This is a genomic window from Pseudoalteromonas phenolica (assembly GCF_001444405.1).
Taxonomy (GTDB): domain Bacteria; phylum Pseudomonadota; class Gammaproteobacteria; order Enterobacterales; family Alteromonadaceae; genus Pseudoalteromonas; species Pseudoalteromonas phenolica.
In genome coordinates, this window is the sequence record NZ_CP013188.1 from 634,386 (window position 1) to 748,769 (window position 114,384).

The 114,384-nt window shown below is 39.7% G+C and carries 119 protein-coding genes and 1 riboswitch (2 of these 120 running past the window's edge); of the genes, 62 read left to right on the forward strand and 57 right to left on the reverse strand.

Features of this window, described 5'->3' with window-relative positions; genetic code table 11:
• Positions 1–888: the 3' portion of a prolyl oligopeptidase family serine peptidase gene (locus tag PP2015_RS19890; protein ID WP_058032234.1), read on the forward strand. Its footprint begins 1,293 nt before the window's first position; the window shows 888 of its 2,181 coding nt (coding positions 1,294–2,181); the start codon falls outside the window, past its left edge; it ends in the stop codon at positions 886–888.
• Between the two features lie 192 nt (positions 889–1,080).
• Here PP2015_RS19890 and PP2015_RS19895 read toward each other — a convergent pair whose 3' ends face one another.
• The 7 genes from PP2015_RS19895 to PP2015_RS19925 all read right to left on the reverse strand — a co-directional run bounded on the left by PP2015_RS19895 (position 1,081) and on the right by PP2015_RS19925 (position 11,398).
• Positions 1,081–2,772, reverse strand: coding sequence for a HEAT repeat domain-containing protein (locus tag PP2015_RS19895; RefSeq protein ID WP_058032235.1), 1,692 nt, complete (start codon positions 2,770–2,772; stop codon positions 1,081–1,083).
• Positions 2,769–4,616, reverse strand: a complete 1,848-nt coding sequence (locus tag PP2015_RS19900; protein WP_058032236.1) for a hypothetical protein — start codon at positions 4,614–4,616, stop codon at positions 2,769–2,771. Before PP2015_RS19900 ends, PP2015_RS19895 begins: the two co-directional genes overlap by 4 nt.
• A 172-nt stretch (positions 4,617–4,788) precedes the next feature.
• Positions 4,789–5,085: a hypothetical protein gene (locus PP2015_RS19905; protein ID WP_058032237.1), complete on the reverse strand. Its 297-nt coding sequence runs from the start codon at positions 5,083–5,085 to the stop codon at positions 4,789–4,791.
• Between the two features lie 14 nt (positions 5,086–5,099).
• A complete protein-coding gene (locus PP2015_RS19910; protein ID WP_058032238.1) occupies positions 5,100–5,822 on the reverse strand; it encodes a phytanoyl-CoA dioxygenase family protein in 723 nt (240 codons plus the stop codon).
• The gene (locus PP2015_RS19915) at positions 5,809–9,666 is read right to left on the reverse strand and encodes a TOMM system kinase/cyclase fusion protein (RefSeq protein ID WP_058032239.1); all 3,858 of its coding nucleotides are present in this window, start codon (positions 9,664–9,666) and stop codon (positions 5,809–5,811) included. The genes PP2015_RS19910 and PP2015_RS19915 overlap by 14 nt, the downstream gene beginning before the upstream one ends.
• 274 nt (positions 9,667–9,940) lie before the next feature.
• Positions 9,941–10,684, reverse strand: coding sequence for a zinc-dependent metalloprotease family protein (locus tag PP2015_RS19920; protein WP_058032240.1), 744 nt, complete (start codon positions 10,682–10,684; stop codon positions 9,941–9,943).
• Positions 10,685–10,693: 9 nt separating this feature from the next.
• Positions 10,694–11,398 carry a hypothetical protein gene (locus tag PP2015_RS19925; RefSeq protein ID WP_058032241.1) on the reverse strand — a complete coding sequence of 235 codons (705 nt, stop codon included), beginning with the start codon at positions 11,396–11,398 and terminating at the stop codon, positions 10,694–10,696.
• 724 nt (positions 11,399–12,122) lie between these two features.
• Here PP2015_RS19925 and PP2015_RS19930 point away from each other — a divergent pair.
• The 3 genes from PP2015_RS19930 (at position 12,123) to PP2015_RS19940 (ending at position 14,866) form a co-directional block, all read left to right on the forward strand.
• A complete protein-coding gene (locus tag PP2015_RS19930) occupies positions 12,123–13,352 on the forward strand; it encodes a sensor domain-containing diguanylate cyclase (protein ID WP_058032242.1) in 1,230 nt (409 codons plus the stop codon).
• A gap of 29 nt (positions 13,353–13,381) precedes the next feature.
• On the forward strand, positions 13,382–13,894 hold the full coding sequence (locus tag PP2015_RS19935) for a GrpB family protein (protein ID WP_257720528.1): 513 nt from the start codon (positions 13,382–13,384) through the stop codon (positions 13,892–13,894).
• A 237-nt stretch (positions 13,895–14,131) separates the two neighbouring features.
• Positions 14,132–14,866, forward strand: coding sequence for a type 2 periplasmic-binding domain-containing protein (locus PP2015_RS19940; RefSeq protein ID WP_157599126.1), 735 nt, complete (start codon positions 14,132–14,134; stop codon positions 14,864–14,866).
• A gap of 168 nt (positions 14,867–15,034) precedes the next feature.
• Here the strand turns inward: PP2015_RS19940 and PP2015_RS19945 are convergent, their stop codons facing one another.
• Positions 15,035–15,571: an aldolase/citrate lyase/malate synthase family protein gene (locus PP2015_RS19945; RefSeq protein WP_058032245.1), complete on the reverse strand. Its 537-nt coding sequence runs from the start codon at positions 15,569–15,571 to the stop codon at positions 15,035–15,037.
• Positions 15,572–15,676: 105 nt separating this feature from the next.
• Between PP2015_RS19945 and PP2015_RS19950 the strand changes: the two genes are divergently transcribed.
• Entirely contained in the window at positions 15,677–17,245 is a 1,569-nt protein-coding gene (locus tag PP2015_RS19950; protein WP_083496697.1) for a DUF3612 domain-containing protein, read from the forward strand.
• Positions 17,246–17,316: 71 nt separating this feature from the next.
• The gene (locus PP2015_RS19955) at positions 17,317–18,009 is read left to right on the forward strand and encodes an SDR family oxidoreductase (RefSeq protein ID WP_058032246.1); all 693 of its coding nucleotides are present in this window, start codon (positions 17,317–17,319) and stop codon (positions 18,007–18,009) included.
• A gap of 53 nt (positions 18,010–18,062) precedes the next feature.
• Here PP2015_RS19955 and PP2015_RS19960 read toward each other — a convergent pair whose 3' ends face one another.
• From PP2015_RS19960 to PP2015_RS19970, 3 genes are all read right to left on the reverse strand, one after another.
• On the reverse strand, positions 18,063–18,620 hold the full coding sequence (locus PP2015_RS19960) for a GNAT family N-acetyltransferase (protein WP_058032247.1): 558 nt from the start codon (positions 18,618–18,620) through the stop codon (positions 18,063–18,065).
• Positions 18,621–18,929: 309 nt separating this feature from the next.
• Entirely contained in the window at positions 18,930–20,807 is a 1,878-nt protein-coding gene (locus tag PP2015_RS19965; RefSeq protein WP_058032248.1) for a hypothetical protein, read from the reverse strand.
• Positions 20,808–21,163: 356 nt separating this feature from the next.
• Positions 21,164–22,549 (reverse strand): FG-GAP repeat domain-containing protein, encoded by a 1,386-nt coding sequence (locus PP2015_RS19970; RefSeq protein WP_058032249.1) that lies wholly within the window; start codon positions 22,547–22,549, stop codon positions 21,164–21,166.
• A 187-nt stretch (positions 22,550–22,736) separates the two neighbouring features.
• Here PP2015_RS19970 and PP2015_RS19975 point away from each other — a divergent pair, with 187 nt between their 5' ends.
• Together PP2015_RS19975 and PP2015_RS19980 are read left to right on the forward strand one after the other, a co-directional pair.
• Positions 22,737–23,936 (forward strand): RsmB/NOP family class I SAM-dependent RNA methyltransferase, encoded by a 1,200-nt coding sequence (locus PP2015_RS19975; RefSeq protein ID WP_128724448.1) that lies wholly within the window; start codon positions 22,737–22,739, stop codon positions 23,934–23,936.
• A gap of 73 nt (positions 23,937–24,009) precedes the next feature.
• On the forward strand, positions 24,010–24,429 hold the full coding sequence (locus PP2015_RS19980; RefSeq protein WP_058032250.1) for a nucleotide triphosphate diphosphatase NUDT15: 420 nt from the start codon (positions 24,010–24,012) through the stop codon (positions 24,427–24,429).
• Positions 24,430–24,618: 189 nt separating this feature from the next.
• Here PP2015_RS19980 and PP2015_RS19985 read toward each other — a convergent pair whose 3' ends face one another.
• Together PP2015_RS19985 and udk are read right to left on the reverse strand one after the other, a co-directional pair.
• Complete coding sequence (locus PP2015_RS19985) at positions 24,619–25,845, reverse strand: NupC/NupG family nucleoside CNT transporter (protein ID WP_058032251.1); 1,227 nt, start codon at positions 25,843–25,845, stop codon at positions 24,619–24,621.
• A gap of 15 nt (positions 25,846–25,860) precedes the next feature.
• Positions 25,861–26,490, reverse strand: a complete 630-nt coding sequence (gene udk, locus PP2015_RS19990; RefSeq protein ID WP_058032252.1) for a uridine kinase — start codon at positions 26,488–26,490, stop codon at positions 25,861–25,863.
• A gap of 295 nt (positions 26,491–26,785) precedes the next feature.
• On the opposite strand from udk, the gene PP2015_RS19995 reads away from it, so the two are divergent.
• The 7 genes from PP2015_RS19995 (at position 26,786) to PP2015_RS20025 (ending at position 31,625) form a co-directional block, all read left to right on the forward strand.
• Entirely contained in the window at positions 26,786–28,000 is a 1,215-nt protein-coding gene (locus tag PP2015_RS19995; protein WP_058032253.1) for a phosphopentomutase, read from the forward strand.
• 13 nt (positions 28,001–28,013) lie between these two features.
• Positions 28,014–28,715, forward strand: coding sequence for a purine-nucleoside phosphorylase (gene deoD, locus PP2015_RS20000; protein ID WP_058032254.1), 702 nt, complete (start codon positions 28,014–28,016; stop codon positions 28,713–28,715).
• 238 nt (positions 28,716–28,953) lie between these two features.
• The gene (locus PP2015_RS20005) at positions 28,954–29,694 is read left to right on the forward strand and encodes a ferredoxin--NADP reductase (protein ID WP_058032255.1); all 741 of its coding nucleotides are present in this window, start codon (positions 28,954–28,956) and stop codon (positions 29,692–29,694) included.
• 65 nt (positions 29,695–29,759) lie between these two features.
• Entirely contained in the window at positions 29,760–30,218 is a 459-nt protein-coding gene (locus tag PP2015_RS20010) for a nuclear transport factor 2 family protein (RefSeq protein ID WP_058032575.1), read from the forward strand.
• Between the two features lie 5 nt (positions 30,219–30,223).
• Positions 30,224–30,538, forward strand: a complete 315-nt coding sequence (locus PP2015_RS20015) for a hypothetical protein (RefSeq protein WP_058032256.1) — start codon at positions 30,224–30,226, stop codon at positions 30,536–30,538.
• Positions 30,539–30,587: 49 nt separating this feature from the next.
• Entirely contained in the window at positions 30,588–31,313 is a 726-nt protein-coding gene (locus tag PP2015_RS20020) for a substrate-binding periplasmic protein (protein WP_058032257.1), read from the forward strand.
• 54 nt (positions 31,314–31,367) lie between these two features.
• The gene (locus PP2015_RS20025; protein WP_058032258.1) at positions 31,368–31,625 is read left to right on the forward strand and encodes a DUF2999 family protein; all 258 of its coding nucleotides are present in this window, start codon (positions 31,368–31,370) and stop codon (positions 31,623–31,625) included.
• Positions 31,626–31,654: 29 nt separating this feature from the next.
• On the opposite strand, the gene PP2015_RS20030 is transcribed toward PP2015_RS20025, so the two are convergent.
• The 3 genes from PP2015_RS20030 to PP2015_RS20040 all read right to left on the reverse strand — a co-directional run bounded on the left by PP2015_RS20030 (position 31,655) and on the right by PP2015_RS20040 (position 34,623).
• Positions 31,655–32,260 carry a hypothetical protein gene (locus PP2015_RS20030; RefSeq protein WP_058032259.1) on the reverse strand — a complete coding sequence of 202 codons (606 nt, stop codon included), beginning with the start codon at positions 32,258–32,260 and terminating at the stop codon, positions 31,655–31,657.
• Positions 32,261–32,308: 48 nt separating this feature from the next.
• Complete coding sequence (locus PP2015_RS20035) at positions 32,309–33,850, reverse strand: methyl-accepting chemotaxis protein (RefSeq protein ID WP_058032260.1); 1,542 nt, start codon at positions 33,848–33,850, stop codon at positions 32,309–32,311.
• Positions 33,851–34,029: 179 nt separating this feature from the next.
• Positions 34,030–34,623 carry a GNAT family N-acetyltransferase gene (locus PP2015_RS20040; RefSeq protein ID WP_058032261.1) on the reverse strand — a complete coding sequence of 198 codons (594 nt, stop codon included), beginning with the start codon at positions 34,621–34,623 and terminating at the stop codon, positions 34,030–34,032.
• Between the two features lie 174 nt (positions 34,624–34,797).
• Between PP2015_RS20040 and PP2015_RS20045 the strand changes: the two genes are divergently transcribed.
• Both PP2015_RS20045 and pdxR read left to right on the forward strand, forming a co-directional pair.
• Positions 34,798–35,673, forward strand: a complete 876-nt coding sequence (locus tag PP2015_RS20045; RefSeq protein ID WP_058032262.1) for a type 2 periplasmic-binding domain-containing protein — start codon at positions 34,798–34,800, stop codon at positions 35,671–35,673.
• 87 nt (positions 35,674–35,760) lie between these two features.
• Positions 35,761–37,221, forward strand: a complete 1,461-nt coding sequence (gene pdxR, locus PP2015_RS20050) for a MocR-like pyridoxine biosynthesis transcription factor PdxR (protein ID WP_058032263.1) — start codon at positions 35,761–35,763, stop codon at positions 37,219–37,221.
• Position 37,222: 1 nt separating this feature from the next.
• On the opposite strand, the gene PP2015_RS20055 is transcribed toward pdxR, so the two are convergent.
• Both PP2015_RS20055 and PP2015_RS20060 read right to left on the reverse strand, forming a co-directional pair.
• Complete coding sequence (locus PP2015_RS20055; RefSeq protein WP_058032264.1) at positions 37,223–37,690, reverse strand: SRPBCC family protein; 468 nt, start codon at positions 37,688–37,690, stop codon at positions 37,223–37,225.
• 89 nt (positions 37,691–37,779) lie between these two features.
• Positions 37,780–38,265: a SixA phosphatase family protein gene (locus PP2015_RS20060; protein ID WP_058032265.1), complete on the reverse strand. Its 486-nt coding sequence runs from the start codon at positions 38,263–38,265 to the stop codon at positions 37,780–37,782.
• Positions 38,266–38,623: 358 nt separating this feature from the next.
• On the opposite strand from PP2015_RS20060, the gene PP2015_RS20065 reads away from it, so the two are divergent.
• The 6 genes from PP2015_RS20065 (at position 38,624) to PP2015_RS20090 (ending at position 45,997) form a co-directional block, all read left to right on the forward strand.
• Positions 38,624–39,880 carry an efflux RND transporter periplasmic adaptor subunit gene (locus tag PP2015_RS20065; protein ID WP_058032266.1) on the forward strand — a complete coding sequence of 419 codons (1,257 nt, stop codon included), beginning with the start codon at positions 38,624–38,626 and terminating at the stop codon, positions 39,878–39,880.
• 89 nt (positions 39,881–39,969) lie between these two features.
• The gene (locus PP2015_RS20070) at positions 39,970–40,674 is read left to right on the forward strand and encodes an ABC transporter ATP-binding protein (protein WP_058032267.1); all 705 of its coding nucleotides are present in this window, start codon (positions 39,970–39,972) and stop codon (positions 40,672–40,674) included.
• A gap of 1 nt (position 40,675) precedes the next feature.
• On the forward strand, positions 40,676–41,989 hold the full coding sequence (locus PP2015_RS20075; protein ID WP_058032268.1) for an ABC transporter permease: 1,314 nt from the start codon (positions 40,676–40,678) through the stop codon (positions 41,987–41,989).
• 12 nt (positions 41,990–42,001) lie between these two features.
• Positions 42,002–43,210, forward strand: a complete 1,209-nt coding sequence (locus PP2015_RS20080; protein WP_058032269.1) for an ABC transporter permease — start codon at positions 42,002–42,004, stop codon at positions 43,208–43,210.
• 75 nt (positions 43,211–43,285) lie between these two features.
• Positions 43,286–44,617 carry a sigma-54-dependent transcriptional regulator gene (locus PP2015_RS20085; protein WP_058032270.1) on the forward strand — a complete coding sequence of 444 codons (1,332 nt, stop codon included), beginning with the start codon at positions 43,286–43,288 and terminating at the stop codon, positions 44,615–44,617.
• Positions 44,618–44,656: 39 nt separating this feature from the next.
• Entirely contained in the window at positions 44,657–45,997 is a 1,341-nt protein-coding gene (locus PP2015_RS20090; protein WP_058032271.1) for a sensor histidine kinase, read from the forward strand.
• Between the two features lie 14 nt (positions 45,998–46,011).
• Here the strand turns inward: PP2015_RS20090 and PP2015_RS20095 are convergent, their stop codons facing one another.
• Both PP2015_RS20095 and PP2015_RS20100 read right to left on the reverse strand, forming a co-directional pair.
• The gene (locus PP2015_RS20095) at positions 46,012–46,404 is read right to left on the reverse strand and encodes a hypothetical protein (protein ID WP_058032272.1); all 393 of its coding nucleotides are present in this window, start codon (positions 46,402–46,404) and stop codon (positions 46,012–46,014) included.
• On the reverse strand, positions 46,401–46,706 hold the full coding sequence (locus tag PP2015_RS20100; protein ID WP_058032273.1) for a hypothetical protein: 306 nt from the start codon (positions 46,704–46,706) through the stop codon (positions 46,401–46,403). Before PP2015_RS20100 ends, PP2015_RS20095 begins: the two co-directional genes overlap by 4 nt.
• Before the next feature lie 76 nt (positions 46,707–46,782).
• On the opposite strand from PP2015_RS20100, the gene PP2015_RS20105 reads away from it, so the two are divergent.
• The 19 genes from PP2015_RS20105 to PP2015_RS20185 all read left to right on the forward strand — a co-directional run bounded on the left by PP2015_RS20105 (position 46,783) and on the right by PP2015_RS20185 (position 57,184).
• Positions 46,783–47,313 (forward strand): tellurite resistance TerB family protein, encoded by a 531-nt coding sequence (locus tag PP2015_RS20105; protein WP_083496698.1) that lies wholly within the window; start codon positions 46,783–46,785, stop codon positions 47,311–47,313.
• Between the two features lie 346 nt (positions 47,314–47,659).
• Entirely contained in the window at positions 47,660–47,896 is a 237-nt protein-coding gene (locus tag PP2015_RS20110) for a hypothetical protein (protein WP_058032274.1), read from the forward strand.
• A 95-nt stretch (positions 47,897–47,991) separates the two neighbouring features.
• Positions 47,992–48,294, forward strand: coding sequence for a hypothetical protein (locus tag PP2015_RS20115; RefSeq protein ID WP_169792735.1), 303 nt, complete (start codon positions 47,992–47,994; stop codon positions 48,292–48,294).
• A 123-nt stretch (positions 48,295–48,417) separates the two neighbouring features.
• Positions 48,418–49,035, forward strand: coding sequence for a LysE family translocator (locus PP2015_RS20120; protein ID WP_058032276.1), 618 nt, complete (start codon positions 48,418–48,420; stop codon positions 49,033–49,035).
• A 491-nt stretch (positions 49,036–49,526) separates the two neighbouring features.
• Positions 49,527–49,970, forward strand: coding sequence for a hypothetical protein (locus tag PP2015_RS20125; protein ID WP_058032277.1), 444 nt, complete (start codon positions 49,527–49,529; stop codon positions 49,968–49,970).
• Between the two features lie 94 nt (positions 49,971–50,064).
• Positions 50,065–50,514, forward strand: coding sequence for a hypothetical protein (locus tag PP2015_RS20130; protein ID WP_058032278.1), 450 nt, complete (start codon positions 50,065–50,067; stop codon positions 50,512–50,514).
• Positions 50,515–50,548: 34 nt separating this feature from the next.
• Positions 50,549–50,740, forward strand: coding sequence for a DUF4177 domain-containing protein (locus tag PP2015_RS20135; protein WP_058032279.1), 192 nt, complete (start codon positions 50,549–50,551; stop codon positions 50,738–50,740).
• Between the two features lie 406 nt (positions 50,741–51,146).
• Positions 51,147–51,593, forward strand: coding sequence for an energy transducer TonB (locus PP2015_RS20140; protein ID WP_058032280.1), 447 nt, complete (start codon positions 51,147–51,149; stop codon positions 51,591–51,593).
• Positions 51,594–51,719: 126 nt separating this feature from the next.
• Positions 51,720–52,145, forward strand: coding sequence for a VOC family protein (locus PP2015_RS20145; RefSeq protein WP_058032281.1), 426 nt, complete (start codon positions 51,720–51,722; stop codon positions 52,143–52,145).
• Positions 52,146–52,314: 169 nt separating this feature from the next.
• Entirely contained in the window at positions 52,315–52,899 is a 585-nt protein-coding gene (locus PP2015_RS20150; protein WP_058032282.1) for an alpha/beta fold hydrolase, read from the forward strand.
• 199 nt (positions 52,900–53,098) lie between these two features.
• On the forward strand, positions 53,099–53,227 hold the full coding sequence (locus PP2015_RS22150) for a hypothetical protein (protein ID WP_257720523.1): 129 nt from the start codon (positions 53,099–53,101) through the stop codon (positions 53,225–53,227).
• A gap of 104 nt (positions 53,228–53,331) precedes the next feature.
• Positions 53,332–53,751, forward strand: coding sequence for a hypothetical protein (locus PP2015_RS20155; RefSeq protein WP_058032283.1), 420 nt, complete (start codon positions 53,332–53,334; stop codon positions 53,749–53,751).
• A 100-nt stretch (positions 53,752–53,851) separates the two neighbouring features.
• The gene (locus tag PP2015_RS21990; RefSeq protein WP_157599127.1) at positions 53,852–54,001 is read left to right on the forward strand and encodes a hypothetical protein; all 150 of its coding nucleotides are present in this window, start codon (positions 53,852–53,854) and stop codon (positions 53,999–54,001) included.
• Between the two features lie 36 nt (positions 54,002–54,037).
• The gene (locus PP2015_RS20160; RefSeq protein ID WP_058032284.1) at positions 54,038–54,565 is read left to right on the forward strand and encodes a thioredoxin family protein; all 528 of its coding nucleotides are present in this window, start codon (positions 54,038–54,040) and stop codon (positions 54,563–54,565) included.
• A 62-nt stretch (positions 54,566–54,627) separates the two neighbouring features.
• Positions 54,628–55,116 (forward strand): GNAT family N-acetyltransferase, encoded by a 489-nt coding sequence (locus PP2015_RS20165; protein ID WP_058032285.1) that lies wholly within the window; start codon positions 54,628–54,630, stop codon positions 55,114–55,116.
• Between the two features lie 91 nt (positions 55,117–55,207).
• Positions 55,208–55,540: a DUF6419 family natural product biosynthesis protein gene (locus PP2015_RS20170; protein ID WP_058032286.1), complete on the forward strand. Its 333-nt coding sequence runs from the start codon at positions 55,208–55,210 to the stop codon at positions 55,538–55,540.
• Positions 55,537–56,286, forward strand: coding sequence for an MBL fold metallo-hydrolase (locus tag PP2015_RS20175; RefSeq protein WP_058032287.1), 750 nt, complete (start codon positions 55,537–55,539; stop codon positions 56,284–56,286). The genes PP2015_RS20170 and PP2015_RS20175 overlap by 4 nt, the downstream gene beginning before the upstream one ends.
• A 33-nt stretch (positions 56,287–56,319) precedes the next feature.
• Positions 56,320–56,745 carry a hypothetical protein gene (locus tag PP2015_RS20180; protein ID WP_058032288.1) on the forward strand — a complete coding sequence of 142 codons (426 nt, stop codon included), beginning with the start codon at positions 56,320–56,322 and terminating at the stop codon, positions 56,743–56,745.
• Positions 56,746–56,803: 58 nt separating this feature from the next.
• Positions 56,804–57,184 carry a hypothetical protein gene (locus PP2015_RS20185; protein WP_138560235.1) on the forward strand — a complete coding sequence of 127 codons (381 nt, stop codon included), beginning with the start codon at positions 56,804–56,806 and terminating at the stop codon, positions 57,182–57,184.
• Positions 57,185–57,589: 405 nt separating this feature from the next.
• Here PP2015_RS20185 and PP2015_RS20195 read toward each other — a convergent pair whose 3' ends face one another.
• The 3 genes from PP2015_RS20195 to PP2015_RS20205 are packed head-to-tail and all read right to left on the reverse strand — an operon-like array spanning position 57,590 to position 63,824.
• Positions 57,590–58,816 (reverse strand): DUF1552 domain-containing protein, encoded by a 1,227-nt coding sequence (locus PP2015_RS20195; protein ID WP_058032291.1) that lies wholly within the window; start codon positions 58,814–58,816, stop codon positions 57,590–57,592.
• A 28-nt stretch (positions 58,817–58,844) separates the two neighbouring features.
• The gene (locus PP2015_RS20200; RefSeq protein WP_058032292.1) at positions 58,845–62,012 is read right to left on the reverse strand and encodes a DUF1592 domain-containing protein; all 3,168 of its coding nucleotides are present in this window, start codon (positions 62,010–62,012) and stop codon (positions 58,845–58,847) included.
• 12 nt (positions 62,013–62,024) lie between these two features.
• Positions 62,025–63,824: a cellulose binding domain-containing protein gene (locus tag PP2015_RS20205; RefSeq protein WP_058032293.1), complete on the reverse strand. Its 1,800-nt coding sequence runs from the start codon at positions 63,822–63,824 to the stop codon at positions 62,025–62,027.
• Positions 63,825–64,040: 216 nt separating this feature from the next.
• Positions 64,041–64,123: riboswitch (cyclic di-GMP riboswitch) on the reverse strand.
• Between the two features lie 516 nt (positions 64,124–64,639).
• On the opposite strand from PP2015_RS20205, the gene bla reads away from it, so the two are divergent.
• Positions 64,640–65,539 carry a class A beta-lactamase, subclass A2 gene (bla, locus tag PP2015_RS20210; RefSeq protein WP_058032294.1) on the forward strand — a complete coding sequence of 300 codons (900 nt, stop codon included), beginning with the start codon at positions 64,640–64,642 and terminating at the stop codon, positions 65,537–65,539.
• Positions 65,540–65,606: 67 nt separating this feature from the next.
• Here the strand turns inward: bla and PP2015_RS20215 are convergent, their stop codons facing one another.
• The 3 genes from PP2015_RS20215 to PP2015_RS20225 form a co-directional block, all read right to left on the reverse strand.
• Positions 65,607–66,245, reverse strand: coding sequence for a 2OG-Fe(II) oxygenase (locus PP2015_RS20215; protein ID WP_227009261.1), 639 nt, complete (start codon positions 66,243–66,245; stop codon positions 65,607–65,609).
• 100 nt (positions 66,246–66,345) lie between these two features.
• Entirely contained in the window at positions 66,346–66,810 is a 465-nt protein-coding gene (locus PP2015_RS20220; RefSeq protein WP_193330525.1) for a low molecular weight protein-tyrosine-phosphatase, read from the reverse strand.
• Between the two features lie 37 nt (positions 66,811–66,847).
• Positions 66,848–67,417, reverse strand: coding sequence for a TetR/AcrR family transcriptional regulator (locus tag PP2015_RS20225; protein WP_227009262.1), 570 nt, complete (start codon positions 67,415–67,417; stop codon positions 66,848–66,850).
• 68 nt (positions 67,418–67,485) lie between these two features.
• Here PP2015_RS20225 and PP2015_RS20230 point away from each other — a divergent pair, with 68 nt between their 5' ends.
• The 5 genes from PP2015_RS20230 to PP2015_RS20250 all read left to right on the forward strand — a co-directional run bounded on the left by PP2015_RS20230 (position 67,486) and on the right by PP2015_RS20250 (position 72,351).
• On the forward strand, positions 67,486–68,022 hold the full coding sequence (locus PP2015_RS20230) for a dihydrofolate reductase family protein (RefSeq protein WP_058032298.1): 537 nt from the start codon (positions 67,486–67,488) through the stop codon (positions 68,020–68,022).
• A 138-nt stretch (positions 68,023–68,160) separates the two neighbouring features.
• Positions 68,161–69,174, forward strand: a complete 1,014-nt coding sequence (gene arsB / locus PP2015_RS20235; RefSeq protein WP_058032299.1) for an ACR3 family arsenite efflux transporter — start codon at positions 68,161–68,163, stop codon at positions 69,172–69,174.
• Positions 69,175–69,304: 130 nt separating this feature from the next.
• The gene (locus PP2015_RS20240) at positions 69,305–70,870 is read left to right on the forward strand and encodes a DEAD/DEAH box helicase (RefSeq protein WP_058032300.1); all 1,566 of its coding nucleotides are present in this window, start codon (positions 69,305–69,307) and stop codon (positions 70,868–70,870) included.
• Between the two features lie 128 nt (positions 70,871–70,998).
• Entirely contained in the window at positions 70,999–71,868 is an 870-nt protein-coding gene (locus PP2015_RS20245) for an HDOD domain-containing protein (protein WP_058032301.1), read from the forward strand.
• A gap of 78 nt (positions 71,869–71,946) precedes the next feature.
• Positions 71,947–72,351, forward strand: a complete 405-nt coding sequence (locus PP2015_RS20250) for a GFA family protein (RefSeq protein ID WP_058032302.1) — start codon at positions 71,947–71,949, stop codon at positions 72,349–72,351.
• 15 nt (positions 72,352–72,366) lie between these two features.
• Here the strand turns inward: PP2015_RS20250 and PP2015_RS20255 are convergent, their stop codons facing one another.
• From PP2015_RS20255 to PP2015_RS20350, 21 genes are all read right to left on the reverse strand, one after another.
• Positions 72,367–73,077 carry a GNAT family N-acetyltransferase gene (locus tag PP2015_RS20255; protein ID WP_058032303.1) on the reverse strand — a complete coding sequence of 237 codons (711 nt, stop codon included), beginning with the start codon at positions 73,075–73,077 and terminating at the stop codon, positions 72,367–72,369.
• Between the two features lie 4 nt (positions 73,078–73,081).
• Positions 73,082–73,534: a DMT family transporter gene (locus tag PP2015_RS20260; protein WP_058032304.1), complete on the reverse strand. Its 453-nt coding sequence runs from the start codon at positions 73,532–73,534 to the stop codon at positions 73,082–73,084.
• Positions 73,531–74,157 (reverse strand): nitroreductase family protein, encoded by a 627-nt coding sequence (locus PP2015_RS20265; RefSeq protein WP_058032577.1) that lies wholly within the window; start codon positions 74,155–74,157, stop codon positions 73,531–73,533. Before PP2015_RS20265 ends, PP2015_RS20260 begins: the two co-directional genes overlap by 4 nt.
• Positions 74,158–74,248: 91 nt before the next feature.
• Positions 74,249–74,848 (reverse strand): Crp/Fnr family transcriptional regulator, encoded by a 600-nt coding sequence (locus tag PP2015_RS20270; protein ID WP_058032305.1) that lies wholly within the window; start codon positions 74,846–74,848, stop codon positions 74,249–74,251.
• A gap of 127 nt (positions 74,849–74,975) precedes the next feature.
• Positions 74,976–75,101, reverse strand: coding sequence for a hypothetical protein (locus tag PP2015_RS22155; protein WP_257720524.1), 126 nt, complete (start codon positions 75,099–75,101; stop codon positions 74,976–74,978).
• A 325-nt stretch (positions 75,102–75,426) separates the two neighbouring features.
• Entirely contained in the window at positions 75,427–75,807 is a 381-nt protein-coding gene (locus PP2015_RS20275; protein ID WP_058032578.1) for a hypothetical protein, read from the reverse strand.
• An 11-nt stretch (positions 75,808–75,818) separates the two neighbouring features.
• Positions 75,819–76,100 (reverse strand): hypothetical protein, encoded by a 282-nt coding sequence (locus PP2015_RS20280; RefSeq protein ID WP_227009263.1) that lies wholly within the window; start codon positions 76,098–76,100, stop codon positions 75,819–75,821.
• A 363-nt stretch (positions 76,101–76,463) separates the two neighbouring features.
• Positions 76,464–76,646: a hypothetical protein gene (locus tag PP2015_RS20285; RefSeq protein ID WP_058032307.1), complete on the reverse strand. Its 183-nt coding sequence runs from the start codon at positions 76,644–76,646 to the stop codon at positions 76,464–76,466.
• Positions 76,647–76,656: 10 nt separating this feature from the next.
• The gene (ureG, locus tag PP2015_RS20290; RefSeq protein WP_058032308.1) at positions 76,657–77,271 is read right to left on the reverse strand and encodes an urease accessory protein UreG; all 615 of its coding nucleotides are present in this window, start codon (positions 77,269–77,271) and stop codon (positions 76,657–76,659) included.
• 16 nt (positions 77,272–77,287) lie between these two features.
• Complete coding sequence (locus PP2015_RS20295; protein ID WP_058032309.1) at positions 77,288–77,974, reverse strand: urease accessory protein UreF; 687 nt, start codon at positions 77,972–77,974, stop codon at positions 77,288–77,290.
• 13 nt (positions 77,975–77,987) lie between these two features.
• Positions 77,988–78,431: an urease accessory protein UreE gene (locus PP2015_RS20300; protein ID WP_058032310.1), complete on the reverse strand. Its 444-nt coding sequence runs from the start codon at positions 78,429–78,431 to the stop codon at positions 77,988–77,990.
• A gap of 17 nt (positions 78,432–78,448) precedes the next feature.
• A complete protein-coding gene (gene ureC, locus PP2015_RS20305; RefSeq protein WP_058032311.1) occupies positions 78,449–80,152 on the reverse strand; it encodes an urease subunit alpha in 1,704 nt (567 codons plus the stop codon).
• On the reverse strand, positions 80,152–80,457 hold the full coding sequence (locus PP2015_RS20310; protein WP_058032312.1) for an urease subunit beta: 306 nt from the start codon (positions 80,455–80,457) through the stop codon (positions 80,152–80,154). Before PP2015_RS20310 ends, ureC begins: the two co-directional genes overlap by 1 nt.
• Positions 80,458–80,479: 22 nt before the next feature.
• Positions 80,480–80,782, reverse strand: coding sequence for an urease subunit gamma (locus PP2015_RS20315; protein WP_058032313.1), 303 nt, complete (start codon positions 80,780–80,782; stop codon positions 80,480–80,482).
• Between the two features lie 23 nt (positions 80,783–80,805).
• On the reverse strand, positions 80,806–81,717 hold the full coding sequence (locus tag PP2015_RS20320; RefSeq protein WP_083496701.1) for an urease accessory protein UreD: 912 nt from the start codon (positions 81,715–81,717) through the stop codon (positions 80,806–80,808).
• 17 nt (positions 81,718–81,734) lie between these two features.
• Positions 81,735–82,430, reverse strand: coding sequence for an urea ABC transporter ATP-binding subunit UrtE (gene urtE / locus PP2015_RS20325; protein WP_058032314.1), 696 nt, complete (start codon positions 82,428–82,430; stop codon positions 81,735–81,737).
• Positions 82,427–83,278 carry an urea ABC transporter ATP-binding protein UrtD gene (gene urtD, locus PP2015_RS20330; protein WP_058032315.1) on the reverse strand — a complete coding sequence of 284 codons (852 nt, stop codon included), beginning with the start codon at positions 83,276–83,278 and terminating at the stop codon, positions 82,427–82,429. The genes urtE and urtD overlap by 4 nt, the downstream gene beginning before the upstream one ends.
• Positions 83,272–84,411 (reverse strand): urea ABC transporter permease subunit UrtC, encoded by a 1,140-nt coding sequence (gene urtC, locus PP2015_RS20335; protein ID WP_083496702.1) that lies wholly within the window; start codon positions 84,409–84,411, stop codon positions 83,272–83,274. Before urtC ends, urtD begins: the two co-directional genes overlap by 7 nt.
• A gap of 1 nt (position 84,412) precedes the next feature.
• The gene (gene urtB, locus PP2015_RS20340; protein WP_058032316.1) at positions 84,413–86,041 is read right to left on the reverse strand and encodes an urea ABC transporter permease subunit UrtB; all 1,629 of its coding nucleotides are present in this window, start codon (positions 86,039–86,041) and stop codon (positions 84,413–84,415) included.
• A 61-nt stretch (positions 86,042–86,102) separates the two neighbouring features.
• Positions 86,103–87,386, reverse strand: coding sequence for an urea ABC transporter substrate-binding protein (urtA, locus tag PP2015_RS20345; RefSeq protein WP_058032317.1), 1,284 nt, complete (start codon positions 87,384–87,386; stop codon positions 86,103–86,105).
• Between the two features lie 27 nt (positions 87,387–87,413).
• Positions 87,414–88,346 (reverse strand): porin, encoded by a 933-nt coding sequence (locus tag PP2015_RS20350; protein WP_058032318.1) that lies wholly within the window; start codon positions 88,344–88,346, stop codon positions 87,414–87,416.
• Between the two features lie 253 nt (positions 88,347–88,599).
• Here PP2015_RS20350 and PP2015_RS20355 point away from each other — a divergent pair, with 253 nt between their 5' ends.
• Together PP2015_RS20355 and PP2015_RS20360 are read left to right on the forward strand one after the other, a co-directional pair.
• Entirely contained in the window at positions 88,600–91,974 is a 3,375-nt protein-coding gene (locus PP2015_RS20355; protein ID WP_058032319.1) for a hybrid sensor histidine kinase/response regulator, read from the forward strand.
• Positions 91,967–92,860 carry a response regulator transcription factor gene (locus PP2015_RS20360; RefSeq protein WP_083496703.1) on the forward strand — a complete coding sequence of 298 codons (894 nt, stop codon included), beginning with the start codon at positions 91,967–91,969 and terminating at the stop codon, positions 92,858–92,860. Before PP2015_RS20355 ends, PP2015_RS20360 begins: the two co-directional genes overlap by 8 nt.
• Before the next feature lie 79 nt (positions 92,861–92,939).
• Here PP2015_RS20360 and PP2015_RS20365 read toward each other — a convergent pair whose 3' ends face one another.
• The 4 genes from PP2015_RS20365 to PP2015_RS20380 all read right to left on the reverse strand — a co-directional run bounded on the left by PP2015_RS20365 (position 92,940) and on the right by PP2015_RS20380 (position 98,848).
• On the reverse strand, positions 92,940–96,065 hold the full coding sequence (locus tag PP2015_RS20365; RefSeq protein ID WP_058032320.1) for an efflux RND transporter permease subunit: 3,126 nt from the start codon (positions 96,063–96,065) through the stop codon (positions 92,940–92,942).
• 9 nt (positions 96,066–96,074) lie between these two features.
• Complete coding sequence (locus PP2015_RS20370; RefSeq protein ID WP_058032321.1) at positions 96,075–97,037, reverse strand: efflux RND transporter periplasmic adaptor subunit; 963 nt, start codon at positions 97,035–97,037, stop codon at positions 96,075–96,077.
• Entirely contained in the window at positions 97,034–98,377 is a 1,344-nt protein-coding gene (locus PP2015_RS20375) for a TolC family protein (protein ID WP_058032322.1), read from the reverse strand. The genes PP2015_RS20370 and PP2015_RS20375 overlap by 4 nt, the downstream gene beginning before the upstream one ends.
• A 138-nt stretch (positions 98,378–98,515) precedes the next feature.
• Positions 98,516–98,848 (reverse strand): hypothetical protein, encoded by a 333-nt coding sequence (locus PP2015_RS20380; RefSeq protein WP_058032323.1) that lies wholly within the window; start codon positions 98,846–98,848, stop codon positions 98,516–98,518.
• A gap of 106 nt (positions 98,849–98,954) precedes the next feature.
• Here PP2015_RS20380 and PP2015_RS20385 point away from each other — a divergent pair, with 106 nt between their 5' ends.
• The 8 genes from PP2015_RS20385 to PP2015_RS20425 all read left to right on the forward strand — a co-directional run bounded on the left by PP2015_RS20385 (position 98,955) and on the right by PP2015_RS20425 (position 106,684).
• Entirely contained in the window at positions 98,955–99,350 is a 396-nt protein-coding gene (locus PP2015_RS20385) for a MerR family transcriptional regulator (protein ID WP_058032324.1), read from the forward strand.
• A gap of 2 nt (positions 99,351–99,352) precedes the next feature.
• Positions 99,353–101,380 carry a winged helix-turn-helix domain-containing protein gene (locus PP2015_RS20390; RefSeq protein ID WP_058032325.1) on the forward strand — a complete coding sequence of 676 codons (2,028 nt, stop codon included), beginning with the start codon at positions 99,353–99,355 and terminating at the stop codon, positions 101,378–101,380.
• A 22-nt stretch (positions 101,381–101,402) separates the two neighbouring features.
• Positions 101,403–101,819 carry a VOC family protein gene (locus PP2015_RS20395; protein WP_058032326.1) on the forward strand — a complete coding sequence of 139 codons (417 nt, stop codon included), beginning with the start codon at positions 101,403–101,405 and terminating at the stop codon, positions 101,817–101,819.
• A gap of 1 nt (position 101,820) precedes the next feature.
• Positions 101,821–102,180: a GFA family protein gene (locus PP2015_RS20400; protein ID WP_058032327.1), complete on the forward strand. Its 360-nt coding sequence runs from the start codon at positions 101,821–101,823 to the stop codon at positions 102,178–102,180.
• A gap of 35 nt (positions 102,181–102,215) precedes the next feature.
• Positions 102,216–102,602 (forward strand): SMU1112c/YaeR family gloxylase I-like metalloprotein, encoded by a 387-nt coding sequence (gene gloA2, locus PP2015_RS20405; RefSeq protein WP_058032328.1) that lies wholly within the window; start codon positions 102,216–102,218, stop codon positions 102,600–102,602.
• Between the two features lie 347 nt (positions 102,603–102,949).
• The gene (locus PP2015_RS20415) at positions 102,950–103,423 is read left to right on the forward strand and encodes a GNAT family N-acetyltransferase (protein WP_319593343.1); all 474 of its coding nucleotides are present in this window, start codon (positions 102,950–102,952) and stop codon (positions 103,421–103,423) included.
• Positions 103,424–103,662: 239 nt separating this feature from the next.
• A complete protein-coding gene (locus PP2015_RS20420; protein ID WP_058032330.1) occupies positions 103,663–105,687 on the forward strand; it encodes a methyl-accepting chemotaxis protein in 2,025 nt (674 codons plus the stop codon).
• 127 nt (positions 105,688–105,814) lie between these two features.
• Positions 105,815–106,684 (forward strand): PhzF family phenazine biosynthesis protein, encoded by an 870-nt coding sequence (locus tag PP2015_RS20425; RefSeq protein WP_058032331.1) that lies wholly within the window; start codon positions 105,815–105,817, stop codon positions 106,682–106,684.
• A 48-nt stretch (positions 106,685–106,732) separates the two neighbouring features.
• Here the strand turns inward: PP2015_RS20425 and PP2015_RS20430 are convergent, their stop codons facing one another.
• Positions 106,733–107,797 carry an alpha/beta hydrolase gene (locus PP2015_RS20430; RefSeq protein ID WP_058032332.1) on the reverse strand — a complete coding sequence of 355 codons (1,065 nt, stop codon included), beginning with the start codon at positions 107,795–107,797 and terminating at the stop codon, positions 106,733–106,735.
• A gap of 92 nt (positions 107,798–107,889) precedes the next feature.
• On the opposite strand from PP2015_RS20430, the gene PP2015_RS20435 reads away from it, so the two are divergent.
• The 4 genes from PP2015_RS20435 (at position 107,890) to PP2015_RS20445 (ending at position 110,224) form a co-directional block, all read left to right on the forward strand.
• Positions 107,890–108,783 (forward strand): LysR family transcriptional regulator, encoded by an 894-nt coding sequence (locus tag PP2015_RS20435; RefSeq protein WP_058032333.1) that lies wholly within the window; start codon positions 107,890–107,892, stop codon positions 108,781–108,783.
• A 584-nt stretch (positions 108,784–109,367) separates the two neighbouring features.
• Positions 109,368–109,538: an RHS repeat-associated core domain-containing protein gene (locus PP2015_RS21825; RefSeq protein ID WP_083496706.1), complete on the forward strand. Its 171-nt coding sequence runs from the start codon at positions 109,368–109,370 to the stop codon at positions 109,536–109,538.
• A 201-nt stretch (positions 109,539–109,739) separates the two neighbouring features.
• Entirely contained in the window at positions 109,740–110,006 is a 267-nt protein-coding gene (locus tag PP2015_RS20440; protein WP_058032334.1) for a hypothetical protein, read from the forward strand.
• Between the two features lie 2 nt (positions 110,007–110,008).
• Entirely contained in the window at positions 110,009–110,224 is a 216-nt protein-coding gene (locus tag PP2015_RS20445) for a hypothetical protein (protein ID WP_058032335.1), read from the forward strand.
• 694 nt (positions 110,225–110,918) lie between these two features.
• Here the strand turns inward: PP2015_RS20445 and arsH are convergent.
• The 5 genes from arsH to PP2015_RS20470 form a co-directional block, all read right to left on the reverse strand.
• Complete coding sequence (gene arsH, locus PP2015_RS20450; protein ID WP_083496707.1) at positions 110,919–111,686, reverse strand: arsenical resistance protein ArsH; 768 nt, start codon at positions 111,684–111,686, stop codon at positions 110,919–110,921.
• Positions 111,687–111,766: 80 nt separating this feature from the next.
• A complete protein-coding gene (sigZ, locus tag PP2015_RS20455) occupies positions 111,767–112,312 on the reverse strand; it encodes an RNA polymerase sigma factor SigZ (RefSeq protein WP_058032336.1) in 546 nt (181 codons plus the stop codon).
• Positions 112,313–112,372: 60 nt separating this feature from the next.
• On the reverse strand, positions 112,373–112,717 hold the full coding sequence (locus PP2015_RS20460) for a HopJ type III effector protein (RefSeq protein ID WP_058032337.1): 345 nt from the start codon (positions 112,715–112,717) through the stop codon (positions 112,373–112,375).
• 94 nt (positions 112,718–112,811) lie between these two features.
• Positions 112,812–113,951, reverse strand: a complete 1,140-nt coding sequence (locus PP2015_RS20465) for an alpha/beta hydrolase-fold protein (RefSeq protein ID WP_058032338.1) — start codon at positions 113,949–113,951, stop codon at positions 112,812–112,814.
• A gap of 128 nt (positions 113,952–114,079) precedes the next feature.
• Positions 114,080–114,384, reverse strand: the 3' portion of a protein-coding gene (locus PP2015_RS20470) for a LysE family translocator (RefSeq protein WP_058032339.1). The gene runs 289 nt beyond the window's last position; 305 of the gene's 594 nt are visible here — the last part of the coding sequence; the start codon falls outside the window, past its right edge — the gene reads right to left on this strand; it ends in the stop codon at positions 114,080–114,082.

Here is a 114,384-nt window from a genome sequence, read left to right on the forward strand (position 1 = left end):
TCTCGAGAATACTTCAAATACAACTCTGGTAATATAACTTCTCTAGGCTTGAATAGCGCTACACATGAGCTTCCCGCTGGCTTTAAAGTTTTGAGAGAGCATGCCAAGAGTGCGGATGGTACTTTAGTTCCGATAACAATATTTGGCAAATCTTCGGACTTAAAAGACCCATCTCCAACAATTTTATTTGCCTATGGTGGTTACGGTACCCCCATTAAGCCTAATTATCGTCCAAGGATGTTCCCATTCAATGAAGAGGGTGGTATTTGGGTAAATTGTCATGTCAGAGGAGGAGGTGAAAAAGGCCGGACTTGGCATGAGATGGGAAGAGGCAAGAATAAACCAAATGGCCATGCTGATTTCATCGCTTGTGCTGAGCATTTGGTGAAAACAGGTAGAACGGAACCAAAGTTATTAGGCGCATATGGCGTAAGTATGGGAGGGGTTTTAGTTGCTCCCGCAGTTTTAAAGCGACCTGATCTGTTCGGCCATGCAGCGCTATCAGTTGCAATTCTTAACCCGACAAGAATTTTACAGTCTAAGAATGGTGCAAACCAAATTGGTGAATTAGGTGACCCTAGAAATGAAGAGGGTTTTAAAACGATACTCGCAATGGACGCTTATGAAATGCTTGATGATGTGAGTGCTTTGTCAGATATCTACCTTGATGTAGGTCTTAATGACAAAAGGGTTGATTATTGGCATACAGCAAAATTTGCTGCAAAGTATCTATCATCAGAGCATTCAGGAATGCTATTGATTAGAGCTGACGATAAAATAGGTCATGGCGCTGGATCAAGCACTCAGCAAAACATTAGGCGTTATGTTGACCTTTACAGCTTTATGCTTAATAGATCTGGGCACCCTGACTTCCAGTCTCAAAACTAGTTAAAAACTGAGTTTGTGATGTAGTTATAATGATTTTAAATAGGAGGGAAACCTCCTATTTTCTGATTATGTCACGTTTATTGCTGATTGAAAGTGTCGGCCATAAGAGTAGCAGTCGCCATCAAACACTACATCATGAGACTATTTAGTAAAGTTTAAGACTTAGATAAAAAAGGCGCCTTAGCGCCTTTTTTAATCTTTCTTATGCAGTAACTTAACAATGGCCTTAAAGTTACGTTTAGACTTTTCTGAGCGAAGTGCCTGTCTAAGTGTTTGTTTAATACCTTCGTTATTAGGCTGTTTGGCTAATGCATTAATCGCCGCATAACGAACTGCGTCGTCATTGTCGTTTACCGCTAGATTAAGCACCGAGTCACTGGTTTTTGGCTTCATATCATAATTACCAAGTGCTGAAAGTAAGGCTTTGGTGTTTCTACCAGAGTGAGTATTAAAATGCTTTTCAAGGTTTTGATAAGCCGAATCGCTTTGCATCATACCTAGCGCTCTGATAGATGCTTTTTCGACTCGTGGGCTGCTATCAGTTAAGTAGTCTTCAATCAGTTCAACGTGTTGTTCATCGCGACTATTACCAAGCGCCGTGATTAAGTCGGCCGTTTTACCTTCACTTTCACTGAGCGTGATGTGTTCAACAATCGCTTGGCTAAGTTGCTGTGCTGTCGTTGAGCCAATTCGATTATTTAGTAGAATGCCCAGTGTCATGTAGAAGCTTGAACTCACTTCTTGATCAACACTTAAAAAGCCATCATTCAAGAGACTTAAAAGCGTGTCGGTTGCTTGTTGAGAAAGAGGTTGGTGTCCTTGTGTAAGCGCGCGCAGGGCTCTAAATTGAGTTTGCGGCTGCTTTTCAGTGCCTACCAATAAACCACTTAATAACACTTGGCTTGACGGGGTATCGAGTTGTCCAAGTGCATTAAATAAGCGCATTTGGGCATTATCTGAAATCTGATTAGTTAAGATAACGCCTCTTAACTCACCAATAACGGCATCGTATTTTTTCAGTAACAAGGCCAGAGTATGTGCATCAATCTGAGTAATATCTTGCTCAGTAACAAAAGCGAGTAATTCTTTCTTTAACTTGTCTTTTTCGGCTTGAGTTAACTCAACGTGAGTACTTTGCCAAAGTGATAAATCATCAGACATTGAGAAAAGGGCTGTTTCAAAAGGTTGCTTGAGCTTTTTAACGCTGAAGCTTTGCTCAGATGTAAAAGTGAGATCTGCACCCACTAAGTTCAACTTTTCTATGCCATCACGGGAATCTAAAAAACACTCTGAGGGCGTGATTTGTTGATCTGACTTTTCCACCTCAATATGAGAAAAAGCATTTAATGCCTGCTTATTTTTGTGCTCATAATTCACTTTGACAAAGCTTAAGGCATTTTCTTTTTGCTGATAATTAACACGGTACTCACCGAGCGTATCGGTTTCATTGGTAATTTTAGATAAGTTCTTTTGATACTGTAAGTAATAAGCAAGACCTTTAAGTTGATCTTGAGACTGGGTATCTAAAGTATCAGCGAAATAAAATTCGGTGATAAGGCCCTGTTCATTGAGTTTAAATGCAAAAGGCCGTTCGTAATTTGGTAAAGGCATCGATAGCTGCCCTTGCACCGTTTTGACTTTATCAGCCTTAATCGCCCACCAATTTTTTTCATCTTCTTTTTTGACTGAAATAACAGACAACTTACCTTGGATCTCAATATCAGTTTGCTGAGCTGGGCTGTTAAGCTTGGTGTAATTAAAACTGGTGAAAGACTTTATGTTGAAGTCAAATTGAGGTTGGCAAAAAGCGCTTGCCTGGCTTTGAAAGCTTGCTAGCGCCACCAAGGGCGCAGCAAGCAAATTTAATCGACATGATAGGATCATAGTTCGATTTCGTCCTCTTTCGAGTAAAGTGTCCAAGACTTATTGTAAACACTGTTTGTTTGATATAACCAAAGGTCATATTTAGTGGTCTTTTTACCGCACGGGTATGGGATACCCCATTTCTTACACCACTTAACACCAACCGTTTCAGCATATAGGCCAAACTTACCTGAGATCACATCAAGGTCATTTTTCAGCTCAATACCATAATAAATATGTGGCTTGTTATTACCTGTGCTGACCAGTGCAAAACCTGCATTAGACTCTAATGAGAAGGTATTGTCGATTAGCGTTAGAACAGCTTGTACACCAGCAGATACTAGACCTAAGTTAACACCACCACGGCCAAATGCACCGAAGTCAACGTGGAATAAGTCACCTTCGGCGTATAATTCAGCGTTGTAGCCTACAGTTAGTTCAAAACCTAAACTTCCGTTTACGCCAGCTTCAACACTCATAGGAACGGGACCGATAGTAAAGCGTGCTTGCGCAAGTACTTTCTCTTCTTCCCATTTCTTTTCCCACGCTTTTTCATATTTAGCGACGTATTTTTCATCTTCAAAAACAACATTATTGAAAATGATCATTTCTGACGCATAGCCTGTGTTATTACCGCTTACATAAGCGCTACCATCATAAGAAATGCTAAATAGCGTGTTCTTAGCATTGAAGAAGTAGGCTTCAACGATGCCTTCACCAGTTACACGGCCACCAATATCTCCAGTAGGTACAATGAATAATTGGCCATTTAAATCAACACCGACACTGAATTTTGACTTATCGCCGTAAGACTTATCGAACGATTTTTCAAGCTTAATGTTCGCTAAACCAACGGCATATTGTGGACTGCGCTTAGCAAACCCTTCAGATGAATCAGCTTCTTCACCTGTGTAGAAATAAAGCGGGATTTGCGTCTCAATCACGTTGTTATCAGTGATCGTTTCAGCATTTTCAGCAAGATCAGTTAAGATGAAGCGAACTTGCAAGTTTTGTTCTTGCGTTGCATCGTGCTCGTCATGAATACGTTGTAGCAAGTCATCTTCTAGTGCAATGTCAAAGCCTATATGCTCGTCATGTAAACCAGCAGTGAAGTTATGTAAGATCACATCTTCATACCCCTGGTTTTGAGCATTCCAGAAATGGGTTGCTTCCCAGTTGCCGTTAACCATAACTTCGGCTTTGATACTAGTAGAACCAAGTTCAGCGCCTTCATAATCAGCGACAATAAAACCTACTAGATCAGAGTGGTGATGGCTTGTGCCATTGTCAGTTGTTGGTGCATCTAAGATTAACGCTTCTTGACCAAACTCGGCACTCAGTAATTTATAGTCATGCGTTTCTAAGACACGAACATGTACGTCAGCGAAAGGAAATTCACCATCTGCAAATGGTTCGTGATCCACAGAAGGATGGTTATCATCTTCAATGTCTTCAGCATGATCATCGTGCGGGTCAATTTGCGCGATAATGTGGTAATGACCGCCAATCAGGTCGTTAGGAATAGTAATTTCAGTCTCGAAACTGTGGCTACCTTCAGACACTTGAGAAAGTTCTAATGCGCCAACTTTATGAACTTCGTCGATTTCTACTTCATCACCGGTTTCTTCATCGAGCTCTGCGGCATGAATTAAGTAAAAATGCACATCGACGTCTACGCTATTGAAACCTGCAATTTCAACATCATAGTAAGTTTTTACAGTTTGGTTCGGCTCTAATGTATCTAGTGGGCCAGTTGAGATATTTGTAACAGCAATATTGCTTGGTGTGTCATTGCTACCCAGCTCACAACCTGAAAGTACAGTAAGCATGGCGCCAGCAATTAAAGAAGTCGTAAAACGACGCATAATTGATTCCCTAGTATGAAGTTTTCCAATAATTTATTCTACGGAGCAATTATGGATAAAAAATGAATTAACGTAAAGTTAACATTCAAGTGTTTTCAGAAATTGAATATAAAATGAGTAAGCACCAAAGTGTCACTCATTTTATATTCGAGTTAACTCTTAAATATATAGTTTAAGATTTCGACTTCGATTTAGATTTTTTACCTTCACTTGGAGGTGGAAGAATAATAATAGGCTGGTAATTTGTCGTTGTTGTTGTCAATTCACCTTTAACAATCTTTAGTATTTCTTCAAGCCCTTGCATAGGATGGTATAGGCAATCTTTCACTTCCTGCTTCAATTCATACTTTTTTTCAAATTTTTTGAAAAATTTTTCAGGGTCGTCTGAAAACGCTTTACAGCTTTCAGGATTATTCATAATTTCATTTAAAAAATGCAAAGTTGGTGATAGTAATGTTTCTTTTGACATTATAATTTCCTTGTTTAATTAAAGTCTTTTTCGAAACTCACGAAAAAAGACCAGTTTGTCTTACTAGTAAAGTTTTTTTCTAATGAATGTACCGTTTTTGTATTGAAGATGATGGCTTGTCCTAGTTTTACTTCAACGGTTTTAATTCTGTCTTTGAGCTGTTCTGTGATGTTTGGCGGTAATTGTTTAAATTGACCAAACACCTCTTGTGGCAAAGCGCCTAGCTTGTGTGTACCAGGTATGATTCTGAAATTTGCTTTATCGACGGGAGTGATTGGGCACCAACACATAACTAAATCATTAACATCATGATCTAAGGGATAATCTTGATGAAGATTGTTAATCCCTCTCACTGTATCTTCAGGAATGAGAGAAATGTAACCTTTAAAGTCGGCTCTTTTGGCTTTATGACCTAAAAGCCTTTCTGGAATGTCAGCTGCAATCAAGTTGGTAGCGATGGTGTCGATGAGTTTATCAGCTCGACAGTCAAGGTGACTTCTTGATAAATAACGATTGTTTGTATTTGCAATTGGGTAATTTGGTTTATTACAAATGAATTCAAAGATATCACTCAAATCATTTTTTATATCTTTTTCAATCAAGTTCATTTTATCAATGGTTAATAAGTACGCAGCTGATGCTAGTTTTTGATATGTGTTTTCGTCAAATAAGTTATCGACAACTACATAGCCATTTTCATTGAATTCGTGATGTAACGCGTCACTAACAGATTCCATTTTTTAATTCCTTTAATTTGTTTAGCATTATTTTTTCGTTTTGAGTCTCACACCAGGAAGTTAACTCACTAAGTTGATTTAATGCACGATCAATCTGTTTAGATTCAATTAAAGTATCTATGTACATAGCTTTATAGAAAGATAGTGAGTGCACTTGTCCAGTTTTTTCAATTTTTTCACAAATACCCTTCAGCATATCAGTATCTTGGTTTAAACATGCATTGAGTGCATCTGTAGGAATAAAGACTAAATAGAGATGTGAATCAGTCTTAAATTCTTGTCGTGCCCGTTCTATTGTTTTTTTTGCAAGAGTTGTATCGTTGATAATGTAAGAAATAATTGCAGAATAATTTAATCCCATCAGATAACTAGGTAAGTGATTAAACTTTTGGGCGATTTGAAGTGCTTTTTCTACGCTTTTTATTGATTGGGTTGACTGGCCTGTAACAGCTTGGAAAATGCCATTAAAATAATAAGGTAGGCAGTTTGGAAGTAAGCCGTAAGTTTTTAAACCATTTCTAATTTCTTCATGGTTCAGTTCATCTAAAAGAGCAAAACACTCGGATAAAGATTGTTCAGCTTTTTCTAATTGGGCATCAAATACATAATTATTTGCAAGCATTGATTGAGTTAGTAGACGATGTAAGTAGGTCGCTTTGTGAGTGTTGTCTGTCAAAGCTTCTTCTGCCAGCGTAATTGCTTTATATCTTTCGTTCTTGTTGTTGTGGTAACTGATTTGAGACCAAATCAGTTGGTGGTGCAATCTTTGATATTCCTCAGTTGATAAATCTATAGACTCGTTGGATTGCCTAAGTAATACCTCATTTTGTTTTGCTTTTTCAAAAATTCGAACATCACCGTAACCAAATCCCAGCATCAGAGAACTTATATTGTAGCTATTTAATCTAAGTTGCCACTTTATTGATTCAGTCTCATCATTTATCTTTTTGGCGATTTGAAAGTATTCATTTGTTATGTTGAAGGCTTCTTTATACAAAGAGCCTTCGTAAGTATGCTCTGCAGCTTTAAATCCGTATGTGCTACTTAATAAGAATTTTTGTGCATGTTTGTAATGATATGCAATTAGCAAAGCTTCTAATTTTGGTTTTGTTACTAGTATGCTTGCTATCTTATTATGGTTCTTTTCTTTGCTTGCCGTATTTGTACTTTCATATGCAGCATCCCTCACTAAAGCGTGCTTAAAGATATAACTATCATGGTCCACACTGCGTTGATGAACAATTAAGTCTTTTGCTACCAGTTCATTTAAGTCATTTTGAATTTGGTTTTCACTTAATGATGAAGCGGCAACTAGCAGTTCATATTCAAACTCACGACCAATGGTGGCAGCCAGTTGAGCGGTTTCTTTAGCATGAATTAAACTGTCTAACTTTTGCTGAAGTGACTCACGCAGGCTGGTAGGGACTTGGTCTAGTTTGTCAGGACTGGTGAAGTTAATTGCATCGTTGATTACACTTACCAATTTTTTTTGCTTAAGCATATCAATGAGTTCTTCGATAAACAGCGGAATACCATCAGTACGGTTTACAAGCACATCAAGGACGTTTTGTGATACGGCTTGATCATCAAATAGTTTTACGATGAAGTCTTCAGTTGCTTGCTGAGTTAATTTCTTCAAACCAACTTCTAGCAAAGTGAGATCTTGTAATTGGGTAGGCACCTTTTGACGTGAAGTACTTATAAGTACGTCGCCATTATGGAGTTGCTTCGCGAAGTGCTGAATAAATTCAATGGTTGTTATGTCTGCCCAGTGAATATCTTCGACAATGTACAATTTGTTAGCGTTGATAGTGAAGCTCTGACTCATTAATAATGCAGTAAGAGCTTTAAATAAATAAGCTTTTTGCGCATCTGGTGCCAATGTTGAAGCTGTTAACTCATCACTTAATTCAATGTTTAACCAGATCAGTAAGATCGGTAATACTTGCTCGCAATCTAATGTTTTGTCATGCGCTGTTATAATGGCTGTAAAGGTCTCTATTGCATTTGATGTGGTTAAATTGCTCGTGTTATATAAGTAACGAACTAGAGTTAAAATAGGGTACAGTGCATTATTTTGATGCTCGGGCAAACACTGAGCTACAAGGTGTTGGTACTTAGACGCACTGCTTCTGATTTCTTGTAATAAACGAGATTTACCAATACCGGCTTCACCATGAATATGGGTAAAGCGGCTTTCTGTACTCTCATGATTAAAAATCGACAGAGACTGTTCGAGTTCGTTGCTTCTTCCTACGAGCTCATGGCTATTTCTTGTGCCACGCATAAAGCCAAAGGCTTCTACTCGGCGTTCACCTTTTAAGCTGAATATACGTTTTTTACTAAGGTTACTGCTTAGTAATTTTTCACCAAAATATTCAAACTCTGAATAGGGTTCAAGAATGGCCCTTGACTCTTCACTACATAAAATTTGTCTTTCACCAGCTTCTCTTGCTAGCGCCATCGCAGTATTCGCAATATGGCCTTCTGGCATAGCGGTCGCATAGGTTGTGAACACACCCGCATGAATACCTGCATGCACATTAATTTGCACACCATGTGCTTCTTGAGTAAGTGCGTTACGCTTAGCGATGTCACTGATAGCATCTAAAATTGTGCGAGCACAAAGGCGCGTGTCGTTATCAGATGCAATTGGATAACCAAAATAAAACAGCACTGAATCTGCTAAGTTACCAACATGGGTGGCACCATAGCGCGTCGCAATATCTATACAGTGATTCCGCTGAGATCTAAATAAAGTATCGACAATATCTAAATCAAGCTCTTTGTCTGTTAGCACTTTGCTGCTAAGTCGCATGGCTAAAACTGTGATCTGTTTGCGCTCAATATGGGCTGTAAAATTTTGCATTGACGCACCAGCAGGACCATCATCACGCATGATCATTGTGTCATCATCTGCTTGCTGTTGTACTCGCAGATCTGCTAATACGCCAACCAGATTAGACATGTTAACTAGGGCTACTTCTTGATAAAGCGCATCACCAGTAATTACTCTGTCAGTGGCGTTTTTAATTAACACACGTCGTAATAAAGCTGCGATGGGGTGACCCAGTAAACTACTTGGTATTGATACTTGCATATCACTTAATTGCTTGTGGTAAACAGCAGCAATGCTTGACCCGGTTATTGCAGGTAGGCCAGTTAAACACTCTAAGAAAACTAAACCCCAAACGTAAAGGTCAGTTTTCTCTGTTGCAGGTTCACCACGTAATTGTTCTGGGGCACTATAAGATGGTGTGCCTAATGTTTCTTGGGTGAGTGTTAGCGTATTAAAATCGGCTTGGCGGCTATCTTGAGTGAGCGTGCCAATACCAAAATCGAGAATTTTAGCGTGTGTCTTTGCCCCCGTTTTTGTGAGCATGATATTGGCAGGTTTAATATCCCTATGAACTATACCATTTTGATGAGCGTGAACTAGGGCGTCAAGTACCTGAAGCATGACTTCTTTGGCGTCAACGGCGTTTAGTGCACCTTCTTGAATAAGATGCTCTCTGAGAGATTGGCCTTCAATGTACTCAAACACCCCATATAACAAATCATCATTAATCTGACCCTTGTCGAGTAATCGGACAATATTTGGGTGTTGTAGCTGACTACTTAATGCCGTTTCTCTTTTAAACCGCTCTATATACCGCTGTTTTTGTTGCTCTTCACAATGTGGTTCTATCGCTAAAAACTTAATGGCAACATGCTGCCCAGTATTGACTTGTATTGCTTTAAAAACTTTACCAAATCCACCTTCTCCAATTTTATGTAAGAGTTGATATTGGTCAGATGAAAATTGCTCATGTATGAGTTGATCTGAAAATTGCGATAAAGACATGTGAACACTCAATTTATTATTTGTAGTGAAATTATTATTGCTAAAAGCTGATTAATTCTTTTAAAACAGATGCTTGCATGTACACTTTCAGCATATCAAGCGAATATTGCATTGCCAAGTTATCGACAAACTTTTTGGGTACTTTAGGAAAAAGGTTTTATTCTTAGAATAGAAATAAAAGATGATGTTTATATAAGAAAAATTTAACATCTATAAATTAAAAATGAGGTACAGAGCGCACCTCATTAAATATTACACAGCGCTTATTTGCTAATTATTTAAAGTTTGCAATGCTGTATTTTGTATCGTTTACAGTCTTCCAACCATATGCTTGACCTACAACGCCATAAGGCACTCCACCTACAGACCAATTTGGGTTAGCAAAGTAATCGTACTGAGTTGCTGAGCCAAAAACGTGCGGGTAAGCCATAATACTTGCAAAGTTATTTTGTACACCATGACCCATGCCGTCTACGTATACACCACCAGATGTATCACCTTGTTTGCGTGAGTGAGCAAGCCCTTGATTGTGGCCTAGCTCATGAACAAATGTCGTTGCGCCACAATCTATAGCAGTGATACTGAACATACGATCGCTCATTGAGCTGTAAAGGTTGCCGTTAGTGCCTTGACCTACCCAAGCTAATCCACATGAGATTAAGCCATTACCCGCACTTTCACCTGTACCAAGTACTGCGACCATATCTGCGCGCCAAGTGTTGCGCAAATCTGCGACATAAGTGCTGTTTGTAACAGCATTTAACCAGCTAGATTCAGGTGTGATGGCGTAGTTTCCTAGGTTTTGGCTACCAGCTAAACGAAGCTGAATGTCTACGCCGTTTTGTTGATAAACCTGATTCGAAAAGGCGATCAGTTGATTGATTTTAGTATTAATATTTGCTGTTTTAGCAGCTGCTTGATCTGTATATAGAATACCTATATCAATGGTAACCGCCGAAGCGAAACCAGAGAACGCAATTGCTGATGCAGCGACTAGTGTTTTAAGTGATGTCTTCATCTGTTTTCCTTACTTGTTAGTGTTGTTAAATTTAGGAGCAAATATGTCAGTTTTTTCTTGCTCTGTGTGTTGTGCATCTGAGTGATGTTCTGACTCAGAGTGCTCGAACTCAACGTGTTTTCTATACAAGTCCCGTTTTGCAGCAATCCATCCATATTGGTCTTTTGATTCAAACACATAATTTCCACTTGGCGCAGTGAGCTGGCCGTAAACAGCATCTTTGCCAACAGTTAATACGGTGGTATGAAAACGCCCATCAGCACCGGTTACATTCCCAAAGATACTTTTATCTCCGTTACTTGCGACATCAATGAAAGTTACTTCAGCTATGAATGTTTCTGCTGATTGCGGGATCATCAGCTCAAAATTGTCACCCGCTTCTAGCTCTTGAAGTGAAGGCAAATCAAATTCTATGTAAGCTTCGTTATTAAGATCTGAGGGTAAAACACCTGCTTCAGAAAGAACGGATTGCGCTTTTTCTGACAACTTATTAATAGCGTAAAATGAAGGTTCAATATCTGATTTAACTGATGGTTTGTCGGCGACAATGGCTGTTTCTTTTACAAAAGGTGTAGAAATGATATTAACCTCGACTTCATCAGTTTTTTTACCCGAGATTAAAGAAGTTGTTTGATTATCATCTTTCTGATTGCTAAAAAAATAAATTGAGCAGATGACAACTGCGCAGAGTGAGATTAGTAAAGTACGTTTCATATTGTCGCCTCCTGTGTAAAAGAGAACAATTTATACGCACTGATGTATCATTATCAACAATAAATGTAAATTAAATGTATTTATTTTGATGTATTTTTACATTTTATGTAATAAAAACAATATTTTGAATTGTTTACAAATTTTAACATATCGTTTGTTAGGTGATTTTTATTTTCAAATTTTATCTTTCTAAACAACTTTGTTTGTTAACTGTTATCAATTTAGTAACAGTAAAGTGCTTTACCAAATAATTATTGTACGATTCGTTTGATTGATTTTTGCTCTTGAAGCCTGATTTTTTTGGTTCTATTTATGTATTGATCTAGGTCTTATCAGTATTAGGGTTTTCAAGATAGAATTTTGAAAATCAGGATTATGGCTCTTATCAAGAGCGCTTATATGAAGGTTCCTGAAGTTAAATTTTAAAAAACTTAATTAACTTTAGCGGTCAGTTTTTATCTACCGTATTATCTAATTCAAATAAATTTTTTAGTAAAAGTGAACAATTAACACTTAAGTTTACATGGGGAGACAATAATTTAAGCTATAGAATTTTTAGTATCTAAAAGTGAAGTGATTACTCGCAAATCAGTTTTCATTTACTTTAGTTGTGCTAAGTTATTATTGTTCCTCACGGATAAACATTCAAAAAATATTAAAACTGAGAAGGGATATTTTTTTGGAAAATATAAAAAATAAGATCTCAAATGAGCCAGTGTCCTTAATGTCTAAAATATGTGACAACTTAGGCGCTTATATTTTCGCAAAAGACATGCAAGGGAAATATACATATGCAAATGATAAAGTCGAAGTTTTATTTGGCTGTTCAAAAAGTGACATCATAGGCAAAGGTGATAGTGAATTTTTCGATCTTTCAATGTCTCAACAAATGGTTGAAAACGATATAAAAGTTTTATCTGGTCAACAACAAGTTGTTTCAGAAGAATCTAATTTTGTCCGAAACACTTCTGAACAAAGAGTTTATCGTATTATCAAATCACCGCTTTTTGACAACGAGAACCAGATCATAGGCCTTGCGGGTATTGCACATGACGTTACTGAAGAAAAACGGCTTCGAGAACAAGTTGAAGAGCAAAAGCAACTTTTGAGTATTATTCTTGATAATGTTGAAGCCCATGTTTATATGAAAGATGAGGATCGTCGTTTTCTTTATGTAAACTCTAAAGTTGCAGATTTATTCGGTTTAGATTCAAAGGAAATAATTGGTCAAAAAGAGCAAGATATTTTATCTGAAGAAACCGCGGAGCATTTTCATCTTAGTGATTCAAAAGTGATATTGGATCAGCAAGTATTGCGTGTTGAAGAAACCGTGATCGATAACGAGCAAAAATATCATTATTTAAGCGTTAAAGTGCCTGTAACTATGGCTGGTAAACGTTCTCTCATCGGCTTTTCAACTGATGTAACAGAAATTTATAAGCTAAAAGAAGAGTTTAAACGTCTCGCTAATACTGATGATTTAACTGGAATTTATAATCGCCGCTATTTTCTAAAAGAGGCTGAGAAAGCTTATAGCATTTTTAAGCGTCAAAACATGGAGGTTGGCCTTTTGACTTTTGATGTGGATTATTTCAAAAAAATAAATGACAGATATGGTCACCCTGTGGGCGATGAAGTACTCCAAAACCTGACTGCAATTGTTGCGTGCCTATTACGAAAAGAAGATATTTTTGCTCGTATTGGCGGAGAAGAGTTCGCAATCTTATTACCTTGTACAGACATTACTTCTGCCAATCGTGTTGCTGAACGAGTGAGAAGAGAGGTTGAGTCTTCGCTCTTTTGTGGTATTCAAAAAATTCAGCTTACGGTGAGTATTGGTTTAACTGAATTTAGTAGCAAAGATACCAGTTTCGATGATGTTTTTTCTCGAGTCGATAAAGCATTATATAAAGCGAAAGAAAGTGGTCGAAATTGTGTCACATTTTTAAACTAAGGCGCAATCAATTGAAAAGAGTTATTAAAGTGCTTGCATATAACCCGAAATGGCCTGAGATGTTTTTTGAAACTAAACGAAGTTTAGTTTCATTGTTAGGCGAGCAAGCGACTTCTATCGAACATATTGGCAGCACGTCAATTCCTGGATTATGCGCTAAGCCTATTATTGATATACTTGTTGAAGTAAAGTCTTTAAGTCATATTGATAGCCTCATCACTAAGTTTGAAGAATTGGGGTTTGTTTCCAAAGGTGAAAATGGCATTGCTGGTAGGCGCTATTTTCAAAAAGGAGGGGTTCAACGTAGCCATCATTTACATATTTTTGAAGAAAACCACCCACATGCAGAAGACCACCGTTTGTTCAGGGATTATTTAAAAACACATAAACAAGCCGCTTTTAATTATGCAGAACTAAAATTATTAGCTGCTGAAGCTTGTAACAACGATATGAAAAAGTATATGGCAATTAAAGATGGGTTCATTAAAGCTCGTCTTGAAGAGGCGAAACTTTGGAACAAAAAAACTCTTAGTAATATCTAATCAGCTTAAGGTACATGTTTTAAGATAATGCGCTATACAGTTATTAGTCTAGTTCATTAGATTCAACTAACGTTGGTTTTAAAACGTTTCTATAAATAAATGAGAGTAAAATAGTATTGGTAGAAACGTCAAAATCGTCTATATCTTAATAAATGCTCAATAAATTAATGAATTAACGTGCCAATTTTCTTTGCTGCTCTGCTTTTATTGTTTATCAGCCCTTTACCCTCGATGGCTATGGAAGAGAGTAAAAGAATTGATAATTCTGAAAAAGTTTATGTTTACGTTTACCACTTAAAACCTCCTTATATAGAACAACTAGAATTAGAAACCGGTCTCTACTTTGAACTCATTGAGCTTTTTAATAGCTTTCAAGATAAGTATCAGTTCATTCCTCAATTTGTACCTCGTAAAAGGCTAAATAGAGAGATTGCGAATGATACCTTAGATGGCATGATCTTAGGAGTTCACCCTGTGTGGTTCAAAGATAAAGACAAAATTAAATTTCTTTGGACTAAACCACTCCTCAATGATAGAGATGAGTTCATTTCACCAGTAACTAAGCCCTTTAATTATTTGGGTGAAGTGTCTTTGTATAACATGAATATTGGGGGAGTTCGTGGTTATCATTATTTTAGAGTTGCACCAGTTCTAAAAAAAAGAAAAGCGAAGTTGACGCCGACGAGTTCTGAATTACAACTATTAGAAATGTTAATTAAGAAACGCCTTGACGTTGCAGTGATCAGCAGAGCGACATTAAATTATTATTTTAATCTATACCCTCAATGGCGAGATTTAGTTTACTTCTCCAAAGTGCCTCATGAGCAGTATTATCGTGCATTGTTAAGTCCAATTAAACTAGAGAGTCAATTTAACATAATTGAATCTTTGTTTGAGCAAGAGAGCTTTTTGGCTGCGTTGGAAGGGTTGAAGGCTAAATACGGTTTCAGTAGAGAGGTTTTTCATAAGTAACTTAGTCTTTTCTAAGATTCGTTTTTTTAATTATGCGAGATCTTAAAATACACGTGCTATGGCATTAGATAAATTGAGCACCGACCGCTATTTTTTAACGGTGCTCTCAGATTTCTATGCCATTGTATGTGATTTCAAAAACAAATCATTCATTGATATTAATAGATTTTACAACACATACTCGCTGCCATCTTTAGCGGTATAGGCTTTAGATTGACCTTCACGAACTATTGAATATTCAATGCCGGTTAAAAAGCTGATCCAAAGGCGTTTTAGTTGAGTGGATTCATTGTTGCTATCAACAGCACTTAGTTGTGTTTCCATTTGAATATCATCGATGTGTGCCATATCAATTTGGCCTGTATCGCCACGGCGATTGAAGGTCAATTCAATATGTAAGTCATCTTTTTTCTTGAGCAAAATAGCCGTTGGGTCATCACGGTGTCCGCATAGGGCAACAAATTGTTTTGGTTGCTCTAAACCGCAGTGACTGCCGTCTGCGAAAAACGCCATTAAGTGATTGTAGTAAACCAAGTAATGTGTCACTTGAGTGTGTGAACCTTGATCAAGCGGACAATGCTCATCAAGATATTGTTTTGCAAGTGTCATTTTCTGACATGTTTGATCGGTAATTTCACTGCGAGTAAGTGCTGTCATAATCGTAACCTCATTCATAAAATCATTTTTGTTAGTTGTTAAATTCAGTGTATGTGAATATTTTTTATAATTTCACAAAAAGAATTTCACAGTGTAAATTTTACAAAACCTGCTATTTTTACTGTGTGAATGAAATATAAGCAGGGGACGGCAGTGAAAAAAACATCAACATTAATGCGGAAATCTCATTTTTTGGGGACCAAAATACGTAACTTAAGAAAGCGTAACCATCTGACCTTGGAAGATTTATCAAGTCGATGTGTAAGAGTTGATGCCTACTCAGCGCCCTCTGTTTCTTACCTATCTATGATAGAGCGCGGCAAGCGTACACCGAGTCAAGAAATGCTCGAAAATCTCGCCCAAGTTTTTCAAAAGCCTGTTGAGTGGTTTTTAGACAGTGAGCCTGAAAAAGATACCATTACCCCTGACAAAGGTAGAAGCGGCGGGATCACAGGTATGGCACTTGAGCCCAACTTTCTGTTTAGTAATGATATTTTGCAAATCGCTATTCCAGAAATGCTGTCTCAAACAGGGATAAGCGGCCGTCAATTCGCACATTTATTAATACGTGCTCACCAAGAACACCATCAAAATCATTTTCCTGACTTAGAGCGTGCAGCAGAAGAAGTAGGCAATAAAAACTTATATCTAACCTCCAACGATTTAATACGCATCGCTCAAGAAAAAGGCCTAGAAATTAAGTGGTTTAATGAAAAAGCGAAGCATAACGAAGTAAAACAAGTTAACAAGTCACGATTGGTCAGCTCTTTTTTAAGATCACCCAACATTGTGTTCTTGAATGAGAAATTAAAGAACAAAGAAAGCCGATTGAAATATGACTTAGCGGTGCACATTGGCCATGCAGTTTTACATAATCAAGACGGAGTAAAATGTATATTATCGATAGGAGGGGCTGAGCAAAAAGAAACCGAATTACATACTACACCTAATGCGCAAGATATACTGCAAGCATGGCAAGACTTTGAAGCCAGCTTTTTTGCAGGCGCTTTACTGTGTCCTAAAGCGCCATTTAGGCAATTATTAGATAGCTATGGTTACGATATCTCAGTACATAAGCAACTCGATATCTCGGTGTCTGTGGCCATGCGTCGCATGACTGTGGTGTCACCCTACCCACATTGGCATTACTTTGATGCGTATAAACCAGGTAAATTGAAAGCAGTTTATCGGGGCAATGGTATTCCTCTGCCTTGGGGCAATATGCGTCAGGTTGAAGACCCCTGTCAGCACTGGGCGGTATTCAGAAAGTTTGGAGAAATGTCACGAGAGAGCAGTGCGCAGCTTTCAATTTTGAGTGTTGATGGTAAGACGCGCTTGTACTGTTGCGAGTCAGTTTTAGTCGAAGATTTAGCGGGTGCGAAACATGTTTTGTGTATGGGTATTGATTTGAACCCTGCAATTGATGCGCAAGGCACTGATGCGCAAGCTGTCGTTGAGAACCTACAAGCACTTTGTATTAAACATGGCGGCTCAACGGTTGTGCCACATAACATTCGTCAACAATTGCTTAGTGTCGCGCGTATTCTCAACATTAACTGGATCGAGCGGGGGTTAGCATCTGAACTCAGGGTTATTTGTATTCGAGGTAACAGCTGCCCAAGAAAGCCGGGGTGTTATGGCAAATGTAAAAATGGCAAAATGACACAAAGTATTGAATATATAACTAAACCACCTCAAGATACGAGGTTCAGCGAGAATTGATAGGCTGTCAGACAAGGCAGCGCTCTGAATCATGCATCTTGAGGAAGTTTGGGTATATTAGGTGAACTCGATTGAAAACAGTGTTTATTACCGGTGCAAACCGTGGCATAGGGCTAGCATTGACTAAGGTCTTTTTAGCTGATGATTGGCAAGTAATCGCAACGTGTCGTAACAGTGATGCTGCTACTTCGCTTAATCAGTTAAAGAACGAATTCAAACGCCTCTATGTCTATGAACTAGATATTACCGATTATCAGCAAATGGCAAATTTGAGTGAGAAATTAGCCGATTTAAAAATCGATGTGCTTTTGAATAATGCCGGGCTCTATGGACCTAAAGGTTATGGCTTTGGCAATTGTGATACAGCGGCATGGCGAAAGGTATTTGAAGCCAATGTGATTGCGCCAACTAAACTGGCAGAAGCTTTTGTATCTCAAGTCTTAAATAGTGAACTTAAAATAATCGCAGCTTTATCATCGCGAGTTGGAAGCCATACTGAAAATACTAAAGGCGGTGGCTACATTTACCGCAGTTCGAAAGCAGCTTTAAACTCAGTAGTCAAAAGCTTATCAAATGATTTATTGCAGCAAGGCGTTAAAACGGTTGCGCTTCACCCTGGTTGGGTTCAAACAGAAATGGGCGGACCAAATGCATTGATAAGCGCTGAAGAGTCGGCTATGGGGTTAAAGCAAGTTATTGAATCTTTGACTGACGACCAAAGTGGTGGCTTTTATAGCTATAAAGGTGATCAAATACCTTGGTAGGAAAAGCCTTTAGTTGCGCGGTTATAAGCCGCGCAATGTTTCGTAACTAAACTTTAAAAAAGTAAAGCCATTTCAGCCGCTTGGCACTGACAACTGTTTTCACAGACCGTACATACATAACCTTGCGTATCACATAACTCCGTCCAGCGGTTATCGTGTAGTTTGATCAATTCACCACCTGCTTTCGTGAAGTACTTCACCGCGCCATTACCTGGGCTTTGTTTCCATAAATGCGCAACACCAGCCAAAGCACCTTGTTGCCTTAAAGCAACGATCGAAGCATGAAGTAACTTAGGGCCTATGCCTTGGCCTTGGGCTTTTTCAGAAACAGCAATGCATTTGAAATAAGCCATCTGTGAAGGAAGAACAGGCCAGAGTTTTGGGCTACACCATTTATCTATGTCCCATTGATCTGCGGCATAACTTAATCTAAAGCCGACTAGTTCGTTTTGGTCATTGATTGCAACGAAACTGGCATTAATATCATGTTTGATGCCCTGTTGATACATTTTAGTTAGGCTTTGTTCATCCATGTAGTTTTCACCATGCACGGTATTAGCCAGTGAGATCACATCTTGAAAATGCGTGTGTTCGAGAGGTAGATACTGCACGTATATCACCGATTTATTATTCTTCTATTGTTTAAGATAATGAAATAATGTTCGTTCTACAAGTATATAGTAGAGTCAATTGCATAAAAAAAGCAGACAATAATTTACATCTGCTTTTAACTATTGCGATTTAGCTTGGTGTGCATATTTACCGCGCACCTACTGAAAGTTAGGTTTTAAGCTTAATGATAACCTGCCACTATTACAAGAAACAGGCTATCAAAATCAGTTTTCCTCTTAATAACCTTTGACAACCTGAATTTTGTGTTTGTACGTAAAGGTGGCTGACAAACATATATTAAAGAGACGTTACTTTGCACTTTCAGGTTGTTCGGCTCTTAAAAAACCGGCAGCTTCCTCATCTTGTTTATGTGCGATACTTTGTCCGCTCATTGCTCTCGTCTGTTGATTTAACTGATAAAGCTGTGAAGCATTTCCTAAATCTCTTTCACTGGTAATAGAAGCAATAGACTCTCTATCTTTCAAGAAGCTCACAATATCATGCTTTATAGCATCTAATTGCGATTCATCTTTGTGCATCTCGAGTATGTGCCTTGGGTGCTCTAGATTTTTTAAACCTGTCGCTGCGAATGTTGAACTCACAATACGTGAAACAATAATCCAAGGTGTGATACTGCTTCTTACTAGCGTATTTTCTGAGCGAGTTGAATCATGAATACCTGTTCCTGTAGAAATCTTAGATTCGGTAAACGTGCCTTCACATTTAAAATATACAAGTAATGACTCGAATTGCATTTCTGCAAAAAATACATGAGCTGAATTAGTCATAAGGCGAGCGAAGGCTTTAAATATCGCACCTATTAAAAATAATTGAACGATGTTCATCAACATCTGGGCAGAGGTGGATAAGTTTGCAGAATTGAAAGCTGTTTCAAAGCTATTTATGTTTTGACTACTAACAAATTTTGCTAAATCAATCGCTTGGTAAGCTAATAAAACACTAAAGATTAGAGTGATAATAAAGAAGATATTACCGAATAATAAAGAAAACAAGCGAGATAGCTCGAATGTTTTACCTAAGTTCATAGGTGAAAATTTGGGTTGCACTTCTTGAATCATTTCACCGTTAAAGCCACCTTTACCATCAACTTGCTCTTGCAGTTTAGGGTCTAGCTCTTTATAAACTCTGTTAGGAACCTCTCTATAGCGCCTGTTAGCCATGACTAAATTATCAAGATTGATAAAGATTTCATTCGGGTGAACAGATTCTTGCCAGTTTTCTCGTAATTCTGATACTTCAGTGACAGGATCAACCTTATTTAAACGGGCGCTAATCATAGAGCCAATAATTGCTGTGCCAATCAGTGCAAATACAACAATACCAATTAAGTACAGACCTGAATTAAAAGAAGGAAGTTGATTTAAAAATTGCTCAATATCTTGCTTCGAGAACCCAGTTTTGTTCATTAAAAATGACATAACAAGCCCAATGACTAAAGGTAAAACAATAGATAGGGCAATAATTTTGGTAAAACTCGCGGTGCCTAAGGTTTCAATCGTACTTTCTGCTTTTCTAGAAATTGGTCTTCCAGCCGAGCGCCAAGTAAGAAAAATAAAGAGCATTAAAAAACAGCTGTAAATAGGAAAGGCCAATTCACCAACTTCACCAGCAAAACCAGTTAAAGAAACGAAGGCGATCAGGGCGTATGACACTAAAGCAACAATCGTACTAATCCATGCATTGAAGATTCGTTGCGTCATATTTCTGATGGGATAAGGCAAGAATAGTAGTTTAGGTAAAAGACTATGGAGCAGTCTTGCGATGAAACCCTTTGGTTCGACAAAAGTGCTGTTTTTTCTTCCTACCAACATTTCTTCCAAAGTTTTCGCTCGGTAAGCGACATCATTTTTTTCGCTGTGCGCAGTAGATGATTCTGATTTGCTAAAATTATAGGCAAGAGAAGTCGGGTGATTTCTTCCAACAAAATATCTTAAAGTAGAGTAAATACCAGATGCTGCTGTTTTGAGTCCAATAGCTAAATTAACAATGCCAAATAGCATTAAAATCCAGCCCGAAATTTGATCTTCCTTTACAAGGCCAGCTGCAAAAAATAGCAGTGTCATACCTGTGAGAGTTTGAATTACCCCTCTTAATGCTGTCACTTTGCCTTCTAATTTGAAGGGGTTTTTGAGCCCAAGATCTATTGAGCCATAATCAAAAGCCATAAGTATTCACCTTTTTGAAAATTCTTTAGTACTAAAATTTTAGAATGTGGTTAATACCAATCCGGAATATTCAATTGATGGGGGAAGTTAAACTGAGACTAGCGTGGGTAGGTCTTTAGATAAAACTAAATAGTTAGTATTACGCCTGTAACTGACAATTTCCCTTTGCCAAAAATAGAACACTAAATTAAGTGGATTGGAACAATAAACATCGGTGATACTTTGCCTAATAATTTATTTATTATCAATGGTGTTTTGAATATTTTTATAGTTTTTAGCAAAAATATAAAATTATGTTTACACCGAGAAGGGAAAGTGGCAAAGCTACTTTTACAATACCACTTTTAAATTCAGCTTTAGTTGAGTAGCGTGATTATCTTGCTATTCCCATCATCATCTCTAAACCTAAGCACAAAATCATGTTTGCCGTCATTGTTGATATCTACAAGTTTTATATCGTTACTATCATCAGGTAGCTTATGTTTGATTTTACCGCGCTTTTTGTTTAAAACAGTTTCGGCGTTGCCATAGTAAACACTCAAAGTCTTGCTGCCTGTTCTAAATACAGCATCTTGCTTACCATCACCGTTGATATCGCCAGCATAGTAAGTTAACGCCATTTCATCACTGCTCATGCCAATTTCCATTTCAACTTCTTTTTCAGAGTCAGGTTCTTCAGAAAAGGTACCGTCAGGCTTTTGCGCATAAAAACTGATTTCTACATCAACATCAGTGCTACCGCCGCCCAGTGCCATAGAAGCAATGGTGCCTAGGCCAAAGTCGACATGAAACTTTTGTAATTCACTTTTACCATCGCCGTTAAAGTCATTATCGAACTCAAAGCGACTGGTGCCAGAGGCCTTAGGCAAAGTTAATGGAGTTGCTGAAAATTGGCCATTTTTTTGTCCGTAGAATACCTGAAAGGTGAGTTCAACATCGAGTGAGTCCATGCCTTCAACAATCGGTGCATAACGCGTGACAAGGTCAAGCTTTCCGTCATTGTTGATATCGAGTAATTTCGCAATACGGCGATTCGCTTCTACATCATCAAGTTTGCCCGTCACAACAGGCAGTTTTAAAGGCTTAAGCGCGTTTTCATAGCCTGTTTTATTGGCATAAAGTACATCGATTTTCTCTCTATCATGAAACACTAAATCATTAAACCCGTCTTGGTTTATGTCGAATACTTTAGGCACCATGGTTAGGTCAATGTCTAGACGCAATTTACCATTGCTAAAATTACCCGAAAATTTAGGCTCAGTGCTGAATGTATGCTTAGTAAAGCTGCTGTCAGGGTTTTGAATGTAAATCTCTGAGTGAGTTAAGTCAGGGAGAACAATGTCACTCAGACCATCATTATTAATGTCGCTAATAAAATTGATTTTCTCAAACTCGTCGAATTCTAGTTTAGAAAGCAGTGCATTTGTTGAAAGCACCTTTCTAGTGCCGTGTTTATCGACAGAAAAAATGCCTTCTTTATTCATTACAAAAGCGGTGATTTTAGATGATCCCGCAAGCTTGCCGTAATCAAAACCAAAAGTATCTTTTGGCAGTTCGAGCTTAGTGAATTCCATGCTTTCTAGATTCAGCTCAGCTAAACTTGCGTCTTCATCATGATAGGCAAACATAATCGGGCTCTTTGTTTCAATTAGGCTGCGATTGGTTTTTATGGGAATGTCTTTTGCTGCTATCGCTGAATAGGATGCGCCTAGCGCTGCCATCAATAAAAGCGTGTGTTTCATTTTTATTCCTTTCCTCGAACTTGGTGTGGTTCTATCTTAGGTTTAATTGCAGAGCAAACAAGTTCGAATTTGTAATGAACTGTTGCAAATGTAATGAGCACCCAGCATGTTTTAAGTGGATAGTGCTCGTCGCTTATCTGAAAATCAGCTACAATCCGCGTCGTTATTGAATTTAGGAGTTAGGCGAGTGTTAAACGATAGCCAATGTGTTGAAGCAATTATTAGCTGTATTAAACAAGTTTTTGAAACAGAGCAATACGCTGATAAAGCAATAGAAGCTGGCCTTGCCAACCAAGCTTTTTGGAATCAAGCAACCAAAGCTTATTATGTGCAGCATTGCTATGAGCTGATCCGTTATCACCGCCAGCTTAATACGGCACTTGATGTCGATACCTCAGATGAGAATTGGCCTTGGCTACATTTTGAGGCCTATCAACTGTTAAATGGCGTTGAGTTACCAAATTGGTCTGAGTTTGCAGGTTTAGATGTTGAGACATTAAAAGCAAACCTTGATGAGGCCTCTCCAGCTGAGCAACAAAGCTATCCTGATTGGCTTTGGCAGCGCGCTGAGCATGAGCTTGGTGATGATTGGGTTAATATCGCACAGGCACTGAACGTACCTGCGAAACCTTACTTACGTGTAAATACTTTGAAGACCGACGCTGAAACGTTACAAGCGTCTTTGAAAAAGAGTCAATCAATCACCAAAGTACTTGAGAAAGACAATTGTTTAGAAGTTGAAGAATACGGCTATTTATTTAAATCAGATGCGTTCAGCAAAGGCTGGTTTGAAATGCAAGATGCGGGCTCCCAGCAGATAGCACCATTACTCGATGTAAAACCAGGTCAGCGCGTTGTTGATGCGTGTGCAGGTGCGGGTGGTAAGAGTTTACACCTTGCTGATCTAATGCAAAATAAAGGCTACATCTTATCGATGGACATTCATCAGCATAAGCTAGATGCACTAAAAAAACGTGCAAAGCGTGCGGGTGTTCATATGCTTGAAACGCGTTTAATCAAAAATAGTAAGACTATTAAGCGCTTAAAAGAAAAGTTTGATCGTGTATTGTTAGATGTGCCTTGCTCTGGGACGGGAGTTCTACGCCGTAATCCAGACGCAAAATGGCATTTACAACCTGAAAATATTGATACTCTGATCAGCTTGCAAGCTGAAATTCTGCAGCGTTACAGCCAGATGTGTAAAGTCGGCGGAAAGCTTGTGTATGCGACTTGCTCTATTTTTCCGAGTGAAAACCAACAGCAAGTGCAGGCATTCCTTGAAAACAATCCAAACTTTGAATTACTAGAAGAGTTAAACCTACAACCGGGAATTAACTCATCATACGATGGTTTTTATGCCGCCGTATTAACAAAGAAAGAAGCGTAAAAGCTTATCTAACCTGAGCCGCTATTAAGCGGCTTTTTTGTGTTTTAATAAAATAACAATTAAGGCAAATATTATGTCAGAACATGTTCGAGTGGGTGTCGCAGTTGTCATTATTCGTGATGGTAAAATTCTACTCGGTGAACGTATTGGGTCACACGGCGCAAATACTTGGGCCACACCAGGTGGTCATTTAGAAATGGGCGAAGAAATAGCGGCTTGTGCAATCAGAGAGACGCTAGAAGAGACAGGTTTGAAGGTTTCTGGAGTAAGTCAGTTGGGCTTTTCTAACGATGTATTTAACCCATTAAATAAACATTATGTGACTTTGTACGTGGTGGCAAATGGTGTAGAAGGCGAGCCTGAAATTATGGAGCCAAATAAGTGCCTAGGTTGGCAGTGGTTTGGGTTAGATGAATTACCGAAGCCATTATTCTTGTCATTAGAGAACTTTTTAAAGCAGGGTATGTTACAGACGTTAATAGAGAAGAAATAAGTAAGGGATAGGAGTAGGGTGCATATTTTTCATTGAAACTTTTCATTTAAAGAGTAGCTTGCTCCAGAAACGATAAAAGGGCCATAAAGGCCCTTTGGTGAAGTATCGTTCAAGTTAGTGTGGTTACTTTAACCCCTTAAAGCAACCAACCAATTGTTTTGCAAATTTTAGGGAAATCTCGTTAAGTTTCTAAGCTAGCGAGAGGAAAAACCCTGCAATTGCGGCGCTCATTAGGTTAGCCATTGACCCTGCTAAAACCGCCCTGAGCCCTAAGCGTGCGATATCCTTTCTTCGACTCGGCGCCATACCGCCAAGTCCGCCTAGTAAGATTGCAATCGATGAAAGGTTAGCAAATCCACATAACGCAAATGTGACAATTGCTTGTGTATGTGCACTTAACCCTTCTCGATAATTCATAAAGTCTAGATAAGCAACGAATTCGTTAACTACTAGCTTTTGTCCGATAAAACTACCGGCTGTTACAGCTTCGCTCCAAGGAACACCAAGTAACCATGCAACTGGTGCGAATACGTAACCTAAAATCTCTTGTAATGTTAGGGTAGGGTGGTCAAACCAAGCACCAATACCGCCTAACAAACCATTTAATAATGCAATTAATGCTACGAAAGCAAGCAACATGGCACCTACGTTCAGTGCTAAATGCATACCACTTGACGCACCAGATGCAGCTGCATCGATCACATTTACTGGTTTTTCTTCGTCAGACATAACATCTGATAAGTCTTGCTTTGGTGTCTCTGTCTCTGGCACGATCATTTTTGCCATTAAGAAACCACCTGGCGCAGCCATAAAGCTGGCAGCAATTAAATATTTAAGTTCAACACCAATTGCCACGTAACCTGCCATCACTGAACCTGCTACGGTTGCGAGGCCACCTACCATCACAGCAAATAACTCTGACTTCGTCATGCTTGGAATAAACGGTTTTACAATTAACGGTGCTTCCGTCTGTCCCACAAAGATATTAGCTGTTGCAGAAAGCGACTCCGGACGAGACGTTTTAAGCAATTTTTGTAAACCACCACCTAAAATTTTAATGACCCATGTCATTATGCCTAGGTGATAAAGCACTGCGACTAGCGCAGAGAAAAATACGATGACCGGTAATACTTGGATCGCAAAGATAAAACCAATATTACTGTCACTTTTTGCAAGAGAGCCGAATAAAAACTCGATACCGTCTCCTGCATACCCAATTACCGCTGATACTTTGCTTGATAATTGGTCAAGTATGTTTCTGCCAGCTTCTACAAATAGTACAAAACCACCTATAAAAAGCTGTAGTGCAAACGCCACCCCAACAGTACGCAAATTAATAGCTTTGCGATTCGTTGATGCTGCAAATGCAATACCCAGCAGGGCCATCATGCCCACTAGGCTCATTATTGTTGTCATGGTAAATTCCCGTTTTTATTCTTGTAGCAAATATTTTATCTTGCTTTTGATTATATCAATCGCCACGCGATTCATGCCACCGCGTGTAACCACTAAATCAGCTGAATGTTTAGATGGTTCTATAAATTGATAGAACATGGGTCTTACCGTTGCTTGATACTGCTCCACAACAGACTGTAGTGTTCGGCCTCGCTGCTCGATGTCACGCTGCGTACGACGCAGTAAACAAATATCAAGAGGCGTATCAATAAATACTTTTATATCAAACTCTTTACATAACTCAGGGTCGCTGAGTAATAAAATGCCTTCAACAATTAATATTTTTGCAGGGTTAACCTGACGAGTTTCCTTACTACGAGTATGTTGCGCATAATCGTAACTTGGTACCTCTACAGACTGACCAGATCTTAATTGCTCTAAATGCGATTTAAGAAGCTCATGTTCAAATGCATCCGGATGGTCATAGTTTGTTTGTGTTCTATGCTCAAACGGTAAATGCGATTGATCTTTGTAATAGGCATCTTCTTCGATGATGGCAATAGAACCATCTTCTAGCTCATTTACAAGCTCGTTATAAATAGTTTGCGTAAAGAGAGATTTGCCAGATGCAGATGCACCAGCAATAGCTATAATTGTTCGTGTCACTAAAGTTCACACCCAACTGTTGATTCACTCGGAAGATCACAATAGCAAAAAAGACACGAATAATCTCTTTTGCTTCGCTTAGGGAGCAAATTTAGCGATTTTGATATTTCTGCGACAGGACTTATGTCCGCTTGCTAAAAACAGGACTTTTATGACATTTTCGTGACAATTGGCGTCTAGTTTTAAAAGCGGACTTATGTCCTGTACGCTGTTGTTAACCAACTATTAAAGTATTCAACACTGATTCGGAGGCAATTATTTATTCTCCAGATTGGCATAAGTTAAGAGGTAAATTATGGCAAGAGCAATTATCCTGATGGCAGACAGCTTAGGCGTAGGTGCCGCTCCAGATGCAGAACAATTTGGAGACTTAGGAGCAAATACCCTTGCGCACCTTTTAGCTGCATATAAAGAAGATAAAGGAGAAGCACTTCCTTTACCTAACTTAACTAAACTTGGTTTAGTTGATGCTTGTGAAGCTGCGGGTAAAGAAGCGTGTGAAGTGGCAGAACGCTCAGCGCCAAAGGCGGCTTGGGGTTATGCAAAAGAGCTTTCAAGCGGTAAAGACACGCCATCTGGTCATTGGGAAATGGCGGGCGTACCTGTGTTGTTTGATTGGGGCTATTTTCCTAATACACAACCTTGCTTCCCTGAAGAATTTGTTACTGAATTGTGCAAACGCGCCGAAATTCCAGGAATTTTAGGCAACTGTTACGGTTCAGGTACCGTTATTTTAGAACAACTGGGTGAAGAGCATGTAAAAACGGGCATGCCAATTTGTTATACCTCAGTTGATAGTGTGTTCCAAATAGCCGCACATGAGCAATCATTCGGCCTTGACAAGCTTTATCAAGTATGTGAAATCGCACGGGCACTGCTTGATGATATGAATATAGGGCGAGTGATTGCGCGGCCATTTATAGGCACTTCGAGTGCCGACTTTATGCGAACAGGTAATCGTAGAGATTATTCTGTGCTACCTCCTGCACCAACATTATTAGATAAGTTGGCGCAAGATGGTGGTGAAGTGATCAGCATTGGTAAAATTTCTGATATTTATGCCCATCAAGGCATTACTCAGAAACATAAAGCGCCAGGTTTGATGAATTTACTTGAGAAAACCTCAGAAATCATCGATAGCGCGCCTGATCACAGTTTGATTTTCACAAACCTTGTGGATTTTGACGAAAAATTTGGTCATAGACGTAATGCCGTAGGGTATGCCGAAGCGCTTAAGCAATTCGATGATTACCTACCAACTATACTTAATAAAATGCAAAAAGAAGATTTATTAATTATCACGGCAGATCACGGCTGCGATCCAACAGCACCTGGTACAGATCACACGCGTGAATATGTGCCGGTACTGGCTTATACACCGGGGATTGACAATATCGCGCTCGGCGAACGACAAAGTTTTGCTGACATAGGTCAAACCCTTGCCCAGTGGTTTAATTTATCAACACTTGACTACGGCGACAGCTTTGCTGACGACCTGATCAAGGCGTAAGAAGGAAAAGAGAATGAGTACTCCTCATATCAATGCGAACAATGGTGATTTTGCTGAAACGGTATTAATGCCCGGTGACCCTTTACGCGCTAAATATATTGCAGAAAACTTCCTTGAAGACGCTCGCCAAGTTACAGGTGTTCGTAACATGTTCGGTTTTACAGGCACATACAATGGTAAGCCTGTAAGCATTATGGGTTCTGGTATGGGCATTCCGTCAATGTCTATTTATGCCCGTGAGCTCGTTGTTAGCTACGGTGTTAAGAACCTTATCCGCATCGGTACATGTGGTGGTATTAGTCAAGACATTAAAATCAGAGACGTTATTTTTGCACAAGGTGCAAGTACAGATTCAAATGTAAACCGTGCTCGAGTACGCGGTTATGACTTTGCGGCTATTGCTGATTTCGGACTATTAGAGAACGGCGTTAACGCAGCACGTAAGCTAGGTATTGAAGCGAAAGTAGGTAATGTATTCACGACTGACACCTTCTACCAAGCAGATGGTTCTTTCTATGAAGAATTAGACAAGTTAGGTGTATTAGCAGTCGATATGGAAACTGCAGGCATGTATGGCGTTGCAGCAGAGTATGGTGCAAAAGCAATGGCGTTATTCACGGTAAGTGATCATGTGATCACAGGTGAAGCAACACCGGCTGAAGAAAGACAAAGTACATTTAACGAAATGGTTAAGATTGCTTTAGAGTCAATCTAACGATTTCATACAGAGTTTTAAGTTGTTATTTGCTCGTTGGGTTTTGAGCAAAAAAGTTCCTTGGTAACGTAATCGCTGATTTTTGGAGACACGCCCAAAATGAAAGCGAATCACACCCCAAAAGGCCGCACTGAATAGTGTGGCTTTTTTTTGCCTAAAATTTGTGAACTGCTGAGATTTTTGACATATCGGTGCTATCTGCCACAGTTATAGTGTGTGAAATAAACAGAGCTATTATATGTCTCAATGGGTTAGTGGAAAAATCACGGAAGTAAACTGGTGGACGCCAACACTTTTTACCATCAAGGTTGCTGCAGATGTAGCCCCTTTTCAAGCAGGACAGTTTACCAAGTTAGCGATGACAATTGGTGAAAAAAGAATTGCCCGTGCTTACTCGTATGTCAATGCCCCTAAAGATCCTGTTCTTGAGTTCTACCTAACAGAGGTTGAAAGCGGTAAGTTAACATCAGGCCTTGTTGAACTTTCAGTCGGAGACAGCATTGATGTTGAGTCAAAAGCAAACGGCTTTCTAACCATTGAGGAGTCACCTAAGCGAGAGATTCTTTGGATGATAGCGTCAGGTACAGGTATTGGCCCTTTTTTGTCTATTTTGGCTGACGGTAAGGTGTGGGATAAATATCAACAAGTCGTACTTATACATAGTGTCAGGTTTAATACAGATTTAACTTACCAAGACTTTATACATGCACACCAAAAGTTGTTTAAACAATTTACATATTTGCCTTTAGTCACACGTGAAAGCCCTGAAAGAGGTTTAGAAGGTAGAGTGACCGACCTTATAAAAAGCAGTGAGTTCGTAAACTATTGCAACTTAGAGAAACTGCCTGAAGATTCTCATTTTATGATTTGTGGAAATCCACAAATGGTGAAAGATTTGACACAACTTTTACAATCGGTTGGTTATAAAAGGCATCGTCGAGCTGAACCTGGTCATATATCCGTCGAACAATATTGGTGAGCTATGAAAAATGCTTGAGATTTGTTATGGTTCACGAGGTTACTTTGTCTGTTTATTGGGTACTTATGAGAGTTTTTAGTTTTGTCGTGTTGTTTGTTTTGGCGTTTGCTATTCAAGCTAACCCTGCATTTGAAGAGAAAACAACCGAGTTAAATAGTGTAAAAACTGAACAAGAAAAAGCAGCTGAAAAAGTAATAGATGAGTTAATTGTTGCCTATAATCAACAAAACATTAAATCATTCTTGGCTTTATATGCTGATGATGTAGAGTTCTATATGTATCCGCAAAAACTGATGTTTACGGGTAAAGAAGACCTTATTAAACGATATGGTCTTATGTTTAAAAAGATGAAATGCTTAAACGCAAAATCACTCAAACGAATTGTGCATGGCAATATTGTGATAGATCACGAAAGTTCCGAGATTTGCTCTCAACAAGAAGGTGTGATTGATAAGCGTTCTGAATTTGTAACTAGCTACCAAATTGAAAAAGGAAAAATCAAAAAGGTAGTCTTTTTTAGGTAAAAGATATGAGCAAAGACATGAGGATCCAGCTTCTTTACCGCGTTGAGCCCGGTTGTTTGGGTCCTGATGGTATCGATTATATTGAAGAGTTTTGTCAGTTTGCGGTAAAAAAAATTCCGCCTCCTAATTATGCTATTTTTTCTTTTGTACCAAGGTACGACAAATTACTTGATGAAAAAGAGTATTCGTTGATGAACCGAAAGCTTTCTCAAAGTCAAATCGAGGGTTATTTTCAGAAAATTGAAAAACCACTTGAAGAGTTTGAGTCCCAAGTTGACGAATTAATCGCATTCGCTGTTGATGCATTTTTTGAAAGGTAAATATTTTTTCAACAAAGCTGGTCGCGAACATTCCCGACTTGAGGAATAAATGAAATTTTTTATTTTCCTATCCTTACTTTTGAGTTCGAAAGTATACACATCAGAGTCTGAATCACTTCAAGTCGTAACTGAAGAGTGGCTGCCTTATAATTACACAAATGTAGAAGGCCAGCTAGTTGGTCGCTCTACAGACAAAGTTAGGGCCGTTTTATCAGATGCTGGCATAAAATATAAAATATCAAGCTACCCATGGCTGCGTTCTATGCATTTGGCTAAGACGCAGGCGAATACCATGATTTACTCAATCTATCGCACACCAGAGCGAGAGAACTTGTTTCAATGGGTTTGCCCATTAATGGGACCGGTTAAAGAATATTTATTTGCTTTAAAAACTCGTGATGACATTAAACTCAACTCCCTTGAAGATGCAAAAAAATACGTGATTTCTATAGTTAGAGGAAGTGTTAGTGATAGTTACTTAACGAATGCGGGCTTTAAACCAGGAATTAACCTTGACCTCACCTCAGATCCTGGGTCAAGCCCCCGAAAACTAGTGGCTGGCCGAGTTGATTTTATATTGCAAACAGAATATACCGCTTCTGAAAGGATGAAAGAGCTTGGTTATGATTATTCAATCCTCAGGAAAGTAATTGAGGTTAAAGAAATAGATAATCGGCGAGCATGCATGGCATTCAGTTTGAAGACTGATAAGTCTCTAGTACAGCGTGTACAGTCATCGCTTGATAAATATAATAAACTCCACGGTGAGAGTTGAAAGCAGCGGTTTTGCCCATACTTATACAAAATAAAATAATTCAGAGTGAAAATTATGAACCCAATTATTGCCATCCTTAAAGAGCACAATATTGCAGATGAGCAAATCAACCAATTATTTGAAGCACTGACAGAAAACCCATTAATGGCAATGGGAATTGTTCAGCAATTAGGTATCCCTCAAGACAAGCTACAGCAGTTGATGGGTTTAGTTATGCAAAATCCTGGTTTGATCAAAGAGGCAGTAGAAGAGTTGGGCTTAGATTTTGCTAAAGTAGAAGCGGCAAAAGAAAAGCTGTCTAGCTCTCAATAAAGCGTTGAAGCGGGACTTTCCCGCTTAAATTAAACTTTCACCTTATACATGTTTAGTTCCGTTTCTGAATTTAATATATATTCAATTCGTTCCTTATTTTCCTCTTGTGCTTCAATGTACATCGCAAGTGAATCTTCTATATCTTTAAGCATATCTTGGCATGATATGTAATGAGATACTTGCTCGATGCCAATTAATCCGCAAACCCAGATACTAAAGAGCACGACAACAACCCCACCAATCACAAATAAGCCGGTAGACAGCTCTGTCACTGAAGCAGCAATAAATACAGATACAACAACCCATAAGGCAAATAATAATTCAGCCTTAATAAGGTAAGCAACTTTGTTTGTTAGCCAGCTATGCCAAGGATGTGGTTCGTGGGTACATAGGTGGGTAATATCCTCTACGTAGGCAATTCCTTTTACTTTATCTTCAATGTTTCTGAAGGTTTTATAGTTTTGACTGGTAATTAGATAATACAACATGGCATTGGCCTCGCGTGAGTTGGTACATGTCATTACGCTGAAAACAGTGAAGCGATCGCTCTGAGGTGGCTTTAAATGATGAATTTGGTCAACATTAAGATCTCGCGTTCTATGATTTGTAAATAATGCAGTACAAAAATCACTCACTTGGTGGCGCTGCGTGACTTAAGCCACGCAACTTGATGTTAGTTGATGTTAGCAAAATTGCTGGATGAGTTTGGTTTGCTGCTCGATTTGACTTAATAACTCTTGGCTTAAGTTATGAGAATGCTGACCATGTTGCCCACCTAAGTCGGCCAGTTCACTTACGCTTTCAACATTGAGGTTGATTTGTTTAATGACTACGGACTGCTGTTCTATTGCGGCTGCAACAGAACGGTTGAGATCTGCCAGTTCGGTAACATGGGATTGAATGGTTGATAGGCTTTCACCGTTCTTGCTTGCAAGCTCTACACTGGTGTTAGACAAAAGGTTTCCTTGGTCCATCGAGCTGACAGCACTTTGTGATACATCGTTTAGCTCTTGGACTAGCTGTGTTATCTCTTCTGTTGAAGCTTGGGTTTTTTGTGCTAATGCCCTTACTTCATCAGCGACAACAGAAAAACCTCTGCCATGCTCGCCAGCTCTTGCCGCTTCAATCGCTGCATTTAATGCCAGTAAGTTAGTTTGTTCAGCAATTGAATTGATAACATTTAAAATGCCATGGATTTTCTCATTTCCAGCAACCAGTCTAGATACGGCTTGGTTAACTTCAGCTAAATGCTCATCTAAATGATGTATGGCATCAATCACTTTGTCGACCGAGGATTTACCATCTTGTGTATGTTGCTCTGACGCCATTGCAGCACATGAGGCTCGTTCTACATTCGTATTCAACTCTTCGATAGTGACCGTGAAGTCTTGCATGCATTGCACCATTTGCTGAACTTCATTATTTTGTTTTTTTAATAGCTCTGAGACTTGTTGCCCACTTTGAGTATTTTTTTGTGCGTTAATATTAACCCTCAAAGATTCATCATTGACCCGTCCAACAACCGCTCTGACTTTGGCTTGTTGCATTTTTATTGCTAAAGATAATGAACCAACGGCATCGTTATGCCCAGAATACAAGAATGACATAAGGGGGTTGTCATATGCTGCTTTGGCCTCTTTGAGTGTATATAGATAACGCTTACGCCACCTCAATTGCATATACGAAGTTAACATCAGCAAAATAGCGAGCGTCAAAATGGCAGGTGAAAAGGTGAAGGCTAATGACATAAAAGCAATAGCGCATGATGTCACCAAACTATAGCTAATCCATTTAGTGCTATCGTAATAACGGTTAGCAACTTGTCCGGCTTGTATTTTTTGGTATGCGCGTTCAGCACGACTTTTAACTTTGTCGTCTAAATAAGTTCTGACGGATTGGTATTCAATTATTTTGCTTTGTTCATTTTTTATGGGGGTAACAAACGCATTCACCCAATAAAACCGCCCATCTTTACTTCTGTTTTTAACTGGCCCCATCCAAGATTGACCACCTTGAATTGTTTCCCACATATTGGCAAAGGCTGCTTTAGGCATGTCATTGTGACGTACTAAGTTGTGTGGTTGCCCATACATCTCATCAGTACTGAAGCCAGACACATCACAGAATGCTTGATTAGCATAAGTGATCCTGCTACTGGGATCTGTGGTTGAAAGTAGAACGGTTTCTTTTTTTAGTGTTATTTCTTGAGTGTGCCGTGTACTCATACTGGCATTCCATCCTGTTGATGCAAGACGGGCAATATAGTCAAATAAGGTTGATTTATAAACAAAATAACCTAGGTGACTGACTTAATTTAGAGCTGATTTGATGAAGATCAGAAGGAGCCCATAAATTAGAACTGACTCCTTTATTATTGTGCTAAATCAATTAAATTGTTTTAGTTTTATGCAGTTTCAGTTGTTTGCATTCGTTCCGTTAACTTAGCTTTTATATTTTGCCATTGATCGTCAGTGATACTGAAAATAGCCGTATTTCTAAAATTACCATCAGGTAATTTACGTTGTTTGTATGCTAACCCCTCAAACCTGGCACCAAGACGTGTAATTGCATTTCTTGAGACCCTATTTTCTTCATGAGTACAAAAGGTAACTCTCACCAAGTTTAAATCTTCAAAGGCATGGTTGAGTAATAGATATTTTGCATGGGTATTTACATAGGTTTTTTGTACTGACTTAGCAATAAATGTATGACCTATTTCAGCACTTTGATTATGTGGATCAAGTCGAAATAACCGTGTTGTGCCAACGACAGTACCGTAGGTTTTGTCTATGATTGCCATTACAATTTGTTCATTCTGGTTAAATTGTGCAGTGTTTTTAAACCACAGAGCTAACTTTTCTTTGTTCTCACAGTAATTGTTAAACACCCATCGCCAGATATCAGGGTGGCTGCCCGCTTTAAAGAGGGCCTCTAGATGATTTTCAGTTAATGGCGTGAGCTTAACTTTTTCGGTCTCTAATGAAATAGGTTTTAACATCTTAGTAATTCCTTACAGGCGCAATGATTTCTAAGACAAATTAGCTGTTATTAGGTCTAACAAATACAACCAGAATGCAGAAATATACTAGACCAGTGTTAATAGTTTTTTATTATTGAGTTAACAAGTAAATTACGATTTAATGACAGTGCGTCGAAAAGATTAAGGATTGATATGACCCGCCTACTATTATTGTGTTTTTGTCTACTTTGGCATAGTGCTAGCTCAGCCGAAGTAGACAACTCATCAATCACTATTGCCATACAAGATGATATTAAACAGCTGTATTTTGAGTTTTTAGGCAACAGACACATTTTAGATATAAACGACTACAGCAGTTTAAAGGCTTCTCGTGATGTAGTTGAGCATGCACTACTTGTTAAAGCGATTCGCCTTGGTGGGTTTAAATTACCAATTAATTATATTCAAGTAGATCACCCACCTCGCAGAATTAAATTAATGAAACAGGGGGTAATACATTTAAGTGCGACCCCGCTTTGGTCAAATGAGATCAAACAGTTTGAACATAAATTACATATTAGCAGCGCCGTGTTAGAAGCGGGTCGTGCAGAAGCTGGGTTATATACGCATAGCGACAATGTTGATGTGCTGTCAGTTAAGCAACCCGCTGAATTAGTTAAGTTAATCGCAGTTTCAAATCAAAATTGGCAACATGATTGGAAAATACTTAAACAATTAAACTTTAATGGTATGTATCACACTGGCAAATACACGACTATGTTAGATATGCTCTATAAAAAGCGAGCTGATGTGATGTTAGGGCCTTTTCATAACTCTGATGATTTGAGCTTCAAACATAACGGCCAAACATACCTACCAATTAAAAACTTGAAAGTCATTATGCCTGACAGTCGTCACTTTCCTGTTGCGCGTTTCACAGCACAAAGCCAACCTCTGATCAAAGCACTTGAAAAAGGCCTTTCGATGTTAAAAGAAAAGGGAGAAATTGAAAAAGCGTATCGCCAGTCAGGATACGTTAATGACAAGGTGAGTAGTTGGCAGGTTATTAACACCCAAGCCCAGTTATAGTTTATTAAATTTTTAGTAGTGCTACGGTGAAGACGAGTCTAATATATTTGATTGTATAACAACTCAAATTTCTAAAATGATAAAGCCATGCAGCCTCTAGAAATTTCTTTCAGAACTGGCAAAGCGAAATATTTGCAAATCGTAGACACATACCGAAGTGCAATTCAAACAGGCTCACTTTTGCCAAATACAAATTTACCTTCTGTAAGAATACTCTCACATTTTTATAATGTGAATCGTCATACTGTAATGACGGCATTGCAAAATTTGGTTGCGGAGGGGTGGTTAACTGCGATCCAGCGTAGCGGTTATGTTGTAAGTAAACATTTACCAATCGAGTCGAGTGAAAGATATAGCAAGCAAGTAATGCTTCAGCCGTTAGAATATGACTTTGCGACACCGGTAAAAGAAATCGGTGAAATTGATCTCTCGATTTTCTCTTATATTTTCGCTGGCGGCCTACCTGATTTATCTGCATTTCCTAAACAAAGATTTAAACAATCTTTGAGTATGGCTGCGAGGCAATTTAACGCCCATGACATGCATTATTCAGACAGTGCAGGATTACCCACATTAAAACATCAAATTTTGCGATACCTAGGTCAAGCAAGAGCGCTTAGTGCAGATGATTTGCTTATCTGTAATGGCTCACAAGAAGCTTTATACTTGGTTGCAAAAGCATTTATTAATCAAGGTGACTTTGTCGCCATTGAAACCCTAGGCTACCCGCCTGCAAGACAGGCATTCGAAAGCTGTGGTGCAGCATTAGTCGATATTGCACAAGATGAGCAGGGGATATGTGTCGATGACTTAGAAACTCAGCTAAAACTGAGAAAAATCAAGCTACTGTATTTAACGCCATTACACCAATACCCGACTACAGTGACTTTGCCCATAGCTAGGCGCCTAGAAATTTATCAGTTGTGTTATCAATACGGTGTGCTGATCATTGAAGACGATTATGACCATGAATTTCACTATCAGTGTCGGCCTCTTCAGCCTATGGCGGCAGATGATCCCGCGGGTATTGTGATTTATATATCGACCTTTTCAAAAATAATGTGTGCGGGCGCGAGACTCGGCTATTTGCATGCAACCAAGCCTGTTTTAGCGCACTTAAAAGGGTTAAAAAAGCTCATTAATCATAAGAATGATGCCTTTACTCAACTGGCGGTCGCGCACTGGATGGAAACAGGAGAGTTTGAACGTCACTTAAAGCGCATGACTAAATCATATAAAGCGCGTTGGCAAGCAATGAATAGTACCCTTAATGCTTTAAAAGCACAGGGCTTAAACCTCTCATTTACCAAGCCTGATGGCGGTATGGCATTCTGGTTAAACTGCCATCAAGATGTGGTTGCGTTAAAATTAAGCGCCAGAGAAAAGGGCATTTATTTTCAATCGGAAGAAGAGTTTTATCACCCTAATTCAGTTCGTTCTTTAAAACCAAATGATGGCGAGGTAAGTCATATTCGCTTAGGGTTTGCTTCACAAACAGTTGAGCAAGCAGAAGTCGGTATATATAAAATTTTTTCAGAGCAATTATAAATTACTCAGTGTTTAGATTATGGATCGCTAACACCGCACTTTTAATGTCTTTTAAGTCTGCTTGCATGGTTTTTTTAAGTTGTTCTGTCATGAATCGTGACATGAGCTTTCCCATTATTTTTGCAAACAAGCTTTGCGGAACCCCTGTAAAACCCATAATAAGTTCACATTGTTCTTGGCCTTCAATAATCTTCATCTCAGAATAGTAATCGCAACCATGACTTTGTGCTTTGGTCTTATAAAATGAGTTGGTTTGTGACTCAGTGATCCACATTGTCTCAGTGGCATCTTTACCAAACATGGTTCTAGTTTCTTGCCATTTTAGGCCTTTAAGTCCCTCTTTAGGTTGCTCAATAATCACTAAGCTTTTTATGGCAGAAATATGCTGGTGGGCATGACGTATATCGCTAATGACACGCCATACTTGCTCTTTTTTTGCTGGAATAATAATGGACTGTTGAACGTTCATAAAATTCTATGCTTTATTGTTTTTATAAAGCATAGATTTAGATTGTCGATTTTTCACGTTATAAGATGGTTATCTTTGAAGCGAGAATATCACTTTGCTTTAAATGAAGTTTTGTGACGGATAAGTTGGTATTCGTCACCATGCAGGCGCAGTTCATATAATTTGTCGTATTCATCTTCCTCAATATTCACTCGATGCCCTGAAAGCAGCTTCACAAGTTGAGGTGTTGTATTGCTGTGACCCACAACAACGGCTACACCATTTAATAACTTTAACTCACCTGCAAATTGTACCAGTTCTCTTGGGTTATAGCTTTGGACTTTGAGTGAAGTCGCCCTTGCCAGTGGCGCGATGGTTTGTTGAGTTCGGTTGTACTCAGTGCTGAAAAGCTGTGTTGGTTTGGCTGACAGAAGCTGCTTGGCAATGTTATTGGCTCTGAGCTTTCCTTTATCTGTTAATGACGGATCACTACCACTGGCTTTTTCACTGTGGCGTAATAAAAAGATTTGCTCTGGTTGTGCCAGAAGTTGACTCGAAAAGAGCAAAGCGATAACCGCTAATAAACTGAACTTCATTTTTATACTCCTTAATCTCAGTTTAGATACCGTTGTTATTTTCTTACATTAACAGTCTATTACTTCATTTCAATGACTTAAGCATTTTTTAATGACACAAATTGCTTAAGTAAAAAGTGTCCGATGCGGACACTTTTATCGTCCGCGGACAAGCGTACAAAAACCTAATTATTCATAACCTTTTGAAAAAATTGGTTTTTAAAGTTTGGCACAGTCTTGGTATCTATTTAGACATTATAGGCTCAGGAGCTAGACAATGATTTTAACGACCGCTTTTTTTGTATCACCCCTTTTGATGTTGTTGATGTCATTACTTATCAGCTGCACCGAGCAATTTTTAAATCAATAAGGAATGAGTATGATCAGAGATACCAGTGGCCAAGATCAAATGGTCCAACATAAGCCTAAAAAACTAAAACCTGTACTGTTGATTGCTGGTGTGCTGTCGCTTGTTACTTGGGCAGGCTACGCCATGATGAATACCGATAATGTCAGTCAGTCTGTTGATAAAGCACAGCTACAAATTGCGACGGTCATTAAAGGTGACCTAGTCAGAGATATCGCTACAACAGGTAAAATAGTTGCTGCTAATGCACCAAAAGCTTACAGCCCTGAGCAAGGCTTTGTCACGCTGCAAGTAAAAGCAGGTGACAGTGTAGAAAAGGGACAGGTGATCGCAGAGGTAGAAAGTCCGGAGCTGAATAACAGTTTAAAGCAACAAGAATCAGAGCTTGCTAGGCTTCAAGGCGAACTTGCCAGAAGTGAGCTAGAAGCAAGGCGCCAGACTTTAACCCTTAATAAAACATTAGACATGGCGCAAGTAGAACTCAGCGCCGCAGAGCGTGAAAACCGCCGAGCAAAACTGTCAATTGAGAAAAGCCTGATCAGTCAAATTGATTTAGAAAAAGCAGTCGATGATCTAGCCAAAGCTAAGCTGACCTTTAAACATGCACAGCAAGAGGTTGAGCTCGCCAAAGATACCTTGGCGTTTGAGTTACAATCATCGCAAAGCCAAGTTGCTAGACAGCAACTGGTGGTTGATGAACTTCAAAGAAAAGTTCGTAATTTAAACGTGAAAGCCAGTGTATCGGGCATCGTTGGTAACTTGCTGGTGCAACCTAAAGCTATGGTGACTAAAAACCAAGCCTTACTTACCTTAGTTGATTTATCTGCTTTTGAAGCCGAGTTACAAGTGCCAGAAAGCTATGCCAATGATTTAGGGATTGGGATGCAAGTAGAGTTGAAAATGGGTACTGAGTTAGTTATAGGCACTTTGTCAGCCATTTCGCCAGAAGTGAATAACCGTGAAGTTACCACGCGTGTGCGTTTTAACCAAAGTGATATTAGCAATATTCGTCAAAATCAACGTTTGTCCGGGCGCATTTTATTAGAAAACCGCAGCGATGTTCTGATGGTAAAACGCGGTGGCTTCATGAATGCAGGTGGCTATGTGGCTTACAAGCTTAGTGGCGAACGCGCAGAGCGAATCGAAATCAACACAGGTGTCACCAGTATTAACCATGTAGAAGTGTTAAGTGGACTTGCACAAGGCGATGAAATCATCATTTCAAATTATGACACATTTAAAAATGCCGATGCCGTATTGTTGAGATAAGAGCTGCTGAGATAAGTATTACAGAGGTAACAACAAACACATTTAGGCATCATCAACAGAATATAGACCGAATTAAAAAGGAAAGAACAATGTTAAAAATGAATAATATCAGCAAGATGTATCAAACAGAGATGGTTCAAACACATGCATTACGTGACTTTAATTTAAATGTTGAAGAAGGTGAGTTTATTGCGGTAACAGGCCCATCAGGCTCAGGTAAAACCACCTTTTTGAATATTGCAGGTATGTTAGAACCCTTCACTGGTGGCGAATACTTATTGGATGGCATTGATGTTGGCAAACTGAATGACAATCAACGTGCGGACTTACGTAATCAAAAAATTGGCTTTATCTTTCAAGGCTTTAACCTCATTCCAGACTTAAACTTGTACGAAAACGTTGAAGTGCCTTTACGTTATCGTGGGATCAAAGCGGCTGAGCGTAAACGCAGAATAGAACAGTGTTTGGAGCAAGTGGGGCTAGCTAGCCGTGCTAAGCATTTACCTCAGCAACTCTCTGGTGGTCAGCAGCAGCGTGTTGCCATTGCTCGAGCGCTGGCTGGTGAACCGCGCTTTTTATTAGCTGATGAACCAACAGGTAATCTTGATAGTTTAATGGCACGTCAGGTCATGGAGTTGCTTGAACAAATTAACCGTGATGGCGCCACCATTATCATGGTAACGCACGACGCGGAGCTTGCTCGTCGAGCACCTCGCAATATACAGGTTGTTGACGGTCAACTTGCTGATTTTACGTTATATCAGGGCAATCCAAATATGGCAGTAGGAGCATAATATGTTCAGTCATTACATAGATTTAAGTTGGCGGAGCTTTAAACGTACGCCGCTAGTAAGCCTGTTAATGGTGATTGCCATAGGGGTTGGTATTGGTATTACGATGACCAGCTTGTCGGTTTACCACATGATGTCGATGGACCCTATTCCTGAAAAGAGTGACAAACTGCATGCCGTTCAGCTGCAGATTATGGACGAGGAATCAAGCTGGTGGACGCCCGATGACTTACCTTATCAATTGACTTATCAAGATGCAGAAAATTTACAAAATGCTGATTTACCTTATAAACGTACAGCATTAATGAAAAGTGGTTTTTCTGTACACTTAGACTCAGACAAGCTTCAACCTTTTATGGCCGTAAGTCGCTTAGCATCAAGACAAGCGTTTGAAATGTTTAATCTGTCATTTAAACATGGTGCGCCTTGGAGTGCAGAACAAGAAGAAAGTGCAACCCCTGTTGCGGTGATTTCGCAAAGTATGAGTAAGAAATTATTCGGTACTGACAATAGCGTTGGTAAGAGTTTCTATTTAGACGATTTGAATGTTCAGGTGACCGGTGTTATCGCTGATTGGCAAATTAATATTAAATACTACGACCTAAATAATGGGGCGTTTAACGAGCCAGAACAAATCTTTTTGCCTTTCTCTTTAATAAAAGCGTATGAGATTGACACTTGGGGCAATACCAATGGTTGGAAAAATGAAGACCTGAGAAATTTCACGAATAAGATGCAATCAGAGCATGTATGGTTGCAATTTTGGATTGAGCTGAATTCTGAAGAAGATAAGAAAGCGTTTGGTGACTACCTGATGAACTACATGCAGGAACAGAAAAAGTTGGGCCGTTTCGAACGAGCTAAACTGGAGTACGGTCTCAAAGATGTCAATGAATGGATCACTTACTTTGAAGTCGTGAATGAAGACAACAAAATCCTTGTCGCATTGAGCTTTATGTTCTTGGCCGTTTGTTTGGCCAATATTCTGGGATTGTTACTTGCTAAGTTCTTAAAACGAGCACCGGAAGTAGGCGTAAGAAGAGCGCTAGGTGCGAGCAAAACTCAGGTTTTCTATCAGCATATTGTTGAAGTTGCCATGTTAGGTTTGATGGGTGGATTGATTGGTATTTTGGTCGCACAGTTAGGTTTATGGGGTATAAGGCACAGTTATGATTACTACAGTAACTTAGCAAATATGGACTTATCAATGCTATTTGCAGCTCCCGTTATTGCTATAACAGCATGCATTGTTGCGGGTATGTACCCAGCATGGTTGGTATGTAAAACCACACCATCGACATATTTAAAGAGTCAGTAAGGAACACGAATTATGTTTGAGATTAAACCAATTTTTAATGCCTTACTTCGCTCTAAAGTAGGTGCAGTTTTATTACTAATACAAATTGCAATTACCACAGCAATTGTTAGTAATGCGGCGTTTATAATTAAAGATAGATTAGATTACTTAAATCAACCAACGGGTTATCAAGAGGAAAACATATTTAAATTTAATGTGATGACTTTTGGTACAGATGTAGATTTGGCTCAACAAGCTGAGCTTGATGAAGCCAGCATTCGTGCATTACCCGGTGTGATCGATGCTGTAACGATTAATGCTATTCCTTTATCTGGAGGGGGCTCTTCGACGAGTTACAGACTAAAACCAGTGCCAGAAAAGGCGAAATCAGTCAATGCGAGCTACTTTACCGCAGATGAACATGCTTTAAATACCTTTGGTGTAGAGTTAGTTGAAGGGCGCAATTTTACTGAATCAGAAGTCGCACATGATCTGGATAATACTCAATCGGCTAATGTTGTTCTGGCGACAAAAGCTTTAATGGATGAGTTATTTCCAAATGGTGACGGGTTAGGTCAATTCATATACTCAGGTACAAAGCCTTATAAAGTCATTGGTATTGTAGGCATGATGAAAGGTCCTTGGATGAAGAATGAAGAACGTAAAGACAGATCTGTGATTATTCCTTATGTTCGTATTGAAAAATTCAATAAGTTTTTAGTACGAACCGAAGCTGGTAGACGCGCTGAAGTTATGAAACAAATCGAGTCGCTTATTCATAAAAACTACAGCAAAAGGGTAGTACAAGATTTAGCTGGGTTAGATAAGAAAAAAGCAGATTATGTTGCCGAAGACCGATTAATGATGCGTATGCTAGTGATACTGATCAGCGTACTAGTATTAGTGACAGCTTTAGGTATTTTTGGCCTTACCTTGTTTAATATTAATAAGCGCACGAAGCAAATTGGTACAAGACGCGCGTTAGGAGCTCGCAAATCAGCGATTATCAGCTACTTTGTGGTCGAAAACAGCCTAATTTGTATTGCAGGTTTAGTATTAGGTGTATGTGGTGCAGTGTTGCTGGGGCAACAATTAATGGCGAATTACTCAGTCCCTGCGTTATCGAATTGGTATGTTGCAATAACAGCCGTTGCCGTTTTTGTGATGAGTTTATTAGCGGTAATTGGTCCTGCAAGGCGTGCGGCTAATATCGACCCAAGTATCGCAACACGAACAATTTAACTTCTAAATACTCAACCTCTTAGTTCGTGCTACACTCAAGCCTTTGGTGTAGCACGAATAATAAAAAGAAAATACATGGACAAAATACTCATCATTGACGATAACCAAGCTGTACTTGATGCGTTATCGCTATTGCTCGAAATACATGGTTATGATGTTGTGACAGCACACACCCCTTTCGAAGCTGAGCAAGTTGTTCGCTATCAACGTATATGCTTAGCTATTCAAGACATGAACTTTACCGCTGACACCACATCGGGTGAAGAAGGCAAAAATCTCTTTTATCAACTTCGTGCACTCAATGCGCATTTACCCATTATTTTGATCACCGCATGGACAGAGCTAGAAACCGCCATAGAGTTAGTGAAAGCGGGCGCAGCAGATTACATTGCTAAGCCTTGGGATGACAATAAATTACTGACCAGCATTGCAAACCTGATTGAACTGGGTAAAGCCAAGCAAGACAACGATACATTTAATCGGCAACAAGATGAGCGACACTCAGTACATGAACAGGCAAACCTAGCTGGCCTTGTGTATGCGAGTACAGCCATGGAACGAGTGATCGATATGGCATTGCAACTGGCTAAGTCAGATGTGTCGGTATTGATCACCGGGCCAAACGGCAGTGGTAAAGAGCGTATTGCCGAAATTGTACAGTTAAACTCTGCTCTGGCAGATAAACCATTTATTAAGGTAAATGCAGGCGCATTGCCCAGTGAGTTAATCGAGGCCGAGCTATTTGGCGCAGAAGCGGGTGCCTACACAGGCGCTAATAAACAGCGTATTGGCCGTTTTGAAGCTGCTGATGGCGGCACGTTATTTTTAGATGAAATTGGCAATTTACCTCCGTCAGGGCAAATGAAGCTTCTTAGAGTTTTGCAAACGGGTGAGTTTGAGCGCTTAGGATCAGTGCAAACACAAAAGGTCAGTGTACGGGTTATTTCGGCGACTAATGCTGACTTATTACAAGACATAAAAGCTGGCAGGTTTCGAGAAGATTTATATTACCGACTGAATGTCATAGAGCTCAGGCTGCTACCGCTGAGTGAGCGAAAAGACGATATCGTTCCACTTATAAAACACTTCTTGCCAGAGCGAGAATTTGGATTAGCCACTGAGCAGGCTTTGACGAGCTATGCTTGGCCGGGAAATGTCAGAGAGCTTGAAAACGCCTGTAAGCGGGCTGCTGTTTTAAAGCCAAAGGGTGCACTGGAGTTTACCGACTTTGGTTTGAACCAAACACAAAACGTAACGCAATTAAATACAAACAAAGAACCCAATAAAGATGAAATCGAGGCGGCAATGCGAGAATATCAAGGGGTTGTAGCCAAAGTAGCAAGACATTTTGGGCTATCACGACAAGCGCTATATAGACGCCTACAAAAATTCGAAATCGACTATTAATAAAACTAAAACTAAAACTAAAACTAAAACGTAAACTTTATGAAATCACTCACGGCCAATCTCAGTACTAGACATAAATTGCAGTTAGCAACAGTTTTAAGTGTGGTGTTGGCGTTAGTGCCCGTGCTACTTGTGCTTGGCGCATCAAGTACACTCAGCCTGATTAGTTTGGGTTTAGCCGTTGTTTCAGCTTGGTTTGTGAGTGGTCTGATTACTCAACCGGTTAACTCAGGCATTAAAGCGTTAGAAACGGGTTTGTTAAACTTCAAAGATGGTGAGTTTTCGAGTTTGCTTGCATATAGTGAAGACGATGAACTTGGGCGCTTGTGCCATACTTACAACCAAACCGCCGAGCAACTAAGACAAGAAAAACAATGGATTTATCAGCGTGAATTGATGCTCGATAAAGTGTTGCAGTCTTCTCCGCAGGCGCTGGTTTTAATAGATAGTAATAACCATGTGGTCTTTAGTAATCACAGTGCCAAACTGTTATTTAAGTGTGAGCAGAAACTTGAAGGTCTGACTCGCTACGAACTCTATGCTTTTGGCAGTGAGCAAATTCAAAATGCGATGGAAGCAGGCAGAGATGGACTATTTCACCTAAAGCACGCACATTCAAACGATAGTCAGTTAAAGCAAGATGACGAAGCCCAAACTTGGCACCTTTCAACCGGACAGTTCTTGTTAAATAACCATAGTCACCGTTTATATATTTTTAAACAGCTTACACGTGAACTGAGTCGTCAAGAAGTGGCAGTATGGAAGAAGGTAATACGCATTATCAGCCACGAGCTGAATAATTCATTGGGCCCTATGTCATCTATGCTGCACAGTGGAAAAATACTGACGCAAAACCTCGATGAACCAAGGCTGGGGCGAGTATTTTCAACCATGCAAGAGCGTATAAATCACCTAAATGAGTTTGTTCAAGGTTACGGCAAGTTTGCCAAATTGCCTCAACCAAAACTCGAAGTAATTGATTGGTTGAGTTTATTGAACAGTGTTAAGCAAGAGTGGGTTTTTAGTATTGAAGGGGATATCCCAAACTTTGAATGCTTTGCAGACAGAGTTCAGCTAGAGCAGCTTCTTATTAATTTGCTTAAAAATGCGCACGAATCGGGCTCAGAAGCTGAACAGATTAAAGTAAAAATTGAAGCTAAATCTCAAGGGACATTACTCAGCGTGAGTGATGCAGGCAAAGGTATGAGTGAAGCGGTTATGGCGAATGCCCTTGTACCTTTTTATTCAACCAAAGCAAGTGGAAGCGGCTTGGGGCTTGCGCTTTGTCGAGAAATCGCAGAAGCCCATCATGGTCAACTAAGTTTGCATAACCGAGGTGATGGGAAAACGGGCCTAGTTGTTCAGGTGTTTATTCCTTAAGCTATGCTTATATTTTATCTTTCTATTTCGCTGAGGTCAGAGTTTGAGTTTATTTCTTTGCGAGATGAGGGTCTTTTGTTTAAATAGACACGTCTTTCGGTCGGTCTCTGACTTATCGTTACTCCCTGTTCGGCGCAAGCTTTTTTAAATTCTTCATAATAAGTTTGCTGCTGTATTGAATCGGATGAAACTTCAAGCATTTGTGCTAATGCTAATGCTGCACCATGGATTATAATATCTTTAGGGTTGAAGTCAGTTAAGTGTTCCGGTGGAATAGGCCTGCTTTTTACAACTTTATAAGGTACATTGCATTCTTCAGTATATACTTCTTGATACTTTTTGCTCTTAATGCAGGCTGAAAGAACAAGAGGGAGCATGACAATCAAAGTGAGTTTGTTTAGTTTCATGACTTAACCCCTTCGCTTGTTAGCTCGCAATCAGAGGGCTTTTCGAGCCAATATACGGTATTAGAAATAACCACAATACTACCTGATACCACAAAGCTAGCTGCAGTCACTAAACCATAGCTCGCCATTAATAGTGCACATGCTTCGTTTGAGCAATTTGCCATGGGGATTGCTTCTTCTAGTGCCAACACCTTCTTTTTACGCATGACATTACATTTTTCATCATAGCTATGCGCGTTTTCTGGCACGTAAACGCACCCCGCTAATAGAGTCAAAAGTAGTGCTGAGATAAGCGTTCTCATATGCATCCATGTAATTTTAAGTATCAGAACGAGGAGTGTATGTTATCGAATGTCTAAATACTGTAAGAAAATGTTTATGAGTCGGTATAATCTTAAGAACAGAGATATAATCAAACTATATAAAATAATCAGAGACATACTTGTGTTTAAAAAGCTTAAAGCATTATTAGCTGATTTCAGTAATGAATTACAGCAAACCAACAAGCCTGAGAATTCAATCGATTTTAATACTGGGCTTGCAGCTCTGTTAGTTGAAGTCATGCGCGCTGACAGTAAAATTGAGCAATCGGAATTAGATAAAATTGCCGACATTTTAAAAACACAATGTGAACTCGATACAAGCCAAGTTAAAGCGCTCATTGATAAAGTAAGACCTATGGTTGAAGCTGCGCTAGATTTGCACCAATTTGTAAAAGAAGTAAATGCGAAAACAAGCTACGAAGAGCGCATGGAAGTGATCGAGTTGTTATGGCACGTTGCTTTTGCAGATGGCCATTTAGATGATTATGAAGATCACATCATTCGTAAAATATCGAGTTTGATGTATGTTGCACATGTAGACTTTGTGGCCGCAAAAATACGTGTGCAAGAGAGTCTGGCAAACTAGCTAGGTTCTCTTTAAAATCTTTTTTAGACTCTCAGCCCTCAATCATAATGCACTCATATCAATTTAATTACCCCACAAAAAAGCAAAATAAAACACTGTTTTTATATACAGACTTTGGTTTTTGACGCATAACATTATTACAGCGCGTTTTGTCCAATTTTCACAACTGCGCAAAATTGGACATTCTAAACTCATGTTTACAATGAACTTTTCCTGTGTGAATATTGGGACACGTAATATAGCCCGTTTTGTCGGTATTTATTCAGACAATTTGGGAGAGAATAAGCTGTTAGTGTTCTTGGAGTTTTAGTTGAGAATTAGAGCTAGCCGACAACTCAGAGAGGAAATGTTCAAAAGAGTGCTTATCGCATTAACTTTGTTCGGCGTGGCAATATATATTTTGTCATCACCGGATGGAGTTTGCTTTGAAATACTCTTTAAAGAGTTATGTAACTCTGAAGATAAGTCGGTTGTTCTCACATGGATTTTAGTTGCTGATTCGGTGTTGCTTGCTTATGTCATGTCGCCATTTGTTAAGTATGGCGCATTAAAATTCTTGATAAAGTCAAAAAACGAACACTAACAAAGCAAATTAAAAAGCGCGGACAAAAAACAGTTGGCTTTGTTCGTACCTCACAAATTTTAACCAACTATTTTTTGCCGTTTATTTGCGGCGTTATGTTTAAAGAGAGTATGGACGCAGAATTAAAGAAAAGAGTTGATGTCATAGTTGGGCTTAGCAGACTTGCTGGGGGCATACTTATTTTAATAGGGTGTCTACTAGTATTCTTCTTTGCACAAGCTGCGCTCGATCCGAATGCTGTAATTGAAGTCAACGGAATCCCGACTAAAGAAAAAAGTACAAAAATATCGGCTGTGTTGTTTGCCTGTTTATTTCCAATAAGTGGCCTATTTTTAGCGTTTGCACCTAGCAAATTAATAGACAAATTGGCCGCAAAAATAATTACCCGTTTGAGTTAATTTAAACATAACAAATTAATTAAACAGTGGACGCAAAACAGCAGGCTTGCGCTCATTCTTCGCTTATTTTAGCCTACTGTTTTTCGCCGTTTATTAAGGCGTTAGTTTTATGGAGAAAGTATTGTGGAAATCTGGAAGTTATTGTTCTTTATACCTGCGTGTTTTGCGCTCAATATGACTCCTGGTCCAAACAATCTATTGTCCATGAACAATGCTCGTTGTTACGGTTTCAAATCTGCTTTTATTGCTGGACTTGGTCGTATTGCTGCATTCGCAGTAATGATTGCTTTGGCTGCTTCTGGTTTAGCAGTTGTTCTCTATGCTTCTGAGACTCTATTTCTAGCGATTAAAATTGTGGGCGCTGGTTATTTGTTGTGGATTGCCTTTAATCTTTGGCGTTCGGCAGCAAGTCCTGTTTCTGAACTAGAAAATACTCGCAACCAATTGGGTTTAGCTAAACAAGAATTTTTGCTAGCCGCCGGTAATCCAAAGGCGATCTTAATCTTTACCGCCTTTCTGCCACAGTTCGTCAATGTTTCAGAGAATGTAAATGAACAGTTCTTCGCTCTAGGGGCTACGTTCCTAGTTTTAGAAATGGGTGCAATATCGATTTATGCGATATTTGGAATGTACTTAAGGCAGTGGTTTACGAAGCCGAAAATGGCAAAGCGCTTCAATAGAGGTTGTGCAACTTTTTTGGCTATGTCTGGAGCAAGCTTGTTACTGAGTCGCCAGCAATAAAACTAACAAACTGTTTAAGAGTGATTCGCAACGTGTGGCATTTTTACTATGCGTTGGTTTAAGTGATTAAGGTGGTATGCGGCGGCATTGGTATTGCGTTGCTCACACCTTAACAGGGCGTTATGCGTCTCTTTAAATCGCTGTCTTTAATGCAGTTTTTACTTCAAGTCTTTTCTTCAAATCAGCTTTTAGGTACAGTGACGTAATCAAGTTTTAAGTTGGTCTTGGCTCTTCATTTTTCAATTTAAGCTGTGACTAGAAAGGTCATTCACCAGTCGAACGCTTCTTTGCAATTTTGGGTTTGGTGAGTGTTTTTTAATTTTAAGTTTGGCTTAATAGTGCAGGCGCAAGCGCTTCTAAATTTGAGTGTCAACGCATAACAAAGTCGTCAACGCGGACAAAATTCAGTTGGCTGGTTTCGCTCCGCTTTACATTATAGCCAACTAAATTTTGCCTTTTAACTGAGGCGTTACATTTTTAATGGATTACGCATGAAATATATTATATTGGCAATGTTAGGAATTTCTAATATTGCCAATTCATCTGCTGAGTTTCCTATCGGCAATTGGGAGGCTGTAAGCCGAAGTGGTCAAGCTATTTATGGGAGCTTTACTTTTACGAAAGAGAAGGTCTATTGGGGCCTTTCTTCTGATGCTCCTCCTTGTAGTGCCAATTATTCAGTTAATATAGTGGGTCCCGAAAACTGGGATATAAAGTTCTCAAATAAAAAATGTGATTATGATGATATGAATAATAGCAGCCATAGTAAAAGGCTTGTCGGAATAAACTTACGTGTCGACGCTAGTCTTAGCAGTAAATATGATAAGGTTAGTAAAAGGGCGTGGGTGTCTACAAAATCTGAGGGGTGGAAATCTAATGGGGAAGGTATGTATCAATTTTATAAATCGAGTTTCTACAAAAAAATAAAGATATAACAACTGCCTAGACAAGGACGCAAAACAGCAGGCCAATGCTCTTTCGCCGCTAATTTTAGCCTCTTTTTTCATCAGTTGGGCATAAAGGAATGCTATGAGAAAAATTATAGCTATATTGACATTATTACTTACTACCGTGACTTATGCAGAAAGTGAGATTGAATTAAAAAAAGCATTGAATTCACACTTTAATATGGATGAAGTTAATTATGAATTTGCTTTTGTTGATTTAAACAATGACGGTATAAAAGATGCTTATGTTTACCTTAACGACAGAAACTGGTGTGGCTCAGGTGGTTGCACATCATTTGTTTTTGTTGGTACTAAAGAAGGCTTTAAATTTCAATCTAAAGTTATGATCACTAAAAAGCCGGTATTAGTCTCGCCGATTAAAAATAAAGGGTGGAGCAATTTAGTGGTGTCTACTGGCGGTGTTGGTCAAGTCGTTTTAAATTTTGATGGTTTTGAGTACCCATTAAATCCTTCTATGCAACCTAAAGCTACCGAAAAAGAAGTCCGTAGTTCTAGAATAATTTTAAAATAGCGCAATAAAAAATCTATAAAACGGAGTTCAATTAATGAAGAGGGAATACAAAACAGTTCATTTCGGGTACCAAAGTTTATTTTCGTCAAAAATTGATGCGCAAGCCTTACAAGATGATTTAAATAGTTTGGGCAATAATGGCTGGGAGCTTGTTGAACTAGAGTTCAATATGGGAAGTTTAGGCAATAATACTGCAGCAATTGCTATTTTAAAACGACCTAAATAAGGTAAATGGATTTATATTACCAGTGGCTAAACAACAGGTGGCAAGTGTTAGCTAAACGATAAGTCGAGTCGGAGATTAATGTTAATATGAAAAATGGACATCCTAAGAATCACAAATCTAATGGTATTGTCGATTTGTTTACCCCCCACACTGAGTTGGCCTTGTTGAGCTCAATGCGAAAATCTAAGACTTTAACAATAATGGTTATAGTTTTCGTATTGGCAGTTATTGGTTTCTTATTTTTCTTATTAAGAATGGTTAAATAAATATTTTTCACTGAAACGTTCAAGGTAAATTATAAAACTAACAACCTTTTGAATATGCTAAATTCAGTAGATTATTAGCGCTTATTATGAGTTAGTTCTGATATCCCTCAAAATAGAATAATAAAACTAAGGAGAGAGCAATGCATAAATCTTACTTATTAATTCCTATAACATTTGCTTTGGCTGCGTGTTCATCAACACCGGAAACTGAACAAGCTCAATCGAATTACTTAGACTTGTCTTCGAAAAAACACGTCAAACTTGTTGAAGAGTATTGGACTGTCGTTAAAAGAGTCGAACCAAGATATCCGGTTTCAGCAGCTAAGAAAAATATATCTGGTTGTGTTGACTTGATTGTTGGCATAGATCAAAACGGAAAGGCTAAGGGTTATAAAGTGAGATCTTCATTCCCTAAAGGCGTTTTTGATAAGAATGCCGCGGCAGCATTAACTAAATGGAAGTGGGAGGCGACTGAAAAAAATAAGGATAGTATCCCTGTCTTAACTTCTGTTCGTTTGGACTTTACGACAAGTAGAAATCCAACTGACATTGAATACCTTGAAAATTGTCCAGCTCGTAAAATTTAAAGACAATAATTTTATAATAATATCATGATTTTAGGTCTTGCTTTGTGCAAGCTTTGCACGCTTCAAGACCTGCCTCTAATTTAATGTAATAGCCTCATTCGGGGCGATAGTTTTAAGGAGAAAAATATGAATCCTGCAATTAAAGGGTTAGGTGAAACAGTATTAAGAGTTCGCGATCTGGATAAAATGAAAGAGTTCTACTCTAACATTATTGGTCTTGAACTGATTAAAGAATTTCCTAAGGTGGCATTTTTTAAAATTGCAGATGGGTATGGTGGTCATACACAAGTAATAGGTTTATTTGCTGAAGAGTTACCCAGAGCATTTGTGAATGACAACATCGCAACAGTTGAATCGGCATGTTCTAGCCTGCATCATTTTGCACTAGAAATCTCATCAGAAGATTATTTAGCTGAAAAAACACGCTTAGAGAATGCAGGGTGTGAGGTTATCACCGCTGAACATAATTGGTGTCAGTGGAGGTCGATTTATGTCAAAGATCCAGAGAATAACGTTGTAGAGTTAGTGTGTTACGATAAGTCTGTTGTGTAATAGCATGGCGAATTGAGTCATTGGGCAAATTTTACTGTGTTGTTTTTATTCTGCTATGAATTCAAAATCACTAAGTAAAATCTGCGGTGCTTAAAGCGTTCTATTAAAAAGGAACTCCAACATACATGCTACGATTTGTATTCTTAATCTTCACAGCTATATCTATTTTTTGCCTATATCAGCATATAGTCTGGATGAAAAAAGAAAACTCCAACAAGTTTTCATTGATGTAGGAGAGTATAACCTTAGCTTTAATTTTATAGCAGGGACTAAACCGGCAATCGTCTTTGAGTCGGGATCCGGTGTAGACTCTTCCCACTGGAATATCATAGTTGAAACACTATCCGGTAAAATAGAGAACGCTGTTATTACCTACGACAGAGCTGGTTATGGTTTAAGTGAGTTGCCTAAATCTTCTTACGATATTTATGGCGAAGTCGATGGCCTGAAGAAAGGGCTTGAGCAGTTAGGTTATGCAGATTCATTCGTTTATGTGGGTCACGCCTATGCGTATTACTTAATGCAAATGTATGGCGCCAAATATTCAAACTCACTGAATTCATTAGTGTTCATCGATCCGATCACAGTTGACTTTATCGACTCAATGGGTGGAATAGAAGAAGAGTTGAAAAATATTGATTTGTCTCAGCTGCCTAATAATAACTTAGGTAAAGCCTTAACACGCGAGACAGAGGGATTAGCAGAAACATATGCCTTGGTAAAAAATCTTCGAAACAAGTATAGGAAAAATTGATTCATTATTTCAGCGGAAAAACCTGAATGGTCATCCTCAAAATAGGTCAATGAATGGAAAGGTGCACACAAAAAGTTGTCTTAAAAGTGTAGTAGTAAACTAGTTGTCGCTAAAGGCAGCACTCATGATGTTCCAACTCACTCACCAGAAATCATAGTAAACAAATTAGTTAGTATCTTGAGCAAGTTGTAAGTTTTGTATGGTGGAAAAATCAAACAAAAATAGCGACGAAATCGTCCCTTATCCAGAAACTCTTGCCCAAGCAGTAGAGTTCGTAATACAGTATCATCAATACGCGGTGCAATCGCCTTATCTAAAAGAAGATTAACGCATCAATTTTGCGAAGTTGGACCTGTTTGTACCGCGCTAAAACTCAGAAAACGACCTTTATCAAGTTACAAAGGTTTAATACACATAGGGAAATTTGGTTATATGTCTAAAACAGTTTCACAGAGCAAAAAAATCGCATTAGTGGTAATTCTAGCTGTTGCTGCAGCGGGTTATTATGGTTATTCGAAACTTAGTTATGTTAAAACAATAGCAAGTGAAATTAAGAAAATCACACCTTTTAAAGATGAGCAACTCGCCTTAGACAGCGTTGGTGTGACAGATAAAAATTTCACGTTAGCGTTAACAGTTTCGGGTATTACTTCAAATGAAAAAAATATTGATGAGTTTAAATCTCACTATGATGAGGTGGCATTAAACTATATCTGCCAAAGCTCAAATTATGATGATCAATTTGAAGAGGGTTATCATATAAGTATGCATATTAAATATCAGGATGAACCAAGCAAGACCTTTAGTCGCATTTATGTATCGAAAGATGAGTGTTCAGAACGGAACATATAACGCTGAACTGAATTTAAATCTGTTTCGTTAAGTAAATTCTGTGAATGCGGTATTAGTTTAATGGTTCTACCCATTCTATATGTACGTATAAGGGAAATATATGAAAAACAAGAACCTATCTGACTCAAAACTCATCGTATATGCTTTACTCTTCTCTGCTGTAGTCTGTTTACTCTTTGCATGGGGTTTTGAATTAGGTAAAACGACCGCGTTGAATACGAATGCGAAGATAACAGTGGCAAGCGAATAAACAATAAGCAAAAACCGTCAGCCATAAAAGGGGAAAATGTTGAGTTTTGGAAATCACATTACAGGCAAGCTAAATAACATCGAGTCGTTTATAGAAAACGCGCCAATATATTTCTTTCCTGTAAAAATCTTAGGATGGATATTGTTGTTTTTAGCTTTGATGGTGACGAATGTACTTGCCATAGCCAAGTGGCCATTATCAGCAATGTCAAACAAGGTGAATAAGAAAGCCCAAAGTCTAAATGGGCCTTTGAATTTGTCTAGTGATGAAGAGTTAAGAAAAACCTTAGATGCGAATGAAATTGTCTTGTTAGATTTTTGGGCGCAGTGGTGTGGCCCATGTTTGTTAATGAATAATACACTCAATGAGTTTGCTAAAGAGAATGCTGACAGCATCACAGTAGGTAAAGTTGATGTTTCATTAAACTCGACATTGAGTAAACAATTTGCAGTTAGAGGCTTACCCACAGTGATTGTTTTCCAAAACGGCGAGGAAGTCACAAGAAAAAGTGGTTCGTTAACAAAAACACAGTTGTCGCAATTGATAGCACAAGTAAAAAATTAAGCGCCGATTTTAGCCTGATAACTCACTCAGGTTAATTAAGGTGAAATGCTGAAATAGAGCGCATGAACATTAAACTCATCGAGGATAACAACTGGAATGATATCTTGGCAATTCAAGCTAAAGCCTATCATGAGGTCGATTTAGAAACGTTAGATGTTCTTAAGTCTAAACAAACGGCATCACCTGAAACTTGCTTTGTTTGTGTTTCAGAGCAGAATGAGGCTTTAGGTTATTTACTGGCGCATCCATGGGTAGATTCTGAGCCACCAAAATTGTTTGTGCCGCTATTAGACACTGTTAATAGTGAAACCTTATATCTCCATGATATGGCAGTTAACCCATACTCAAAAGGACAAGGCATTGGCCGGACAATGATGGTAAAACTAATTGAAATTGCCAAAGCTAAAGGGTTTAAACGAATAAGCCTTGTGGCAGTTCAAGGTGCTAATAGCTTTTGGTCACTACAGGGATTTAGAGAGATTGCAGAGGCGAATATATCTTCAACTTATGGAGAAAACGCGGTTTTCATGGAAATGGAAGTTGTGGCATAACAAAGTTCATCTCTGTTTTTCTGTTTTTTTGCTATTAATTTAACTTAATATTGTAGCGCCTACGTAAAGGCGTATTCGCCAAGGAGGCATTATGTTTAGAGTCGTTATTGGGCTTTCTATTGTCCTTTCTTTTATATGCATGTTGTTAGCAGCAGCGCCTTTCACGCCAGCAATCAGTGTTTCATTTATACTTTTGTTGTTTGCTGGGTTTATTGGTTACAAAGGTTTTCTTCAGTCAGGTATTGTTTTGTTATTCATTAATACCCTTGCTGTTGTAGGGAGCCCGAGTATAGATATATCAAATACCAGCACATTGTTTTTTGTATTGGTTGTTTTTGTAATTTCTTTTGGTGGTGTCTTTTTTGGAGTAAGGAAATTAAACGGGGCGCAAAGTATTAACAATGAATGTAGAAATAACGAATGAAGAAAATAAAAATAACTGAAGGTTTATACCAATTCCAATTTCCTCCTTTTGAAAATCAACATTTTGGATTTAACATTTATGCTTTGATAAACGGTCAAGAAGCGCTGTTAATCGATACAGCATTTGAGCAACATGCAAAACAGGTTCGCGAGAATTTAAAAAAGGAAGGTATTGAAATCACGAAAGTCGTTTTTTCGCATTTTCACCCTGATCATATTTCAGGGTTACCTGAACTTAATTCGCCGATTTTGTATGGTAATGGGCTCTATAAAGCGTCACTTAATAAATATACACCGATAGAAAAACATCATTTCTTTGATGGAATGAATACTTTAACTGAGCGCTCTCAATTAACTTTTGGATCGTTTAACCTGACATTCAAATTGGTTCAAGGTCACGTTATTTGTGGCATGTTCACCATTATCAATAATCAGTTTGTACATGTAGCCGATGATTTAATGACTTCAAATGAAGGAGCGCCACTTTTACCTTCTGTGCATGTTGATAATGCTAAGAAGCATTTTGATTCTTTAGAGCTTCTTAAACGTTATGCTTCATGCACTTTATTATTGTCACACGGTAATGCGTTATCTGGAGAGTCTGAAATCTTATCAGCCATAAGCGATAGACAATCTTATTTAGAAGCCATAACTAACAGTTCACAACCCATTTCGATAGATGCAGCGCTACAAGATACTCGTTGTGACTTTCTTCACAAAGAGTGGCATAAATATGTTTATCTTTAACGAGGTTAGCTCTCATCTTTATAGGTACGCGTAATGGTGTTTGAATTCGACAGAGTAAAATACCAAATGATTGATGCCAAAATTAGCCTTTGTTTAGGTTTATTGGTCATTTTGGCACTGATTGTGGAATTCTTAATTGGAACACATAGCATATTACTTTTGACTACACTCATACCTTCAGTAATCTATTGGGCGCATAAGGGCTTATCAAGTGAAGCGTTTTTCAAGGAAAAACAAGCACAAATCGTTAAAGTTGTCGATTCTAGGCTGATTATATTAAATCAGATAACAGGGTATGAATTTTCTAGAGACTTAAATAAAGTGAGAAAAGTAAAGTACAAAACTTTTTTAGGGTTTAGTATTGTTGCCGTTGAATTTACATGTAATGAGTATTTTCAGTTCTTTTGCTATAAAAACTCAGAACATCTGTTTAGTTTATTAAATAAAGAACATTTTTAATAAACAGTGATTAAGGTTAGCTTTCTATAAAATAAAAGTAGGTATTTTAAGGATGAAAATGCAAGAAGCACATTTAGCAAATTTCAATAAAATCTTTATAGAAAAGGCTGGTTGGATTATGGCTGGAAGTTCGCTAGCGCTATTGGGATTAATCATGGTTTTTAATAGCTCGGTATTGGCTTTAACGCTTGGCGCTTCAATTGGACTATTCATTGGCATGATTTGTCCGTTTTTATGGCAAAAAAACTTTCAGTTTTTAAATCTCTTATTAGTGAACTTTTTGTTTATTTTGCCCTCAGTTTACTTAACGAATTCAACAGAGCAGGTTCATGTCACTTTTCAGTTTATCCTCACTGTCATTGCGGTCTCGGCTTTATGTTGGTTTGTCTTTAAGTCTAAATTGGTTGTTTTTCTAAAAATAAAAAAAGAAGGCTACTAGGTAAATAGTTTTACTCATTAATCCCTTGTTTCTAAAGTGGTAATTACTTAATGTGATTGGCCATAAATAATGGTTATATATACTTAGAATTATTATAAGGTAGTTGTTATGGAGCCAAAAGATTTTGCTGAGCATAATCGTGGGTTAACATTTTTTGATGTACTCGGTATAGCTGTGTGTTGGACTGCAATCTTAGTTTTACTCTTTTTTATTAACAGTTCTCCGGGGGCCATAATCTTAGGCTTGATCACTGGTGTTTACTTGTCGAAGATTATCATCCAAAAATAGAAGCTGTAATGGCTAAAAAGCGTTTCTATGGGGCGCAAACTTGTATTATTTCAATATAAATGTTGTAAAGCCCTAGCAGGGGCTTTACAACGGTGACTTCATTTTTAGTTATATCTATTAAGCAATAATCCCTGGGATCTCCTTACCAAAATCAAGACTGACACCACAGGCTTTTGCTGCAGTGTGTAGTAAATCATGTTGGTTATAACCAGAGCCCATGTCACTGACAACCCCCCGATTTATTCGTGTGCCGCCACCCGCAATGAGGTATGAGCAAGGGTTTGCTGAATGTTTATCGGCATGACCCATATCTGAAGTTTCTAACACAATGGTACTATCTAGTATTCCTGCGGCTTTAAGCTTTTGGATAAAGTAAGCACTCAAACTACCTAGGTGACTTCGCATCTCGGTATAGTATGGGTAGTTTGGTTGGCCATTACTGCCTCCGTGAATTGCATTGTGATAGTGGCCTTGGAAGTTCAATTCAGGAATTCTGAACTCTGATTGGTGATTACCAAACGCAAGTGAAACTGAACTGGTCAAATTGCACTGAAGTGCAGCAACAGCAATATCAGCCTGTAATCGCGCTTGTTGACTGAATGTGTCAAAGGTCAGCCCAAACTCAGTATTGTCTGGCGCAATTCCACAAGAAACCCCACCGTAGAGATCGTCTAAGCGTTTTTGGGTATCAGACATAGCGTCAAGGTGGTCGTTCATCCTTTGAATTTCATATCCAGCAAGACGGCTTTTAATCGCATTAGCGGCTGACATATGCGCGTCTATGATGGGGGTTTTACTATTGCTGCCCTGCGTTGATCCAAACACCATTTTAAACACGGTGAATGGATTTTCTTGAAACGGCAAATGATTGCGGTTGTCTTTGGTGAGCTGCCCTTGACCGTTACTATGCACACCTAAGTTTAGGTAGCGAAAAGGCAAGTTAGGCCCAAGCGCATTACCCATAGTTACATCGTAACTGTCGCTGCCCCAGTTCTCTGCGAGTAGAATAGGCATACGGCCATGTCCTGCATTAGAGTGAGACATATTGACCATAAAGTTACATTCAGTTTTTACTGGCTCATATCCGGCCGACATGGCACCTAGTTGCATGCTTTCACCGCTGCCGCTCGGATTCCAAAGAGAAGCAATTGACCCGCCAGGGATATAAATTGAGACGGTTTTATTCGGTAGGCCTGCATCTTGTGCTTCTGCATCTCTTGCAACGAGTAGACCAGAAATCAAAGGAGATGTACGGATCAAAGTGGCAGAAATACCTGACGCCATAAATACTTTTAAAAGTCTACGGCGTGACATCATCATGTTATTTAAATGTTTATCTTTCATTTTATTAACCTTCTTCGTGTGATCCGTGTTATTGATTTCTTGACCAAGCTTTGCGATAGCGTACTGACTTTAATGAACCAAACTTTTCTAACATGGCTCTTGGACTGTCTTGCATTAAGGCATTAGTCAGCGTGTCTATTTCACACATGTAACCTATTTGCTCTTTCTCTGACAGGCGTTTGTCTTCTTCATTCGATGGGTCTATGGCATCATGGCCCACTCCGATGACATACCTGAACATCTGCTGCGGTAAACAGCTTTGTGCAGATGAAAGGCCGGCAATGACTGAACCTAGTTGCTTGGCACCATTGAATGGTACAGAGTCGCTTACCTCAGCATACTTCTCTGGGGCATAGAGCGTACCTGAGGCGTCTATTGCATTGCCATTATTATCATTGCTTCGGATCTTGCCCACAGCATCAAAGTCTTCCATTCCGAATCCCATTGGGTTGATATATTTTTCATGGCAACTTGAGCAAGGCTGGCCTTCAGTTAGACTGTGGTACTTCATGCGGTTTGTGGTTGCAGGGTCTTGTAACATGTCAGACAGTTCGGCAAGTCTTTGCTCTCTGGCTTCAAATGTTCCAGCTGGTGGATCGGGTTGCTCTTGGCATAGCATTCGACGACGTACCCGCACCGAGCGAAGAATAGGGTGAGACTCAGCAACTTCCGCCCAGCGAGACATGAATGCGCCATTGGCTAATATGCCGCCGCGTTCAGTTGTATCTACCTTTTGCATTGTCTCTCCTGTGACGCCTGCAATGTTGTAGTGCTCTGCCAGTAATTGGTTCACGAATGTGAAATCGGCAGTATATAAAGAGCTAAAGCTTTCTTCAGGTTGAGTCATGATATACGAGAAGGTTTCATTCATTTCAGCTTTCATTGCCGGCACTAATTGCGCAAAACCTGGATAGATGTCTTGATCTTTAGTCGCGACTTCTAAACTGCCTGTACCTAACCAACTACCCACAAAATCACCCAATACTGACTTTGAGCTATCAGCTAAGCGGTTTGCATGTGCAATAATGTTGGCTTCGTCACGGAGCTCATCTCGTTCAGCTGCTTGCCAAAGAAGCTCATCGGGTGTTGAACCTGTGAAAGTATAAGAAAGGAAAGTCGCCATTTCCCAAGACGTCAGCTCAAATGCATCGTAATCTAGCTCTGAGTTATCAGGGTTTGGCTCACCTAATTCGTGACGATAAATAAATTGCGGTGATGACAACAGCCCTTCCAGCGCAAGTGTCATACCAGCTTCAATGTCTCCATTGTTAAAAAAGCCAGTTGCAATCAATCTATAATTCTGTGATTCGTCTTGTGTAAGTGGACGGCGGAAAATTTTAGGTGCCAAGTCGCCTACTAAGCTATTCGCACAGTTTTCGTCTATGGCTTCACAACTCAATGCAGTTGCAAAGTTTTGTTCAGCAACCCATGTTGAAACCTCTTCTGCAACTAGCAAGTAATTACTGTAATTCGACGGTTGAACACTTGCATGGGTATTATTGATAAAAAAACCTACCTGAGAATCAGGTGACAGCCCATCGGATACCAGAAAATCGATGCCTAGAAGATCTTCGACTGAATTTTGATACTCAGTTTGAGTTAAGATTTTTAACTGTCTAGCTCCGTATGCAACGGGTGCTAAGTTTAAATCACAGGTCAATGGGGCTGGCCAAAGTGTCTGTAAATATGCAGCAATGTCTGTGGCGCATTGTTCGTCACACGCACTTGGTGTGCCATAAGGCATAGTTGTGGTGATGGTCTCAATCATGGTTTGCATATCTCGCTCTGTATTGAGCGCCGGAAATGAGCCTAAACCGCCGCCTTCTGAGCCGTGGCAGCCAGCACAACCTGACTTGTAGAGTTGCATACCTCTGGCAATGGGATCTGTTTGTGTCACAGTCACACGTTCAACATTACTAGGCTCTGAGGGCATAGAATCGTTGATGGCAATGACTTTGTAATCAAACTCACCAGATTCAGGTAAACCCGTTTCGTAAGAGCTTGCATTAGACGCAAGCTCTGCTGCAGTTTGCCATTGGCCGTCAACGCTTTTATAGCGCACTAAATAATTGCTCTCATTGTTACTATTATCTTGCCAGTTCAACTGTGCTTTACTGTCACTTGAGACAAAATCTGCACTGAGTTCAGTCGGTGCAGCGGGCTTGTCAGCCATCGCGACTGGCTCAAAATTGTCTTGTTCGGCAGTTGAATAGGTGAGGTTAAAATAGACAGGAACCGTTTCTCCAATACTGCTGAGATTGGCAACAACGCGCAGTGCTTCAATACCATAATCCATCTCGAAGGTTTTACTGTCGATGATCAGCGGAGAAAGCGTGCTGACATTGATTTTGCCAGTTGCAAGTTTTACCACTAACACATCTAGACTTATTGCTTGATTAACGCCATGTAAGCTTATTTGGCCAGTGAGGTTCTGGATCACAGGGTTGCCAATGGTGAGATTACTCAGTAAGTCACTGTCAATTTGTGCACTAAAGAATGCGGTGGGCAATATGTCAGTTTCAAACAGCAGGTCTAAGATCCGACTATTTCTGATATCGACTCCAGTAGACACGGTATTTAAATCTACTGCTAGTTTTACGTTACCCTCGGCGTCGATACTACCAGACAGAGCAGGGGTCTCAGCATGTTGAGAGGCAAACTGGTTGTGCTCAGCCACGTGGTCTTTTTTAACCGACACATAACTGAGAACAGACTCTGTGATATCTAGTTGCCATAACCCTGTTTCTGTTACAGTGTCTGGAGGAGTAGGCACTGAGTTAATACAGATATCGCCGCTGAGGTTGATATTCAGTTCGTCAGTTACTCCATTTTTATTGGCGACAAAGCCTAATCCGTAGGATTGATCAGCATGAATGCTATTACCTTGTGACGAGATTATGCAGCCAGTATCGCCACAATCGAATTGACCATTCCAACTATTCTGAAGAGAGATACCTTGATCCCATGAAAGTTCGATGGCCCAGTCGTTTAAGGTCTGATCTGACGTGTTTTGAATAACAATTTCGGCTTTAAAGCCAGTATTCCAATTATCTGGGATTGTTAAAGTACATTCAGCTGCTTGAGCGAAAGAGGCACTTGCCAGAAGACTAAAGCCGGCTGCGAATTTACTTATTATAGGTGTAACAGGTGCAGCATGAATGATAGTGAACAATCGTTTTAGGTTATTGAATTTCATTTTCTTTCCCTCCTATTGTTGCGCTTCAAAAACGAGGTTGAAGCTCACAGGTACCACGTAGCTGATCACAGATAAACTTGCTAGCGTCTTAAGGGTCTCGATACCTGATTCTAGGCCAAAGTCTGTTGCGTTTAGCAGCACGGGTGACAAGCTTTGCACCAGAATGGTTTTGTTTGTAAGGCGTCGAATTATGATGTCAGCTGTGATTTCTTTCGTGACACCAGAGAGGGTAAGGATAGCCGTAATAGATTGTTTCTCGTCACTACCTATGGGCATGGCAATCAATGCCGCGTAATCGACATTAAGTAATACTTCTGCTTGAGGGTAAACCTGCGTATCGAATAAATATTCTTTCATTCTACCGTCGCGGGTTTCATTGTTGGTATCAACACTGTTTAGATCTATGCTGAATTGAGCAACCCCATCAGGGCTAATTGAACCACTCAGCGTGTTAAATGTGTGGGCCTCAACTAAGTGCTGTTTTTTAGTCGATACAAAGTAGAGTTGAGAACTTTGTGGGTTTAGGGTTAGCGGCTCACTGATAGGTGGTGCTTCTGGCGCTGTTACTTTTATCAAGATAGGTTCACTGACGGTATTCATTACACCATCACTGACTGTCAAAGTAACAGAGAACATGCCTTCTTTATCAAACACATAAGTGGGACTTGGTTCGTTAGATTTAGTCCCGTTGCCAAAATCCCAAGTGAAGGTAAGAGGATCTCCATCTAAGTCATAGGAAGCATTACCATCAAAATTCACAGTCAGTGGATATTCTCCGGATGTCACTGAGGCGGATGCCAATGCAGAGGGGGGATGATTAATGTTTCCATCTGGTGAGCATAAACCGCCGAGTGAAGGGGCTGTTGGAGAATCATTCTCTTGTGCTTTTTGTGCGTTAAAGCCAAAGTCTAAGCTCTGACCTGGGTGAATTGTTTTGTTGTAGTTCTCGTTGGTGATTTCATACGGGTTACTTCCGCTATGTAAGCCGTGCCATACCCCAGTTAATTTGGTGTTATCTGAAAACGCCATGAGAACTTTCCAGTTTTCAATAGCGACATTTTCGGTGTTGGTCATAGTAACTTTACCACGGAACCCTGAGATCCACTCTTCTTCTACTTCAAACACACATAGAGCAGATTCAGGCTGAGCTTCACTAACCGTGATTTCTATTGGTGTCGCAGAATAGCTGCCAGTAGCATTGCTTAAGGTAAGTGAGGCGGAAAAAGTACCTGGTTGTTCGTAAACATGTTGCGGGTTTATCTCAGCGGAGCGAGAGCCATCCCCGAAATCCCATAAATAACTCATAGAACCTGATGAAGAATGAGTGACTTGACTTGAAAATGAGATGGTTGCAGGGGCAGTACCTTGTATGTTTGAGGCGGTAATTGCAACTTCAACAATATCGTTATCTGAGTCTGAGTTATCATTGCAGATCCCGAATAATCTGGGCGAAACAACGGCTTGGCCTGGTGTTTTCTGAACGTTAAAGCCAAAAGACTGAGTCGAGTTAGGGTGAATATGACGATTCCAGCTTAAGTTTTCTAATTGATATGGGTTATTGCCATTTAGTTGAGTTTGCCAAGCATTGGTAATTAACTCTCCTTGACTAAACTCCAGCCCGACTTCCCAGCCCTCTATCGTTGTGCTTGTGTTGTTGTGAACGGACACTTCTGCGGTGTAGCCACTTTGCCATTCATTAGTGACTTTGAACTCACATTGTGCCGCTAAGCTTTGTGTGGTGTACCCTAAAGCGACTATGCAGACCCCGATTGGTAGGTATCGATGCTGCTTGTTGTAACTATGTTGTCTCATAAAATTCCCCGAAACATTACCATCTGAAATGTTGTTTCCTTGCTGTTCGTTGCCGAGTGGGCATTGACCAGAGCGAATGGGCTTTAAGTAGCGAGCACAAGTTTGGGTACTAAGAGAGACTAAACTAGAAGGGGGCAATGATTACCAAAGGCGTGAATACCAAAAGGCTGCGCACACACAATATGTGTGTAACAGCCTAGCACACTATTAGTGGCATTCAGCAACCCCGCTATCTTAGTTTTCACCTTAGACCGGAAGCTTTGCGTCCCTTTCTTTCGAAAGGTTTGCTATTTTAAGCCTGTAATACCGATCTTCATTAATACTCAACCGTTTTGAGGGATTAAAACTGATGCGCTCTGCGTTAAAATTTCTTATTTAGAACAACTAAATAGAAAAATTTCGCCTTGCAAGCATCCAGTCTTCTTTGCCTCAAAATAAATCGTTTAATTAAGAAGATTGGTATAAAAGGAAGTTAGTTTAAAGCTGTCATAAATACAAAGCGAAAACTAAAAGTTCACATTGTTTGCACATTTCGACAAGCGCAACCATGAACGGTTTTACACACTTCAAATACTTCCTAATATTCAATAAACCTTTGCTTACTCCTTAATATAATTAGAGAAAATTAAGAAAGTTCGGTTTGAGATGGACTTATGTTACACGCGGTTCATCTTCAAACTTGGTTTATATAAAAACATCTTAGAAACAAAATATGTGGCAAATAAGGAAGCGAGTATAATTTTTAAGATATTTTAGGTTACACTGCGAAGCTGTACCTAATTAAATTACTCGTGCTGGTTATAAGGAATTAAGCAATGAGAAGCTATCTCTTAGTTGCAATCATAGTATGTTTACTCCCATGGTGTGTTCATAGCAAACCAATTGATACTCTAAAAGCCGACATTGAGTTGCTTCTAGATTCTAAGAGGGCAAAGGTGGGGGTTTCTATCTGGGACCAAAATGCCGAACCTGTGTTTTCATTCAATGGAGATTCTAAATTACCCATGCAGAGTGTCTTTAAGTTTCATATTGCTGCGGCTGTTTTATCAGAAGTTGATAAGGGCAAGTGGTCTCTTGAAGATAAGATAAAGATTACACCGAATGACTTAGATAATGGATTATGGAGCCCAATCCGAAAAAAGTACCCAACTGGAACAGAGCTCACACTTTCCGAAGTCATCAGGTACACAGTCTCAGTAAGTGACAATGTAGGATGTGACATTCTATTAAGCATGCTTGGCGGCCCTAAGAAGCTTGAAGATTACTTGCATCAATCAGGCATAAAAGATATTGCCGTAATATATAACGAAGAAAACATGCAAAAGGTGTGGCAGCGCCAGTATGAGAACTGGACAACTGCGAATGCTGCTAATACCGCATTAAGGCAATTTTATATTAATAAAAACTTGCTTTCGGATAAAAGCCATCAATTTCTTTGGGATGTGATGAAAGGCTCTAAGACAGGTCGTAAAACAATTAGAGCAGGTGTGCCAAAAGATATACAAGTTGCGCATAAAACAGGCCACTCAGGTAAAAATGCGTATGGTGTGACAGGTGCTCAGAACGACATTGGTATTGTGTTTCTTCCAAGTGGTCAACATTACTATATCAGTGTATTGGTAAGTGACTCTTATGAAACGAGTGAAACGAATCAAAATATCATTGCAAAAATATCTGAATTAACGTGGCAGTTTTTTACAAATAAAACCCTTTAGTGGTGTTATTGAAATCATTGTAAGAGCGCATTAGCGAATAAGGCGCTCTTACATTAGTGGTAAATACTTAACGTGGCGGGTCAATTTGACCATTTACACTATTATTGACCCTAAACCAGCCTGCAATTGAAAAGCGTTCAGCCTTTGCTGGCAGAACTTCATGAGGAAACTCGTCACTGAGAAAAGTAACAAGGGTGCCAAAATGTGGCGAAACACGGGTAAGTTCTTTGTCGTGATCTTCACCGTCATAAATGACCAACTCTCCGCCATTTTCGGCTTGCCAATCTGGGTTTAAATACAACACAGTAGAAAGTAAACGGTTGGTTTGGCCCTTGAATGCATCAAGGTGCTTTTTGTAAAAAGCACCTGGCTGATAGTGCGCAAAATGACATTCGTAGCTAAATAGTCCCATGAATAAACGCTTATTCATGTAAGCTTTTAACTCATCCATATAGTCTAGAAAGCAACCTTCAAGTGCGTTGCTGTTATCTAACCAATGAATTTTGTCACTGCGAATGGTTTCATTCTTTTGATGATCATCTTTGCGACCGATACCTGCTTCATCAAACGTGTTGAAGTCAAACTCAGCAAGACGAGATTTTAACGCCTGAAGCGCAGGTAATTCTTGGTCTAGCGTTTGAATGCTGTAGCCTGTAAATTGCAAGTCTTGGGCAATGTTGGCAAAGAGTTCTGTATTATTGGTCACAAATTTGCTCATCTAAAATAGTTTGGCTGCGTTTTACCATAGAAACAAATCTTAGACGAGCATGAAATTTGATTTTATTGCGCTGGCTTAAGTTTTCACACTATTTTTGTGTGTCTTTAATCGTTGCTAGTAGTTTGTCTGAAGCATCTTCAATCAAATCTAATACCAGTTCAAAGCCATCGCCTGCACCATAGTACGGATCTGGCACTTCATCATATTGGCTATCAGCGAAACTTAAAAATAGCTTAAGTTTGTGTTGATGTTCACTCGGACAACTAGCTTGAAGGTCTGCTAGGTTTTGCTTGTCAGCCGCTAAGATCAAGTCGAACTCTGTAAAATCACTTTGCTTAACCTTGCGAGAATACTGACCTTTAAAGCTGTAACCTCTTTTTTCACCCGCTTGCATTGAACGGCTATCTGGTTTCTCGCCACTGTGATAACCGATGGTGCCCGCAGAGTCTATGGTTAAATTTAGCCCTAGTTCTTTAGCTTTGTGTTTCAGCACAGCTTCACCCGTTGGTGAGCGGCAGATGTTACCCATGCAAACAACTAGAATTTTTGAAATGTCAGCGTTCATCAAAGTCTCTCCCTAATAGCGGTGTTTATTCTAAAACCATTGTTTTACAAATAAAAGTAACAGGTTGCTCTATCATCTCAAGGTTTAGTTCATCTCGGTTGGGATTACACTCCATAGCAAGGGCAAAACCATGTAAATAATCAACGAGCAGATGCAGCACAGTTTGTTGTGTGTCTGTATTTAAATCTAGTGACCCAGTTATACGCTCGAAACGTGCTGCGAAAACCTCGGCTGGGCCAATCATTTTACTGCTGAGTAAGGTTTGTAAAAGCCCACGATACTTATCAAGTATCGCTAAATAGCTTTTGCTTAATTCGAAAATCTCTTGTTGCCAATGCAGTGATTGCGGGTCATGAATTTCGTTGATCAATGACACAGTGACAGCTTCGAGCAATGCATCTTTGTTTTTAAAGTAATGGTAAATGGCCATGGCATCGACATTTAATGCAGCTGCCAAAGCTCTAATGCTTGGTGGCTTGCCTTTTTCAAGCATGAGTTGCTTTGCTTGGTCGATGATAATGTCTTGGCTTAACTGTTTTTGTGCAGGGCGGCCTCTTTTTGTTTGCTTGACACTCATCAAAATATCTCTAATCATACAATTAATTCTACGGCGTAGAATTTTAATCGGATTTTAAGTTTTATACAAGTTAAAAGAGGTGTGTAATGACAAACACGGTCTATATAGCAACCAGTCTCGATGGCTTTATTGCAGATAAAAACAACCAAGTAGATTGGTTACATCAAGTGCCAAATCCAACTGGCGATGACTGTGGTTTTGCTGAATTTATGCAGAACATAGACGCGTTAGTGATGGGGCGAAATACCTTGGAAGTGGTGTTGAGTTTTGACTGTGATTGGCCCTATTCAAAGCCTGTATTTGTATTGAGTAATACGCTGCAGCAAGTACCTGAAAACTTGAAAGACAAGGTGTTTTTAGTTCAAGGCGAATTAAAAGATGTCGTCGATAGCTTGAATAAGCAAGGGTTTAAACACCTGTATATTGATGGCGGTAAAACCATTCAAGGGTTTCTGCAACAAGATTTAATTGATGAGTTAATCATAACGACTATTCCTGTTTTACTCGGAGGCGGTATTCCACTTTTTGGAGAGCTCAAAGCACCATTGAAGTTTAAACATGTGAAAGCCATACGATATTTGGATTACCTAGTTCAAAACCACTTCATTCGCGCGGACTATTAGCTTTTAAAATTAGAAGCTTAGATATATGAAATTCCATATATCTATTTGAACTTGATTGGCTTAGAATATATGAAAATTCATATGTTCTTGTTTGGCACTGTTTGACACAAGAATGAGCCAGTTGAAAGTGAGTAAAGTATGGGGCTATTTGAGCGATATTTATCGGTTTGGGTTGGGCTAAGTATCTTAGTTGGCGTGATTGCAGGTAACTTTATGCCTGACGCCTTTGCAGTCGTAGCAGGTTTAGAGTTCTTTCATGTCAATTTAGTCGTTGCTTTGCTCATTTGGGTGATGATTTTTCCTATGATGGTGCAAGTCGACTTTGCAGCCATTAAAGATGTCGGCAAAAAACCGAAAGGAATTATTCTCACTTTGGTACTTAATTGGCTTATCAAACCCTTCACTATGGCTTTGTTAGGCTGGTTGTTTTTTAAAGTCTTTTTTGCATCTATGGTTGACCCACAAAGTGCGAACGAATATATCGCAGGTATGATTTTATTGGGTGTTGCGCCCTGTACTGCGATGGTGTTTGTATGGAGTCAACTAACCAAAGGGGATGCAAATTATACCCTTGTGCAGGTGTCGGTGAACGACATTATCATGGCATTTGCGTTTGCGCCGATCACCGCGCTCTTACTTGGGGTGAGTGACATTACAGTCCCTTGGGAAACATTGATTATCTCAGTCGTACTCTATGTTTTGATCCCATTGGCCGCAGGTTTTGCATTTCGACGTTTTTTACTCAAACAGCAGGGGGAGGCGCAGTTAAACCGCTTTTTGGCTGGTATCAAACCTTTTTCTGTTATTGGTTTGCTAGGCACAGTGATACTACTATTTGGCTTTCAAGCACAAACGATTATTGAACAGCCGCAAGTCATCGGCTTAATTGCTATTCCGCTACTTATTCAAACTTATGGTATTTTTGCTTTGGCGTATTGGCTCGCTAAAAAGCTAAAGTTACCTCATAACATTGCCGCCCCGGCCTGTATGATCAGTACCTCTAACTTTTTTGAACTGGCAGTTGCAGTGGCGATTTCAATGTTCGGCCTGCATTCGGGCGCTGCGCTCGCAACTGTTGTTGGCGTATTGGTCGAAGTCCCTGTGATGCTCAGTCTTGTGTGGTTTGCAAATAAAACGCGCCATTGGTTTTAAGCGTTTTAGAGCACTTGAAAGTCGATTTCAGGTGCTCAGAGTCTATACTGCTTGAATAATCCACATTCTCTTTTTGCTAAATTAGCTGCGATCCTGTACCCTGCATCGCCTTACAAATTTGAGTAAATATATGCAATTTTCTGATCTCGCTTTATCCCAAAATATTCTTCAAGCTTTAACCGACAAAGGTTATACCCAACCAACTCCCATTCAAGCACAAGCTATTCCTGCCGTTTTAGAGGGCAGAGATGTGATGGCTGCCGCGCAAACGGGTACAGGTAAAACGGCAGGCTTTACACTGCCTATGCTTGAACTACTGAGTAAAGGGGATAAAGCCAGAGCGAATCAAGTACGTGCATTGGTATTAACACCGACACGCGAGCTTGCTGATCAGGTTTGGCAGAATGTTGAAACTTACTCTCAGCATTTAAATCTGTCGACACAGGTTGTGTATGGCGGGGTGAAAATTAACCCGCAAATGATGAAGTTGCGTCGTGGTGCAGACATACTAGTCGCAACGCCAGGCCGTTTACTGGATTTATTCCAGCAAAATGCCATCAAGTTCGACAGATTAGAGTTATTCGTTCTAGACGAAGCCGATCGCATGTTAGACATGGGCTTTATTCACGACATTAAGCGTGTGATTAAGTTGCTTCCTAAAAACCGTCAAAATTTAATGTTTTCTGCGACTTTCTCTGATGAAATTCGTGAACTGGCAAAAGGCCTTATCAACGATCCGGTTGAGATTTCAGTGGCCCCAGCGAACAGCACAGTGAAAAGCATTGAGCAAAGCGTTTATGAAGTTGATAGAAGCAAACGTACTGGGTTACTAAAGCATTTAGTGAAAACTCATAATTGGCAACAGGTGCTTGTCTTTACTCGCACTAAGCACGGTGCAAACCGTTTGGTTCGCGATTTAGAAAAAGCAAAAATTGCGGCAGCAGCTATTCATGGTAATAAAAGCCAAAACGCTCGGATGAAAGCCCTCGCGGGTTTTAAAGATGGCGAAGTGCGTGTGCTGGTGGCAACAGACATTGTTGCCCGCGGTTTAGACATTCAAGAGCTACCAAATGTAGTGAACTTCGATTTACCGAATGTGTATGAAGATTACGTTCACCGGATTGGCCGTACTGGTCGCGCAGGCGCAACTGGCGAGGCTGTATCGTTTGTAACACATGAAGATGCCGATGATTTATTTGGGATTGAACGACTCATTCAAGAGCTTATTCCGCGTAAAATTGAGCCGGGGTTTGAACCGCAAAACCCAGTGCCAGAATCTAAGCTAGACACACGTCCGCTGAAAAAGAAAAAGCCTAAGAAACCGAAAAAACCTAAGCAAGTAGATGGTGAACAGGCAAAAGCGTCAACAGGCAATCAGCAAAGTAAAGCTAAACCAAATTCAAGCAACGCAGCTAAGCCGAAGTCAAAGCCTAGGTCGCAAGGTAATCGCGTAGAAGGTGATAAATCGAACGCAAATAAACCGCGTAGAAATAAGCCCAACTCGGGGAATCGCAAACCGCAAAATGGAAACAACAAGCCGAGCGGTCAAGGACAACGCAGTGAGCAGGGGAAAGCGAATAACTCTAATCGCTCAAATAATAGTAATCGCCCAAGCAGTGGTGGTCGTTCGAGAAATGGCAGCAATGATAGTGCGAACAAACCAAAAAGAAGCAGTTACCGAAATACGCGTGGGTAGCTTAATACCATTGCTCAAAATAGATCACTTAATTAAGAGGATTGATATAAATTCACACTAAAGCATTTTGTTAGTTATTTGAATCAAGGCCTATACTTTTAGTATGGGCTTTGTTTTGAGGATGTTATATGACGAATGCGCTAGCAAAACAAATAAACAACATACCTATGTTGCCGAGTGTGATAGCTCAACTCTTGTCTTTGTCTGTTGATGATCCTGACTATTTCAACAAAGTTATCTATCTAGCAGAGTCCGACCCCACGTTTGCATTACGGACTATAAAATTAAGCAATAGCGCCTTATTTGGCACTCACCAACCCATCACTAATATTCACGATGCGGTTATTAGGATTGGTATAGATCAAATCCATAATTTATTGGCTTCTATTGCGGTCACTAAGGTATTTCTACCAGTCACAATGTCAGAAAAAAGGCTTTGGCAGCACTCAATTGAAGTCGCTTGTTTAGCTAGGTTAATAGCTAGTCATTTGAATGAATGCAACATTAAACCCGAACAAGCATATTTGGCCGGCTTACTTCACGATTTGGGCTTATTTCTTCGCTTTCAAGTGAGCCAAGAACAGTTTAACCATATTGACGATTATGTATGGTCAACACCAGCTCAGCATGTTGAGGCAGAAAAGAATTTATTTAAAGAGTCACATGCCAATTTATCAGAGTTAATCTGCCATCAATGGGGTGTACCCAAACTTATCTCTAATGTAGTTGCACGCCATCACCACTATGAATTAGCTGAACAAATGAAAGACGCAGAACAAATAAATCACCTCATCAGAGTGATTCAATTGGCCGATCTCTGTAGTGAAATGGTTTACAACATGCAAGGTGTGACAAAAAAAACCGTCATACAAGAAATAAAAAAAATACCAGCCTTAGCTAATTGGGCCAGAGCACACCTTAATTCAATTAAAGCATTGGATGATGGAAAGGCTGCGCTTGAGCAAGCGCATGAGTTATATAATCAGCTTTTAAACTAACTTTCGGTTTTGCTTTGCGCAAATTCTCTTTATTATAACTAGCGTTAAACTTTAGCGGTTTTTTAAAGAGGGGTAAGCATGTATCAGGGAAGCTGTTTATGCGGCGCGGTTAAAATTGAAGTAGGGCAGATCAGTTCTATTATTCACTGTCATTGTTCTTTGTGTCGTAAATCGAGCGGTACTGCATTTGCTACTAATGGCTTTGTTAATGCGAGTGAATTTAAAATCACTGCTGGCGCTGAAAATATAAGCTTTTACGAGATGAAGCCGGGCAGAAAAAGGCATTTTTGTAAGACTTGTGCATCACCTATTTATAGTTCAAATGAAGCTGATCTGAGCCGTTACCGGTTAAGACTAGGCATTTTAGATTCTGACATCACAGAGCGCCCAATCTCTCATAACTTCGTAACATCAAAAGCGTGTTGGGATAGCCTAAATCAAGATTTACCCCATTACGAAGCTCACGAGCCTAACCGGCAATAAGAATTTGAATGTGATCTAGATTGCTTGGCTGGGCTCTAGGTGATAAACCTCAGCGAGTAAGCTGAATCCCATTTGTTGGTAAAGTGGTAAACCTGCTTTTGAAGCTTGTAGCGTCATTAAGCGAGTATCTTGGCGCTTAGCAAAATCAACCAGGTGATGCATAAGTGTTTTTGCTATGCCTTGGCCTCTAAAATTAGGATCGACACCTACTTGATGCACGCCCATCACGTCATTACTTTGAAACGCGATGGCGGTGCCAGCTATGGTCCCGTTAACCATATAAGAAAACAAAGTAGCATTTGGGTTTGTGAGTAGAGGTAACAGAGCTTCTGGCGCAATGCTATAACCAAATGCGTTTGAACAAGCTTGAGCCCAAGATGGTAAGTCATCTGGCTGAGTTAACACTTCAACTTGGTTTGACCCATTAAAGTGTGCCTTATCCAAAGGCAAAAACATGGCTCGCAGTGACATTTTTACTTGCTTTGTACTATGCTCCGCAGGCTTTAAAATCGTCACACTAGATTTTCCTGCGGGTATTGGATGCGCTTTTTCTGAGTAATCTAAACCGAAGTCGGCCTGCCAAGCTTTATTCGGCCAATTGGTATGTATTTTTAGTGGTTCGCTTTTTTGCTCCTTTTGCTGCTCATTTTTTAGCTCAGGGCTGTGTGCCATTGCAGACCAAAAGGCGTCTAAATTCTGTAAGTTTTTTGCAAGTTCTGAAGTCATGATCTTAGTCCCTGTTAATTAAAATAATGCCGACGATGAGCAGCGTGCTGCCTAATAGTTTGCTACTGGTTATGAGTTTTTGTGGGGTTTCAAATAGTCCAAAATGGCTGATCAGCATGGCGATAACAAGCTGGCCAGTGAGGGCATAACTCATCATCATACCCGCGCCCATTTTTGGAATGAGCCAATACATAGCACCGACACCGACCACACTCAACGCGCAAGAAAACCACAAATACCATGGCACACTTGCCAGCTGTATGTTGTTATAAGTGATTTGCAGCGTCTTAAACTGGCTGAGCACAATAAAGCTAGTGATAAGCACAAAGCTGGCTAAAAACGCAAAACTTGTGGCGAGTAGCGCGCTGTGTAAGTGTACCCCGAGTCTTGCATTCATGGCTGCCTGAATTGCAATGCAGCCGCCAGCAAGAATTGCCAGCATACCGAGCGAATTCATAATGTTATCACCAACTGCTCGGTTGTTTTTCGAAATTTAGGCCGAGTTGCTATGGTGTCATTTTTACTGCGAATACCGACAGGACAAAGAATAGCGGCATTGAGCCCTTGTTTATCGAGCCCAAGCACTTGGTTGATACCTTGAGTATCAAATCCTGTCATAGGGCCTGCATCAATTTGATGCATTGCTGCGTAACTGAGGAGTTTGCCCAGTGCGATGTAGCATTGCTGTTCTGCCCAAATTTTCTGCTCTGCTGACGTTCTACTCAAAATGTCTTGCGAGATAATGTCTTTATAAGCTGATAATGCTTCAGCTTCTTTGCCTTGAGATACCGCAAGCTCACGAATATAAGTGTTGATAGCGTCAGCCGGGATCTCGGTGTAATTCGCCAATACTAATAAATGTGAGCACTCTGCTACTTTGTTTTGCCCGTAACTAAACGGTATGCAGGCATTTTTAAGTGCTGCACTTTCAACAATTAAAAGTTTGTAAGGTTGCATACCATAAGCGCTGGCACTGAGTCTGACGCTCTCAACTAAGCCATCAATTTGTGTTTGCGATAAAGTCTGGTTTGAAAATTCTTTTACTGCGTAGCGCCAGTTTAGTGCATCTAAATAGTTCATAGCTTTCATTCCTGCATGTGGTTGATGTGGTAAGTTTATGAAAGCTGAACTTTGAACGCCTTTACATATGTTGATAAAAGCAATTAAATATTTAACCAACGCTTAGGTTATTTAGATCTTTTTTAATACGACTCAACTGGGTAGGCGTGATCCCAAGATAACTGGCAATATGATACTGAGGAAGTCTAGACAAAATAGCTTCGTATTTGTCTAAAAACATCATATATCGCTGTTTTGCTTCGTGTTGTAAGTATCCTATTTCTTTTGGCTCTTTTTCTAACAGCCAATGTTGCTCTAAATAGTTGATATGAAATGCCATGAGCTCACTATCAGCAAACAACTCACGGCGAAACTGTTTAAAATCTATGGTTATGATGTCACAGTCTTCGAGTGCTTCTATGGCTAAAAAACTGGTTTCATTCTTTAGTAAGGCACTCATTGAGCCTGGAAAACGTCCTTCAGCAAAGAAGTTTTTATTAAATTCATTACCTTCCTCATCTATCAAATAAGCGCGCATCAACCCTTTATGAATAAAGGCAAAACTACTGGGTGTTTCACCTATGGCATACAAGGTTGTGCCTTTAGCAATACGAGTATACTGGCAGGCACTAAAGTAGCGTTTTAAAGTTTGCTCTGATAATGGCGCGTATTGTTTAAGTATTTGCTCTAAATGGGTAAATGCAGCTTGCAATGAGATAAACCTAGATAATGTAGAGGCTTTGACTATAACAACTTAAAAGAGAATTAGTAAGAATTTGATGGAAGTCAGTTTATAAATTAGGGGGGATTTGGAGGCCAGCGAACTGGCCATACTATAATTAGCGGTTCGAGTGAGACCACTTAGGGTTATAGTTTACGATTTCAGAGCAGATAGCGAAAACATAACCAACAGAAAGAATGGTATAGAAACAGACAAGCTCTGTAAGGCTTTTAGAAGTATTCATGATTTCCTCTTTGTTTTGTTTATTCGTTTACTAGTCTAATAATTAGAGTTCGAATTATCAAGGTTGTTTTTTGATCTTTTTGTTACAGTGAGAAGATAAGAGTTCTAATGTTGTGCTTGTTTTCTATTAAGTTGATGTTTTAAAATTGTTTTTTATATTTTTTAATATGGCATTCTTGTGCGTGTGACTTTAATTTATATTCTTAATAAATAATTAGATATAAAAGTAAATTGGTAGTGGTAAATATGGTGGGCAAAGATTTAGGTGAGTGTTTTGTGTGTGTGTTGTTTTTAAGCTTTTGAATTTTATGTTAATTTTTTAAAGGTTAGGGTGCAAAGCTTTTTATCTTTGCTAGTAGTAGAAAAGCAATATGGGAAAGACATACTGACAAGAATGCACTGATCCCAAGCGCGCCCCCGAATCCTGTTAAGTGAGGGATGAGATACTCAAAAAATAGGGCAAATAAAACCGCAGATAAACAGATGCTTTCAATACCAAACCGAACAGGAGCACTCATGCCAACAAAAGTACTGCCAAAAAATACCAAGCTATAAAGTTCTGTGTTCAAGTCAATTAGGTGGAAAATACCATAGGCTAAAATAGATAAGCAGCTCGATGCACGTATGGCATCAAAGCGGTTTCGTTTTGCTAACAGGTAGGTTGAGATTGCACCCAATAAAGAGATAAGTAGCAGGTCAATAGAAATTGAATTAAGCATTACATTAATACCTGTCGAGTAAGTACAAATATAGCGACCGAGGTAAATGCAATTCCGCCTAGGCGACCGCCAAAGCCACTGAACAGGCGTATGCTCGATACATAAAGCAAGGTACCAATTAAGCAGATAAACGATAATGCCCACATGCTTTCAATTAGCTCAGCAGAACACATGCCACTGAAACAGCCAGCATATAAGGTTGCATGAGGGTGATGAGCAAGTGTTTTATTGCTTGGAACGAAGCTTGCGATAAATGCAGGGAGACTTGCAGATAAAACCACAGGAATTGCAAAAAAGCCATGTAATAAAAAGCAAGCAAACGCACCAATGAAATATGTGCATAGTAAAACGGTAAAGAGTTGGGCTTTATTAAAAATATCGATTCCTTTGAAGTATGAATGTACGAGGCGTTCTAACGTCTTTGATCCTACCTCTTTTGTATAGCGCTATCATGTGCTTTATGGTCTTTTGCTATAAAAAGTTTGAAATTTCAATGTAACTTAATTTACTTCAATAGCTTTTTACACAAAGTCAGTTTCGAAAGGGCACATAAGATAATTCATTTTCTTATGTGCGCGAGTGGTCTATTAAGAAAAGTTTCCATTTTTCGTATGTTACCAAATATACCGATATAGTAGTGTGTTCTACAGTTTTTCTGACTTTTTGAATTTGTAATAACGTACCGCTTTTACAATGACAGCAATTAAAATAGTGACAAACAAGATATGAAATAGGCGATGAAGTATACCGTCTCCTAAAAAGTGATCTTCGTGTGCTATGGTTAGGTTTGTAAAGAGCAGCGTAAAGATAAAAAATAAAGTTTTCATTTTGGTTTCCTTAATCAATAGTTAACATGCCTTCAGTTTCAATGAAGGTAATAATGTCATTTAGACCTTGTTGCGTTTTCATATTGCTAAATACGAAAGGTTTATCGCCGCGCATTTTCAGAGTATCTTTTTCCATTATTTGCAATGAAGCCTCTACTAGGTCCGCAACGTCAATTTTATTAATGACTAATAAGTCTGACTTTGTGATACCAGGGCCCCCTTTGCGCGGAATTTTGTCACCTGCAGAAACATCGATGACATAGATGGTTAAGTCAGACAATTCGGGACTAAATGTCGCGCTGAGGTTGTCACCGCCACTTTCAACGAGCACAAAATCAAGATTGGGATGTCTCGATTGCAACTCGTCGATAGCAGCTAAATTCATAGATGCGTCTTCTCTGATTGCAGTATGAGGACAACCACCAGTTTCAACACCCATAATTCTATCGGGAGAGAGTGCTTGGTTACGTGTTAGAAACTCTGCATCTTCACGTGTATATATATCATTTGTGACGACAGCAATGTTGTATTTATCCCTTAAAGTTAAACAAAGTTGACGTAATAAAGCTGTTTTTCCTGAACCCACAGGACCGCCAACTCCAATTCTTAAAATGTGTTTATTCATTAATTTTTACCTTAATTTAAGATCTAAAAAGTCTCGAATATTGTGTTTCGTGCCATGCGCTTGCCATCGCAAGGTGAGGCAGGCTTGCACCGATTTCATCATCTTTTAAATGGTTTGCTTTGACTAAAGATTTAGGGATCTGATCAGCTAACTTAAAAAGTAGGTTTTGTGCTTGAGTCTGGCCCAAAGGCACTAATTTAGTTGCTGCTGCAACTTGGTTATCAATGAATGTCCAGCAATAGCCACTTTGAGCCTCTAGTGGGTCAATATCAAACGTATAAGCTGCCAACGCAAAAGCACTCACAAAACTAACTTCATTTAATTGGCTGATTTCAGAAAGTTCACTCAGTTCTATGTCATTCAAGTTTTTGAGTAAACGAATTAAAGCACTGCCCATTGCTAGATCTGCCAGTAATAGCTCATGGCTTTCACGAGATGCTAGAGAGTGATCATTCCATCGCATGAAAGTCACTAAGTCTTTATTTTGAAGTGCATCCAATAAGCGTTTCAAAAGTGGTAAATCGACTTGAGCTAAGGCATTTTCTAAATTGATAATTATCCATGACAGAGTACTTTGTTCTGAGCTGACCCAGCCCTGTTCGACAGCAAACTCGAGTCCTTGAGAAAACGAGAAACCGCCAACAGGTAAATTTGCACTGCATAATTGAAGTAGATGGCTGAGCTTAATTGGATCAAATTGCATTATGTGACCCTACTTAATTATGAGAGTGTGCATGAGTATGGTAAGCACCAGTTTCAGGAGCAAAAATCGCCAACGTATGATTAATTGACAGGCCGAACTTCTCGCAAAGTTCGTCTAGCACATGATCGGGCTTGTATCTGACCCACAATAGACCGATTTGCAAGATTGTATGTCTATTGCCTAGGTGGTAGCAGATTTTCGAGAAGGTATCCCAGTCTGTTGCGTATGCAGTAGATACTTCCTCAGGGAGTCCCTTCACTTCAATGTGTAACCCACAGTCTGTTTTGAGAATGTCGCCAATAAATAATGGATGGCCCCTTTGTAAAAATATACCTAGGTCATAACCATTATCCGTTCTACTTTTTATTCTTACTTTTTTGCGTGTATCGAAGTCTAGGGTAACAGAATCATCTACTTCGACTTCGCTATTATTCACTCTTTCAGATGCTTTTAACATGTATAAACCTCTAATGATTAAAACAGACAGTAACGTTGAGCGAGTGGCAATTCTGTTGCTGGCTCACAAGTAAGCAATGTGCCATTTGCTCGAACTTCATATGTTTCTGGGTCAACTTGAATATCTGGCTGCCAGTTATTGTGGATCATGTCATCCTTAGAAATATTTCTAGTATTTTTACAAGCGCTGATGTGTCTAGTGAGGCCAATCTTTTGGGGGATGCCTAAGTCAATGGATGCTTGTGACATAAAAGTGATTGATGTTTTGGCGGGTGCAGAACCATAACTGCTAAACATGGGTCTGTAATACACAGGTTGAGGAGTAGGAATTGAAGCGTTTGCATCACCCATTGGTGCTGCTGCGATTAAACCGGATTTGAGGATCATCGCTGGTTTTATGCCAAAGAATGCCGGTTTCCAAAGTACAAGATCGGCCAGTTTCCCAACCTCTACCGACCCCACTTCATGACTTATCCCGTGGCTAATTGCGGGGTTAATGGTGTATTTAGACACATATCTTTTTAATCGAAAGTTATCATTACGTTCTGTGTCTGGACTCAAAGGGCCACGTTGAACTTTCATTTTATGGGCTGTTTGCCAAGTACGAGTGATCATTTCCCCAACACGTCCCATTGCTTGAGAGTCTGAAGCTATCATGCTGATTGCACCTAAATCATGCATGATGTCTTCGGCAGCAATACTCTCTTTTCGGATCCTTGAATCGGCAAATGCAATATCCTCAGGAATAGATGGGTCTAGATGGTGACAAACCATCAACATATCTAAATGTTCATCAATGGTGTTTACAGTATATGGTCGGGTAGGGTTTGTAGATGATGGAAGTACATTGGCTTCTGAACAAGCTCGAATAATATCGGGTGAGTGACCGCCTCCGGCGCCTTCAGTATGGTATGTGTGAATTGTTCGCCCTTTAAAAGCTGCGAGTGTGTCCTCAACAAAACCTGACTCGTTCAAGGTATCTGTGTGGATTGCAATTTGTACATCATATTGCTCTGCTACACTTAAACAGTTATCAATTGCCGACGGTGTTGTGCCCCAATCTTCGTGAAGTTTTAGGCCACACACACCAGCCTCGATTTGTTCTTCAATTGCCAAAGGTAAACTGGCGTTTCCTTTTCCTAAAAAACCAAAATTCATAGGAAAATCATTTGTCGCCTGCAGCATTTTATGAATATTCCATGGACCTGGGGTACATGTGGTTGCATTTGATCCTGTTGCAGGACCTGTACCACCACCGATCATGGTAGTGACACCTGACATGAGTGCCTCTTCTATTTGTTGCGGGCAGATAAAATGAATATGTGCGTCAATGCCGCCAGCTGTTACAATTTGGCCTTCTCCAGCGATGATTTCAGTGCCGGGGCCTATTTCTATGTTTACACCATCTTGTATGTCAGGGTTACCAGCCTTGCCTATAGCGCAGATGCGACCAGAATTGATACCAATATCTGCTTTTACGATGCCCCAATAATCCAATATAGTCGCATTGGTAATGACTAAATCAGGTGTGTCATAACAAGAACCCTGACTTTGTCCCATACCATCCCTGATAACTTTACCCCCTCCAAATTTTACTTCTTCGCCATAGTTGGTGAAGTCTTTTTCGACCTCTAACCATAACTCTGTATCACCAAGCCTGACTTTGTCACCTAAAGTTGGGCCAAACATTTTTGCATATGCATGTTTATCGATATCAGCCATCACAGTGCTCCTTGGATTAGGGCTCTAAAGCCAAAAATTGTTTTTTTACCTTGAAAGGGGATAAGGGTCACAGTACGAATTTGACCAGGTTCAAACCTCACTGCTGTACCTGAAGTAATGTCTAAACGATACCCTTTTGCAGTTTCACGTTCGAATACCAGAGCTTGATTTACTTCATAGAAATGATAGTGAGAACCAACTTGGATTGGCCTGTCGGCTGAATTTGCCACTTCAACTTGAATTCGGGGACGGTCGCAATTCAGTTGGTGAGTGCCAGGTTCTGAAATAATTTCACCAGGGATCATACTTAGCTCCTTAAATAGGTGACTACACAATAGGGTTATGAACAGTGACTAATTTGGTTCCATCCGGAAAAGTCGCTTCAACTTGCACTTCTGCGATCATGGATGGGATCCCTTCCATCACTTGCTCCCTTGTTAAAAGAGTGCGGCCATAATCCATAAGCTCAGCAACAGTTTTTCCATCACGGGCTCCTTCAATTATTTCCATGCTGATAAAGGCGATGGCTTCAGGGTAATTAAGTCTTAAGCCTCGATTCAATCGGCGCTCAGCAAGTAATGCAGCAGTGAAAATTAGTAGCTTGTCTTTTTCTCTGGGTAATAATTCCATAGTGAATACTCGTTAAAATTGATTTATGTAAACCAGATCCTAGGCAGTGTGGCTGACTTGTTTATGTAGAGTGGCCGAATGTTCTGCCATAATTTCAGAAACAAGTTTTTGCACTCTTCGCTGTGCTCACCCAAGTACCGGATCACTAATAATTGTCTGAGTTGACTAATGCTGATTTTGTCTTGCGCATTTTCAGTGCAGACTACCTCTCTGAGTCGAGTAATTAGGCTTTCTAGCTCTGCTTGAGAGATTTGATTTTTGCTGGCGTAAGCCAAAAAAGTGCCATAAACACTTCGTCCATCTAATCCCGCTTTATGATGAAAAACAGAAGAGTTAGCGCTCAAGGAAAGTCTATCGTGATAAATTATCCTTCCTTCACAGCTAATTTTATTTATCTGGGTGAATGAACCTTTACTAAAAGGTTTTCCAGAGTGGGGTAAACCCAAACAGGAAATATCCCAGCCCAAATAAACGCTGTGCTTTTTTAGTGAAATATTAATGGTGTTAAAAGCGCATGCACCTGAGTAAATAATGGTCTCTTGAGGAAAGTGTTCGCAAACAGCTTTGTTATCTAATTCAATCGTTGTGTTTTGTTCTTGTTTAGGATCACCGATGTTTAAATCGTCACGTGCTCTATAAAATCGATTTGCGCCTGGCGTAGTTACTAAACTATGAGCGTGATCATGATTCTTGATGTGTACTGACAAACTGTCACCAGACACAATACCTGCTGGTGGATGTAACAAGTAAATATGGGAACAGTCTTTCCCTTCAGGGTAAAATGCCCTTTGAATACTTAGAGGACCGATTCGTTTCGAGCGGCTTAATTGTGTGCCTACACGAGTGTGTTCAAACTCTAATAAAAGATATGCAAACCAAGCACTTTTGGTACTTGGCTGCTTTATTGTTTGAGATTTGACGTTTACTTCTAACACAATATAACTCTTATTTATTAAACGGCTAGGAATTCGTCTACAAGCTCGTCGCTTAACGCGGCCATATCACCAGAAGAGACAACTTGACCCTTTTCCATGAGCACATATTTTTCACCTACCGCTCTGGCAAATGGCAGCTTTTGTTCAACTAACACAATGGTCATATCGTGCTCTTCGTTCAACTTGATCAATACATCTCTGATCAGTTGAACAATGTTGGGCTGGATCCCTTCGTTTGGTTCATCCAAAATTAAAATGTTTGGATTTAAAACCAGTGCACGAGCTATCGCAAGTTGCTGTTGTTGACCACCTGATAGGTCTCCGCCTCGCCTATGAAGCATCTCTTTTAACACGGGGAATAGGTCGTAAATGTATTGAGGAATATGCTTATTTTTTTGTCGAGAGCAGTTCAACCCGATTTTTAGGTTTTCTTCAACTGTGAGCTGAGCAAAAATATCTCTGCCTTGAGGGACGTAGCCTACGCCAACCTCTGGCCGCGCTTCGACAGAGCGCTTTGTCATGGGGTTGTGATTAATATCTATACTGCCTGAGCTGATAGGCAGAAGCCCCATAATTGACTTTAATAATGTCGTTTTACCAACTCCATTTCGACCCATTATGCAAGTTCGGCTTCCTTTTTGAATGTTTAAGTTTAGGTCCCAGAGTATTTGAGTTTGACCGTATTTTTGGTTCACTCTTTTTAATTCGATCATGATTTCACCAGTTCTGTAATAACCGAAGGTTTTGTTGATGGTTGTTCGGGGGCTGATTCTTCACCAAGATAAACTCTAATCACCTCAGGGTTCATTTGGATGTTTCGCATACTGCCTTCAGCTAATACAGAACCTTGGTGTAACACAGTAACCGTCTTGGCAATTGATCTAACAAAGGCCATATCGTGTTCTACAACGACAACAGAATGCTTTCCTGCTAGAGAAGTAAGTAATTCGGCGGTTCGTTCGGTTTCATGCGGGGTCATTCCAGCAACTGGTTCATCAACCAATAGCAATTTGGGTTCAGAAGCTAACAACATACCTATCTCAAGCCATTGTTTTTGGCCATGAGATAATCGACTTGCAGGGTAAAAGCGCTCAGCAACTAAACCAATGATATGGAGAATTTCAATAATTCTATCTTGTTGCTCACCATTTAGTTTATGAAATAGCGAGGACCATACAGATTTGCAGCCTGATAAGCTTAATTCAATATTTTCAAAAACAGTTAAGTTTTCGAAAACGGTGGGTTTTTGAAATTTCCTACCGATCCCTGCATTGGCAATTTCAGCTTCATCAAGCTTCAATAAATCAATTTGCTGCCCAAAATGTACAGTGCCAGTGTCGGGTCGAGTTTTCCCCGTGATGACATCCATCAAAGTGGTTTTACCCGCTCCATTGGCACCAATTAAACATCGTAACTCACCATCACCAATATAAAGGTTTAAGTTGTTAAGCGCCTTGAAACCGTCAAAGCTTACATTGACGTCTTCTACGTATAAAATTACACCATGTTTTGTGTCTGGTTGTTTTGTGCCAGCAAAGCTATTGTCAAAATGATTTACCATGATTCTGACTCCTTATTTTTCGTCATTCTTGTTTGCAAAGATTGATAGATCTTAGGGGCCATACCGGCGATGCCTTTGGGTAAAAGTAGGGTGACTAAAATAAACAACCCACCCAAAGCAAATAACCAAGCTTCTGGCATAATTGCTGTGAATCGTGTTTTTGCATAGCTAACAATAATTGCTCCAATTAGGGCACCGTATAGTGATCCGCGACCACCGATGGCAACCCAAATTACAATTTCGATAGAGTTTATTGGTGAGAATTCACTGGGGTTGATAATACCCACTTGTGGGACGTACAAAGCACCTGCTAGTCCGGCCAACATGGCGGAAATAACAAAAATAGTGACTTTGTATTGGTAAGGTTGGTAACCGGTAAAACGGACCCTATTTTCTGCATCACGGATTGCCATTACGACTTTCCCCATTTTAGACTGCATGATGAAATAGCTGACTAAATACCCAAAGGCGAGTGCGATAGACGTGCATATAAACAGCATCAACTTAGTTGTGTCTGACTGTAATGAGAACCCAAAAATATCTTTGAAATCAGTTAAGCCGTTATTGCCGCCAAAGCCCATTTCATTTCTGAAGAATGCAAGCATGAGTGCATAAGTCAAAGCTTGGGTCATAATAGATAAATAGACACCGCTGACGCGTGAGCGAAATGCTAGAGAGCCAAAGACAAATGCAAGAAGGCCTGGTAATGCTAATACTGTAATGACCATCCAAATAGGGCTGTCTGAACCAGCCCAATACCAAGGGAGTTCATTCCAATTTAAAAAAACCATAAAGTCTGGCAACTCAGGGTGACCATATACACCGCGGTCACCAATCTGGCGCATTAAGTACATGCCCATTGCATAGCCACCTAGAGCGAAAAAAGCGCCGTGCCCTAAACTTAGAATACCGCAAAAACCCCAGACTAAATCTACAGCTAAAGCTAATAATGCGTAGCACAGGTATTTGCCAAAAAGGCTAACGGTATAATTGCTTACATGAAAGAAAGAGCCTTCAGTGAATGCAACGTTACAGATACTCACATACAGTGTTGCAACCAAGAGTGTGCCGATAACATAGTGCAAGCTTGAAAGTTTGTTGAATAACTCTGTTTTATCAAATATTGCATTCATATTATGCACTCCGTCCTTTTTGTGGGAATAAACCTTTTGGTCGTTTTTGGATAAATAAGACAAGACCAATCAGTACGATGATGCTGGCTAAAACGGTACCGGTAAGAGGTTCCAAAACTTTATTCAGAACGCCAAGAGACAGCGCCGCAACTAGTGTGCCCCAGAGGTTGCCTACTCCGCCAAAGACGACGACAAGGAAAGAATCAATAATATAAGCCTGCCCTAAATTAGGCCCAACATTGGTAAGTTGGCTTAAAACAACCCCAGCTACACCAGCAATACCTGATCCTAAACCAAATGTTATGGCATCCACCCAGTTGCTTTTTATGCTTAGCGCTCGTGCCATATTTCGATTTTGAGAAACCGCTCTCACATGAAGACCAAGAGATGTTTTCTTTAAGATGAGAAGTAGCGCGATAAATACGATGAATGAAAATATGATGATATATAACCTGCTATAAGTAAGAGATAAAACAGGATTTATTTGTAATGAACCACTCATCCATTCTGGTGATGCAACGGTTCTATTGAGGGGTGAAAATACGCTTCGTACAAGCTGCTGAAGTACTAGGCTTACCCCAAATGTGGCCAGTAAGGTTTCAAGAGGTCGACCTTTTAAATGCCTAATGATCCCTCGCTCTATCATCACGCCAACTAAACCAGACACCAAAAACGCGGCTGGGACGGCAATTAATAATGAATAGTTAAGAAGCTCAGGGAAAAGAGTTTGAATTACATAAGTAGTGTATGCACCAAGCATGATCATTTCGCCATGTGCCATGTTAATAACACCCATAACACCAAATGTAATGGCAAGGCCAATTGCAGCAAGTAACAGGACAGAACCCAAGCTCAGCCCAAAAAACAAATTTTCTAAAATTGAATAAAAGCTTTGTTGTTGTGAAATGTTGTTTAGAGCGGCTTCGATTGCACTCTTGAGTACAGGATCACGGTCAGCATCAAGTACATCTAGTTCAGCTTGAAGTGCAACTTTTACAGCAGGTTCAAGGTTGTTTGTAAGTTTTAATACGGCTGATAACTTTTCATCTGGATCAGGTACTGAAAGCTGTTCAATCAATAGCGTTGTTTCCATTAACGCCTTGATTTCTTGATTTTTCTCTACAATAGCCAGTGTTTTTATAAGCATTAAACTATTTTCAGATGGCTTATCCAGCACCTGTTTTACTGCTTGATAACGCACTTCATCGTCTCTAGAAGTGAGATCAAGATATGCGATTTTACTGCGAATAAGTTGTCTAACGCGGTTGTTTGTTCTTACCTTCTTTATATGAGATTTAGGAAGCGCTTCGAGCGGTTGTGCAGAAAAGATATCAATTAAATCATACAGATCATCTTGGTTTTTAATAGCACGAACCAATTGTTTGTTTGACTTCAAATAAAACAGCTGACCTTTCAGCAGATCTGATAACACATCACGTGTTCTCGGGTCCTGAATATTAGAAATGTTTTCTACCACTTCAGGCATATCTTTAAGTTTTGCCTGAGATAATTTGTTTACAGCTGGTGTAAAAATTATATCTGAAGTGCTAGCTTGTATTTCTGATATGTTGTTGGACCAACTCGTTGTAGGCACCAAGCATACAAAAATAAGTAATATAAAACGTAGCATTAGGAAATCCTTAAAACGATGAGGCGTTGAAAGTAAACGCCTCACGTTGTTAGTTAGAGACTTAGTAACTCTGGCCAGAACATTTCGCGGTCGTCACGTTGTAGTTGCCGCATTTAATTGGAGCTGTCCAATCAGAGATAAGGTGCTTTGAGCTTGGTAAGTAATCAGACCATGCATCACCCATTACGGTACCTTTTGTTTCCCATACAACTTCAAGTTGACCGTCATCTTGAATCTCACCAATTAAAACTGGCTTAGATAAATGGTGGTTAGCGTTCATCACAGCGGTGCCACCGGTCAAATTTGGCACTGTGATGCCGATTAATGCATCGCTGACATCTTCGACTTCTGTTGAGCCAGCTTTTTCAACCGCTTTTGCCCACATTTTGAAGCCAAGATATGTTGCTTCCATCGGGTCATTGGTTACACGTTTGTCGTCTTTGATGTATTTTTTCCAGTTAGCGATGAAAGCTGTGTTTTCTTCAGTTTCAACACTTTGGAAATAGTTCCATGCAGCTAGGTGACCAACTAGTGGAGCTGTGTCAAAGCCAGATAACTCTTCTTCGCCTACTGAAAAAGCAATAACAGGAATGTCTTCAGCTGAAATATCTTGATTACCTAGCTCTTTATAAAAAGGAACATTTGCGTCGCCATTGATGGTCGAAACTACGGCTGTTTTTTTACCTTCAGATCCAAACTTTTTAATTTCAGATACAATACTTTGCCAATCTGAATGGCCGAATGGTGTATAACTCACCATAATATCTTCTTCGGCTACCCCTTTTGAGGTAAGGTAGGCTTTGAGGATTTTGTTGGTTGTTCGCGGATAAACATAGTCTGTACCTGCAAGCACCCATCGAGTTGTGTCTAACTCATTCATTAGGTAATCAACAGCAGGAATGGCTTGTTGATTAGGTGCTGCACCAGTATAGAATACGTTTTTAGAGGACTCTTCGCCTTCGTATTGCACAGGGTAAAACATCAAACCGTTCAATTCTTCAATCACAGGTAGAACAGATTTTCTTGAAACAGATGTCCAGCAACCGAAAATTACATCAACCTTCTCTTTAGCCAAAAGTTCACGGGTTTTTTCTGCGAAAAGAGGCCAGTTAGAAGCTGGATCAACAACGACAGGCTCTAATTTTTTTCCAAGCAGACCGCCGCGTTTGTTCTGCTCCTCGATCATCATCAACACGGTGTCTTTAAGGGTCGTTTCACTGATGGCCATGGTGCCAGAAAGAGAATGCAAAACACCGACCTTTATTGTATCTGCTGCTAGTGCCACTTGGGTTGCAAGCAAACTGGTAGAGATTGTTCCTGCTAATATGAGCTGTTTAAAGTTCATGAGTGTATCCTTAAATGATGATTGAATTTAAAAAGTAAGTAGTGCTTCGATTGCAAAAATGTCTTCATCTGCGGTTGTAACGTTGTCATCCATACGGTATTCAAAGACCATGAGTAAGTTGTCATTAACTGCGTAGCTAGGAGAAAGAGTTAAACTGCTCTGCTCGGTTACAACCGTGCCTAACTCGTCTTCTACGCTGAAGTCGTGATATCGAACCGTAAAACCAAAGTCATCGAATGCATAATTTGCCATGACTAGGTAGCCCGACGCGTCGCTTCCAGAAAAAGCGCTATTCTCAGCTTGGTTATACTCTGCTGCCACTGTAAGCTTTTCGGCTGAGTAACTGGCCCAAGTATTGATGAGTTCAACATCACCATCTTTTGAATAAAAACCTTTTACTGTGACTGCATCGTTAGGTGTAAATGCCACCATGGTTTCGACACCAGGGTGTTCAGAATCTGTTGATTGAGGGCCTGCAAGGTCATTGACTACTGAGACTGCAACAGCGAATTTTTCACTGCTATAAATAGCTGACACACCCTGTTGATAGTAGCCATAGAAGTACTGGGCATATCCGGTACCAGAATATTGAAATAAACCAGTTGGCTCTTCAGTTTCCCAGCCTGAATAACTTAGGAAACGGCCCGCTTTAACAGTTAGGTTTTCTGAGAGTGAATAGTTTAAAAAAGCTTGCTCTAAATCGACGCCCTCATCAGAGTTTTGATATTCGATATCGACATTTGCAGATAATTTACTGTCAAATTGATATGCCAGATTAAGTTCTACTTGGTCTAAACCAAATTCATGCACTGATGCCCCTTTGTCTTGTTCGACTGAATAATAAGACATATCGATGAAACCCGAGACGCTTAAGGAATCTAATTTAGATTCTTGCGCCTGTGCTGTGGAGGCAAGTAGAGTTGCTATTGCAGTAGCTGTCATCTTTTTTAAAAACTTCATGTGTCACTTCTCGCTAAGTTGATTTATTTGGATAGAGTTAAAATTGTTTAAAAAGCAATATTTGCTGTAAGTTCAGTATGTTTTTTTTAGGGGAGACTTAATATTCGTAAAATCGCGCAACTACCTACGTAAAACTACGCATATCAATCACTGTGTAATTTGTGTACTGTGAAGTGTGGTTTTACTTTTAAGGGTTGAGGAGCAATAAAATGAGCTGCTTTTTATTGATTGTTTTGCAATTAGCGTGTTTAAAATGAATACAAGGCGACACATCACCTCTACCCGCCGAACGTATAATAAGTTAGTCGCAAACGAAATGATGGAAGACTTTGCATTACGTTACACACCTAAAAGTGCAAGACAGTGGTCTCTTAATCGTATTGCAATTACAGCACTTGGCTTCGCATCGTTTTTATTGCTTGAGGCAATTGGCGGCGCTATCACCTTAAATTTTGGTTTTACCAATGCCGCTTGGGCGATTTTAGCGGTGACAACGGTTATTTTTTTATTTGGATTACCGATAAGCTACTACGCCGCTAAATACGGTGTAGATATTGACCTGCTCAGCCGTGGTGCTGGGTTTGGTTATATTGGTTCGACTATCGCGTCTCTCATTTATGCATCTTTTACGTTTATCTTTTTTGCTCTAGAAGCATCAATAATGTCGATGGCTCTGCACTCATTGATGGGTGTGCCTGTACATATAGCTTATCTTTTTAGTGCCATTGTAATTTTGCCTTTGGTGATGCATGGCATCTCTTATATAAGTAGCTTCCAAGCTTGGACTCAGCCACTTTGGATTTTATTACAAATTTTCCCTTTTTATTTTTTACTCACCCATGCAGACAGTAATTTTACTGAATGGGTTAATTTCACAGGTAGTGCCGGAGATGGAGGAGCTAACTTTAATCTTTTGTTATTTGGTTCAGCTTCTGCGGTTTTGCTTTCGTTAGTTGCTCAAATAGGAGAGCAAGTAGATATTTTGAGGTTTTTGCCAGCAGAAAAGAAAGCAACTAAGTGGCAATGGTGGCTAGCATTACTCGCGGGAGGGCCTGGTTGGATAATTGTCGGTGCGATTAAGCTATTTTTGGGATCGTTTTTAGCTTACTTTGCCTTACAGCAAGGAGTTGCGATTGAATTAGCCGATGATCCTGCACATATGTATAACCTTGTATTTAAACTCGTGTTTGAGTCACCGACCGTTGCAGCAATTGTGGCATGTATTTTTATTGTAATTTGCCAGCTAAAGATTAACGTCGCCAATGCTTATGCGGGTTCTTTAGCTTGGTCAAACTTTTTTTCAAGAATAACGCACAACCACCCAGGGCGCGTTGTGTGGGTAATTTTTAATGTGGTCATAGCTTTTTTACTTATGGAGTTAGGGGTTTACCATACTATTGAAAAAATGCTGACCGTGTACTCAGTAATTGTACTAGCTTGGCTAAGCTCTGTGGTGGCAGATTTAACAATTAATAAGCCATTGGGGCTTAGTCCGAAGCACATTGAGTTTAAGCGGTCACACTTATTTGATATTAACCCGGTTGGGGTGGGGTCAATGTTCATAGCTGCATTGGCTGGTTTTATTGCACATGCTGGCATTTTAGGTGAAGCAATTAAAGCACTCGCTTCCTATATTTCGTGCTTATTACCTTTTATGATCGTGCCTTTTTTAGGTTGGTTAACAAAAGGAAAATACTACCTAGTCAGAGCAAATCAAGATGATATGCCCACCGTAGCAAAATGTCATATATGTGAGAACACATTTGAAAAAGAGGATATGACATTTTGCCCAGCTTATAATAAGAACATTTGTTCATTGTGTTGCTCACTTGATGTTCGATGTGGCGATGAATGTCGTTCAAAAGGCGTTATGAAGAATCAACTGAATGGCTTCTTTAAACGGTTTTTATCGACTAAGTTGTTAAACCTATTATCAAGGCCATTGGCACAGTCGATATATGTCACTCTAGGGTTAAGTTTTACCAGTGCTGGTATTTTCTTTTTAATTTATCAACAAATTTCATTGGATGGTCAAGCAAAGGAAGTCATAGCAAATACGCTTATCAAAGTTTTTTTCGTTCTACTGATAATTATTGGTGTAGTTAGTTGGTTATTTGTGCTCGCTAGGCGCGGTAACCGTTTAGCCCTCAAAGAGTTGCGAGCACATACCAAAGCACTTGCAGAAGAAGCTTCAGCTCATGATAAAACATTATCAGAACTAAAAGGGGCCAAAGAAGCTGCCGAAATGGCGAACGAAGCGAAGAGCAGATACCTGACAAACTTAAGTCATGAATTAAGAACCCCGTTAAATGTCATGCTTGGTTATGCGCAACTATTTTGCCAAGATACCCGGCTTTCCCAATCGCACATAGACACATTTAAAATCATTAAACGTAATGGTGATCACTTATCCGATCTTATTGAAGGGTTATTAGAGTTATCAAAAATTGAGGCAGGGCGTTTATGTTTACATAGGGATGAGTGCAATCTAAAAACTATGTTGCAACAATTGGTGGATATGTTTCAAATGCATGCTGATAAAAAAGGCATAACTTTCAGATACCAACCGTCAGGGCATATTCCGGATTATGTTATTACTGACAAGCAGCGTTTTCGACAAGTGCTCATTAATCTGTTGTCTAATTCTATAAAATATACAGAAAAAGGCAGCGTGACGTTTCGTGTAAGCTACCGAAATGAAGTTGCGACTTTCAGTATTCAAGATACAGGAGAAGGGATTTCTTCGAGAGATCAAAAGCGCATATTTCAACCTTTTGAACAGATCCGAAGTACTCATAATCAAGCCATTGGGGGAACGGGGTTGGGATTAACGATCTCTTCCGCTTTAATTGAACTCATGGGTGGAGAAATCACATTAGACAGTCAGTTAGGTAAAGGTTCAACATTCGGGATCAGGTTAATGATGCCTTCTGTTTATCATGAAGTTAGAACATTAGAGCAAGATAACTTGCGAGCCAAAGGGTATTTTGGTGAGCGTAAAGCTATTCTCATTGTTGATGATGATAAAGATTACCAAAAGTTACTTGTAGATTTTCTTTCGCCTCTGGGTTTTATACTAAAAATAGCCAGTGATGCAAAAAGTGGGTTGGAGATTTTACATAAAAATCGGATCGATTTAGCTATTTTAGATGTTCGTATGTCTGCGCAAGATGGCTGGCAAATGGTTAAAACAATGCGGAAACAAAACCTATACACACCGGTATTAATGGTGTCTGCAAATGCTAGAGATAATGAATCTAGTCTCGCGGCTCAAGGCTACCATAATGGGTATTTAACTAAACCAATTAACTTAAATACACTGCTGATTAAAATTGGTCAGTTAATGATGATTAAATGGCAGTCTGACAAAGAACCTGAGATTCAAGCCTTGTCTAATTCGACACCAGACTTTGCTGAATCGAACAAAATGCCAGCAAAAAAAGAGCATTATATGGAATTGATTGCAATGGCCGAAATTGGATATTTATCAGGGTTTAAATCTAAATTAATAGAAATAGAAACGTCATTTTTTATCCCAGATGGTGTGACGGCTAAGCTAAATCAATATTTGCAACAGTGCAATTTTCCAAAAATAGTTGAGTATTTACGAGAGGTAAGCTGTGAATAATAAAATAAGTGATGTCGTACTGGTTGTTGATGATTCACCAGAATCACTTGGAATGTTGAATGTAGCTTTAAATACCGAAGGTTACACGCCTTTGGTAGCACTTAATGGGGTCCAAGCTATTTCAATTGCGGAAAAAGTGACTCCAGATGTTGTTTTGTTAGATGCCGTCATGCCCGAAATGAATGGCTTTGAAACATGTAAAAGGTTAAGACAAATATTGCCTAACACTCCAATCATATTTATGACAGGTTTGTCTGATGTTGAAGATATTGTGAACGGCTTTGAAGCGGGTGGTATTGATTATGTGACAAAACCAATTTCTCCCGATGAGGTCATCGTGCGTATTAAGACTCATATTCATACTGCCAAATTAGCGTTGAGCGCTCAGAATGCGCTTGATCATGCTGGCAGTAATGTACTATGTGTAAACGATAATGGTTGTTTGTCATGGGCGACACCATTTGTTTATGAGCTCATAGATAGTATCTCTAAATTTGATAGTACACCTTGGGTGACACTATCAAATGCGTTAAAAGATTGGCTTTTAGAAGCTTCTGAAAATCGCACTAGCTTGGATCTTAGGTGTTTTGATTCCCCTTTAACTTTGAGTTATCAAAGAAAGCAAGGGGAGTTACACTTACTGAAAATAAGTAAAGCGAAAGAAAAGAAAACAGCGGAAGTTCTAAAAGCACGGTTACCCATAACACAAAGAGAGTCAGAGGTTTTGTATTGGCTATCATATGGGAAAACCAGCTGGGAAATTTCCCAAATTTTAGAATTGAGCCCAAGAACGGTAAACAAACATTTAGAGCAAATTTACAAAAAACTCGGAGTTGATAATCGCACTTCTGCAGCTGCAATATCAATTAGGTTACTTGAAGAGTAATCTACAATTTATCTTCCTTACTCAGAGTCATAGCAAATAAGTAAGGAAGATATGACTTCTAAATCAAAATAATGTCGTCTTACGGCCTATTAGTTTTTCGTTGTACTAGTTTATACAATGCGGGGAGCACGACCAAAGTAAGCAGTGTCGAGGTAATAATGCCGCCGACGACGACGGTAGCCAGAGGCCTTTGTACTTCAGCACCTGTACCGACATTCAGCGCCATGGGCAAAAAGCCTAGGCTGGCGACTAGGGCAGTCATCATGACAGGGCGTAGCCTTTGCAAGGCCCCTTGCTCGATAGCTTGGTATAGTTCTAAACCTTGCCCCCTGAGTTGCTTGATAAACGACAGCATGACCACACCGTTAAGTACTGCCACTCCAGAAAGGGCGATAAAGCCGACTGCGGCAGAAATTGAAAATGGCATGTCTCTGAGCACTAAAGCCAATACACCACCGGTTAACGCTAATGGTACGCCACTGAAAATGACCAATGCATCCCTGATTGAATTAAACGCGCTATAAAGCAGGCCAAGTATTAATAATAAAGTCAAAGGTACAACAATACTAAGTCGTTGGCTGGCTGATTCGAGTTGCTCAAAAGTCCCCCCATAATCAAGCCAATAACCTGCAGGAAGATTGAGTTCGCCATTCATAAGCGTTTTTGTTTCACTGATAAAGCTGGCTAAATCTCGCTCATCAACGTTGGCGGTGACAATCACATTGCGTTTGCCGCTTTCACGGTTGATTTGATTCGGTCCTGTGGTTAACACTATATTGGCTACTTCCCCCAAGGGCACAAACGCCAGATCTGGGTTCTGACTTACTGGCAGAGCCACAGGCAGTGATTTTAAGGCCTCTAAATCTTGTGACCATTGTTTATCAAGCCTGACTAAGAGTTTAAAGCGTTTGTCGCCCTCATAAATTAGGCCTGTTTCAACACCGCCGACAGCAGCGGCAAGCATGTCTTGAATATCACTGACCGTTAAGCCGAGTAACGCCAAATGATCACGTTGTGGTTCAACCGATAAAGTCGGTAAGCCAGCCATTTGCTCTAAGCGTACATCGGTGGCACCTTTGACGTTTTTCAATAGCACAGTGGCCTTTTCACCATATTGTTTAAGTACACTTAAGTCATCGCCATAAATGCGCAGTGCCACATCGGCACGCACACCGGCGATTAATTCGTTAAAGCGCATTTCAATGGGCTGAGTAAACTCATAGTTATTACCCGGCATGTCTGCGACTTTAGCTCTGAGTCGAGTAAGTACATCGGCTTTACTTTCATCAGGATTTGGCCATTCAGATTTTGGCTTTAAGATCATAAAGGTGTCAGCCACATTCGGCGGCATAGGGTCGGTGGCGACATCCGGTGTGCCAATTTTTGAGAACACATGCGCCACTTCAGGCAGGGTTTTAATGGTGTTTTCAAGCGTTAATTGCATCTCAACCGATTGCTCTAACCCAGTGCCCGTGATCCGAAGCGCATGCATAGCAATATCACCTTCGTCGAGTTTAGGTAAAAATTCAGCCCCAAGTTTTTGTGCTTGCCAAGCGACAATTCCTACAAAAGTGAATGCCACGGCGACTAACGCAACTGAGTGTTTTAAAGAGAAAGCGAGTAACGGCTGGTAAATGGCTTTTGCTGAGCGCATGACTCGATTTTCTTTTTCTTCAATTTTACCTTTAACGAAAATGGCAATGGCTGCAGGCACAAAGGTAATAGAAAAGATCAGCGCGCCGATTAACGCAGCAATCACGGTAAACGCCATTGGCTGGAACATTTTGCCCTCGACGCCCTCTAGAGCAAATAAGGGTAAATACACCAACATGATGATCAGCATGCCAAATGCGGCGGGATTAAAGACCTCTTTGGTACTGTGATATACAACGTCTAAACGCTCTTGTAAGGTTAACAAGCGACCGTGTTGGTGTTGGGCTAATCCCAAACGGCGCAGGGCATTTTCAACGACTATGACCGCGCCGTCTACTATCAAACCAAAATCTATGGCCCCTAAGCTCATTAAGTTACCCGATACGCGATTGCTTACCATGCCTGTCATGGCAAACAACATACTCAGTGGAATAACCAATGCGGTGATGAGTGCGCCTGTGATGTTGCCAAGTAATAAAAACAAAATAACGATAACTAACACCGCGCCCTCAAATAGGTTTTTCTCTATGGTGGCAATGGTTTTATCAACTAATGTTGTGCGGTCATAAACGGCTTCGACAATAACCCCTTTAGGCAAACTGGATTGAATTGCTTGTAGTTTATCGGCAACGGCTTTGGCAACCACACGACTGTTTTCGCCCATCAACATCATGGCTGTGCCAAGCACTGCTTCTTCACCGCCATAACTGGCAGCGCCGGTTCGAAGCTCTTTTCCGTACGAGACTTTACCTATGTCTTTAATACGAACTGGCGCATCACGCCTTGCGACAACAAGTTGTTCAATGTCCGTCAGGGTTTTCAATTGCCCGGGAGAGCGAACCAAATATTGCATACCATTGCGCTCAATATAACCTGCGCCGCGATTAGCATTATTTTGCTCAAGCGCATTAACTACATCGGTAATAGTCAGTTTATACGCAAGTAGTTTGCTCGGCTCTGGGGCGACTTGATATTGTTTTTCAAAGCCGCCGATGCTGTTTATCTCTGTAATACCTTTAACTTTCATGAGTTGTGGTTTAATAACCCAGTCTTGCAAAGTACGCAGATCTTCTGCGCCATAAGCCGAGCCATCGGGCTTTTTGGCGCTCTCTTGTGCTCTGACAATATAGGTAAATATTTCACCTAAGCCACTGGCAATAGGGCCCATACTGGGTTCTATGTTATTGGGCAATTCACTGCGAACACTTTGCAGGCGTTCGCCAATTTGCTGTCTTGCCCAGTAAATATCGGTGCCTTCGTTAAAAATAACGGTGACTTGAGATAAACCATAACGGGATAGCGAACGTGTTGTTTCGAGATTTGGCAACCCTGCCATGGCGTTTTCTATTAAATAGGTGATCCGTTGCTCGGTTTCTAAAGGAGTGAAACCGGTGGCTTTGGTATTGATCTGCACCTGTACGTTGGTGATATCGGGGACCGCATCTATCGATAAACGTGTCATGTTATACACACCAAATGCGGCAACCAGCAAAGTGGCTGCTATGACTAGCCAGCGACGCTTTACGGCAAAAGAAACTATAAAATCAATCATACCTGCTCCTTAATGCGCGTGGCTTGCGCCGTTTTTGAGAAGATCGGCTTTTAAGATGTAACTGTTTTCAGTGACATACTCTTCCCCTGCATTTAAGCCTTCAATGACCGACACCCATTCGCGATTGGCTTCACCAAGTGTTACATGGCGCGCCTCAAAGCGGTTTGCGGTTTTAACAAACACCACGTTTTCGTCTTCTAAGCTTTGAATCGCGGTTTGTTTCACTCTTAATTGGCTTGTAAGCTCAGCCGTTTTTACATCGGCTTTCACATGCATGCCCGGTCGCCAATGTCCGTCAAGGTTGTTGATCACCACTCTTGCCCGGGCGATATGTCCGCCTGTCATCATAGGGGCGATATACGAGACCTTGCCCGAGGTGTTTAAGTGTTGGTGTAAATCGTAAATATCAGCGCTTTGACCGATTTTGAGCTTTTCGATGTTTTCAGGAAATGCCGACAGCTCAACCCACACTTGCTCGAGATTAATGATGGTCAGTAAGGTTTGATCTAACGCCAGTTGCCCCTGCGCAATTAAACGTTCCGTGACTTCACCATCGGCAGGGCTCTTAATGATGTAGCTTTGTAACGTTTGGCGATTTTGTACTTTGAGTAGCGGCTGGTTTTTTGTCACTCGATCACCAATTTCTACAAATACTTTTTCAACAATGCCCTGATAAGGGGCCATGATGGTGAAAGTGTTGTCTATGGTTGGCGCGATCACGCCAAACAAAGTGTCGTGTTGGCTTATTATGCCAATGCTCGCACGTTCGGTTTCTATGCCATTGGCTAAAATGGCTTGCTCGGAGAGCACTACGACATTTTCTTCTTCATCATGTGGCGGTTGTTTCTGTGTATAAGTTGGCTTTTCATCGTGATCATGCCCTTCGCCAGCAAAAACCATTGAGCTATGAGTCATCGCGAGCGTTGAGAAAGCGAATGTTAAGGCGATAGTCGATAGTTTTAATGATTTCATAATGTGTTGCTCCATGGCGAAGAAGTTGCAGTTTGATTAGAGAGAGGTGACTGTGAATGAGCATTATTCAGTGCTGATAGTGAGGTGTTGCCTATCAAGCGCTGTAACATAAGGTGTGAATTGAGTAGTGCGACTTGCGTGTCTATGATCGCTTGCTCGGTATTGAAACGCTCTTTTTGCGCATCTAACAGTTGCAGCACTGAGATCTGCCCAAGACGATAGCTGTCTAAACTTTGCGAGATTAAAGTTTTTGCCAAAGGGAGTAATTGGCTTTGCAACTGCAAGAGTCTGCGCTGTTGGTTTTGCGCTAGGGTGTAGGTTTGGCTGATCTGTTGTTTAAGAGATTGGCGAATTAATTGCTGCTGCTCACTTAATAAGTTGATTTGCGCACTAGCCGCTTTAATATTGCCTTGTTGCGAATTGCTGAGTTGCAGTGGCATTGCTGCTTCAAACAGCAGTGAAGCACTGTTACTGGCATTATCAAATCTGACTCCTGTGCCCAAAGTAAGATCTGCGACCGAATTAGCTGAAGCCAATTGCATAGCTGCTTGCTCGGATAGCACTTGTTGCGAAATAAGTTGAATTTCAGGGGCCATATCAATAGCGTTATGTAAGTCAGCTAAATTAGGCAAAGTAAGTTCTGTTTTCAGATTGCCGTTAGTGTGTCTGCGTATCGGCAGTAGTTCTAGAACGTTACTGAAGTCAGCTTCATCTAACCAAAACTGAGCAAGGTGCAGTTTTGCTGTTGTAAATTCACTTTCAAGCTGTTGCTGTTCGAGCTGTAGCGTACCGTGTTCAAACTGCATTCGAGCCACATCGGCATTCGATACCGCACCCGCCGCTGCACGCTGTTTAATGGTATTAAGCGCGTCCGATACCGTACTTTGCTGTGTTTGGCTTAATGCGAGTAAGCTTTGTAAGCGCATCACCTGGTAATATTGCGCAGTGGCATCAGCAAATACATCGAGTTGCGTGAGTTGATATTCGGTCTGAAATTGAACCAGTTTGCTATCTTGCATCGCAATGCGACGCTGCTTTTTATCACCGCGTTCAAACAGTTGGCTTATAAGCAAAGTGCCTTCTATACCACTGACATCTTTTGCCTCGTTATTGCCGAATGCATTTTCGAGCGAGAAGCTTAATTCAGGGTTAGGCGATAAACCCGCTTGTAAGCGGTTCGCTTCAATAACTGCTGCTTTTTCTTTGTAAAGTTGCAAACTCGGGTGGTTTGCTTGTGTGCGTTGTAGCACGGTTTTTAGGCTAAGCGGCGTTTGCTCGGCCCACACAGGTTGTGGCATATAAATAGCCAAACCCATGATCAAAAATGAGATCTTTTTCATGTTCATTACTCAATTTATTAAAATTCGGGATGAAAATTAACAGTCGAGCGCACACAGGATGATAGCTAGAAGCTAGAAGCTAGAAGCTAGAAGCTAGAAGCTATGAGTCATCAGTTCAAAAATTTATAAATGTGTGCGCTAGGCGTGATTGAGTAAACTCGGAGGTGGTACTAAAGGCGGATAACTCTTGCTTTGATAAGTTGGGTTGTAACTGCTTATTTGTTCGCTATAAGCCAGCACACTTTGCACTTTAACGCTATTGCCGCTGTGGCAAGTGTGGTGGTTATGAATATCAGCGTGAAAGACCTGAGAGCCGTCATCGGCTTGATCGAAATGAGGTGCTTTAACTAACTCATGTACATGGACAGGTTCATCATGACTATTATCGGCATGAAATGGCGCGCGGTCACAGTTTAATAAACTGTGCAGCAGGACCAATACAAAAATGTATGCGATGCGCGATTTCAACATGACTAATCTATAAACCAATAATTTAAATGAGTTTAACTATTTCACACGAATAAAAAGTGCGTTAGTGTAAGGCCACTATAAAGCTTCCAGTAACAGGAAGGTCAACATGAAAATTGCCGAACTTTCAAAATTAACTCAGGTGACCAGTAAAACCATTCGCTATTACGAAGAGATTGGATTATTACCAGAGCCCGCACGTGCCGCCAATGGGTATCGGGTTTATCAGCAAGAGGATGTTGAGCGTTTATCGTTTATTCGCCGTTGTAGAGATTTACAAATTCCCCTTGAAGAGATTAAAAAAGTGCTTGGATGCGATCATGGCAATGCCTGCGAAGGGCATAATAATCATGTAGATGACTTAATAGCAGCGCAATTAGAGCGAGTTAAAAAAGCCAAAATTGAACTCGAAGCCTTAGAGCAAACCTTAACGGGCTTGCTCGAAGGCTGCGATGACACAAATTCGAGTCAGTGCAATATCTTACAGAACTTGCGAGCTCACTAAGTATGCACCAAGCACATTTTCATGGTTTCACCATAAACTGGCAATCAGGCGAACTAAGCAAGCAAGGCACTGTAACGCAACTCGAACCTAGGCTGGTGGCGGTGCTTAAAGTGTTATTTGATGCCAAAGGCGAGCTAGTCAGCTATGAGCAATTACAACAACAAGTTTGGCAAGATGTGATTGTTGCGCCGAATGCGTTACAGCGTGTTATCGCACAACTGAGAAAGTCTCTTGGCGATACAGCCAAACAGCAGGCTGTTATTAGGACGCATCCAAAACGTGGTTATAGTTTGGTTTTTGTGACTGATAGTCTTGAAGGTGAACAGCTTGAAATTGAGGCATTTGAAGGCAAGGCGCTTGAAAAGCAAAACATTACAGCCTCACACCAAGCCAAACAGAGTCTCTTGAATCAACCCATTGCTTTATTAGGGGTTGTTTCATTATTTATCGTCATATTTACGTCAGTTCATTGGTTTTCTAAACCGACCACAATAGTTGGAGCTGCGCAGGCAAATTTAATCAGTTTAGATACACAAACTGAGCAATTAGCTCAATTAATTCCGCTGTCTAAAACTGAATTTATCTTTATCGATAAACAAGCTGGCAACCAGTTAGTGCTTCACAATACACAAAACAACCTGCGGGAAGAGCTGTTAGATAAAGTGAATGTTTATGGCCGAATGGTTTTAACTGAAGATAAACAGCAACTGCGTTTTGGCCAAATTATTGAACAAAAAGGCGTTAAATGTGCTGAGTTGGTGGGTTTAAATATCAAGACAAAAGCGCTTACTCGTGTATTGCCTTGCCAAAATGACTTCAATCACACACCGCTTTTCATAAGTGATGAAACACTTTTGTTTATTAAAACCGACAAACAATGGCAGTCAGAGCTGATTTCATTGGATCTTAAAACACAGCAGCAAACTAGTTTGCTTGCAGGTCAGATTGATAATGCTTTTTTATCGCCTGATAAAACTCAGCTTGCTATAAATTTTAATAATCAATTAAAGATGTTTGACTTAAAAGAGAACAAGCTTGAAGCCATTAGCTTAGGTATCAATTTCGACCAAACGTTCAGCTCGAGCAGCTTGGCTATGACATTTACAGACAATGGCAACCTTTGGGTAGCTCTAGATAAATCACTTGTAGAATATAGTCCTCAGGGAAAAGTCATTAGCAACACTAACCTAGCCAGCAGTATGCAAGTGTCGGAGTTAACGTTTATTGACCAGCAGTTGTTTGCTTTACTCGGTCGAGACAACCATCAGGCTCGCTTAAGCTCTGTAACACAGCTAAATGATGTAGTTGATATTGCAGCGTCGAAATTTACTGATGTGCAGGGTAAATTTCGACCGGATTCAGATGAATTCAGTTTACTCAGCAATCGAAGTGGTTCAACTCAGATTTGGCTGCAACAAGGTAAGCAGCTTTTGCAACTGACACAAGCAGGGGCTGTTACAGATCACATTTGGTTAGATAAAAATCGAGTAGCTTATCTCATTGAAAATCATGTTTGGCTTTTAAACCTTGCTGAAGAAAACTCTAAACCAAAAAAGCTTCCGCTGAATGTACCAGTAAAACAATTGCTGCAAGCAACATCCAATGCCTTATACGCACAATTTGAAACAGAATTAAACACCTCTCTAATTGCTATAGATTTAAAAACGAATAGCCTTAGCACTCTATTTGAAGGGCCTTTTCATTGGGCACAGGTGTTAGCCGACAACACCTTAATATTGAATGACAGCAGCCAACTTAAAAAAATAGTTTCTGGTCAGGGGCTCGAAATTACAGCTCTGCCTGCATTAACACTTCAAGGCCGCTATTACGTGAAAGGCAATGAGGTTTTTTTGCAAGATAAACAGCAAAATGTTTGGCGCTATAAACCTGCATTAGAGCAAGCCGAAATTATAGGGCGTTTTGATGAAAATAATTTGTTTATGAGTGACTTCTCAAAACAGTCATTAAAGATGCTGGGTGATAACTTTGTGAAAACCAAAAACGAATTGGTCATGGTTGAATTCAAGTAAGTTAAAAATAGATGGGTCGCAGATGTCAGAAGAAATTGAACAAAGTATAGGCTGTATTGCTCTAGTAGTTGAAAACTACGATGATGCCATTGAGTTTTATACAAATAAGCTTAGATTTACCTTAGTTGAAGATACAGATTTGGGAGGCGGAAAACGCTGGGTTCAAGTGTCGCCGCCAAACTCGAATGGCACGAATCTATTATTAGCGCAGGCGAGTTCTGATGAGCAGAAAAACGCAGTCGGAAATCAGACCGGTGGCCGGGTGTTTTTGTTTCTTCACTCTAATGACTTTTGGCGCGATTATGAGTTTATGAGAAGTAAAGGCGTGGTGTTTCATGAAGCGCCACGAGAAGAGGAGTATGGCACAGTAGTGGTATTTCAAGACCTTTACGGAAACAAATGGGATTTACTACAACTTAATAAAAATAAAGGAAAATAAGATGCTAAATGCAAGTTGTCATTGTGGGAATATTCAATTAACTATACCGAAACCTGAGTCACTTACCAGTTGTAATTGCTCTATCTGCCATCGCTTAGCGGCCCTGTGGGGAAACTACCCTCCGCAAGACGTTTTGCTCAATATCGGCCAAGGTGGTACAGAAATTTACAGTCATGGTGATGAATACATACACTTTCATCGCTGTAGAAAATGTGGGTGCACTACCCATTACACCTTGACTGAAAAAGCAGGTCGAGAAAAAACCGCTGTGAATTTTCGTATGGTGGACCCCGCAGCTGCGCAAGATATTAAGGTCAGGCGTTTTGACGGTGCGGACACTTGGACGTTTATAGATGAGTAAGTTTTGATAATGTCCTATTTTGCGAGGAGAAGAGGTTGAATTTAAAAGGCATTCATCATGCGGCAATTATTTGCTCTGATTATGAAAGGTCTAAAGCTTTTTACATACAAGTTTTAGGATTAAAAGTCGTTGCAGAAAATTACCGAGCAGAGCGAGACTCTTTCAAGCTAGACTTGGCTTTGCCTGATGGCAGCCAAATTGAATTGTTTTCTTTTCTGAATGCGCCAAAAAGAGTGAGTCGCCCAGAAGCACAGGGTTTAAGGCACTTGGCCTTTTGTGTTGATTGTATCGACACAGAAGTAATGGCATTAGAAAACCATGGGGTTGATGTCGAGGCTATTCGTGTGGATGAATACACTGGAAAGCGCTTTACTTTTTTCCAAGACCCAGATGGTTTACCTTTAGAGTTGTATGAAGTTTAGAGGAGCCAAGATGTCTGATGCGATTTGCCCAAAGTGCCACGAAAAAATCGAGCCTTTTGCAATGTCTCTTGCTTTATTTCCGTTCTACTTTAAGTGCAATCATTGTAGTGTAAGGCTCAAGCTTAAATCTTTGAAGCTTTTTGCGTCAGTACTGATTACATATTTGTTGGTTGTGGTGTTGATGATTTGGCTTTTACCTACCTTTAGAGGCTACGCAGTCTTAACGAGTGTGTTTGTCTGGCTTGTGCTTTACAACTTCATTGCGCATAAAATGCTGAGCAAAAATAACCTTTTGATTATTGAGTGAGTTATTCTCAGTACTTTTCTATACCCATAACAATAAAAAAATGATGATCCAACAATTAAACAATTCAGTTTCTAAAGTTAGCCAGCAAATTTATCAGGTTTTTCAAAGCTCTTACAAAATCGAAGCTGATCTAGTTGGTGTTGAAAGCTTTCCGCCTTTGTCCCGCACAGTTGAAAACATACAAGCGTCAACGACTCAGTTTTATGGCTTTATTGTCGAAGGTGAACTAGCAGGTGTGATTGAAATATCGTTAAATGAGGAATCAGCAGATAACATTGCAAAAACAACATTAGAAATTGACAGCTTAACGGTATCACCTCTGTATTTTAAACAAGGTATAGCTAGCCGATTAATTGAGTTTGTTCTTCAAAATAAGCCATTTGAATATGCCATTGTAGAGACTGCTGCACTCAACCAACCAGCAGTTAGGCTTTACGAGAAACATGGTTTTAGAGTTTTCAAGCAATTCACACCGCCTCATGGCATTAAAAAAGTGGCGTTACAGCGAGGTTAGTGCACTTTAAAATTTACAACAATCATTTATGTGCAAAGAACAATCAAGCTTAATCAGTCGTCAGTTTAAATAACTACATTCTTAGTAATATAAAAATTGCCTAATTTCTTATCACCTTGGAATTTTTACCATAATTGCCTAAATTTATTAAAGAATCGTTAACTGTTTTAGAGTAAATACTTGGAATTTACTTTGTTTTATAACATAGTGGTCGGTCCTCAACCGTGGGAACCATTTTTATGCTTAGCAATTTAACAATAAAACAAAAAATAACAGCAGGCTTTGGGGCAATCGGAATTTTGCTTTTACTGGCATGCTCATTGGGATATATGGCGCTATCTCAAATAAGTGATGCAAATAGGAAAGTGACTGACATAACATTACCTGGGCAAAGGGCTGTTGATGAATTACAGCTTCAGCAATTGAGACTCAGTAAGCTTGTTGCTCAAGCCTATAATCTAGAGTCGGAAAATGAGGTCGAGCAAGCTAAACGAAACTTTGAATCTGCCGCTAAGACACAGCAGAGTTTAACTGCCCAATTAAAAAGTAAGCTGTCGTATAACCAAGCTTTAATTAGTTCAGTGTCTCAGGTTGAGCGAGCGATAAGCTCAATGGAGCAAGCGGGCTTTCAAATGTTGACATTAAAATCGAACTCATTACTCGCACAAAATAAAATTGACACCTTGTTGCAAACTCTATTAGACAGTAAAGAGAAGGCAAGTGTGGCAATGCTAGATATCGAGTTGATAGAGGGAGCAAAAGGACGTCAACTCGAAGAAATGATGGGAACGGGTGTTCGCATTGATGACATGCTTTTCACACTTGAGAGTAATGCGAAACAAATTCCAACTTTAAATCTGACTAATATTGCTGCTCACAAAGAAGATATGTCTTTTATTTTAGATAATATCAACGACAACTTTACGTTTTTAAAACGTCAATCGCAAGGTGTGAACGCTGGTGAAGTATTTAGTACCTTTGAGGCTGCACAAGAAAAATTAGAAAGCTTGCTTCGTTCACCAGGTAGCCTCTATGCAGAGCTTAATAATCAGCGTCAATCTCAAGTTGATGCGACATTAACTTATCGTCAATCTGAAGAACACTCCATAAATGTAATTAATGCATTGAATGCGATTCAAGATACGACTAAAACGTCTTTTGAGTCGTCACAAAAGCTAACTCAAGAGTTGATTTCTCAAGCCCAAACCAGTGCAATTATACTCGTCATTATCTTCGTGGGCTTAGCCGGTTTTATTGCATATTCGACCAGTAAAGCCATGCTTTCTCCGCTTAAAGCGGTAAATAAAATGCTTAATTATCTTGCGCAAGGTGATTTTTCTCGCGATATGCAGAAGAGAAATGACGATGAATTTGGCACTTTAATTGACAACATAAACCAAGTGAAAAATAGTCTAAGAGACTTATTAGATGACATAAACACGAAAGTACATGAACTAGACTCTGTTTCAGAAAAATCTCTATCAGAAAGTCGTCTAGTCGCTGATAACGCTGCTGCGCAAATGGTAAGAATGGATGACGCTGCAAATTTAGCCCAAAGCGTTTCGGGCTCTGCGTCTCAGGTCTCACAAAATGCAAAACAAAGCCTTGAAAGTTTGTTGCAAGCGAATGAGTGTAAAACAGAAGCATCTACGTTGGTTGTGGACAATCAATCTCATATAGAGTCTTTGGACACTAAAATGGCTGAAGCAGTAGAAATGATGAGTCGTTTAACGTCACATAGTAACAACATAGGTTCTATTTTAGACACAATCGTGTCTATTGCAGAGCAAACTAACCTGTTAGCACTAAACGCAGCCATAGAAGCGGCAAGGGCGGGTGAGCAAGGTAGAGGTTTTGCGGTTGTTGCTGATGAAGTAAGAACATTGGCATCTCGTACGCAAGATTCAACAGAAGAAATCAATAAGATGATATCGGTACTACAACAAGACACTAAGCAGGCAGCAAGTGCAATCCATAGTGGTCAAACCGATGCATCTGTATGCGTTGAGCAAAGCCAAGCATTAGTCGTTGTGATGCAGCAAATTGAAAATGCACTCAATGAAGTAACCCACTTGAGTGAACAAGTAACACAATCAGCCGAGCAGCAAGAAGGGGATTGTCTGCGAATTGGTAATGTGATGGTAAAAGCAAAAGATACGGCTAGTGAAAATGCCAGTTCAATGAAACATATGGCCAAGGGCAGTGAAGCACTGAGTGCCTTTGCGCACCGGCTTGCTGAATCAGTAGAACGCTTCAAGCTTTAATCAGATAAATGCCTTTTTTAGAGCCGCTAAATAGCGGCTTATTTGCTTGTTTAATCTATGTTTTATTTGTATTCCTGCACTTCTCAAGTTAATTTGTCAGACGAAATATAATAATTAAGGTTTTGTTTTGTCGGTTACAAAGGCTACTTTGGTTAATTCGTTCACATTGGATGGTAAGGGCGGGAATCCTGCCGGTGTTGTACTAAACGCAGATGACTTGTCTAAGTCAGAAAAACTCAAAATAGCACAAGCGGTTGGTTACTCAGAAACTGCGTTTGTCTCAAAAGATGATGAGGTTGATTTTGAAGTGTCGTTTTTTACTGTCACTGATGAAGTTGACTTTTGCGGTCATGCGACGCTTGCTACTTTTTCGACTTTATTTAGCAAGAATCTAATTTCTGCAGGCAAGTATAAACAACGCACGAAAGCCGGCATTTTATCAGTTAATGTTGAAGAAGATGGTCGTGTAGTGATGGAGCAAGCTTGCCCGAGTTACTTGCAGACTTTCGAATATGACGATATTGCTGAATTAATTGGTTTACCGTTTGATATATTATCTTCAACTCAGTTACCCATTGAAGTCATTTCCACAGGCTTAAATGATGTGATTGTGCCCGTGCCTTTAGGGTATTTAGACAAATTAGAAGTAGATAACGAGAAGCTTAGCGAGTTTTGTGACAAGTACGATTTAATTGGCATGCATGCTTTTGAGCTAAATGATTCTGACAGTGAATTCACTGCCAGTTGCAGAAATTTCGCGCCGCTTTTTGGTATTCCAGAAGAGTCAGCGACAGGCAGTTCAAGTGGCGCTTTGGCTTGTTATCTTGTTAAGCATGTTTTTGCAGGCGAAGAGACATTTGATTTTGTTTTTGAACAAGGTCGCGCTATGGGTTGTGCGTCCAGGTTGAGTGCGAGTGTAAAATTAGAAAACGGCCAAGTAAGCAAAATCGAGGTAGGTGGTGAAGCTAAAGAAATAGGCGCTCTAAAGGTAAGCTGAAAAATACAGTGGCATTGCAATAACGCCACAATGTCGATCTAAAAGCTTTTATAGTAACGATTGAAAATGGGGGAGCATGCTTTGTGATATGCGCTCTCTGACTTTGCTAGTGTGATCACCTTCAAACACGACAACCTTTACTTTGGATTTTTGAGCTTCGCTTAACGCTTTTAACTTGAGGCTACCATCAGTAATCCATTTATATTCATCTTGTTTGCCTACCTCGACTTTAACCGAGTGTAATTTTGATAACACCTTACTGTCACTATATTGGTTGATTAACTCTCCAAAACCAAAACGCCACTTATCTATTTGTGATTTAGCTTGGCTAAAGTGTGCACCAAACGGTTCACCATTGTGACTCGCAAATGCACCACCATATGCCATTACAAATGCAGCATTGCTGTTATCTTCGCCATTTTGCCAAAGTGCCATGCCCTGAAAGCTTTTAAATTCTTCTTTCATTAAGGTTTTTGGTGAAGTTGTTTTAGCGAGCGCTCTTCGAAAGTGCTCATAACGATCAATTGCTTTAGGATTTCCTAGATATGAAGTACTTAGGCCATTTTCATCAATTAAGCCTGGGCTTAGAGCATAAACATGACCAAATTGAGCCGGGTTGACTGCGGCAAATCGTAATGCTCCTGTCCCACCCATAGAAAAGCCAGCTACTGCTGTGTGTTTGCTATCTGTTTTAGTACGGTACTTGTTGTTCACCCATTGCACAGCCTCTTTAGTAACAAAGTCCGCGAATCTGCCATGCGCTTTGGAGTTGACGTAAAAACTACCTCTAAGTGGCGTGTCACCATCAATCATAACGACTATGAATTTGAGAGGCTCTTTGGTTTGTTCATAATCAGCGAATATTTTCTCAAAGGAATTTGCAAAGTTAGCTCCCCAATTATAAGCACCTAAAAAATATAAAACTGGGTATGCTTTATTATTTTTTTCGTAATCTTTTGGTAAATAGACGCTAATGGTACGAGTTGCATTGGTGCCAATAAAGTTGTCTGCAATGGCTGGTGAATATATTTGATGTTGCTGTAAATCCGCTTCTGCAGATAGCGAAACGCTCAAGAGTAATGTTAGACATATCGCTTTTAAGAGTATTTTCATAAAGATTCCTTTTATACGGCTTAAGAATTTCTTTATTAATACCGTGATAATTGATACAAAACAAATATAAAAATTAGCGTTATTTATATGAAATGAATATAGATTGGTTGGATATCAAAAAATGTCGCTACATAGTGGTGGTCGCTGAAGAGCTAAGTTTTAGTAAGGCTGCAGAGCGTTTAAATATGGCGCAACCGCCCCTGAGCCAGCAAGTAAAAAATATTGAATCTCGCCTAGGGCTTCAAATTTTTGAGCGTTCAACACGGTCTGTGAACTTGACTATGGAAGGCAAGAAGATAGTTGCAATTGCTAAAGGACTATTAGAAAGTCATCAAGCCATCGCTGAAACGCTTAAAAATATTGAAAATAGGCCTCTTGCATTGGGTGCAATACCACTTGCATTCGATGCTTTTTTAAGTGAGAGAATGGCGTGCCTTCACAAAGAAAACTCAGATATTGTAATTAATCTACAAGAAGGCAATACGAAAGAATTGCTTACAGCCTGTGATAAAGATTTATTAGATGCTGCAGTCGTCAGGCTTCACGAACATGATTTACCTAGACATCAAGTTTATAAATTAAAGCAAGAAGACTACGTGGCTGTATACCCAAAGAGCTGGAATGTGGATCTAGCTAAACAGACAGTGTGCTTATCAGAATTTAATGATAAGCCTTATATAAGCTACCCACGTCAGATCCAACCCGAGTTATTCGATAAAATTACAAGTGAATTTGAAAAAGTAAAATCTGTGCCTTGTAGTATACAGCAAGTAAAATCAAAGGCTGTGACTATGTCTTTGGTAGCTAATAATTTAGGGTTCGCGATTGTACCATTTAGCATCGTGAAGCGTTTTAAGGATGATGTGGATTTTGCTTTTATTGAGCAATCGTTACCGAGTGTAGATTATTACTTATATTGTAAAAAGTTTGATTCAAATGAAAAAATGAAGCGGCTCTTGGCACTTTTAAAGAGTACAGAGATATAAGTTGACCTGACTTAGTTGGAAGTTAGGTCAACTGAAGGGAAAGTTATTTGTAAATGAACAGCTAGATCTTAGGCTTTTGTTTTTCAATCATCTGAGTACTTACCTAGTAAATATTAGAGAAGCCTTGTTTTTCATTAAATCGGTTAAAAATAGATATTTACCATCCGGGCTAACTGTTGTGACAGTTTCACTTATTTTGGAGTTTATGCTCTTGCCTAAGTTAAAAGGTTTTGACCAACTACCGTCTTTTTGTTTGAAATAAACATATAAGTCTCTTTCTTTTCTTGATTTGTTTTCTTTATTGCTATTATCAACGAGCAAATTACTTTGAACAGGTGAAATAAATCTACGAATAACAAGAGGAATATCTGCTGGGAATATTTCTTGGTATTGCCCGTTTTCGAGCGGTGAATAAAAGGTTTGTGATTTAAAGATAACGGTAAAATAAAGGTCGCCACTGCTTGCCAGTGTAGGGTTTAATACTTCTTCATTATTTATCGGGGATATAAGTTTTCTAGCTGTGCTCCAGCCGTTACTTTCTCGATTGACTACCTAAATCTTGGTATCAGTGAAGTCTTTGTTATATGCACGCACGATACTATGATCCATTTATAGGTTGTTTCTATTCGAATGATCCTGTTGATGTCTTGGGGCACATGTTTCGTGGTGAAAATGTTAATGGATTCAATCGTTATAATTATGTTTACAATAACCCATATAAATATGCTGTTCCAGTTGAAAGAGCTCCAGAATAGTTTGATGAGTGGGTCAATTTAAGTTTAGGAGCAGGAGAAGTCTTGGGATCTGGGGTTCAAGCTGTTGGGAGCAGTATTGTGGCTGGGTTAGGTTTTTTTGATGTAATTGCAGGATCTAAATTGGCTGTATTAGGACTGATTTCTGTTGGCTCATACGCTGTTCTTGACTCAAAATATACTTTTTAAAAAGTGGTAAATTCAATGACTTATGTATGGAGTAACCAAGCTGGAAAAGTTGAACATAATACTCCTGAGGGTCCACTGCATTCTACGGCACAAGATTTGAATTGCTCTGCTATGTGCACTTCTATTGCAGAGACTACAGATAAGGTACTTGGAGTTGTTTCAGGGAATGTAACAGGTGGAGTTTCAAAGCAAGTAGGTGGAGCTTTAGTCAAAGCTAATACAATTTCTGAAGTTATAGGCACAGTGAGTGATATAAAAGAAAAGATTGAAGTACCGGAGTAATTATGGAACTAGTTATTACAGGTTTAATGATTATATTAATTAGTGGTTTTATTATAGGAGTTACGTATGGTTTTTGCCCAAAAGTGATAAGAAAATCAGTTGTAGTTCCTATGTTTAAAGGGAATAAAGGAGTTCGTTACTTTATGATTGCAGTTTTTACTATGGGCTTGCTCAGAGTTTTGACAGGTATTTTTATTTTAGTTGATTTGAGCAAATAAAAATTAGTGGGTCACCTATTAGTCAGCCGTCATAAAGTGCGCGAGTGAGTTTCTGGCTAATGGTTTTTAGCATAAAACAGCAGTTACTTAATCTTAACTCGCGCTCACTTTTTCGTTGGTCTGTTCTAGGGTAATCGTCAATACCAATAAACCATTTGGTTTTTGATAAGTTGCCTTACGCTCTAGCGTTTGTTCCACAAAACACTCGGTACTATGTAACCAATAGGTAAGGTTCTGTATTAGCAAGAGATAAAGAGGTCAGGTCTTGCATTTTCATATGAATAAATTTGCCTAGAGTGAGATACACTTTTGACATAAGCCAACCTAAAACGTTGGCTTTTTTATGTGCTGATTTTCTTCGGAATGACCTGCCAATTTATTTTGGAACTTATGCTGACTTTGTTTGGACTCGTTGCTGAATATGATTGGATTTTCAGAAGGCCTGTCATTGCACATTCCTTCACTGATTCTAAGTGGAATATTCTGCTGACTTAAACCGGCTCTGATGCAGTGATTTTTGGCCAACTAAAAGAAAGTTTTTGGATTTCTCAATATAAATTTAATAAAAGAAATAGAAAGACAATTTAAGAGGGAAATTGTCTTTCATCGACTTAGTCCTTGAGCTTTAATCTTCTTTTTGAAGTTTGGCTAGGACGAAGTTTTGTAAGGCCTAAATACCAAGCTTTAAAGTTAATTAGCAGCAAGCTACTTTGTCAGTGTTTTTTTCAGCAGCTTGTTTCTTTGTTTTACACTTAGACTTTACTTCAACTACATCAGCCTGACTCACTTGTTCTTTAATGGCAGAATTAATGCTCTCTTTACGCTCACTGTATCGATCAACCAACCAATCAAGATTGTCACGAGTCAGCAATGTGAATTTCATTAGCTCTTCCATCACATCGACAATACGAGCATGGTAAGGGGACTCTTTCATCGTACCGTCTTCGTTAAATTCTTGCCAAGCTTTTGCCACGGAAGACTGATTCGGTATGGTTAACATACGCATCCAACGCCCGAGTACCCGCATATTATTTACAGCATTAAAGCTTTGTGAACCGCCTGATACTTGCATGACGGCCAGTGTTTTACCTTGTGTGGGTCTTACTGCACCTTCTGAGAGTGGGATCCAGTCAATTTGGTTTTTAAGCACAGCCGACATGTTGCCGTGAATTTCCGGAGAAGACCAAACTTGTGCTTCTGACCATTTTACTAAAGCACGTAACTCTTGTACTTTTTCGTCTTCTACCGATACGCCATTATCAAAAAGAGGCAGCCCTTTTGGGTTGAACAACTTCACGTCAGCGCCTAAATGCTCAAGTATTCTTGCCGCTTCTTCTGCCGCATAACGACTCATTGATTGTGCTCGGAGTGAGCCGTAAAGCACTAATACACGTGGTTTATGATTGCTGATTGAGAGTTGCTTAGGGGTTACATCAAAAGCTTGGTTGTCTAAAAAACGCATTACATCTCCAATAGTGGTGTTTTGTATTCACTTATAAAGACGAAGCGCGGTTCAAAAAGACGAAACTATTTTAAAAGTTTTTATTTAATTCTCTTTTCAGTTTGTTGTGGCTTTCTGTGATAGTCAATTAGATTGCCTTGTTTATCTAACTCAAAGTCACAACAGCGATCAAAAAGTACCTTTAAATCAGCCCGACTTTTTTGCATTCTAGACTTAAAAGTGGAGTAACTTACTCCAAGCTGTTCAGCTTGTTGTTTTTGCGAGCAGCCTTCTAAGTCAATCTTTCTTATTAAACCAGCTTCATCTTCAGGCATGGCCTGCAGAAATGGCTCTATGCATCTAATTAAATCAGCACGAATGTTTGCATCCTGTTTTTCAATTACATCGAACAACTCGGTATGCTGGTAGTTATTGTGTTTGCGATAAAAGTCAATAATGGCGTGATTGGCAATTTGGAAAAGCCAAGGCTTTATACTGGCCTGATCTTTTAGCTGGTGGATCTGCAAATGTGTTTTTAACAAGATGTCTTGTAATAACTCTTCTGCGTCGGCTGGGTTAGACACTTTCGAAAGTAAAAAAGCGTGTAGGCTGTTCTTGTATTCAGCCCAAATTTGTTCGATAGACATAATTTCAAATAGTGGTTTATAGCTTTTTTATCTTAAACCACTATCTGAATGACTAAAAGCTTACTGAAGCGGCGTACCGTCGAAAGTAACTGCTGCGACACTGGATTCAGCTTTTAAAAGTGTACGGATATTACCGTGGTCATCATTTTCAGGATGTTGAACAACGTCGATACGATAATAATCACCAAAGCAATGCAATGTGTGCTCTTTACTTAAATTATTGAGTTGTGCAAAAGCTAAGATTTTACAAGAGCCTTGGTTTTGCTCAGCACTGCTTTGCAAGCCGTTATTGTTAAAAGCTGTCGCAGTATAAGTGTAATTATCAGCAATTATTTGCTGACACAGTTCAAAAGTAATGGTTTCTGGTTGCGCGTTAAGCTGAGCTAAGAAGTCGTTTAATGTCATAAGTTTGATCCTTTTTTAGCTGAGTTTAACGCGCAGAGCGTAGCAGCTCAATTGAATAAAATTAAGCTGCTTAAATTGCCTAAGTAAACTTAATCTAAAGCTTGCTCAATTCACCCTTGAAATAGGTGAGAGCATCTTCATTGTTGAGCTTAGTCGCGAGCTTAATGCCTTGTTGTAATGTGAGTCGGCTCTTTTCAGTTTCGCCTAATAGTTCATAAACCTTTGCAAGTCGGCTTAAATAAAAGGTGTTTTCTGGGTGCGCATTAACTAAATATTGCATAGTCGATACAGCTTTTTCACCTTGTTTGTACGTCACATAGTAAAAACTTAAATCGATTAAGCTTGAGTTTGGGCTAATTGATTGTTGGTATTTTTGAGAGAGCTTTTTAAAGTAAGCAATGACACTTTGTCGGCCCTGATTTGCAAATTGCGCAATGTCTGGGGTTTTATCTGCAAATAGGTGTTCCATAGCATCGGTCAGACTAAGACTTGCAACCGATAAAAAATTATATTGGCTGTAATTAACAAATCGAGCGTGAAACGCTTGCTGACTAAGATTGGCTTTGATGTTTTCAAACAGTGGCGCGTTATTAACAAAGGAGCCAAGAGAAAGATAAAAGAACCTATCTTGATATTGTTCTGAATACTTTAGCTTTGAAAGCCTGTCAATAAGTCCTGACTTGTCTAACTCTAGAGCAGGAGAGCTGGCAATAAAACCATTAAATAAAGACGGCGATTGTTCAAATGCATACAGCACAAAATTACCATTACTTGAATAGCCTTCCAGAACCTTGAAGTTGTATGTTAAGTAGGTTTTATCGATAAATGGGATGAGTTCATTTTTAAGCACATTTAAAGTCAATGGGCTGGCAACGCCGGAAGCCGATACAAATTTAGGGTGTAGAGTTGACTCAACATCAAGTTGGGGTAATTGCACGATGATCATGACAGGCATTGGGCCTATTTCAACATGGCTTAGCCAATCGGTTTGATAGGTAAGCATATCAATTCGACTGCCACCTGATGTGGTATAAAGGACAGGGTATTTTTGATTTTTGTTATATCCCCAAGGCAATATGACATCGAATGAAATCGTTTGTTTGGCAGCCTTAGACTGAAACTGATGCTTTATTGTTTTAACGCCTTTACCTTGTTGTTCTTGTGCGTGTGCGAGCGAGTTTAATAGGCAGGCGAGTAATAGTATGAATAACGTGAAGTGTTTAATTATGTTCATGGTGACTCCTTGAATAGTTGCCACCATGATGAAAGTAAATATAGCTAATTAATTGATTTTCTATTGATAAAAAGCTGATATTTTGCTGATGATATACCCATGCCTTGATGTCGTTTGGGTATATTTTTTTAAAGTGTTGGGATGATAGAAATTACTAATAAACCCGCCATAGCCCAATTAAACTTTTGCATATGACTTGGCTGTTTAAGCATTGCCTGCATTTTTTGACCTAAGACTATCCAACTTGCTACACATGGGAAGCCGACAATAGCGAATATGACAGAAATAATACTCACTGAAAGTAAGGTTTGTTCTGGCGCATATACACTCACAGCAGTCAGTGCCATCGTCCAAGCTTTTGGATTTACCCACTGAAAGAGCGTTGCCTGAACGAAAGTTAACGGTTTTGATTTTTCTTCAATTTGGTTTTCTG

What these genes read in the sequence shown, in the direction of transcription:
- PP2015_RS20460 (WP_058032337.1), bottom strand. Translation starts at nt 112,717, where the DNA reads ATGACATTAAACGACTTCTTAGCTCAGCTTAACGCGCAACCAGAAACC.
- PP2015_RS19910 (WP_058032238.1), bottom strand. Translation starts at nt 5,822, where the DNA reads ATGGAATCTGTTAGTGACGCGTTACATCACGAATTCAATGAAAATGGC.
- PP2015_RS20095 (WP_058032272.1), bottom strand. Translation starts at nt 46,404, where the DNA reads ATGAAACTAAACAAACTCACTTTGATTGTCATGCTCCCTCTTGTTCTT.
- PP2015_RS22150 (WP_257720523.1), top strand. Translation starts at nt 53,099, where the DNA reads ATGGTGGAAAAATCAAACAAAAATAGCGACGAAATCGTCCCTTATCCA.
- PP2015_RS20300 (WP_058032310.1), bottom strand. Translation starts at nt 78,431, where the DNA reads ATGTTAAAAGCATCTGAAAGAGTGAATAATAGCGAAGTCGAAGTAGAT.
- PP2015_RS20110 (WP_058032274.1), top strand. Translation starts at nt 47,660, where the DNA reads ATGTTCAAAAGAGTGCTTATCGCATTAACTTTGTTCGGCGTGGCAATA.
- ureC (WP_058032311.1), bottom strand. Translation starts at nt 80,152, where the DNA reads ATGGCTGATATCGATAAACATGCATATGCAAAAATGTTTGGCCCAACT.
- PP2015_RS20435 (WP_058032333.1), top strand. Translation starts at nt 107,890, where the DNA reads ATGAATATAGATTGGTTGGATATCAAAAAATGTCGCTACATAGTGGTG.
- PP2015_RS20265 (WP_058032577.1), bottom strand. Translation starts at nt 74,157, where the DNA reads ATGAACTATTTAGATGCACTAAACTGGCGCTACGCAGTAAAAGAATTT.
- PP2015_RS19940 (WP_157599126.1), top strand. Translation starts at nt 14,132, where the DNA reads ATGGAAGAGAGTAAAAGAATTGATAATTCTGAAAAAGTTTATGTTTAC.
- PP2015_RS20250 (WP_058032302.1), top strand. Translation starts at nt 71,947, where the DNA reads ATGTATCAGGGAAGCTGTTTATGCGGCGCGGTTAAAATTGAAGTAGGG.
- PP2015_RS20240 (WP_058032300.1), top strand. Translation starts at nt 69,305, where the DNA reads ATGCAATTTTCTGATCTCGCTTTATCCCAAAATATTCTTCAAGCTTTA.
- ureG (WP_058032308.1), bottom strand. Translation starts at nt 77,271, where the DNA reads ATGAATAAACACATTTTAAGAATTGGAGTTGGCGGTCCTGTGGGTTCA.
- PP2015_RS19920 (WP_058032240.1), bottom strand. Translation starts at nt 10,684, where the DNA reads ATGAAGACATCACTTAAAACACTAGTCGCTGCATCAGCAATTGCGTTC.
- PP2015_RS19985 (WP_058032251.1), bottom strand. Translation starts at nt 25,845, where the DNA reads ATGACAACAATAATGAGCCTAGTGGGCATGATGGCCCTGCTGGGTATT.
- PP2015_RS20160 (WP_058032284.1), top strand. Translation starts at nt 54,038, where the DNA reads ATGTTGAGTTTTGGAAATCACATTACAGGCAAGCTAAATAACATCGAG.
- PP2015_RS20380 (WP_058032323.1), bottom strand. Translation starts at nt 98,848, where the DNA reads ATGTTGAAATCGCGCATCGCATACATTTTTGTATTGGTCCTGCTGCAC.
- PP2015_RS20390 (WP_058032325.1), top strand. Translation starts at nt 99,353, where the DNA reads ATGCACCAAGCACATTTTCATGGTTTCACCATAAACTGGCAATCAGGC.
- PP2015_RS20145 (WP_058032281.1), top strand. Translation starts at nt 51,720, where the DNA reads ATGAATCCTGCAATTAAAGGGTTAGGTGAAACAGTATTAAGAGTTCGC.
- urtA (WP_058032317.1), bottom strand. Translation starts at nt 87,386, where the DNA reads ATGAACTTTAAACAGCTCATATTAGCAGGAACAATCTCTACCAGTTTG.
- PP2015_RS20385 (WP_058032324.1), top strand. Translation starts at nt 98,955, where the DNA reads ATGAAAATTGCCGAACTTTCAAAATTAACTCAGGTGACCAGTAAAACC.
- PP2015_RS20365 (WP_058032320.1), bottom strand. Translation starts at nt 96,065, where the DNA reads ATGATTGATTTTATAGTTTCTTTTGCCGTAAAGCGTCGCTGGCTAGTC.
- PP2015_RS20080 (WP_058032269.1), top strand. Translation starts at nt 42,002, where the DNA reads ATGTTTGAGATTAAACCAATTTTTAATGCCTTACTTCGCTCTAAAGTA.
- PP2015_RS20260 (WP_058032304.1), bottom strand. Translation starts at nt 73,534, where the DNA reads ATGAATTCGCTCGGTATGCTGGCAATTCTTGCTGGCGGCTGCATTGCA.
- PP2015_RS20085 (WP_058032270.1), top strand. Translation starts at nt 43,286, where the DNA reads ATGGACAAAATACTCATCATTGACGATAACCAAGCTGTACTTGATGCG.
- PP2015_RS22155 (WP_257720524.1), bottom strand. Translation starts at nt 75,101, where the DNA reads ATGAATACTTCTAAAAGCCTTACAGAGCTTGTCTGTTTCTATACCATT.
- PP2015_RS20025 (WP_058032258.1), top strand. Translation starts at nt 31,368, where the DNA reads ATGAACCCAATTATTGCCATCCTTAAAGAGCACAATATTGCAGATGAG.
- PP2015_RS20090 (WP_058032271.1), top strand. Translation starts at nt 44,657, where the DNA reads ATGAAATCACTCACGGCCAATCTCAGTACTAGACATAAATTGCAGTTA.
- PP2015_RS20055 (WP_058032264.1), bottom strand. Translation starts at nt 37,690, where the DNA reads ATGAACGTTCAACAGTCCATTATTATTCCAGCAAAAAAAGAGCAAGTA.
- arsH (WP_083496707.1), bottom strand. Translation starts at nt 111,686, where the DNA reads ATGCGTTTTTTAGACAACCAAGCTTTTGATGTAACCCCTAAGCAACTC.
- PP2015_RS19965 (WP_058032248.1), bottom strand. Translation starts at nt 20,807, where the DNA reads ATGGCTTTTGATTATGGCTCAATAGATCTTGGGCTCAAAAACCCCTTC.
- pdxR (WP_058032263.1), top strand. Translation starts at nt 35,761, where the DNA reads ATGCAGCCTCTAGAAATTTCTTTCAGAACTGGCAAAGCGAAATATTTG.
- PP2015_RS20355 (WP_058032319.1), top strand. Translation starts at nt 88,600, where the DNA reads ATGAATACAAGGCGACACATCACCTCTACCCGCCGAACGTATAATAAG.
- PP2015_RS20105 (WP_083496698.1), top strand. Translation starts at nt 46,783, where the DNA reads ATGAGTCGGTATAATCTTAAGAACAGAGATATAATCAAACTATATAAA.
- PP2015_RS20375 (WP_058032322.1), bottom strand. Translation starts at nt 98,377, where the DNA reads ATGAAAAAGATCTCATTTTTGATCATGGGTTTGGCTATTTATATGCCA.
- PP2015_RS20295 (WP_058032309.1), bottom strand. Translation starts at nt 77,974, where the DNA reads ATGCAATTTGATCCAATTAAGCTCAGCCATCTACTTCAATTATGCAGT.
- PP2015_RS20200 (WP_058032292.1), bottom strand. Translation starts at nt 62,012, where the DNA reads ATGAAATTCAATAACCTAAAACGATTGTTCACTATCATTCATGCTGCA.
- PP2015_RS20225 (WP_227009262.1), bottom strand. Translation starts at nt 67,417, where the DNA reads ATGATTAGAGATATTTTGATGAGTGTCAAGCAAACAAAAAGAGGCCGC.
- PP2015_RS20040 (WP_058032261.1), bottom strand. Translation starts at nt 34,623, where the DNA reads ATGTTAAAACCTATTTCATTAGAGACCGAAAAAGTTAAGCTCACGCCA.
- PP2015_RS20420 (WP_058032330.1), top strand. Translation starts at nt 103,663, where the DNA reads ATGCTTAGCAATTTAACAATAAAACAAAAAATAACAGCAGGCTTTGGG.
- bla (WP_058032294.1), top strand. Translation starts at nt 64,640, where the DNA reads ATGAGAAGCTATCTCTTAGTTGCAATCATAGTATGTTTACTCCCATGG.
- PP2015_RS20400 (WP_058032327.1), top strand. Translation starts at nt 101,821, where the DNA reads ATGCTAAATGCAAGTTGTCATTGTGGGAATATTCAATTAACTATACCG.
- PP2015_RS20165 (WP_058032285.1), top strand. Translation starts at nt 54,628, where the DNA reads ATGAACATTAAACTCATCGAGGATAACAACTGGAATGATATCTTGGCA.
- urtE (WP_058032314.1), bottom strand. Translation starts at nt 82,430, where the DNA reads ATGATCGAATTAAAAAGAGTGAACCAAAAATACGGTCAAACTCAAATA.
- PP2015_RS20140 (WP_058032280.1), top strand. Translation starts at nt 51,147, where the DNA reads ATGCATAAATCTTACTTATTAATTCCTATAACATTTGCTTTGGCTGCG.
- PP2015_RS20370 (WP_058032321.1), bottom strand. Translation starts at nt 97,037, where the DNA reads ATGAAATCATTAAAACTATCGACTATCGCCTTAACATTCGCTTTCTCA.
- PP2015_RS20130 (WP_058032278.1), top strand. Translation starts at nt 50,065, where the DNA reads ATGAGAAAAATTATAGCTATATTGACATTATTACTTACTACCGTGACT.
- PP2015_RS21825 (WP_083496706.1), top strand. Translation starts at nt 109,368, where the DNA reads ATGCACGCACGATACTATGATCCATTTATAGGTTGTTTCTATTCGAAT.
- PP2015_RS20060 (WP_058032265.1), bottom strand. Translation starts at nt 38,265, where the DNA reads ATGAAGTTCAGTTTATTAGCGGTTATCGCTTTGCTCTTTTCGAGTCAA.
- PP2015_RS20070 (WP_058032267.1), top strand. Translation starts at nt 39,970, where the DNA reads ATGTTAAAAATGAATAATATCAGCAAGATGTATCAAACAGAGATGGTT.
- PP2015_RS20245 (WP_058032301.1), top strand. Translation starts at nt 70,999, where the DNA reads ATGACGAATGCGCTAGCAAAACAAATAAACAACATACCTATGTTGCCG.
- urtC (WP_083496702.1), bottom strand. Translation starts at nt 84,411, where the DNA reads ATGAATGCAATATTTGATAAAACAGAGTTATTCAACAAACTTTCAAGC.
- PP2015_RS20445 (WP_058032335.1), top strand. Translation starts at nt 110,009, where the DNA reads ATGGAACTAGTTATTACAGGTTTAATGATTATATTAATTAGTGGTTTT.
- PP2015_RS20065 (WP_058032266.1), top strand. Translation starts at nt 38,624, where the DNA reads ATGATCAGAGATACCAGTGGCCAAGATCAAATGGTCCAACATAAGCCT.
- deoD (WP_058032254.1), top strand. Translation starts at nt 28,014, where the DNA reads ATGAGTACTCCTCATATCAATGCGAACAATGGTGATTTTGCTGAAACG.
- PP2015_RS19895 (WP_058032235.1), bottom strand. Translation starts at nt 2,772, where the DNA reads ATGATCCTATCATGTCGATTAAATTTGCTTGCTGCGCCCTTGGTGGCG.
- PP2015_RS19980 (WP_058032250.1), top strand. Translation starts at nt 24,010, where the DNA reads ATGTCAGAACATGTTCGAGTGGGTGTCGCAGTTGTCATTATTCGTGAT.
- PP2015_RS20135 (WP_058032279.1), top strand. Translation starts at nt 50,549, where the DNA reads ATGAAGAGGGAATACAAAACAGTTCATTTCGGGTACCAAAGTTTATTT.
- PP2015_RS20230 (WP_058032298.1), top strand. Translation starts at nt 67,486, where the DNA reads ATGACAAACACGGTCTATATAGCAACCAGTCTCGATGGCTTTATTGCA.
- PP2015_RS21990 (WP_157599127.1), top strand. Translation starts at nt 53,852, where the DNA reads ATGAAAAACAAGAACCTATCTGACTCAAAACTCATCGTATATGCTTTA.
- PP2015_RS20035 (WP_058032260.1), bottom strand. Translation starts at nt 33,850, where the DNA reads ATGAGTACACGGCACACTCAAGAAATAACACTAAAAAAAGAAACCGTT.
- PP2015_RS20205 (WP_058032293.1), bottom strand. Translation starts at nt 63,824, where the DNA reads ATGAGACAACATAGTTACAACAAGCAGCATCGATACCTACCAATCGGG.
- PP2015_RS20195 (WP_058032291.1), bottom strand. Translation starts at nt 58,816, where the DNA reads ATGAAAGATAAACATTTAAATAACATGATGATGTCACGCCGTAGACTT.
- PP2015_RS20175 (WP_058032287.1), top strand. Translation starts at nt 55,537, where the DNA reads ATGAAGAAAATAAAAATAACTGAAGGTTTATACCAATTCCAATTTCCT.
- PP2015_RS19925 (WP_058032241.1), bottom strand. Translation starts at nt 11,398, where the DNA reads ATGAAACGTACTTTACTAATCTCACTCTGCGCAGTTGTCATCTGCTCA.
- PP2015_RS20180 (WP_058032288.1), top strand. Translation starts at nt 56,320, where the DNA reads ATGGTGTTTGAATTCGACAGAGTAAAATACCAAATGATTGATGCCAAA.
- urtD (WP_058032315.1), bottom strand. Translation starts at nt 83,278, where the DNA reads ATGGTAAATCATTTTGACAATAGCTTTGCTGGCACAAAACAACCAGAC.
- PP2015_RS20045 (WP_058032262.1), top strand. Translation starts at nt 34,798, where the DNA reads ATGACCCGCCTACTATTATTGTGTTTTTGTCTACTTTGGCATAGTGCT.
- PP2015_RS20440 (WP_058032334.1), top strand. Translation starts at nt 109,740, where the DNA reads ATGACTTATGTATGGAGTAACCAAGCTGGAAAAGTTGAACATAATACT.
- PP2015_RS20155 (WP_058032283.1), top strand. Translation starts at nt 53,332, where the DNA reads ATGTCTAAAACAGTTTCACAGAGCAAAAAAATCGCATTAGTGGTAATT.
- PP2015_RS20005 (WP_058032255.1), top strand. Translation starts at nt 28,954, where the DNA reads ATGTCTCAATGGGTTAGTGGAAAAATCACGGAAGTAAACTGGTGGACG.
- PP2015_RS19995 (WP_058032253.1), top strand. Translation starts at nt 26,786, where the DNA reads ATGGCAAGAGCAATTATCCTGATGGCAGACAGCTTAGGCGTAGGTGCC.
- PP2015_RS19970 (WP_058032249.1), bottom strand. Translation starts at nt 22,549, where the DNA reads ATGAAACACACGCTTTTATTGATGGCAGCGCTAGGCGCATCCTATTCA.
- PP2015_RS20115 (WP_169792735.1), top strand. Translation starts at nt 47,992, where the DNA reads ATGTTTAAAGAGAGTATGGACGCAGAATTAAAGAAAAGAGTTGATGTC.
- PP2015_RS20020 (WP_058032257.1), top strand. Translation starts at nt 30,588, where the DNA reads ATGAAATTTTTTATTTTCCTATCCTTACTTTTGAGTTCGAAAGTATAC.
- PP2015_RS20075 (WP_058032268.1), top strand. Translation starts at nt 40,676, where the DNA reads ATGTTCAGTCATTACATAGATTTAAGTTGGCGGAGCTTTAAACGTACG.
- PP2015_RS20015 (WP_058032256.1), top strand. Translation starts at nt 30,224, where the DNA reads ATGAGCAAAGACATGAGGATCCAGCTTCTTTACCGCGTTGAGCCCGGT.
- PP2015_RS20125 (WP_058032277.1), top strand. Translation starts at nt 49,527, where the DNA reads ATGAAATATATTATATTGGCAATGTTAGGAATTTCTAATATTGCCAAT.
- PP2015_RS20285 (WP_058032307.1), bottom strand. Translation starts at nt 76,646, where the DNA reads ATGAAAACTTTATTTTTTATCTTTACGCTGCTCTTTACAAACCTAACC.
- PP2015_RS19905 (WP_058032237.1), bottom strand. Translation starts at nt 5,085, where the DNA reads ATGTCAAAAGAAACATTACTATCACCAACTTTGCATTTTTTAAATGAA.
- PP2015_RS20170 (WP_058032286.1), top strand. Translation starts at nt 55,208, where the DNA reads ATGTTTAGAGTCGTTATTGGGCTTTCTATTGTCCTTTCTTTTATATGC.
- PP2015_RS20100 (WP_058032273.1), bottom strand. Translation starts at nt 46,706, where the DNA reads ATGAGAACGCTTATCTCAGCACTACTTTTGACTCTATTAGCGGGGTGC.
- arsB (WP_058032299.1), top strand. Translation starts at nt 68,161, where the DNA reads ATGGGGCTATTTGAGCGATATTTATCGGTTTGGGTTGGGCTAAGTATC.
- PP2015_RS20465 (WP_058032338.1), bottom strand. Translation starts at nt 113,951, where the DNA reads ATGAACATAATTAAACACTTCACGTTATTCATACTATTACTCGCCTGC.
- PP2015_RS20415 (WP_319593343.1), top strand. Translation starts at nt 102,950, where the DNA reads ATGATGATCCAACAATTAAACAATTCAGTTTCTAAAGTTAGCCAGCAA.
- PP2015_RS20430 (WP_058032332.1), bottom strand. Translation starts at nt 107,797, where the DNA reads ATGAAAATACTCTTAAAAGCGATATGTCTAACATTACTCTTGAGCGTT.
- PP2015_RS20310 (WP_058032312.1), bottom strand. Translation starts at nt 80,457, where the DNA reads ATGATCCCTGGTGAAATTATTTCAGAACCTGGCACTCACCAACTGAAT.
- PP2015_RS20185 (WP_138560235.1), top strand. Translation starts at nt 56,804, where the DNA reads ATGCAAGAAGCACATTTAGCAAATTTCAATAAAATCTTTATAGAAAAG.
- PP2015_RS20315 (WP_058032313.1), bottom strand. Translation starts at nt 80,782, where the DNA reads ATGGAATTATTACCCAGAGAAAAAGACAAGCTACTAATTTTCACTGCT.
- PP2015_RS19915 (WP_058032239.1), bottom strand. Translation starts at nt 9,666, where the DNA reads ATGTCTTTATCGCAATTTTCAGATCAACTCATACATGAGCAATTTTCA.
- PP2015_RS19900 (WP_058032236.1), bottom strand. Translation starts at nt 4,616, where the DNA reads ATGCGTCGTTTTACGACTTCTTTAATTGCTGGCGCCATGCTTACTGTA.
- sigZ (WP_058032336.1), bottom strand. Translation starts at nt 112,312, where the DNA reads ATGTCTATCGAACAAATTTGGGCTGAATACAAGAACAGCCTACACGCT.
- urtB (WP_058032316.1), bottom strand. Translation starts at nt 86,041, where the DNA reads ATGCTACGTTTTATATTACTTATTTTTGTATGCTTGGTGCCTACAACG.
- PP2015_RS19930 (WP_058032242.1), top strand. Translation starts at nt 12,123, where the DNA reads ATGTCTAAAATATGTGACAACTTAGGCGCTTATATTTTCGCAAAAGAC.
- PP2015_RS20350 (WP_058032318.1), bottom strand. Translation starts at nt 88,346, where the DNA reads ATGAAGTTTTTAAAAAAGATGACAGCTACTGCAATAGCAACTCTACTT.
- PP2015_RS20395 (WP_058032326.1), top strand. Translation starts at nt 101,403, where the DNA reads ATGTCAGAAGAAATTGAACAAAGTATAGGCTGTATTGCTCTAGTAGTT.
- PP2015_RS20255 (WP_058032303.1), bottom strand. Translation starts at nt 73,077, where the DNA reads ATGACTTCAGAACTTGCAAAAAACTTACAGAATTTAGACGCCTTTTGG.
- PP2015_RS20010 (WP_058032575.1), top strand. Translation starts at nt 29,760, where the DNA reads ATGAGAGTTTTTAGTTTTGTCGTGTTGTTTGTTTTGGCGTTTGCTATT.